We start from the raw sequence: 113,764 nt of genomic DNA on the forward strand, positions 1-113,764 counted from the left end.
GTCCTGGTAGCTCTCGATCGACGGGCAGGCGCAGACCAGGTTGCGGTCGCCAAACACGTTGTCGACCCGGCCGACAGGTGGCCAGTACTTGCTTTCCACCAGGCTCGGCAGCGGGTACACCGCCTGTTCACGGCTGTAGCCGTGCGCCCATTCGCCCACCAGCTCCGCTGCGGTGTGCGGGGCGTTTTTCAGTGGGTTGTCGTCCTTGTCCAGGCTGCCGTTCTCGACGGCGCGAATTTCTTCGCGGATCTGGATCATCGCGTCGCAGAAGCGGTCCAGCTCTTCCTTGGACTCGCTTTCAGTCGGCTCGATCATCAGCGTGCCGGCCACCGGGAAGGACATGGTCGGGGCGTGGAAACCGAAGTCGATCAGGCGCTTGGCCACGTCGTCGACGCTGATACCGCTGGTGTCCTTCAGCGGGCGCAGGTCGAGGATGCACTCGTGGGCAACCAGGCCATTACCACCGGTGTACAGAACAGGATAGTGCTCTTCCAGGCGGCGGGCGATGTAATTGGCGTTGAGAATGGCCATTTGCGACGCGCGCTTGAGGCCGGCACCGCCCATCATGCGGATGTACATCCAGGTGATCGGCAGGACGCTGGCGCTGCCGAATGGCGCGGCGCACACCGCGCCCTGCGGGTTCTCCAGCTGCGCGTGGCCGGGCAGGAACGGCGCCAGGTGCGACTTGACGCCGATCGGGCCGACGCCTGGGCCGCCACCACCGTGCGGAATGCAGAAGGTCTTGTGCAGGTTCAGGTGCGAGACGTCGCCGCCGAACTTGCCAGGGGCACACAGGCCGACCATGGCGTTCATGTTGGCGCCGTCGATGTAAACCTGGCCGCCGTTGTCATGGATGATCGCGCAGATTTCGCCGATCGCTTCTTCGAACACGCCGTGGGTCGACGGGTAGGTGATCATGATGGCGGCCAGGCGCTCGCGGTGTTCGATGGCCTTGGCGCGCAGGTCCTCGACATCGACGTTGCCACGGGCGTCACAGGCGGTGACCACCACACGCATGCCCGCCATGTTCGCGGTCGCAGGGTTGGTGCCATGGGCCGAAGACGGGATCAGGCAGATGTCGCGGTGGCCTTCGCCGCGGCTGCGGTGGTAGGCGCGGATGGCCAGCAGGCCGGCGTACTCGCCCTGGGAACCGGCGTTGGGTTGCAGCGACACCGCGTCGTAACCGGTGGCGGCGCACAGCATGGCTTCCAGCTCGGTGGTCATCTGCAGGTAACCCTGGCTTTGCTCGGCCGGGGCGAACGGGTGCAGGTTGCCGAATTCGGCCCAGGTGACCGGGATCATTTCACTGGCAGCGTTGAGCTTCATGGTGCACGAACCCAGCGGGATCATGCTGCGGTCCAGCGCCAGGTCCTTGTCGGCGAGGCGACGCAGGTAGCGCATCAGCTCGGTTTCGCTGTGGTAGCGGTTGAACACCGGGTGTTCGAGGATCGCCGACTGGCGCAGCAGGTTGGCCGGCAGCAGCGAGCCCGTGCTGGCCGCGAGGGCGGCGAAGTCTGGTTGCGGTTGGTCGCCGGCCAGCAGTTGCCAGAGCGCTTCGACATCCGCCTGGGCGGTGGTCTCGTCGAGCGACAGGCCGACGTGGCCAGCGTCGACCTGGCGCAGGTTGATGCGCTGGTCACGGGCTTTGGCATGCAGGCTGGCGGTGGCTTCGCCGGTGGCCAGGGTCAGGGTATCGAAGGCGCTGTCGCCGACGACCTGGACGCCCATGGCCTTGAGGCCGGCGGCGAGGATGGCGGTCAGAGCATGGGTGCGTTGGGCGATGCGCTTGAGGCCGGCCGGGCCGTGGTACACGGCGAACATGCTGGCGATGTTGGCCAGCAGCACCTGGGCGGTGCAGATGTTGCTGGTGGCCTTCTCGCGGCGGATGTGCTGTTCGCGGGTTTGCATGGCCAGGCGCAGGGCGGTCTTGCCGAAGCGGTCGATCGACACGCCGACCAGGCGGCCCGGCATGTCGCGCTTGAACGCATCGCGGGTGGCGAAGTAAGCCGCGTGCGGGCCGCCAAAGCCCAGTGGCACGCCAAAGCGTTGGGCGCTGCCGATGGCCACGTCAGCGTCGAACTCGCCTGGCGGGGTCAGCAGGGTCAGGGCCAGCAGGTCGGCAGCCACGGCCACCAGGGCGTTGGCCGCGTGGAAGCGCTGAACCAGGTCGCGGTAGTCGAACACGTCACCGTTGCTGGCCGGGTACTGCAGCAGTGCGCCGAAGAAAGCGCTGACATCGGTCAGTTCGCGTTCGTCGCCCACCACCACGTCGATGCCCAGCGGCTCGGCACGGGTGCGCAGCACGTCGAGGGTTTGCGGGTGGCAGTGGCTGGAAGCGAAGAAGGCATGGCTGGCCTTGTTCTTCGACAGGCGCTTGCAGAAGGTCATGGCTTCGGCGGCAGCGGTGGCTTCGTCGAGCAACGAGGCGTTGGCGATCGGCAGGCCGGTCAGGTCGCTGATCAGGGTCTGGAAGTTTAACAGCGCTTCCAGGCGCCCCTGGGAAATTTCCGGCTGGTAAGGGGTGTAGGCGGTGTACCAGGCCGGGTTTTCCAGCAGGTTGCGCAGGATCGGTGCCGGGGTGTGGGTGTTGTAGTAACCCTGGCCGATGTAGCTTTTGAACAGCTGATTGTTGCCGGCGATGGCTTTCAGCGAGGCGAGTGCGTCGGCTTCGCTCTGGCCGTCTTCAGCGCCGAGCACGCTGGTGCCCTTGATGCTGTCGGGGATGACCGCGGCGGTCATGGCATCCAGGGAATCGAACCCCAGGGTGGCGAGCATGGCCTGTTCGTCAGCGGCGCGTGGGCCGATGTGGCGGGCGATGAATTCGTTGGCGGTGCCGAGGTTGATGGTCATGGTGCGGTTCCTCAGGCGTCGTCGTTGGCTTTGAGCAGGCGGTCGTAGGCGTCCTGGTCGAGCAGGGCAGTGACGTCGTTCATGTCCGCCGGGATGAAGCGGAAGAACCAGCCTTCGCCCATCGGGTCTTCGTTGACCAGTTCAGGGCTGTCGTTGAGCCCTTCGTTGACGGCAACCACTTCACCGGTCAGTGGCATGTACACGCCGCTGGCAGCCTTGACCGATTCGACGGTGGACGCTTCGCTGCCTTTCTCATACTGCTGCAACTCTGGCAGTTGCACGAAGACCACGTCGCCGAGGGCGTTCTGGGCGTAGGCGGTGATGCCCACCGTGACGCTGCCGTCAGTTTCGACGCGCAGCCATTCGTGATCTTCAGTGAAACGCAACTCGCTCATGGGAAATCCTCGAAAAGCAGGGCGGTAGGCGTGGTTGGCCACGCACTTGTTGGATTTCCTGTAGCAAAAATGTGGCCAATAAAATAAAACGCTTATAAATCAATGGTTTGATTGATGCGCGAAGCGTGCGTGCATATGAGATTGGAATGAAATCGATACAGAAGCGCCGCGGCCCAAATCGCTAGTCGTGGCAAACCCTTATAGATACAGATCGGTGAGTGGGTGTATTGATTCCATTACGTTGTATTGAAATCAATACACCCACGTCATCCGCGCCTAGCGGGCGACACCTGGCTCAGGCTGGCGAGGCTTGGCGCTGTTGCAGGCGCACTGTCAGCATCCCCGACAGCGAGATCAGCCAGAGCACCAGGAACACGCCCGCGATCGCCAGGTTGGACGCCAACGGCAGCGCACTGACGATGCCCGACGCCAGCGACCCGAACACCAGCATCAGGCAGCCTTGCAGGCTTGCCGCCACGCCTGCGCGGTCGGGGAACAGGGACATGGAGCGGGCCATGGCGTTGGAAAAGATAAAGCCCTGGCCGAACGCGACAAGCATGATGCCACCCAGGATGCTGACCAGGTTCAACCCAGCGGGCATGGCGGCGATGCTCAACACACCGAGCAGGAACAGCAGCATGCCCGTCCACATCAACGTGGCCGCCTGGACCCTACGGATCAACGCGCGATTGACCAGCGTCCCAACCAGATAGCAACTGCCCACCGCCAGTGCCGTGGTGCCGAAGTACTGTGCGTCATGGCCCAGCCGTTCCTGGACGATATGCGGGCCAATCACGTTCCACAGCAAAAATGCCGAGAAACTTGCCCCCAGCACGATGACCGAAGAACGAAAGCGCCCGTCAGCCAGAATGCACCGGTAGCCAGCCAGCGTTTGCATGGCACTGCGGCGGGCAGTGGCGGGCAGCGATTCCTTGAGCCCAGCCAGGACGAACGCCATCACGATCACGGCATAGACCGCATACAGGACGAAGTTGTAGCGCCACCCCAGGTAGACCTCGATCATGCCGCCAACATAGGGTGCGATGACGGGCCCGAGGCCGAACGCCAGGCTCAGGTAGATGATCGCCACATAGAAGCGCGGGCCCTTGACGATATCGACCAGCAAGGCACGGGCAACCACTTGGCAGGCACCGATCGCAAAACCTTGCAGTGCGCGGGCCACCAACAGCATTTCGATGGAGGTCGAGAAGGTGGCCAGCAGGCTGCCGCTGAGGAACAGCGCCAGGCCCAGGATTACCGCCGGCCTGCGCCCGCGCGCATCGGTCATGATGCCGAAAAATAGCTGGCCGATGGCATAGAACAGCAAAGTGATGGTGATGGTGTTCTGCATGAGCGACGGGCTGGCGCCCAGCTCATGCCCGATTGACGGCATGCTGGGCGCATACAGGTCGATGGCGATCCCCCCGACGCTATTGATCAGGGGCGCAAGGAACACGATGAAATTCTCGTAACGCTTGTTTGCGTTCATGGTTACCTCCAGTGCTCCGGGCACGGCCATGCCCGGAGCCAGATGTGGTCAGGCGGTTGCCTGGCAGGTGAAATGCGGCTGGCTCAGCGCCAGGGCGGGGGCATTGCCCCAGGTACTCGGTGCAGACAGGCGCGAAGCCACTACCCGTGGTCCGTGTTCGTAGTAGTTGCCCCAGTTGACGCCAGGGTCCTTGAGCCTGTTGCGGTCGGCACTGCCCAGGTCCTCGAGGGTGTCTACGAGGGGGATCAGCAGCTGCCGCACCTGCTCGGTCGCGGTCAGCACCACCAAGCCGAAATTTCGCAGGGCCAGTGTCTTGATCACGTTGTTGAGCAAGTACTTTCCGGCCCCACTGCCGCTATGAAACGAGGCGAAGGCGCCCACTTCGGCAATGCGTGCCCGATCGATGTGGTAGCGCTCATCCAGGCTTTGATCCAGGTAGTACTCGCTGAACAGCTTGCCGGAATCGCCGTAGCTGATCCCCGCACAGGCGTAACCTGGGGCCCCACCGTTGGCGCCGGTCAGGCAGACGAACAGATCGGGCTGTGGCTCTGGCGTCGCGCCATAGTGCTTGAGGTAGTGGGCACGTACCGCTTCCTGCAGGCATCGGTAGCCAGGTCGGCCTTTGTAGAAATTACGCACGATGTACATGGTGGCTTCCTCAGGCGTACATCTGGTCGATGAACCGCGCTTCGATCTCGGCCCTGCGTGGCCGCCCCGTGACGGTGTAGAACTGATCACGGAAGGTGGCGATGTCAGCGATGACGCGAATCTGCCTGACCCTGGCAAAGTCGGCGAGCCGGTGCTCCAGGCGCGCCATTTCCTGGCGGACCGAGTCAGCGCAGGCGCTACTCAAGACGATGGCGCAGGGTTCGTCCTTGCCTTCGCCCATGACGATCATGTCGTCTACCAGGGCGCTCTCTTTGTAGACGTTCTCGACCCATTCAGGCGAAATGTTGCGTGCGGTAGACAGGATGATCACGTGCTTCTTGCGGCCGGTGATGTACAGATAACCGTCGCGAAATTCGGCGATATCGCCGGTATGCAGATACCCGTCGGACAGGTCGCAGGCAGTATCGTCGGCGTTGTAGTAACCGGCGCAGAGGGTCGGCGTGCGGACCAGCAATTCACCGTCGACCAGCTTGGGTTCGATGCCATCGAGCAGTGTGCCTGCCGAGCCGATACGCCGTTGCGCCGGTGAGTTGAGCGAAATGATCGAAGAGTTCTCGCTCAGGCCATAGGCTTCGAACACCTGCACGCCGTGCGCTTCCAAGGCTTGCAAAACCGTTACCGGAATTTTCGCGCCGCCGGTGATGATGTGCGGGCGTTGTGGCCCGAACAGTTCCTCGACCGAGCAGTGCTCGAGCAGCAGGTTGGCCTCTTCCAGCAGCTTGGGCGGCAGGTACAGGAAGTTCGGCTGGTTGGGTGCTATCAGCTGCAGGTACTGCCGTGCGTTGCCGCTGGCTGCGCCGTATTCGGTCATGCCTTCGGGCATGAGGGTCAAGGTGCCGCCGGACAGAATCGGGATGAACACCCCCAGCACCTGCTCGATCAGCAAACTCATGGGGACGATCGAGAAGTAGTGCAGCGGCTGTTGTGGCAGGCGCTTCATCACGTTATCGACCAGCAGCCCGACGGCCTCGTCGCGGATCATCACCCCTTTGGGTTTGGAGGTGGTGCCGGACGTGTGGATGATCGAAACAATGCCGTCCGGGATGAGCTCGTCCTCCTGGCGCCACTCATCACCAATGGTCTCGTGCATGAGTTGCGCGGGGATGAAGCACGCCTTGTCCGGCAAAATAGCGTGCAGGCGGCCGGCGGTTTGCTCATCGCTGACGAACACTGCCGCCGCTTTGCCGAGCAGGCTGCCGATCTGGTCGTCGGAGAATTCGATGGGCACCGGTAGCAACACACCGCCCACTTTCTGGATCGCCAACAAGGTGTACACCCACTCGTAGCAAGAGCGCATGGCGATGCCAAACACTTTGCGTTCGCAGCGGCCAACCCGCCCCTCGAGGGCACTGGCCAGTCGCATTACGTCACGGCGCAATTCGTGCAAAGTGTAGGCGCGACCGTTCATTTCCTTGATCACTACGCGGTCGGGGGTGGCGGCCAGGTAGTTCTGCATTTTTTGACTGATCATTGGCCGATACCTCCAATGCGGTAGCTTTGCGCGCCGAAGATGCGCCGTGAGGGGTCATCCAGGCGTCGGCGACCGTGCATCACCCGCGTGTTGTCGATCACCACCAGGTCGCCCTTTTGCCAGAAGTGGTTATAGGTATTGCGGGCGGTCACTTCTTTGATCTCGTCCCAGATATCCAGGGCGATATCCTCGCCATCGGCCCAGGTGATAAGCGGCGGTTCATAGTTGACGCTGGGGCCGAGCATTGAGTTGCAGAACGCTTTCTTGCCGCTGAAGCAACTGGTTTCAACTGCGGAGATAATCAGTTCGGAGGCAATCAGGTTCTGATCAATGCGACGGTAAGTTTGGCCACTGACACGTTGATTGACGTGGTGCAAATGCTCGTCGGTAATGTCATCGATGGGCAGTTGCAGTTCAATGCTCAGAAAACGTTTTACATTGTTCCAAGGGATGCGCCGGCTGTAACGAATCTCACGGTTCTCAAAACACTTTCGGGTTTTCGAAGACAAGTCGAACAGTACGCGTTGGCCGTCGCACAAGGTCGTCTCAGAGCCCACGGCTGCTGGCTCCAGGCAGTAGAACCACTGCAGGTCGGGGTTGAATGGCAAGTTACCGTTCTCACGGTGCAGCCCCATTTCATTTACCCCGGCCTCGATTTCTGCCGTGTTGGACGTGGCGGCTTTGCGGGCCGGGTCGAATGTTACGCGGGCGGAATGCGCACTGACGAAGTCGTTGAAGTCCGGCAGCGTATCGGCAAAGTCGCGGTAGATAATTGCGCCACTGTGGGCGAGGTCTTCATACAGTGTTGCACTGTTGATTGAATCGCCTACCCGCAGGTCGCGGTCGACGGCATAGATACATTCGAAACCGTAGCACGGTGTCGGTTGTCGATAGAACGGAAACACCGTGGGTTGTACGTGCGCCAGCATGACTTATTCCTCCGTGAACTGTGGGTCAGGTAGAACACCGCTACCCGATGACCTCACAGTAAGTGAAAAGAACAAGCTGCTGGTTTTAAGAAATTTAAACGCGATGGGAAAATTTAATAAAGCGGGGTCATCGTTCCGTCAACAGCGTTTGCGCCACCGCTTCGACCAGTGCGCGCAGGCTGGAAATATCCTTGCTGTCGCTGCGATCGCGGGACCAGATCATGTCGAGCGTGAAACTGGGGAACCCCAGCGGCGGTTTGCACACCTTCAGCCCAGGTGCAATGCGCAGGTGCGGCAACAGGCGTGCAGGCAGTGCCACCGTGGCGGGCACGGCGGCCACGATATTCACGCAGGCCTGATAGCCGTTGGCGCGCACCAGCACGTTGCGTGATCGGCCAACCTTGTCCAGCCAGCTGTCGACCATGTTCTTTTCCGATATCCACGGTGTCGGGAACACATGGGGCGAAGCACAGAACTCGTCCAGGCTCATGGCCTCTTCACTGGCCAGCATGCCTTGGCTGGTTACGCACACGAAGTCATCGCTGAGCACGGGTTGCCACTGCAGCTCGGGGTGCATCTGGTGATAGCCGGGGCCAAAGCCGATGGCAATGTCGATGTCGCCTGAAATCAACCGGTCCACCGGCAGGTCACGGCTCAAGCGTTCGAGGTGCAGCGAGGTATTGCCGTGGGTACGTGACAGTACCGCCAGCGCCTGCGGCAAGAAGGACAGTTCGAAATACTCGGGCGCGCAGATGCGCCAGATCTTGCGCTGTGCTTGTGGCGAGGCGCTGCTGTCGTCCTCGGCACAGCGGTTGACGGACTCGACCACCACGCGCAGGTACGGCGCAATCTTTTCCGCTTTGGTGGTGGGTTTCAGCACCCCTTGCGACGACGAGAACAAGGTGTCGTCGAAGCACCCGCGCAGGCGCTTCAGGCAATAACTGACGGTGGGCTGGCTGACATTCATCAATTCGGCAGTCCGCTTGGCGCTGCGCAGTTCGAGCAGGTTGATGAATACCACGATGTCCTGCAGATCCAATTGCTTCAGGTAATTGCTGTGAAGCATGAAAATTCCTCCTGAATTTTCCAGTTCATTGCCTGGGCGCACCCTCACCTGGCAGATGAGCGAGCATTTGCTTCAACAGCTGAGCGAAGTGTGCTCGCTGCTCGGCGCTCAGGGGGGCCAGTACCAGCTCCTGGATCTCAGTATGGGTAAGGACGGCCTTATCAATCAATGCCTTGCCCTGTGCTGTGAGGGCCACTTGGGAGCTGCGCTTGTCTTGATTGTCGGCAATGCGCTCGACCATCCCGGCGCTTTCCAGTCTCGCCAAGCGGTTGGTCATCGCGCCGGACGTTATCAGCAACGAGCGATACAGCTCGGTTGGCGTCAGGCGGTAGGGCGCCCCCGCACGGCGCAAGGTTGCCAGGACGTCGAATTCGCCCTCCTTGAAACCATACTGCGCCAGGGCTTCTGCACGCATGCGCTCCAGGTGCTTGCTGATACGCGCCATTCGGCCAAAGATTTCCATGGAGGAAACATCTACGGAAGGCATCGCCTGCGCCCACTGCGCGACGACGAAATCGACATGATCGTTCATTGCAGCACCCATCGTTCAACCTGGAAATGTGTAACCAGCGCACCTTCTGAACCCCCGCACCTTTTAACAATCTTAACGTTAAGCTATCTTGGCGCGGTGAAGCTCAAGGATCAGGAGGCAGCATGGCTTTTTTCATACATGGACAGCATCGTCACTATTATCATGACACCGGCTCCGGTAGCCCTGTACTCCTGCTGCACGGGTTGGGCAACAGCGGCAGGGCGTGGATGCCGCAGCTCAGCGCGCTGCTTGGCCTCGGGCACCGTGTCATCGTACCCGACCTGCTAGGGCACGGTGCATCCAGTGATGCACCCGAAGGCATCACCGCGCATGCCCAAGCCTTGGAGATGCTGGCGCTGCTGGACCACCTCGGGCTCGACAGCATCCAACTGATCGGCTTGTCCCTGGGGGGCATGGTGGCCCTTGAGATGGCCTGCCATGCACCCCACGCCGTAGAGAAGCTGATCGTTGCTGGCACCTTCGCCAGCATGAACACGGCACATCGCCGAGGGCTGCTCAGCGAGTGGGCGGCCGCCTTGGACAAGCAGGATGGTTGCCTCAAACGCTTCAAATCGAGCTGGCCCGCATTGGTAGGTGCGGACTTCGCCGCCTCGCCCCATGGTCAGCGGCTTTACCAGGCGTGGCACGCCCAGGCCGCGCAGCTCCGGGCGCACAACCAGGTCCGCTGGTGCGAGGGTATGAAGCAGTACGACCTGACTGGCGATTTGCAACGCATTCAGGCTGCCACACTGGTGCTCGCCGCAGAGTTTGACCCGATCAGCCCCAGCGCCGAGGCCGAAACCATCTGCAGCAACATCGGTCATGCTCGCCTGGCCACCCTCGCTGGCGAAGGGCACGTTTTCAACGTACCGCTGGCACAGGCATTCAACCAGGCAACCGGTGCGTTTCTGCAGGAGCCCCTCCATGATGTCTGATACCCCCAACAAAGCCTGCGTCGGGTTGCTGGCGATACTGATCGGCTTGAACCTGCGCCCGGTCATGGCGGCCATCGGCCCGCTGCTGCAATTGCTGCAGCACGACCTGGGGCTGAGCAATACCCAAGCCGGACTGCTGACAACCTTGCCGGTGATGATGATGGGCGTGTTCGCGTTGTCCGGCCCTTGGCTGCTGCGTCTGGTCGGCGAGACCACGGGCGTGGCGACAGGCATTGTGCTGATTGCGCTGAGCTGCGCTGCACGCGCCTACGTCAGCACTGCCGAAGCGCTCATCGCCACGGCGGCACTGGGCGGTATCGGCATTGCGATCATTCAGGCGCTGATGCCGGCGTTCCTCAAAGGCAGCCATCCGCAAAGTGCTGGCATGCTGATGGGGTTGTTTACCACCGGTATCATGGCGGGCGCCGCGTTGGCTGCCGCCACGGCAGCACCCGGCGCGGGCCTGTTCGGCTGGCAACTGTCGTTGGGCTACGCTGCCGTCCCGGCATTGGTCGCCTTGATCGTCTGGCTGTTGCTAGGGCGTGGTACCGCTGGCGGACAGGTGGCGGCCACATTGCCCTACCGCAGTGCGCGGGCCTGGCTGCTGTTGCTGTTCTTCGGCATTGGCACAGGTGCCTACACCTTGGTGCTGGCTTGGCTGCCGCCGTTTTACATCGAGTTGGGGTGGACAGCAGCCGAAGCGGGTTACCTGCTGGGGGCACTGACCGTCACCGAAGTGGTTGCCGGGTTGCTCGTGTCATCTTTGATCCAGCGCTTTCCTGACCGCAGGCACCCCTTGGTGTTGGTCATTCTGCTGTTGATAGCAGGGTTGGCGTGCCTGATGGTCGCGCCAGTAGCGTTGGCGGCCGTGGCGACGGTATGCCTGGGCCTGGGCATTGGGGCGCTTTTCCCACTCTCGTTGATCGTTGCCATGGACCACGCGGACTCACCGGCCAAGGCCGGCGCGCTGTTGGCGTTCGTGCAAGGTGGTGGGTACCTGATCGCCGCCAGCATGCCACTGCTCGCCGGTATCGTGCGTGACCAGCTCAGCTCATTGCACTGGGCTTGGGCGGTGATGATGATCGGTGCCTTCGTGCTGCTGGGCTTGAGCACACTGTTGCGTCCGCCGTTGCGGCACAGCCAAGCCCTGGCTCGTCAGGCTTGAACAGGTAAGCCTGACGCGCCTAATTCGGTTACCGAGCGTGCGGCCAGTTCAGCCGCACGCATGCCGCTGGCAGGTGCTTAAAGCGCGGTGAAGAAGGGCAATGCCAAGTACACCTTGATCACGATCACGTTGATGATATCGATGAAGAACGCCCCCACCATCGGTACCACCAAAAAGGCAATATGCGAAGGGCCGTAACGTTGCGTCACGGCTTGCATATTGGCAATGGCGGTCGGCGTGGCACCCAGGCCGAAACCACAGTGTCCGGCAGCTAATACGGCCGCGTCATAATTACTGCCCATGACCCTGAACGTAATGAAGATTGCAAATAAGGCCATGACCAGTGCTTGCATCGCCAACAGCATAAAGAACGGAAACGCCAGTGCGGCCAAGTCCCATAATTTAAGCGACATCAGCGCAATGGCCAAAAACAGTGAAAGGCTGACATTGCCCAATACTGAAACTTCACGTTCGAACACACGGTATGCGCCCAAGGCTGAAAGCCCGTTGCGCAACACGACACCGACAAACAAGACGCAAACAAATGTGGGCAGTTCAAATGCAGTTCCCTTTAACAGGCCATTGAATAACGAGCCTGCGAGCAAGCTGACGGCAATCAGCGCGAGGGTTTCGATAAAACTGAATGAGGTGATCAGGCGCTCTTCGTTTGGCTGTTCGAAGCCCCGGGGTTGTTGTGGCTGCGCCTGCTCGATGCCGCTGGTTTGTACACGCTTGACCAGCAGGCGGGCGACCGGGCCACCGATCAGGCCGCCCAGCACCAGGCCAAAGGTTGCAGCGGCCAGCGCCAGTTCGGAGGCCGAGGCCAGGCCATACTGCTCACTGAACGTCGCACCCCAGGCGGCGCCGGTGCCATGGCCACCGGACAGGGTGACCGAGCCCGCCAGCAGGCCCATCAGCGGGTCGAGGCCCAGTGCCGTGGCAAGCCCGATACCCATGGCATTTTGTACCAGCAGCAGGCCGGTCACCACGAGCAGGAAGATGGCGACGACACGCCCACCCTTTTTCAGGCTGGCAAAGTCTGCGCTTAAGCCAATGGTGGCAAAAAACGCCAGCATCAAGGGAGTTTGCAGGGAAGTATCGAATTGCACGTGAATATCAAAGTGCCGCAGCCCTAACAGGCAAAAGGCAACGACCAGGCCCCCGGCGACGGGCTCGGGTATGTTGTACGCGCGTAATAAACCCACGCGTGCGACCAGGCCGCGGCCTAATAACAGTACTAAAGAAGCCGCTACCAAGGTGCCGTAAAAGTCGAGTTCAAACATCAGGGTGCTCTTTTATATCCACAGGCGAACGTCCATTCTACGCAAGAACAGTTGGGTACGTATCGGCGCCAACCCTAGGATCATTCTGAAACACTTTCGGACTTTTCAACAAGCCTTAAGGTTTTCCGGGTATGCCGTACTTGCGCAGCCGCTGCGCAATGGCGGTATGTGAAGTTTGTAGCCTGCTGGCCAATTGCCGTGTTGAGGGGTAACTTGCATATAAGCGCTGTAAGAGTTCCCGTTCGAAGTCGCCCACAGCCTGCTCCAGGCTCGCCACTTCGCCATCCTGGCCGCGGGCCACCGAAGTGCCGGCGATGTCCAGGTCGCCAATGTCTACCAGGTTGCCTTCGCAGATGGCCGCAGCGCGGAAAATCACGTTCTGCAACTGCCGCACGTTGCCTGGCCATGGGTTGGCAAGCAGCGCCGAGTGGGTAGCTGGCGTAAGCCGGCAGGGTGGGCGCTGGATCTGCGTGCAGGCCTGCTGCATGAAGAAGTGCGCCAGCATCAGGATGTCCTGGCCACGGTCGCGCAGCGGAGGCACCTGCAGGTTGAGCACGTTGAGGCGGTAGAACAGGTCTTCACGGAAGGTGCCTTCGGCCACCATGCGCTCCAGGTCGCGGTGGGTGGCGCTGATGATGCGTACATCCACCTTCACCTCACGGTCGCCACCCACGCGGCGGAAGCTGCCGTCGCTGAGAAAACGCAGCAGCTTAGCCTGCAGGTAGGGCGACATTTCGCCGATCTCGTCGAGAAACACCGTGCCTTGGTTGGCCAGTTCCATCAGCCCCGGTTTGCCACCGCGTTGCGCACCGGTAAAGGCGCCTGGGGCATAGCCGAACAGCTCGCTCTCGGCCAGGCTCTCGGGCAGCGCGGCGCAGTTCAGGGCAAGAAACGGCGCGGCATGGCGGCTGCTGATGGCATGGCAGGCGCGGGCCACGAGCTCTTTGCCGGTGCCGGTCTCGCCGTGTACCAGCAAGGGCGCATCGAGGGCCGCCACGCGCAAGGCACGGGCCTTGAGGGTACGGATGGCCGGTGATTCACCCAGCAGGGCATCGAAGCCTTCGGCGTGGTCGTGGTGCAAGGCCGACAGGCGCTCACCCATGCGCGTTGGCGGGTACAGGGTCAGCAGGCCGCCCGCGTTGGTGATGGGGGTGGCGTCGAGCAGCAGGCTCTGGCCATTGAGCTGCATCTCGCGCATTGGCAGGTGGAAGTTGTTGTCTTGCAGGGCCTGAAGCAGCCCGTTGTCGCCGAACAGTTCACCCACCGAGCGCCCGGCCGACTCGCGCCCACACAGGGCAATCAACGCCGGGTTGGCCAGCAGCACCAGGCCTGCGCTGTCCACCGCCAGCACCGGGTCGCTCATGGCCGCGAGCAGGGCGTCGAGCTGCAGGTGGCGGCGTTGGCCGGGGAGGATGTCGACCACATCCACCGACTGCACGCCCTGCACTTCGAACAAGGCGTCGTGCAACTCTTCGAGCACGGCGGGGCTGAGGGTCGGGGCGTCGATGTAGACGTTCGGCGGGACCATCTCCACGGCGTCCAGATTGAGGTTGCGGGCACCGAGCAGGGCGAGGACTTCCTGGGTGATGCCGACGCGGTCGATGAAGCTGACGTGGATGCGCATGGGGGAGGCGGATGGTCATGGCCGGGGAGGCCAGTAGTATGCCTTGGGAGCAGTGTTAAACCCAATCGCCGGCAAGCCGGCTCCCACAAGTACCGCGCTGGACCCGAGGTAGTGGAGTACCTGTGGGAGCCGGCTTGCCGGCGATTGGGTCACTCCAGATGTTCAGGCTTGATCGCGTCGCCTGACTTCACGTCCAGCTTTTCGCGAATGTCCGCGAACATATAGTCGTAGAGTTTGTGCGGTGAACTCAGGTTCTCGAATTTCTTCGGCGGGGCCAGGTAAGACTGAGCCTTGCGGGTCAACAGCATGAGGAAGCTGGGCAGCACCTGGTCCTTGGGCAGGAAGAACCTCTCCTCCACCGGCTTGCCTTCGATGCTGCCATGCATGTGGAACTGAATGCCTCTGCCTTCCTTGGGGTCCGTCGCGGCCTCGTATTCGATGTTCAGGTCATAGCTGTGGTCATTGGTGTTCAGCGCGCTGCGCTCGATGTGTACATGACCAGGGTGGTACTGGGCCATGGCAAGCTCCTTTGGAAGGTCGAAAATGACGGGCGCCAGAGGCGCCCGCCCACTGCATTCAACGGTAGCTGATCCCAGGCTTGGCGGTGGAAACCCGGGTGCCGGCGGTGCCTTTGACGATGTCTTCGATGTTCTCCAGCGAGCTGATCACCGCCACTTTGCCGGTGTTGCGGGCAAAGTCACTGGCCGCCTGCACCTTCGGCCCCATGGAGCCAGCGGCGAAGCCCAGGCGTTCGAGTTCGTCGGGGTGGGCCTGGGCAATGGCTTTTTGCGTAGGCTTGCCCCAGTCAATGTAGGCCGCATCGACGTCGGTGGCGATTATCAGAAGGTCGGCTTCCAGTTGTTCGGCCAGCAGTGCCGAGCACAGGTCCTTGTCGATGACCGCTTCAATACCTTTGAGCTTGCGGTTTTCGTCGTACATGGTGGGGATGCCACCACCACCGGCACAAATCACGATGCTGCTTTTTTCCAGCAGCCACTTGATCGGGCGGATCTCGAAGATGCGCTTGGGTTTTGGGCTGGCCACCACACGGCGGTACTTGTCGCCGTCGGCCTTGACCACCCAGCCTTTTTCCTTGGCCAGGCGTTCGGCTTCTTCCTTGCTGTAGACCGGACCGATGAATTTGGTCGGGTCTTTGAAGGCCGGGTCGTTGGCGTCCACTTCGACCTGAGTGAGTAAGGTGGCGAACGGCACTTCGAACGCCAGCAGGTTGCCCAGCTCTTGTTCGATCATGTAGCCGATCATGCCTTCGGTTTCGGCGCCGAGCACGTCCAGCGGGTAGGCTTCGTCCGGCTTGTAGGACAGCGCCTGCAGCGACAGCAAGCCCACCTGGGGGCCGTTGCCGTGGGCGATAACCAGTTCGTTGCCGGGGTGAATCTTGGCGATCTGCTCGGTGGCGGTGCGGATATTGGCGCGCTGGTTGTCAGCGGTCATGGGCTCGCCGCGACGCAGCAGGGCGTTGCCGCCCAATGCAACAACGATACGCATGGGGAATGTCCTTTATCGGAAAAGTGGGTGCTGCTCCCAAGACGGGCACCGACCCTGTGGGAGCGGGTTTACCCGCGAATGCGTCGGCAAGACCAGTGATGTCTTCTGGGCTGACGCTTTCGCGGGTAAACCCGCTCCCACAGGGTTCAGGGTTGTTCCTCCCGTCGAGTCAGCCCTTACAGGTCAGCCAGGGTCGAAACCAGGATCGCCTTGATCGTGTGCATGCGGTTTTCCGCCTGCTCGAAGGCGATGCAGGCCGGCGACTCGAACACGTCATCGGTCACTTCGATACCGTTGGCCAGGTCCGGGTACTGTTCGGCGATCTGCTTGCCCACCTTGGTGTCCGAGTTGTGGAAGGCCGGCAGGCAGTGCATGAACTTGGTCCGTGGGTTGCCGGTGGCCTTCATCAGTTCGGCATTCACCTGGTAAGGCTTGAGCTGCTTGATGCGCTCGCCCCAGGCTTCGATCGGCTCGCCCATCGATACCCAGACGTCGGTGTGCACGAAGTCCACGCCCTTGACCGCCGCTTTCGGGTCTTCGGTGAGGGTAATGCGTGCGCCGCTTTCTTCTGCGTATTTCTTGCAGCGTTCGACCAGGTCGTCGTGTGGCCACAGCGCCTTGGGCGCGGCGATGCGTACGTCCATGCCGAGCTTGGCGCCGATCAGCAGCAGCGAGTTGCCCATGTTGTTGCGGGCATCGCCCAGGTAGGCGTAGCTGATGTCGTGCAGCGGCTTGTCGCTGTGCTCACGCATGGTCAGTACGTCGGCGATCATCTGGGTCGGGTGGTATTCATCGGTGAGGCCGTTGAACACGGGCACGCCAGCGAACTTGGCCAGCTCCTCGACGATCTCTTGCTTGAAGCCGCGGTACTCGATGGCATCGTACATGCGCCCGAGCACGCGGGCGGTGTCCTTCATGCTTTCTTTGTGGCCGATTTGCGAGGAGTTGGGGTCGATGTAGGTGACGTTGGCGCCCTGGTCATAGGCGGCGACTTCGAAGGCGCAGCGGGTGCGGGTCGAGGTCTTCTCGAAGATCAGGGCGATGTTGTTGCCCTTCAGGTGCTGCTGCTCGGTACCGGTGTACTTGGCGCGCTTGAGGTCGCGGGACAGGTCCAGCAGGTAGCGCAGTTCGCGCGTGGTGTGATGTTCGAGGCTGAGCAGGTTGCGGTTGTGAATATTGAACGCCATGACAGTTTCTCCTTGAGTTTGGCAAACATCCCGGCCGCCGCTTCGTGGGCGCGGCCGGGCGTATGGTCGTTAGTAGTCGATTGGGTCGCGCACGATTGGGCAGGTCATGCAGTGGCCGCCGCCACGGCCCCGGCCCAGTTCGCCGGCGCTGATGGTGATGACCTCGATACCGGCCTTGCGCAGCAGGGTGTTGGTGTAGGTGTTGCGGTCGTAGCCGATGACCACGCCCGGCTCGATGGCCACCACGTTGTTGCCGTCATCCCACTGTTCGCGCTCGGCGGCAAAGCTGTTGCCGCCGGTTTCGACCACACGCAGCTTGTCTTTCTTACCCAGCAATTGCTCGGATACCACCTCGAGGAACGAGGCATCCTGCGGCGCGATGTTCATGCCATAGGGCTTGCTGGAGTCTGGGGTGATGATGAAGGGTTTGATCTCCTTCACCACCTCGGGGAATACCGTTACCAGGTCGCGGTCGCAGAAGCTGAACACGGTGTCCAGGTGCATCGCTGCGCGGGACTTGGGCAGGCCAGCGACGATGACTTTCTCGGCAGCGCCTTTCTCGAACAGGTTCTGAGCCAGTTGGCCGATAGCATGGCGCGAGGTGCGCTCTCCCATGCCGATCAGCACGATACCCTTGCCGACTGGCATCACGTCGCCGCCCTCGAGGGTGGCATTGCCGTGATCCTTGTCCGGGTCGCCATACCAGACCTGGAAGTCGGCACCGGTGAACTCCTTGTGGAACTTGTAAATGGCGGTGGTCAGCAGCGTTTCCTGGCGCCGCGCAGGCCAGTACATCGGGTTGAGCGTTACACCACCGTAGATCCAGCAGGTGGTGTCACGAGTGAATTGGGTGTTGGGCAGCGGCGGCAGAATGAAGCTGGAGTGACCCAGGTACTTGTTGTACATCTTGATCACTTCGGCGCCTTCGCTTACTGGAAGGTCCTGGCCAGCCACGCCGCCAATCAGGAACTCCGCCAGGTGGCGTGGTTCCAGCCCTTCGAGCCAGCTACGCACCTCGTTGGTCAGGCCGACACCCACGGTGTCAGAGGTAATCTTGCGGTCCAGGATCCACTTGAGGGCTTCCGGTTGCTGCACGATGTCGGTCAGCAGGTTGTGCATTTCCAGCACATCGACGCCGCGCTCGCGCATCTTGGTGACAAAGTCGAAATGGTCGCGCTTGGCCTGGTCGACCCAGATCACATCGTCGAACAGCAGTTCATCGCAGTTGCTCGGGGTCAGGCGCTTGTGGGCCAGCCCAGGGGAGCAGACCATCACTTTGCGCAGTTTGCCGGCTTCGGAGTGGACACCGTACTTCTGTTTTTCAGCGGACATTGTTCATTCCTCCATGTGTGCGAAGACGTGGGTCAAAGGGTCAGGAAGCCGTCGTACAGGCCATAGGCTGCCACCAGGGCGCCGACGACCACGGCCGCGAAGATCAGTTTTTCCACGTTGGTAAAGATGGGTTGGCCAACCTCGCGCTTGGCCTTGGCGAACAGGATGGCCCCAGGGGCGTACAGCAGGGCCGAGAGCAGCAGGTACTTCACGCCGCCGGCGTACAGCAGCCAGATGGCGTACAGCAAGGCGACGGCGCCGATGAACAGGTCCTTCTTGCGTTCGGCCAGGGCTTGCTCGTAGGTTTCGCTGCGCAGTGCCAGCAGGAAGGCATATGCCGCCGACCACAGGTAAGGCACCAGGATCATCGAGGTGGCGAGGTAGATCAGCGACAGGTAGGTACTGCTGGAGAACAGCGTGATGACCAGGAAAATCTGCACCATGGCGTTGGTCAGCCACAGGGCGTTGGCCGGCACCTGGTTGGCGTTTTCGCGGCGCAGGAACTCCGGCATGGTGTGGTCTTTGGCGGCCGCGAACATGATCTCGGCGCACAGCAGCACCCACGACAGCAGCGCCCCCAGCAGCGAGATGATCAGGCCGACGCTGATCAGCACCGCCCCCCAGTGGCCGACTACATGTTCAAGCACGGCGGCCATCGACGGGTTCTGCAGCTTGGCCAGTTCTGGTTGGGTCATGATGCCCAGCGACAGCACGTTGACCAGCACCAGGAACAACAGCACGGTGACAAAGCCGATGACGGTGGCCTTGCCCACGTCAGCGCGTTTTTCCGCCCGTGACGAGAAGATGCTCGCGCCCTCGATGCCGATGAACACCCAGACGGTGACCAGCATCATGTTGCGCACCTGGTTCATCACGCTGCCCAGCTCCGGAGTGCCCAGGCCCCAGATATCGGCGGTGAACACATCCAGTTTGAAGGCGAACAGGCAGATGAGGGCGAACAGCACCAGCGGCACGATCTTGGCAACCGTGGTGACCAAGTTGATGAACGCTGCTTCCTTGATCCCACGCAGCACCAGGAAGTGCACGGCCCACAGTAGGATCGAGGCGCCAATGATCGCGGCGGGGGTATTGCCCTCACCGAAGATCGGGAAGAAGTAACCGAGGGTGCTGAACAGCAGCACGAAGTAACCGACGTTACCGAGCCAGGCACTGATCCAGTAACCCCAGGCCGACGAGAAGCCCATGTAGTCACCGAAACCGGCTTTGGCGTAGGCGTACACACCGCCGTCCAGGTCAGGTTTGCGGTTGGCCAGCGTCTGGAACACGAACGCCAGGGTCAGCATGCCGACCGCGGTGATCGCCCAGCCGATCAGCACGGCACCAACGCCCGCGCTGGCCGCCATGTTTTGTGGCAACGAGAATATCCCGCCGCCAATCATTGAACCCACTACGAGCGCAACTAACGCACCGAGTTTTAATTTTCCGGATGAATCAGACATTTAACAACTCCTGCCAGGAGAAAGTTGACGACAGAGTAAATCCGACGCCTGCGCCATGGGCTGACTTGGGTCAGTTCATGGGCACGTAAAGTAGGAAAAATCCTTCACGTGGCTCCTGGAGAGTGCCGACAGCTTTGCTGCAGGCCTTGCGCGCTGGCACCTCCATGTCCTTCTAGAGCAAACGCTCTGTTCGGCCTGCGATGCTTGAAGCTAGCTGTTTTTGGGGCTTTCGCAAATTTTTCACAAGAATTTCGAGTTTTAAGAGTTTCTTCCCTAGTTGCTGGGCAGCTGCTAGTTTTTTACAGAGCGCGTGCATAGACAAAGCAGTTATGACTGCTATAGCTTTTATGGCGTCATTTAATATAAGTCATGCCTTTTATATGGCCGCCACGGCTGTTTCAAACGCATGACAGCGGGTGAAAAAAGGGAGGCACATGAGCGAACCGGGACAGAAGCTGCGCTTGGGCGCGTTGATCGCACTGGTGGTTGGCTCGATGATTGGTGGCGGGATCTTCTCGCTGCCGCAGAACATGGCGGCGCGTGCCGATGTGGGTGCGGTGCTGATCGGCTGGGGCATCACCGCGGTTGGCATGCTGGCCTTGGCGTTTGTGTTCCAGACACTGGCCAACCGCAAGCCCGAACTGGACTCAGGTGTGTATGCCTACGCCAAGGCCGGCTTTGGCGACTACATGGGCTTTTCTTCGGCCTGGGGGTACTGGATCAGTGCCTGGCTCGGCAACGTCGGTTACTTCGTGTTGCTGTTCAGTACGCTGGGGTTTTATTTTCCGGTGTTCGGCGAGGGCAACACACCCATCGCCATCGGCTGCGCTTCGCTGCTGCTGTGGGCGGTGCACTTTCTGGTACTGCGCGGGATCAAGGAGGCGGCGTTCATCAACCAGGTAACCACCGTGGCCAAGGTGGTGCCGTTGCTGATCTTCATCGTTATCGCGGCCTTCGCGTTCCGGGCCGATATCTTCACCCGTGATATCTGGGGCTTGAGCAACCCGCAGTTCGGCAATGTGCTGGACCAGGTGCGCAACATGATGCTGGTGACCGTGTTCGTGTTCATCGGTATCGAAGGCGCCAGTGTGTATTCCGGGCGTGCGCAGCGCCGCTCGGACGTGGGCAAGGCCACGGTAATCGGTTTTCTGGGGGTGCTGGCGCTGCTGGTGCTGGTCAACGTGCTGTCGCTGGGGGTGATGACCCAACCGGAGCTTGCCGGGTTGCAGAACCCGTCGTTGGCCTCGGTGCTGGAGCACATCGTCGGCCCGTGGGGCGCGTTGCTGATCAGTATCGGCTTGGCCATTTCGCTGCTCGGCGCGTTGCTTTCGTGGGCGTTGCTGTGTGCGGAAATCCTGTTTGCCACCGCGCGTGACAAGACCATGCCGCGCTTTCTGGCCAAGGAAAACGCCAACCATGTCCCGGCCAACGCCCTGTGGTTGACCAACTGCATGATCCAGGGTTTTTTACTGATTACGCTGTTTTCGGCCGGGACTTACACCAGCCTGATCTACCTGGCGTCTTCGATGATCCTGGTGCCCTACCTGTGGTCAGCGGCGTATGCGGTGTTGTTGGCGGTACGTGCAGACACCTACACCGGGCAAGCGGCGTTGCGGCGCAAAGACCTGCTGGTGGCGTCGGTTGCCTTGCTGTATGCGGTGTGGCTGCTGTATGCCGGTGGGCTCAAGTACCTGCTGCTGTCGGCACTGTTGTATGCCCCCGGGGTGATTCTGTTCGCCAGGGCCAAGCATGAGCAGGGGCAGACCCTGTTCACGACGTGGGAGAAGCTGATTTTTGCCGCGGTGCTGGCGGGCGCTGCGCTGGCGGCGTATGCCCTGTATTCAGGGTTGCTGAGCTTGTGACCCGGTAGGGCAGGCCTGTTCTGGGCGCGACCAGATCCACAGGTTGCCCAGGGTCATGCCGCCAATTGCCAGAAACACGGGCCAGTGATGGTCCAAGAAGGTCAGCATCAGCCCCGCGCACAGCAGCATGCTGAGGGTCGCACTGACCTTGGCCCGGCGCTGGATCACCTTGCCATTGCGCCAGTTGAACAGAATTGGCCCGAACAACCGGTGGTTCTCCAGCCAGGCAGAAAGGCGCGGTGAGCTGCGGGTGGCGGCCCAGGCGGCCAGCAAGATGAACTCGGTGGTCGGCAGGCCAGGAATGACGATCGCGACCAGGCCTATCCCCAAGCTGACGTAAGCCAGGATTCCATACAGCAGGCGGGCGATTTTCGAGCGGGCAGGTCGGGTCATGGTCTCACTGCAAAAAACGGTTCGGCCACCGGTGGGGTGGCCGGGCATAGCGTGTCAGACCAACGCGGCATCCGCGGCATAGGCGTGTTTGAGCAGCTCGGTGAAGCGCTCGAAGGCCGCGATTGCGCCGCGTTCGGCGGCGGCCTCTTCGTCGGCCGACAGTGCCAGGCCATCGAGGATACGGGTGAACTGTTTCCAGCCTTCAGCACGGCCGCCGGCCGGTTCGCCCAGGTGGCGAGCGCCAAAGCTGTCGGACAGTTCCAAGGCCACGGCCCGCTTGATCAGAAACGCAGCGCCCAGTTTGGAGCCTTCGGAGACGAAGATCCAGCCCATGGCTTCGCCCAGGCTCGGATTTTGTACCGCACCGGGCACTGGGCCGGGCACTTCGGTGTCGAGGTCGGCGAGGTCCAGGCGAGCCTGCTCGGCGCGGCAGCGCTCGGCCAGGTCGGGGACGATGGCGATCAGTTGCGGGTCGGTGTACAAGGCCTTGAGTTCGGACTGGAACAGGTACTGGGCGACCACGAAGCGGGCGAAGCTTTCACGGCTGTCGAAGGGCGCGTGGGACTTGACCAGGGCATCCAGCTCGGCGTGCGGGGCGTGGGTGATCTGGTTGAGGCGCTGGGAGCGCAGGGCTGGGCGTTCGGTCATGGGGGCAGTCCTTGGAAAAAGGGGGCGTCTAGAGACAAGACGAAATAGCGGGGGCGGGACAGTAAAAAAACTGGGGTTTTCGGGTGTGGGCCTTGAGTGTTTGTAGCGCCTTTGAGATCGAGCGCCGCTTGCGCGGCGCTTCGCAGCACAAGGCTGCTCCTACACTTGTTTGCGCGCGCCCTTACCTCAGGAGTAATTGGCCCGAAAAAATGTTGGAGCAGCCTTGTGCTGCGAAACGCCGCGCAAGCGGCGCTCGATCTCAAGCACTGCAACACTCGAGGCCTACCCAAGCGATCAGATATCCCACACCACATTGATGCCAAAGTTACGCCCCGGCATGGTCAGGCGGTCCATGTTGGCCGGCTGGGTCACAGCCGCTTCACCCTGGCCGTCGTAGCTGCGTACCGAATCCCATTGCCAGTACTTCTTGTCGGCAAGGTTGTACAGGCCGGCGTTGATGGTGACGTCGTCGGTCACCTTGTAGAAGCCGGTCAGGTCCAGCACACCATAGCCGGGGGTGCGGAACTTGCTGCTCGAACCGTCGGGTGCGTAGAAGTGGGTGTCGTCCACGCGGGTCTTGCGCTTGACCAGCGTCCAGCTCAACAGGCCGCCGTAGTTCTGCTGCTCGTAACCCAGGCCGAACACGCCCTTCAGCGGGTTGACGGTGTTCAATGGCTGACCGGTGTCATCGTTGCGGCCGTAGGTGTAGGCAATCGAGCCCTGGGTGTACAGGCCTTGCGGCGCACCGAAGTGTTCCAGGTTCAGGCGACCCTTGACCTCGGCGCCCTTGATGGTGGCGTGCTTGATGTTGTTGGCCTGGAAGGTTTGCTCCAGGTTGGCGCTTTGCACGGCGTCTTCGTCGATGAAGTCGCGGTACTTGTTGTAGTACACCGCCACATCGAAGTTGCCGGCGTCGAAGTTGCCGCGCAGGCCGGTTTCGTAGCTTTTGCTCTTCTCAGGCTCAAGCCCCGGGTTGCCCTCTACGCGGTAGCCTTGCTCCAGGTTCTGGAAGCGGCCGTACATGGACTTGGCGGTCGGGGTGCGGAAGCCTTCGGCGTACTGGCCGTACCAGGTGTAGTTGTCGTTGAAGGCGTAGGTCAGGCCGAATTTGGGCGAGACGCGGTGCCACTTCTTGTCCGAGTCGTCCTGGGAGGTAGGCGCCGTGCCGGTAGACTCCAGGCCACGCAGGAAGGCGTCGGTGAACGTGGGCTCCATGTGCGTGTAGTCGTAGCGGGCGCCGGGCAGGAAGGTCCAGTTGTTCCAGCGGATTTCGTCCTGGACGAACAGGCTGTAGGTGTTCACGGTCGGGTCCGGGAAGTCGCTGACCAGGGCCTGGCCGTCTGCCGGGCGGTCTGCACCGGCGGCGCTGCAACCTGAGCCAACCGCCAGGCAGGTGCCGGTGCCACTGCGCGAACCGGTGACTTTCTCGTGCTTGAGGGTGGTGCCATAGGTCAGCAAATGGTCGGTAGCACCGATGCTGAAGGCCTTGTCCAGCTGGGCATCGAACACCCACTGGCGGTCTTTGTAGGTGGTGTCGCGGGTGCGCAGAACCTGACGGCCAGGTGGTGCGTAGACTTCCTCGGTGCGCTGGTCGGTTTTGGCGATTTGGTAGTTCAGGCTCCACTTCATGTGATCGGCAACCCGCGAGTCCAGGCCAAATTCATGGTTGATGCCGAAGCGCTCGCGGGTGATGGTGTCGTTGCCGTTACGCGCCTTGTAGAACCCCATCGCGGTGGTGCCACCGATGAACGGCCCACCCACCGCACTGAGAATATTCTGGTCGCGGTCATCCTTGTAACGCTCGTAGGTGAACCCCAGGCGTGCGTCGTCGGCGTAGTTCCAGCCCAGCTTGGCCAACACGTTGGTGGTGCGTGCGTCCTGCGGGTTGGCTTCGGTGCGGGCCAGGCCGTCACCGCTGTGGCCACCGTACGATTCGGTCTCGTGGCCGTTGCGCTGGCTCAGGTGCAGCAAGCCATCGACGTCGCCCTGGCGGCCGGCAACCGTGGCGGAGGTCAGCCAGCTTTCGTCGGCCGAGCTGTAACCGGTCTTCAAGCGGGCGCCGACATCTTTGCCGGGTTTGATGATGTCGTCTGGGTCGAGGGTGAAGTAGCTCACCGCACCGCCGATGGCGTTGCTGCCGTACAGCACCGACGCCGGGCCGCGCAGGATCTCCACGCGCTTGACGATTTCGGGGTCGACATAGTTACGCTGGGTTTGGGCGTAAGGCCCGTAGAAGAAGCTGTCGGGGATCGACACGCCGTCGATCTGGGTGAGGATCCGCTCACCGTCGATGCCGCGGATGTTGTAACCGTTCAGGCCGCTGCGTTGGCCGGTGCCCGCCACCGAAACCCCCGGCTCGTAACGCACCAGGTCCTGGATGTTGTTGACGTTCTGCCGGTCCAGTTGCTCGCGGGTCTGCACGCTGACGGTGCTCGGCACCTGGCTGACGTCCTGGGCGCTGCGGGTGGCGCTGACGGTCACCTGCTGCAGGGCGATGACATTGCCTGTGGTCTGGCGTTCGAGCACCACATTGCCGTTACTGATCTTGCGATAGCCAAGGCCGGTGCCCTTGAGCAGGCGCTTGAGCGCAGCGTCCGGTGGCAGCGCACCTTGCACCCCTGGCGAGGCCACGTTATCGGCCAGCTCGGCACTGAAACCGACTTGCCAGCCGGTCACCTGGCTGAAGGCATTGATGGCCGAGACCAGCGGCTGCTGGCCGATGCTGAAGCGATAGTCGCCCATGCGCGGGCTGCTGGCCTGGGCAGGTTCGGCGGCCAGGGCCGGCAGGCTGCAGGCGCCGCAGGCGAGCAGGGCCAGGCTCAGCAGGGACAATTGCCCTGTACGGCGGGAAAGAGTGGACGGGCGAGTTGGACCTGTGGACATCGAAAGCGCTCCCAGACGCGCGAACTGTTATAGGTGATGACCGTTCTTGTTTTCAAACAAGAATCAGTTGCATTGGCTATAACGAGACGGGCGGGGTAGCGCGATCGCGTAAAAATAATTTATCGCGCAGGCAAGGGATGCAGCGGTCACTCAGTTGAGGATGACCACCGCAGGGTATTCATGCAGCCGGGCAGAGGTGATGTGGGCCAAGGCACGCAGGGTTTCCAACGGTTGGTCGAGGCGATAGTTGCCGGTCACCGCGACGTCCTCGAGGTCGGCGTTACGGTTGATGATCCAGCCCGGGTAGTAGCGCCTGACCTCGGCCAGCACCTGGCTCAACGGGCAATTCTCGAACACCAGGCGGCCATCAACCCAGGCCAGGTCCTTTTGCATGTCTGCGCGCTGGCGCTGGCCAAAGCCCTGGGGGCCGACGCTGATGCTGTCGCCGGCACTGAGGCGGATGCGCTGGTCGCTGGCCGCCTGCAGGTCAACGTCACCGCGCTGGACCCGCACCTGGGCTTCGCCGTCCAGGTAACGCACGGCAAAGTCGGTATCACGCACCTGAGCGCGCAAAGGGCCGGCCTGCACTTCAAGCGGCGCTTGCCCGCCCTCCGGGACCTGGAAGTAGGCCTCGCCCTGGAGCAGACGGGCCACCTGACGCCCTTCGCGCAGGTCGCTGGCAAACGCCGAATTGGTGTTGAGCAGTACTTTTGCGCCGTCGTCCAGCTGCAGGCGCTGGCGCTCACCGACCACGGTCAGGTGGTCGGCCTGCAGGCGCATGGGCAGGTTGCCGAGGGTGAACAGGCCAACCAGCAGCACTGCCGCGGTGGCCAAGGGCTTCCAGTGGCTGCGCAGGCGCCCGCGCAAGGACCGACGCTGGCCCTGATGCAGTTGCACGGCAGCCTGGTGCAGCGGCACGCCATTCCACAGCGCTTCTGCTTCAACGTAGGCTTCGGCGTTTTCCGGTGCGGCGCTGAGCCACGCTTCGAAGGCTTGGGTGTCCTGTGCATCGGCGCATTGCAGGCGTACCAGCCAGTCCAGCGCCTCGTCCCTGGCACGGGCACGGGCATTGGGCCCGGCAGGTGTCGGGCGAGGGGCGGGGTGGTTGGTCACGGTGAATCCTTGAAAGGGTTATTCACGAATGATCAAGGCTAAGGCGGGGTGTGGCAAGCGCTTTGCGTTGCCTGGCGGGCCGGTGGTCGCTTCACTTGAGGCGGTCGGCGACGCCCATGCAGATCGCCATGATCAGTTTCAGCTCCTTCTGAACCGTGCTGGCCGAGACGTTCAATTGCTCGGCGATTTCCAGGTAGGTGGCGCCATGCAGGCGGCTGAGGATGAAGATGCGCTGTTGGCGCTCGCTGAGTTGGTTGAGGCTGACGCTGAGGTGCTCGAGCAACTGCTCGGCGTGGGCGGCGTCTTCGCTGCTGCTGGCAGGGGCGGCAATGCTGTGCAGCACCTCGTCGGGCACGTCATCGACCAGCATGCGTGCTTGCACCCGGCGTGCGCGCAGGTGGTCGAGGGCCAGGTTGCGCGCAGTCTGGAACACGAAGGGTTCGATATGCTCGATGGGCCGCTCACTCAAGGCACGGGACACCCGCAGGTAGGTTTCCTGCAGCAGGTCCTCGGCCGTGCTGGGGTTGCCCACCATGCGTTGCAGGGTGCGCAGCAGGGTGAGGCGCTGGACGAGGAAGACGGAGTTGAACCGGGACTGACTCACGGGGGGACCTGGCCGACGAAAGGTTAATGATAATGCTTATCATCTGTACCAAAGGTCAAGTCTGGAAGTGTTTAGAAATGGTAAAGATTGTGATTACACCTAGCGCATCGCGTTGTAGGAGCAGCCTTGTGCTGCGAAGAGGCCGGTAGACGCCCCGAAAATGCTGGGCTGTACCGGCCTCTTCGCAGCACAAGGCTGCTTCTACAGAGAAACGTATGCCGCTGGGTTACCGGACGCTGCACAACGCCAGGCAGTTATCCAGCATCCGGTTGGAGAAGCCCCATTCATTGTCATACCAGGCCAGCACCTTGAGCATCCGCCCATTGGCCCGGGTATGGTTGGCATCGAAGATCGACGATAACGGGTTGTGGTTGAAATCACAGGAAACCAAAGGCAATGCGTTGTAGCCCAATACTCTGGAATGTCGGCTGGCTTCCAGGAACAGTTGGTTGACCTCGTCGGCACTGGCCTCGCGCTTGAGGTTGACGGTGAGGTCCACCAGCGACACGTTGATCACCGGTACCCGTACCGCCATGCCGGTCAGCTTGCCGGCCAGCTCCGGCAGCACCAGGCCCACGGCTTCGGCGGCGCCGGTCTTGCTCGGGATCATCGACTGGGTGGCCGAGCGCGCACGGTAGGGGTCGCTGTGGTAGACGTCGGTCAGTACCTGGTCGTTGGTGTAGGCATGGATGGTGGTCATCAGGCCCTGCTCGATGCCGAACTCGCGGTGCAGCACCTGGGCGATGGGCGCCAGGCAGTTGGTGGTGCAGGAGGCATTGGAAATGATCTGGTGCGAAGCGCGCAGCACGTCGTGGTTGACCCCGTACACCACGGTGGCATCCGCGCCCTTGGCTGGGGCCGAGACGATCACTTTGCCAGCCCCGGCGGCGAGGTGTGCGGCGGCCTTGGCGCGTTCGGTGAACAGCCCGGTGCATTCGAACACCACGTCGATCGCTTCGGCCTTCCAGGGCAGTTCGGCCGGGTTGCGGATGGCACTGACTGCGATGCGGTCACCATTGACCGTCAGGCTTTCATGATCGGCTTCGACGCTGGCGTCGAAGGTGCCGTGCACGCTGTCGTACTTGAGCAGATGGGCGTTCATGGCGCTGTCGCCCAGGTCGTTGATGGCGACGACCTGCAGGTCCTGACGGTAGCCTTGGGTATACAGTGCGCGGAGGACATTACGCCCAATGCGGCCGAATCCATTGATGGCGATGCGAAGGGTCATGGCATTACCTCTGGCGGTTCGAGTGAGGCCTGTGGCACAAAGGGGGCTTCACTGAAACGGTTTTGTTGTTGGAATTACAAGATTATTCACTATCAGATAGAAAACAAGCCTTTTTAGTGGCAGTATTTTGTTTAAACATACAACGAGTGGTCGGGCAGGCCACCCCAGCGAGACCTCCAGGCCCTTTCCTAGAGCCTAGGTCGCAATCGTTTGGAGGGGAAATGCCTGGTAAGCCGCCCCTACAGTTAGCCTGGAGTCCAGTACATGCACCCGCGCATCCTTGAGGTCACACAACGGCTGGTCGAACGCAGCCGTGCCACCCGTGAACGCTACCTGCAGCTGATTCGCGGCGCGGCCAGTGACGGACCCATGCGTGCCAGCCTGCAGTGCGCCAACTTCGCCCACGGCGTCGCCGGTTGCGGCGCGCAGGACAAGCAGAGCCTGCGCCTGATGAACGCGGCCAACGTCGCCATCGTCTCCGCCTACAACGACATGCTCTCGGCCCACCAGCCGTACCAGCACTTCCCCGAACAGATCAAACAGGCCCTGCGCGAAGTCGGCTCGGTTGGCCAGTTCGCCGGCGGGGTACCGGCCATGTGCGATGGCGTGACCCAGGGCGAGCCGGGCATGGAGCTGGCCATTGCCAGCCGTGAAGTGATCGCCATGTCCACCGCTGTTGCCCTGTCGCACAACATGTTCGACGCCGCGCTGATGCTCGGCATCTGCGACAAGATCGTCCCCGGCCTGATGATGGGTGCGCTGCGCTTCGGGCACTTGCCGACCATTTTCGTGCCAGGTGGCCCGATGCTGTCGGGCATCTCCAACAAGCAGAAGGCCGATGTGCGCCAGCGCTACGCTGAAGGCAAGGCCAGCCGCGAAGAACTGCTGGAATCGGAGATGAACTCGTACCACAGCCCAGGCACCTGCACCTTCTACGGCACCGCCAACACCAACCAGTTGGTGATGGAAGTGATGGGGCTGCACCTGCCGGGCGCCTCGTTCGTCAACCCTTACACGCCGTTGCGTGATGCGCTCACCGCCGAGGCGGCGCAGCAGGTCACGCGCATGACCAAGGCCAGTGGCAGCTTCATGCCGCTGGGCGAGATCGTCGACGAGAAGGCACTGGTCAACTCGATCGTCGCCTTGCACGCCACCGGCGGCTCCACTAACCACACCTTGCACATGCCGGCGATCGCCCAGGCGGCAGGCATCCAGTTGACCTGGCAAGACATGGCCGACCTGTCCGAAGTGGTGCCGACGCTGTCTCACGTCTACCCCAACGGCAAGGCCGACATCAACCACTTCCAGGCCGCCGGCGGTATGGCTTTCCTGATTCGCGAGCTGCTCGATGCCGGCTTGCTGCACGAAGACGTCAACACCGTGGCAGGCCATGGCTTGCGCCGTTATACCCAAGAGCCGTTCCTCGACAACGGCAAACTGGTCTGGCGAGAAGGGCCGACGCAGAGCCTGGACGAAAGCATCCTGCGCCCAGCGTCGCGGCCGTTCTCGGCCGAAGGCGGCCTGCGGGTGATGGAAGGCAACCTGGGGCGTGGGGTGATGAAAGTCTCCGCCGTTGCCCCCGAACACCAGGTGGTCGAGGCCCCGGCGCGGATCTTCCACGACCAGCAGTCGCTGGCCGATGCCTTCAAGGCCGGTGAACTGGAGCGCGACTTCGTCGCCGTGGTGCGTTTCCAGGGGCCGCGTTGCAACGGCATGCCCGAGCTGCACAAGCTGACGCCGTTTTTGGGCGTGCTGCAGGACCGCGGCTACAAGGTGGCGCTGGTGACCGACGGGCGCATGTCGGGCGCGTCGGGCAAGATCCCGGCCGCCATCCACGTGTGCCCCGAAGCCTACGATGGCGGCCCGCTGGCACGCGTGCGCGAGGGTGATATCGTGCGGGTCGATGGCGTCGCCGGCACGCTGCAGGTGAAGGTATCGGCCGAAGAGCTGGCCAGCCGTGACCTGCCACCCGCCCCCCAAGGCAATGACCTGGGCTGTGGGCGCGAGCTGTTCGGCTTCATGCGCATGGCGTTCAGCCCGGCCGAGCAGGGCGCCAGCGCCTTTACCTCGGCTTTGGAGAACCTCAAATGAAGGACTTGCTGGTTGGCGACATCGGTGGCACCAATGCCCGTTTTGCGTTGTGGCGTGACAACCAGCTGTACCAGGTGAAGGTATTCGCCACCGCGGACTACACAAGCCCCGAGCAGGCCATCGAGGCCTACCTGAAGGATCAGGGCATTGCCCGGGGTGGCCTGTCGGCGGTGTGCCTGGCAGTAGCCGGGCCGGTCGATGGCGATGAGTTTCGCTTCACCAACAACCATTGGCGCCTGAGCCGCCGTGCGTTCTGCAACACGCTGCAGGTCGAGCGGCTGATGCTGATCAACGACTTTTCGGCCATGGCGCTGGGCATGACCCGCCTGCAAGCGGGCGAGTTTCACGAGGTGTGCCCTGGCCATGCCGACCCGCTGCGGCCTGCGCTGGTAATCGGGCCCGGCACCGGGCTGGGTGTTGGCAGCCTGCTGCGCCTTGGCGAGCAGCACTGGCAGGCGCTACCCGGCGAAGGTGGGCATGTCGACCTGCCGGTGGGCAATGCCCGCGAGGCCGCGATCCACCAACAGATTCACAGCCAGATTGGCCATGTCAGTGCCGAGACCGTGCTCAGTGGCGCAGGCCTGGTGCGCTTGTATCAAGCCCTGTGCGCGCTGGATGGCGACACACCGCGCCACAAGACCCCGGCGCAGATTACCGATGCCGCCCTGGGCGGTGAGCCGCGGGCGTTGGCGGTGGTCGAGCAGTTCTGCCGCTTCCTGGGCCGCGTGGCGGGTAACAATGTGCTGACCTTGGGCGCGCGCGGTGGGGTTTATATTGTCGGCGGGGTGATCCCTCGGTTTGCCGAGCTGTTCCTGCGCAGTGGGTTTGCCACGAGCTTTGCCGACAAGGGCTGCATGAGTGGGTATTTTGCCGGGGTGCCGGTGTGGTTGGTGACGGCGGAATTTTCGGGGCTGCTGGGGGCCGGGGTGGCTTTGCAGCAGGCGCTGGATCACTGATGTGGCCGCTTGCGGCCCTTCGCAGCACAAGGCTGCTCCTACAGGATGGCGCTGGATCATTCATGGCGTGGTTCCTGTAGGAGCAGCCTTGTGCTGCGAAGGGCTGCAAAGCAGCCCCAATGGCACTACCCGACAGCAGGCAAAAAGACCTGCACACAACAAGAGGACGGACCATCTTGAGCACTGCCGGAAAATCGATCCTGATGGTCGACGACGACCAGGAAATCCGCGAACTGCTGCAAACCTACCTGAGCCGCTCCGGCTTCCAGGTACACGCCGAGGCCGACGGGCGCGGCTTTCGTCAGGCCCTGGAAAGCACGCCCTGCGACCTGGTCATTCTCGATGTGATGCTGCCCGATGAAGATGGCTTCAGCCTGTGCCGCTGGGTGCGTCAACACCCGCGTCAAGCGCGGGTGCCGATCATCATGCTCACCGCCAGCTCTGACGAAGCCGACCGGGTCATCGGCCTGGAACTGGGCGCCGACGACTACCTCGGCAAACCGTTCAGCCCGCGTGAACTGCAGGCGCGGATCAAGGCCTTGCTGCGCCGAGCCGAGTTCGGCCAGGCGGCGCCGAGCAGCGCCGTGCTGGCCTTCGATGACTGGCGCCTGGACACGGTCAGCCACCGCCTGTTTCACCGCGATGGCGAAGAGGTGATCCTGTCGGGTGCCGATTTCGCCCTGCTGAAACTGTTTCTCGATCACCCCCAGCAAATCCTCGACCGCGACACCATCGGCAATGCCACCCGGGGGCGTGAACCGATGCCGTTGGACCGTATCGTCGACATGGCGGTCAGCCGCCTGCGCCAGCGTCTGCGCGACACCGAAAAACCACCACGGCTGATCCGCACCGTGCGCGGCAGTGGCTACCTGCTGGCTGCCCATGTCTGCTGCGCTTCCTGAGCGGCGCTGGCGCCTGCTGCCTCGCTCGCTGCTGGGGCGCATGCTGCTGCTCACCTTGCTGGTGGTGCTGCTGGCCCAAGGCTTGTCCAGCGTCATCTGGGTCGCTCAATTGCGTGCCAGCCAGTTACAAGGCCTGCGCGCCAGTGCCAGCAGCCTGGCCCATTCGATGAGTGCCAGCGTCAGCTACTTCCGCTCGCTGCCCGTGGCCTACCGGCCGATGGTGCTCGACCAACTGCGCAGCATGGGTGGCACGCGCTTTTTCGTGTCGCTCAACGACAAGCCGCTGGACATGCCGGTGCTGCCCGTCACCCCACGCAAGCAGGCGGTGATCGAGGTGTTCCAGCAGGTGCTGCACGAACGCTTGGGGCCGCAGATGGAAGTCAGCGTGGCGTTCGTCGCCCCCGATGACCTGCGCATTTTCAACAGCGGCCTGAAACTCGATGAGCTGCCACGTTCCTGGGCGCATTATTCGCTGACCCTAGAGCCGCTCAACCCCCCCGTACTGGTGACGCAGATCCGCCTGGGCGAGGGTGAGTGGCTGTACATCGCCTCGCTGCTGCCCGAGCCCTACACCGGCCTTGAGGCCGAGCGCCTGCCCCGCCAGCAGATCGGTTTCATCGTGCTCACCACCGCCTTGCTGTTGCTGTTCATCGGCCTGTTGGTGCACTGGCAAAGCTGGCCACTCAAGCGCCTGGCGCGCGCTGCGCGGGAGTTGTCGCTGGGCGCCGATGTGGCCCCCGTGGCCGAGGGCGGGGGCAGCGAGGTGGTTGAAGTCGGCCGGGCCTTCAACAGCATGCGCGAGCGTATCAGCCGCTACCTGACCGAACGCAGCCAGCTGTTCAGCGCTATTTCCCATGACCTGCGCACGCCCATCACGCGCTTGCGCCTGCGCGTCGAACTGCTGGAAGACGAGCGCCTGCAGGCCAAGTTCAGCCAGGACCTGGATGAGCTGGAGCTGTTGGTCAAAGGCGCGTTGCAGTGTGTGAAAGACACCGATATCCACGAGAACATCGAGCCGGTCGACCTTAACCAGGTGCTGGACATCCTGGCTGAGCCTTACCTTGGCGATGGCCGCATCACGGTGGAGGGCCAAGCGCTGGCGCCCTACCCGGGCAAGCCGCTGGCGTTGCGCCGCTGCATCGGCAACCTGATCGACAACGCCATCAAGTACGGCGAGCGCGCGCGGTTGCGGGTCATCGACAGCGCCGAGGGCTTTGTCCTGCAGGTCGATGACCACGGGCCGGGGGTGCCGCAGCAGCAGATGGAGCAGGTGTTCGAGCCGCACTTCAGGCTGGCCGGGCAGCAGCAGGGGTACGGGTTGGGCTTGGGGATTGCGCGCAACATCGCCCATAGCCATGGCGGTGAAGTGAGCTTGCTCAACCTGCGCGAGGGTGGTTTGCGGGTCACGTTATATCTGCCGCGAGGGCTGGAATGAGCGTGCGTGCGGGTATCCCCGCGAATGTCACCAAACGATGACATTCGCGCATCGCTTCGTTACCTGGCGCGTCGGCCACGCCGCTTAGACTGCATGCAACGCAAGCGACCGACTTGCACGGCATAACAACAAGAAAGGTGCTTCGATGAATTCCACGCTCCGTCTCGCTGCCGCGATTTCCCTCGCTTCTCTGTTCCCGCTCAGCGCCCTCGCTGCCGATGCCAAAGGCAATGTCGAGGTCGTGCACTGGTGGACCTCCGGTGGTGAAAAGGCCGCTGTCGATGTGCTCAAGGCGCAAGTCGAGAAAGACGGTTTTACCTGGAAGGACGGCGCAGTTGCCGGCGGTGGCGGTGCCACGGCCATGACCGTGCTGAAAAGCCGCGCGGTGGCCGGCAACCCGCCAGGCGTCGCGCAGATCAAAGGCCCCGATATCCAGGACTGGGCCGCGACCGGCCTGCTCGACAGCGACGTGCTGAAGGACGTGGCCAAGAACGAAAAATGGGACAGCCTGCTCGACCAAAAAGTCGCTAACGTCGTCAAGTACGAGGGCGACTACGTCGCGGTGCCGGTCAACATCCACCGCACCAACTGGCTGTGGATCAACCCCGAGGTCTTCAAAAAGGCCGGCATCGAAAAAGCGCCCGCGACCCTCGACGAATTCTACGCCGCCGCCGACAAGCTCAATGCGGCCGGCTTCATCCCGCTCGCCCACGGTGGCCAGCCGTGGCAGGACAGCACTGTCTTCGAAAGCGTGGCGCTGTCGGTGATGGGCGTGGAAGGCTACAAGAAGGCCATGGTCGACCTGGACAACGCCACACTGACCGGCCCGGACATGATCAAGGCGTTGACCGAGCTGAAGAAGATCGCCACCTACATGGACCCTGACGGCAAAGGCCAGGACTGGAACCTGGAGGCGAACAAGGTCATCAACGGCAAGGCCGGCATGCAGATCATGGGTGACTGGGCCAAGAGCGAGTGGACCTTGGCCAACAAGGTCGCGGGCAAGGACTATCAGTGCGTGCCGTTCCCCGGCACGAGCAATGGCTTCCTGTACAACATCGACTCGCTGGTGGTGTTCAAGCAAAAGGACCTCGGCACGGCGGCCGGCCAGCAGGACATCGCCAGGAAGGTGCTGGGTACGGACTTCCAGAAGGTGTTCAGCACCAACAAAGGCTCGATCCCGGTGCGTAACGACATGCTCGCCGACATGAGCGCGTACGGCTTCGACGCCTGCGCCCAGACCTCGGCCAAGGACTTCCTGGCCGACGCCAAGACCGGCGGCCTGCAGCCGAGCATGGCGCACAACATGGCCACCACGCTGGCCGTGCAGGGCGCCTTCTTCGATGTGGTGACCAACTACATCAACGACCCCAAGGCCGATCCGGCCGACGCGGCGAAGAAGCTGGCAGCGGCGATCAAGGCCGCCCAGTAATTCATCTGTAGGAGCAGCCCCGCGCTGCGAAGAGGCCTCGTCTGTAGGAGCAGCCTTGTGCTGCGAAGAGGCCGGTACCAGCGCTGAAGATTGCTGTGACTTCACTGGCCTCTTCGCAGCACAAGGCTGCTCCTACAGGGGTACGCGTCGTTATCCAAATGGGGATCAACCATGACCACAACCACCGCCCAACTGCGGGCCTCACCCCTGGACGCTCTCCAGCGCTGGCTACCCAAGCTGGTACTGGCACCGAGCATGTTCATCGTCCTGGTCGGCTTCTACGGCTACATCCTGTGGACCTTCGTGCTGTCGTTCACCACCTCGACGTTCTTGCCCACCTACAAGTGGGCGGGCCTGGCGCAGTATGCGCGGCTGTTCGATAACGACCGCTGGTGGGTGGCGAGCAAGAACCTGCTGCTGTTCGGCGGCCTGTTCATCGCCATCAGCCTGGCCATCGGCGTGTTGCTGGCGGTGCTGCTGGACCAGCGCATCCGCCGCGAAGGCTTCATCCGCACGATTTATTTGTACCCCATGGCCCTGTCGATGATCGTCACCGGCACCGCTTGGAAGTGGCTACTCAACCCTGGCATGGGCCTGGACAAACTGCTGCGCGACTGGGGCTGGGAAGGTTTTCGCCTGGACTGGCTGATCGACCCTGACCGGGTGGTGTACTGCCTGGTGATTGCCGCGGTATGGCAGGCCTCGGGCTTCATCATGGCGATGTTCCTGGCCGGCCTGCGTGGCGTCGATCAGTCGATCATCCGCGCCGCCCAGATGGACGGCGCCAGCCTGCCGCGCATCTACTGGACCGTGGTGCTGCCAAGCCTGCGCCCGGTGTTTTTCAGCGCGCTGATGATCCTCTCGCACATCGCCATCAAGAGCTTCGACCTGGTGGCGGCGATGACCGCCGGTGGCCCGGGGTACTCTTCCGACCTGCCGGCGATGTTCATGTATTCATTCACCTTCAGCCGCGGCCAGATGGGCATGGGCTCGGCCAGCGCCATCCTAATGCTCGGGGCGATCCTGGCGATCCTCGTGCCTTACCTGTACTCGGAGCTGCGGAGCAAACGCCATGCATAGCCCTGCCGACAAACCGGCGCTGAGCCTCGGCCGCCTGGCCATCCACGCGGTACTGCTGCTTGCCGTCGTGCTGTACCTGGTACCGCTGGTGGTAATGCTGCTGACCAGCTTCAAAACCCCGGAAGACATCAGCACCGGCAACCTGCTGAGCTGGCCGACGGTGGTCAGCGGCATTGGCTGGGTCAAGGCCTGGGGCACCGTCAGCGGTTACTTCTGGAACTCGATCTTGATCACCGTACCGGCGGTGCTGATCTCCACGGCCATTGGCGCGCTGAATGGCTATGTGTTGTCGATGTGGCGCTTTCGCGGTTCGCAGCTGTTCTTCGGTTTGCTGTTGTTCGGCTGCTTCCTGCCGTTCCAGACCGTGCTGCTGCCAGCCTCGTTCACCCTCGGCAAGCTCGGCCTGGCCAGCACCACCGGTGGCCTGGTGCTGGTGCACGTGGTCTACGGCCTGGCCTTCACCACGCTGTTCTTCCGCAACTTCTACGTGAGCATCCCCGATGCGCTGGTCAAGGCCGCGCGCCTGGACGGTGCCGGGTTCTTCACCATTTTCCGCCGCATCATCCTGCCGATGTCGACACCGATCATCATGGTCTGCCTGATCTGGCAGTTCACCCAAATCTGGAACGACTTCCTGTTCGGCGTGGTGTTCTCCAGCGGCGACTCGCAACCGATCACCGTGGCCCTCAACAACCTGGTCAACACCAGCACCGGGGCTAAGGAATACAACGTCGACATGGCGGCGGCGATGATCGCCGGCCTGCCAACCCTGCTGGTCTATGTGGTGGCAGGCAAGTATTTCGTCCGCGGCCTCACCGCCGGCGCCGTCAAGGGGTAAGTCATGGCAACGCTTGAACTTCGCAATGTGAACAAGACCTACGGCAGCGGCCTGCCGGACACCCTCAAGGACATCCAGTTGTCGATCAAGGACGGCGAGTTCCTGATCCTGGTCGGCCCTTCGGGCTGTGGCAAGTCGACCTTGATGAACTGCATCGCCGGCCTCGAGCACATCAGCGGCGGCGCGATCCTCATCGATGACCAGGACGTCAGCGGCATGAGCCCCAAGGACCGGGACATCGCCATGGTGTTCCAGTCCTACGCGCTGTACCCAACCATGAGCGTGCGCGAGAACATCGAGTTTGGCCTGAAGATTCGCAAGATGCCCCAGGCCGCCATCGACGAAGAGGTGGCGCGGGTGGCCAAGCTGCTGCAGATCGAGCACCTGCTGGCGCGCAAGCCGGCGCAGTTGTCCGGTGGCCAGCAGCAGCGTGTGGCCATGGGTCGGGCGCTGGCGCGGCGGCCGAAGATCTACCTGTTTGACGAACCGCTTTCCAACCTCGACGCCAAGCTGCGGGTCGAGATGCGCACCGAAATGAAACTGATGCACCAGCGCCTGAAAACCACCACGGTGTACGTCACCCACGACCAGATCGAAGCCATGACCCTGGGCGACAAAGTGGCGGTGATGAAGGACGGCATCATTCAGCAGTTCGGCACCCCGCAGCAGGTCTACAACGACCCGGCCAACCAGTTCGTCGCCAGCTTCATCGGCTCGCCGCCGATGAACTTCATCCCAGCTCGCCTGGCCCGGCAAGAGGGGCGCCTGCTGGCCCTGCTCGACAGCGGCCAGGCGCGCTGTGAGCTGCCCTTGGGCCTGGCCAGTGATGACTTGGACGGGCGCGAGATCATCCTCGGCATCCGCCCCGAGCAGATCGCGCTGGGCGCGGGGGAGGGCAACGGCGTGCCCGGCATTCGCGCCGAAGTGCAGGTGACCGAGCCCACCGGGCCTGACCTGCTGGTGTTCGTCACCCTCAACCAGACCAAGGTCTGCTGCCGCCTGGCCCCGGATGTGGCGTGCCGGGTTGGCGACAGCCTCAACCTGCAATTCGACCCGGCGCGGGTGCTGCTGTTCGACGCCGCCAGCGGTGAGCGCCTGGACGTGAACACCGCCAACGCTTCAGTGAAGGACAACGTGACTCACTTCAAGAGCCGTTGAATCGTCTACACCATCAATAAGAAAAAAGAGGACGCAAAGGGATGGAACAGCGCAATCGCATCAAGACCTTGGGCTCGTTGGCCTTGCTTGCCGTGGTGGGCAGCAGTGGGGCGCAGGCCGCCGAGGCTTTCTCCAGCGAGTCAAAATGGATGACCGGCGACTGGGGCGGCACCCGCACCGAACTGCTGGAAAAAGGCTACGACTTCACCCTCGACTACGTCGGTGAAGTGGCCGGTAACCTCAATGGCGGCTACAACGACGACAAGACGGCGCGCTACAGCGACCAGTTTGCCCTTGGCGCGCACTTGGACTTGCAGAAGATTCTTGGTTGGCACGATGCCGAATTCAAATTGGCGATCACCGAGCGCAGCGGCCGCAACCTGTCCAACGACCGCATCAGCGACCCGCGTGCCGGGCAGTTCAGCTCGGTGCAGGAAGTGTGGGGGCGCGGCCAGACCTGGCGGCTGACGCAGATGTGGGTCAAGCAGAAGTACTTCGACGGGGCGCTGGACGTCAAGTTCGGCCGCTTCGGCGAAGGCGAGGACTTCAACAGCTTCCCCTGCGACTTCCAGAACCTGGCGTTCTGCGGCTCACAGGTGGGCAACTGGGTGGGTGGCATCTGGTACAACTGGCCGGTCAGCCAGTGGGCGCTGCGGGTCAAGTACAACATCACGCCGGAATTCTTCGTCCAGGTCGGCGCCTTCGAGCAAAACCCCTCGAACCTTGAAACCGGTAACGGCTTCAAACTCAGCGGCAGCGGCACCAAGGGTGCAATTCTGCCGGTGGAGGCGGTGTGGTCGCCCAAGGTCAATGGCCTGCCGGGTGAATACCGCCTGGGTTACTACTACAGCACGGCCAAGGCCGACGACGTGTACGACGACGTCAATGGCAACCCCCAGGCCCTGACCGGCGCCGCTTTCAAGTCGCATTCGAGCAAGCACGGTTGGTGGGTGGTGGCGCAGCAGCAGGTCACGGCCCACGGCGGTGACGTCAACCGTGGCCTCAGCCTGTTCGCCAACTTTACCGTGCACGACAAGGCCACCAACGTGGTCGACAACTACCAGCAGGTCGGCCTGGTGTACAAGGGCGCCTTCGATGCTCGGCCCAAGGATGACATCGGCTTTGGCGTCGCGCGGATCCACGTCAACGACGACGTGAAGAGGCGTGCCGAGCTGCTCAATGGCCAGAGCGGCATCAACGACTACGACAACCCAGGCTTCGTGCCGCTGCAGCGCACCGAGTACAACGCCGAGCTCTATTACGGCTTCCACGTCACCAACTGGCTGACCGTGCGCCCGAACCTTCAGTACATCAAGAGCCCCGGTGGGGTGGATGAGGTGGATAACGCGCTGGTCGCGGGCTTGAAGATTCAGTCGTCATTCTGAGGGCATTTGTTGTAAATTTACGCCAATCCATTTTCGGCTCCCGGCATCCACTGGCTTGCAGTGGTTGTCGGGGATAGGCCGAGACAGCGCTATCTCAAACAACAAGAGCTCTGAACCATGCCCGAACATCCGCTACATCGCTTCTTTTCCTCGCAACGGCCCCGGCCGACGTTCGAGTGGGAGCGTTACCAGCAGCGCGATGTGCTGATCATCGACCACCCCCGTTGCCAGGCGGTATTCAGCCGGCAAGGGGCGCAGTTGCTGCACTTTCAACCGGCCGGCGAACGGCCCTGGCTGTGGTGCGCCGAACAGTGGCCACAAGTGGGGGCCATTCGTGGCGGTGTGCCGGTGTGCTGGCCCTGGTATGGCCGCCACCCCAGCGAAGACTTGTGGCCGGCCCATGGCTGGGCGCGCCTGCTCGACTGGAAGCTGGTGGACAGCCGCGAGGATGAAGAGGGCGTGACGTTGAAGTGGCGCCTGGACCTGTGCGACTGGCAAGTCGACCTGCATGCGCGGCTTGGCAGCCGTATGGAGCTGAGCCTGAGCACCGAGCACCAGGACAGCGAACCGTGCCAGCTGAGCCATGCGCTGCTGGCTTACTGGCGTATCAGTGACGTGTCTGAGATAGCGCTGTCTGGGCTTGAGGATATCGAAGGTTACGACCGCCTGAACCGCCAGGCCTGCCGCGAAGATGGCGCGCTGAAGCTCAAGGGCGGCTGCCAGAAAGTGTACCCGGGCACCCCGCGGGTGCAGCTACAGGACCCGGCCTGGCAGCGGGAACTGTGCATCGATACCGGTGACAGCGACGATACCGTGGTCTGGCACCCCGGCAATCGCCCGCTGATGGGCGTGAGCGGTCGCGAGTGCCTGGGCTTTGTCTGTGTCGAAGCCGCCAGCGGCAGTGGCGAGGGCCTGAGCCTGGCCCCGGGGCAGCGTGCCCACTTGCGTTTGCAGGCGCACCGGCTCAGTTGAGCTCGTCGTCCTCGATCGGGTAGCGGCTGGCGTTGAGGCTTTCCTTGATCTTGCGCAGGTGCGGCTGGAAGTCCACGCCGCGGCGCAGGGTCATGCCGGTGGCCAGCACGTCGAGCACGGTCAGCTGAATGATCCGCGAAGTCATCGGCATGTAGATGTCGGTGTCTTCTGGCAACGGAATGTGCAGGCTCAGGCTGCAGGCCTGGGCCAGTGGCGAGCCGGCAGCGGTCAGGCCCAGTACCGAGGCGCCGTTTTCGCGGGCCACGCGTGCCACCTCGACCAGCTCGCGGGTGCGGCCGGTGTAGGAGATGATCACGAACAGGTCGCCGGTGTGGGCCACCGAGGCCAGCATGCGTTGCATCAACACGTCGGCGTGGGCCGACACCGCCAGGTTGAAGCGGAAGAACTTGTGCTGGGCATCCAGCGCCACGGGGGCCGAGGCACCCAGGCCGAAGAAGTGGATCTGCCGGGCCTGGATCATCATGTCCACGGCGCGGCTGACCTGCTGCGGGTCGAGTTGCTGGCAGGCACTGTCGAGCGAGGCGATGGCGCTGCCGAAAATTTTCTGGGTGTAGGCTGCAGGGTCATCGTCGGCCTCGACCGCGCGGCTGACATAGGCAGCGCCACTGGCCAGGCTCTGCGCCAGTTGCAGCTTGAGCTCGGGGTAGCCGCTGACGCCGAACGAACGGCAGAAGCGGTTGACGGTCGGTTCGCTGACCTTGGCCGCCTGGGCCAGCGCAGCAATGCTGAACCGGGTGGCTTGTTGTGGGTTGAGCAGGATGACTTCGGCGACTTTGCGTTCGGCCTTGTTCAGCTCGTCGAGGCGTCCCTGGATCTGTTCCAGGAGGTTTCGCACGCGGTCCATGGGTGTGTCCTTGGGTCGGGAAGACAGCCGGCTGACGGAGCAGCAGGCCTTTTGCACGGTCGTCTATCGTACTGTCGGTGCGTGTGGCGCACCACTTGTCTGTAATACTCGTCGGTAATGTTGTTAGTTTTACTACATTACCCCTTGAAAACCGTATGTGAAAGCGGTATTCCTAGACCAACTTTAGGAAAGAACCAACATCATGGCTGCGATCAGTGTCGAACCTTGCACCTTTGCCCTGTTTGGCGCCCTGGGCGATCTGGCATTGCGCAAGCTGTTTCCTGCGCTCTACCAGCTCGACCGCGCCGACCTGCTGCACCCGGACACGCGTCTGTTGGCGCTGGCCCGCGAGAGCGGCAGTGCGCAGGAACACCTGAACACCATCGAAGCGCATTTGCGCCGGCATGTCCCCGACGCCGACCTCGAGCCCGCGACACTGGGCCGCTTCCTCGGTCGGTTGAGCTACCAGCACCTGGATTTTCTCCAGCCCGAGGGCTACCTGGCACTGGCTGAGCAATTGCCAGGCGAGCTGCCCTTGATCGCTTATTTCGCCACGGCGGCAGCCGTTTATGGCGCCATCTGCGAGAACCTCGACAGAGCCGGCCTGGCCTCCCGTACCCGGGTGGTGCTGGAAAAACCGATCGGCCACGACCTGGAGTCGTCGCGCCGGGTCAACGATGCCGTGGCACGGTTCTTCCCCGAGAACCGGGTGTACCGCATTGACCACTACCTGGGCAAGGAGACGGTGCAGAACCTGATCGCGCTGCGCTTTGCCAACAGCCTGTTCGAAACCCAGTGGAACCAGAATTCGATCTCCCATGTGGAGATCACCGTGGCCGAAAAGGTCGGCATCGAAGGCCGCTGGGGCTATTTCGACAAGGCCGGTCAGCTGCGTGACATGATCCAGAACCACCTGCTGCAGCTGTTGTGCCTGATCGCCATGGACCCGCCCAGCGAACTCTCGGCAGACAGCATTCGCGACGAGAAGGTCAAGGTGCTCAAGGCCTTGGCACCGATCACCGGCGAAGGGCTGAGCACCCGTGTGGTGCGTGGCCAATACATTGCCGGTTACAGCGACGGCAAACCGGTGCCCGGTTACCTGGAAGAAGACAACGCCAACGCGCAGAGCGACACCGAGACGTTCGTTGCCCTGCGCGCCGACATCCGCAACTGGCGCTGGTCGGGCGTGCCGTTCTACCTGCGCACCGGCAAGCGCATGCCGCAGAAGCTGTCGCAGATCGTCATCCACTTCAAGGAAACACCGCACTACATCTTCGCCCCGGAACAACGATTGCAGGTGGGTAACAAGCTGATCATCCGCTTGCAACCGGACGAAGGTATTTCTTTAAGGGTGATGACCAAGGAACAAGGCCTGGACAAGGGCATGCAACTGCGCAGCGGCCCGTTGCAGCTGAATTTTTCCGATGCCTGGCGCAGCGCGCGGATTCCGGATGCCTACGAACGGCTGTTGCTCGAGGTGATGCGTGGCAACCAGAACCTGTTCGTGCGCAAGGATGAAATCGAATATGCCTGGAAATGGTGCGACCAGTTGATCGCCGGCTGGCAAAGCGCAGGTGATGCGCCCAAGCCTTACGCGGCGGGCTCCTGGGGGCCGATGAGCTCGATTGCACTGATTACACGAGATGGGAGGGCGTGGTATGGCGATATCTGAACTGCAACTGCCGGCGGCGGTGAAGGCGCACGAACTGGCGGATGCCAAGACCCTGGCCGCAACGCTGGCCCGGGATGTGGCCGAGCGCCTGCGGGCGGCAATTACCGCCAAAGGCCAGGCCTGCGTGGTGTTGTCCGGTGGGCGCAGCCCAGTGCCGTTTCTCGAACGCTTGGCCGCCGAGGCGCTGGACTGGTCGAAGGTCACCGTGAGCCTCGCGGATGAGCGCTGGGTGCCGGTGGAGCATGCCGACAGCAATGCCGGCCTGCTGGCCCGCCATCTGCTCAAGGGCGCGGCCGCCAAGGCACGCTTCATGGGCCTTTATCAGCAGGCCGAAAATCTTGAGCGCGCCGCCGCCAACGCCGACCAGGCGCTGGCTGACCTTCCTGCCATCGACGTGTTGGTGCTGGGCATGGGTGACGACGGCCATACCGCCTCGCTGTTCCCGAACAGCCCCAACCTGGACGAAGGCCTCGCCCCAAACAGCACCCGTCGCTGCCTGCCGATGCTGGCGCCCAGCGTGCCGCACCAGCGCCTGTCGATGACCCGCGCCTTGCTGGCCAGTGCCGCATTTACTGCGCTGTCCGTGCAAGGCCAGGGCAAACTCGCTACCCTGCGCGCCGCGCTGGCTGGCCAAGACCTTACCGAAATGCCGATACGCGCCTTTCTTCACGACCCCCTGGACATCTACTGGTGCCCATGAGCCAAGGATCCACTGTCATGACCACCCTTGAACGCCCACAGACTCTGCTCTCGATGGCCGACAAAGCCGCCCGGATCGACGCGATCTGCGACAAGGCGCGCATCCTGCCGGTGATCACCATCGCCCGTGAGGAAGACATCCTGCCGCTGGCCGACGCCTTGGCGGCGGGCGGCATTCGTACCCTTGAGGTGACCCTGCGTTCCCAGCACGGCCTGAAGGCCATTCAGGTGCTGCGCGAGCAGCGCCCAGAGTTGTGCATTGGTGCCGGTACTGTGCTTGATCGCGGCATGTTCGCGGCAGTCGAAGCGGCTGGCGCGCAGTTCGTCGTCACCCCGGGCATCACCCCGGACATTCTCGAAGCCGGTGTGCACAGCGATATCCCGCTGCTGCCGGGTATCAGTACGCCGTCCGAGATCATGATGGGCTACGCCTTGGGCTATCGCCGGTTCAAGCTGTTCCCGGCGGAAATCAGCGGTGGCGTGGCGGCGATCAAGGCGTTTGGCGGCCCGTTTGGCGACATTCGCTTCTGCCCGACTGGCGGGGTAAACCCGGCCAATGTGCGCAACTACATGGCGCTGCCCAATGTGATGTGCGTGGGTGGCACCTGGATGCTCGACAGCAGCTGGATCAAGAACGGCGACTGGGCACGGATCGAGGCGTGCAGTGCCGAGGCGATGGCGTTGTTGGACGCTAACTGAATTTGTTGTGTGCTTTACGGCTTATGGGGCGCTTGGTCGGCGCCCCTTTTTTTGCCTGCAGGTTTATAAGTGTGTGATGCGTAAATCGAGCGCCGCCCGCGCGGCGCTTCGCAGCACAAGGCTGCTCCTACATCGGTTTCGGGCCAATTATTCCTGTGGCATGGGCGCGCGACCGCCTTCTCAGGCGTAACTGGCCTGGACAAATGTAGGAGCAGCCTTGTGCTGCGAAGCGCCGCGCCGGCGGCGCTCGATCTCATAAACGACGGAAATGCCGCGGCGAGCACAAAAAAGCCCGCATCACTGATGCGGGCTTCTGCTAGTGGCAATAGTGCTTACGCAGCCTTGGCCTCTTGCTGGCTCAGCGACCGGTTCAGCGCGCTGAACAACGCCTTGAAGCTGGCAGTGGTGATGTTCTCGTCAATACCCACACCGTGCACCGGGCGGCCGCCGGCCACGCGCAGCTCGATGTACGCTGCCGCCTTGGCATTGGTGCCAGCGCCAATGGCGTGCTCGTTGTAGTCCATGATTTCTACGGCGATCGGCAGGCCAGCTACCAGGGCTTCCAGGGCGCCATTGCCCTTGCCGCGCCAGTGCAGGGTGGTTTCGCCTTCGCCGGCGACTTCCACTTCCACAGCGCTGTGGCCGTTTTCTTCCTGCAGGCGGTGGCTGACCAGCGCATACGGGGCGTTGGCCTGGAGGTATTCTTTCTGCAGCAGGCTGTAGATCTGCTTGGCGGTCATTTCCAGGCCGAGGCGGTCGGTTTCACCCTGTACCACTTGGCTGAATTCGATCTGCATGCGGCGCGGCAGGCTGATGCCGTATTCCTGCTCGAGCAGGTAGGTGATGCCGCCTTTGCCCGACTGGCTGTTGACGCGGATGACCGCCTCGTAGCTGCGGCCGATGTCGGCCGGGTCGATCGGCAGGTACGGCACTTCCCACAGCTCGCCTTCCTGTTGCTTGGCGAAGCCCTTGCGGATGGCGTCCTGGTGCGAGCCGGAGAACGCGGTGTGGACCAGGTCGCCCACGTACGGGTGACGTGGGTGCACCGGCAGTTGGTTGCACTCTTCGACGACTTTGCGCACGCCGTCGATGTCGGAGAAGTCGAGCTGCGGGTCGATGCCTTGGGTGTAGAGGTTCAGTGCCAAGGTCACCAGGTCGACGTTGCCGGTACGCTCGCCGTTGCCGAACAGGCAGCCTTCGGCGCGGTCGGCGCCGGCCATCAGGCCCAATTCGGTGGCGGCGATGCCGGTGCCGCGGTCATTGTGGCAATGCAGGCTGATGATCACGCTGTCACGGCGGCTGATGTTGCGGCAGAACCACTCGATCTGGTCGGCGTAGATGTTCGGCGTGGCAACTTCGACGGTGGCCGGCAGGTTGAGGATCAGCTTGTGCTCAGGGGTCGGGTTCCACACCTCAATGACCGCGTCGCAGACTTCCTTGGCGAACTCCAGCTCGGTAGCGCTGAAGGTTTCAGGCGAGTACTGGAAGGTCCACTGGGTTTCTGGCTGCTGGGCGGCGTACTTGACGAACAGTTTGGCCGCGTTCACCGCGATGTCTTTCACGCCTTGCTTGTCCTGGTTGAAGACAATGCGGCGGAACGACGGGCTGGTGGCGTTGTACAGGTGGACGATGGCCTTCTTGGCGCCGCGCAGCGATTCGAACGTACGGGCGATGAGGTCTTCACGGGCCTGGGTCAGCACCTGGATGGTGGTGTCGTCCGGGATGTGGCCGTCTTCGATCAGGGTACGGACGAAGTCGAAATCGGTTTGCGAAGCGGACGGGAACGAGGCTTCGATTTCCTTCACGCCAACCTGCACCAGGGTCTTCCAGAAACGCAGCTTCTTCTCCGAATCCATCGGCTCGATCAGCGACTGGTTGCCATCACGCAGGTCGGAGCTGCACCAGATCGGCGCTGCAGTGATGGTTTTCGACGGCCAGGTGCGGTCAGGCAGGTCGATGGTCGGGAACGCGCGGTATTTCTTCGAAGGGTCTTTGAGCATGGTCATGGAAGCAATCCTTTTGTATGCGGCCGAGATCGGGCCTGCCGAGCAATAACGAGATGAAAAGGCGAGGCGACGCGATTCACCCTGGTAGTCGGGCACTGACCAGGCAGAGGCTGCGATGTTGTCGGAGCAGAATGAGGGTGCTGAAGGTTTTCATGCCTCAACCCTAACCAGTGGGGTGAGGGATGGCAAGTGTTCGTAAAAAATTGAGAGAAATGCTTAAAAAAAGCAGGTTGGCGAGATTTTGTAGCGCTTATTACGGCAAGGCTTTGAGGTTTTTGCGCAGTACTTTTTGATGGCGCAACACAAGGGAAGTGAGGGTATTTGGGCCGACCTCTTCGCGGGCAAGCCCGTTCCCACACAGCTGGCAGCGCAGCTCAGATCCTTGTGGGAGCGGGCTTGCCCGCGAAAAGGCCGGCGCCGATCTCAGGGTTGAAACGCACCAATAAAGATAGCCGGGTCGACCCGCGCATCATTCAAGCTGACATTCCAGTGCATGTGCGGCCCGGTAGCCCGACCGGTCGAGCCAACCCGGCCCACCACATCCCCGCGACGCAACGCCTGCCCCACCTTCACATCGATCTTCGACATGTGGCAGAACATGCTGATGAAGCCCTGGCCATGGTCGACGAACACGGTACGGCCATTGAAGAAATAATCCCCCACCAGGATCACCTGGCCATTGGCCGGGGTCTTGATTGGCGTGCCGGCCGGCACGGCGAAGTCCAGGCCGGCATGCGGGTTGCGCTCTTCGCCGTTGAAGAAGCGGCGCACGCCGAACTTGCTCGACAGCGGGCCGCTGACCGGTTTGTCGAGGATCAGGTTGCTCGGCAAGGTCGGGCTGAAGCTGCGGTAGGCCTTGATCTGCTCGGCCAGCTCGCGGTCGATGCGCTTGAGGTCGGCCGGGTTTGGGTTGACTTGGCGTGTGTTCTTCAGGGTGATGCGCTGCTCGGGGTAGTTCTTGCTGCCGACCGTGAAGGGAAGGTTGCGGCCACCTTGGCTCAACACCGCGGTGCCGGGCTTCTGGGTCAGCGGAATGCCGACGATCGCCAGCCAGTTGTCCTGTTCCTTGACCACCAGCACCGGCTTGCCGTCAAAGCGCGCGCTCGGCGCAGCGCTGCCGGGGCCTAGATCGACCACGGCCACGCCGCCGGGCACCGGTTTGTTCAAGGTACGGGTGATATAGCTGGCCTGGGCGCCGCTGGCCAGCAACAGCAGGGAAAGGGCGAGCAGGGGCGCGAGCAAGCGGGGCATGGGTCAGTCCAGTAGTGAGAGGGTGACGGGCGTCAGGTGGTTGTCTTCGACGCGCACCTGCAGTTCGCCTTCATTGAGGCGGGCGGTCAGACGCTGGCCGTTATGGGTTTGCTCGGCGCTACGGATGGCCTGGCCACGCTCATCGAGCAGGATGCTGTAGCCGCGGGCGAGGGTGGCCAGCGGGCTGACCACTTGCAGCGTCTGCAGTTGTGCCTGGAAGCGCTGGCGGCGGTCCTTGAGCACCTCGCGCATGGCCCGAGGCAGGCGTTCGGCGAGGCTGTCCAGGCGCTGGTTAAGCAGCTTCAGGGTGCGGCCCGGGTGTTGCGCGGCCAGGCGCGTGTCGAGGCGCCCCAGGCGTTCGCGGCGCTGGTTGAGGTTGTTCATGAAGGCGCGGCGCAGGCGCATGTCCAGGTCGTCCAGGCGCTGGGCTTGCTGGCGCAGGCGCTCACCCGGATGGCGCAGGCGTCGGGCCAGCGATTCCACACGCAGGCGGTCGTGGCTCAGGCGGTTTTGCATGCGCAGCAGCAGGCGCCGTTGCAGGCCGTCGAGGCGTTGCTGCAGGCCGCTGTTGTCGGGGGCCAGCAGTTCGGCGGCGGCCGATGGCGTAGGGGCGCGTACGTCGGCGACGAAGTCGCAGATCGACACGTCGGTCTCATGGCCGACGGCGCTGACGATAGGCGTGACACAGGCGGCCACGGCACGTGCCACGGCTTCCTCGTTGAAGCTCCACAGGTCTTCCAGCGAGCCGCCGCCACGGGCCAGGATCAGTGCATCGAAACCGAGGCTGTCGGCCAGTTGTACGGCGCGCACGATCTGGGCGATGGACTCGCGGCCCTGTACTGCCGTAGGGATCAGGTTCAGTTCGACCTGCGGGGCGCGGCGGCCGAATACGCTGATGATGTCGCGGATCACCGCGCCGGTGGGCGAGGTGATGATGCCGATGCGCTGCGGGTGTGCCGGCAGCGGCTTTTTGCGCTCGGCGCTGAACAGGCCCTCGGCGCCGAGTTTTTCTTTCAAGGCCTCGAACGCCAGGCGCAGGGCGCCATCCCCGGCCGGTTCGACGGTGTCGAGAATCAGCTGATAGTCGCCACGCCCCTCGAACAGCGAGACCTTGCCACGCACCCGTACCGCGAGGCCGTCACGCAGGGCCTGACGGACCCGCGTGGCGTTCTGGCGGAACAGCGCGCAGCGCACTTGGGCGCCGCTGTCCTTGAGGGTGAAGTACATGTGGCCGGAGGCCGGGCGGGCGAGGTTGGAAATCTCGCCTTCCACCCAGACGCTGCGGAATACGTCTTCCAGCAGCACCCGGGCGCGGCCGTTGAGCTGGCTGACGGTGAGGACCTCGCGGTCCAGGCCGAGTCGTTCGAAAGGGTCTCTGATCATGGCGGGCATCATAAAGGACATCGGGGGTGGCGTGAATTGGGTTGGGGGCGTAGGGCGCTAAAGATCCCCCGTCATGCACCAAGGCCCCCATCACACCCCCATCACGCCCCCTGCATCGCAGCCAAAAACTGCCGCACCATCAGCCCAGCATCCCGCCGACACGCCAATGCCACCGTACTCTCACACACCTCACCCAACGCCACGAACCTGACCGATGCCGGCGCAATATCGCGCATGCAGGCGGGCAATAGCGCCACCCCGAACCCCGCCTGAATCAGCTGCAACTGCGTGGTCTTGCGTGAAACCACCTGGGCCGCCTGCGGAAAGAACCCTGCATTCATGCACAGCGAGGCCGACAAATAGCTCAACCCGCCGCGGTCCCGGTGAGGAATCGAAATGAAGTGCTCGCCACGTAGCTGCTCCAGTTGCACGACCGGCGCTTCAGCCAAGGGGTGCCCAGCGCCGACAGCCAGCAACAAAGGCTCGCTGAACAGCTCATGCAACACCACGCCTTCATGCTGGCGCAGCACCGGCAGCCGCAACAGGCCGATATCCAGCCGCCCAGCGGCGATATCTTCCAATTGCGCCTCTGAAGACTGCTGTGCAATCTCCAGTGCAATCCCAGGGTTGCTTTGCAAGTACGCGCCCAAGCGAGCCAGCAGAGGCCCGGTCAGCGGCACGGTGCTGGAGTGGTTCAGGCGCAGACTGCCTTGCAAGCCGTCGCCCACGTCGCGGGTGATGCGCTCGGCCTGTGCCAGGTCGGCCAGCAAGCGGCGGGCACGCTGCAAAAACGCGTCCCCGGCGAGCGTCAGGCGTGGCAGGCGCGCAGTGCGTTCGAACAATGGCGTGCCCAGGTGCTGCTCCAGCTCCTTGATCTGCCGGCTCAGCGCCGACTGGGCGATGTAAAGCCGCTCGGCGGCGGCGCTGAAACTGCCGCTCTCGGCAATTTCCACGAAGTAACGCAATTGGCGGATCGACGTCATGTCATGCCTTTTCGAGATGGGTAATGGCGCAAAGGCATATTAGTCGGCATGGCTCATGGCTGGCTAACCTTTGCGTGACTTCTCAGGAACACACGCCATGCTCACCCAACTGTCCTTTTCCGGCCTCGAATGGCTACCCATCCTGCTCGGTGTCGGCCTGGCCTACATCGTTTTCGGCATTGCCGGTTTCGGCACTGCGCTGGTCGCAGCGCCGGTGCTGATCCACTTCATGCCGCTGTCACGGATCATCCCGCTGTTGGTGCTGCTGGACTTCGTGGCGGCCTTCGGCAACTTGCTGCCTTCGCGCCGGGATGTGGTACGCGGCGAGCTGCTGCGTCTGCTGCCCTTCATGGCAATAGGGTGCACCCTGGGGGTGGTGTTTCTGTTGCGGCTCAAGTCCGACCTGCTGCTGTTGCTGATGGGCCTGTTCGTCAGTGCCTATGCGTTCTATAACCTGGCGGTGAAGGTGCGCCCCGCGACCTTGTCCGGCTTCTGGGCGGTGCCCATGGGCACGGTAGGGGGCTTGTTCGGTGCGTTGTTCGGCAGCGGTGGTTTTCTCTATGCGCTGTACCTCAGTGCTCGCCTGGAGGCGAAAGAGCAGGTGCGGGCTACCCAAAGTGCGTTGATCAGTTGCAGCACGGTGGTGCGCCTGTCGCTGTTCCTGATGGCCGGGGTCTACGCCGACAGCAGCCTGCTGCTGCTCGCTGCCTGCCTGTTGCCGGTGATGTTCGTGGGCTTGTGGGTAGGGCGCCGGCTGACCCTGAAACTGTCCCGCGAGGCCTTTGTGCGCCTGGTCACGTGGCTGGTGCTGGCCAGTGGCTTCGCCATGATCGGTCGCTACCTGAGCTTGTGAGCGGTAGAATTGCGGCATTACCGCAGTTCGCAGGTTTGCTTCCTTAATGAACACCCAGAGCATCATCGTCCCCAAGCTTTCCACTGTTCCGGCCAACGAAGCCCGCGCCCGGGCGATCGTGCGCTGGCTGGTGCGCGAGAAAATCGTCGAAGAGCAACTCACTACCTGTGGTCGCACCGGTAACCGCATGGGCCATGCCTTGGCCGAAGGTGCGCGCAAGGTGGCCCTGCACCCCGAGAAACTGCCCTTCGGTGAGCAGGCCAGCGGCCTCGAGATCATGCTCAAGCGCTGCATCTATACCCCGACCGACGGTTTTCTCGAAGAAGCCGGCTGCCCGGAGTGCCGCCGTGAGGTCGGCGAGCCGCTGTTCGAGAGCCTGGAAGAGTGGATGCCAGGGGTCAGTGACAACTTCACCTGCCCGCTGTGTGGCTTCGAAGACGACATCAATGGCTTTCTTTACCTGCAGCCATGTGCCTTTTCCAACCTGGGGTTCATCTTCAACAACTGGGGCGAGGCCGGGTTCACCCAGGCCTTTCTCGACAGCTTCGCCGACTGGCTCGACCAGCCAGTGGCGGTCGTGCAGGTAAAACTGCCAGAACGCTGACCGAAGGCCCTTATTTTGCATTGAGCGGCGCGCCGTGGATGAGTATAATGGCGCGCTTCCATTTTTCCCGCCCGGGAGCCCCCGCGATGCTGCGTATCAGCCAAGAAGCCCTGACTTTCGACGATATCCTCCTTGTACCTGGCTATTCCGAGGTACTGCCCAATGAAGTCAGTCTCAAGACCCGTTTGACTCGTGGCATCGAGCTGAACATCCCTCTGGTTTCCGCCGCCATGGATACCGTGACCGAAGCGCGTCTGGCCATTGCCATGGCTCAGGAAGGCGGCATCGGCATCATCCACAAGAACATGACCATCGAACAGCAGGCCGGCGAAGTGCGCAAGGTCAAGAAGTTCGAGGCTGGCGTGGTCAAGGACCCGATCACCATCGAAGCAGACGCCACCGTGCGCGACCTGTTCGACCTGACCCGCCTGAACAACATTTCGGGTGTTCCGGTGCTGGAGAACGGTGACCTGGTCGGTATCGTCACCTCCCGTGACGTGCGCTTCGAAACCCGTCTGGATGCCAAGGTGCGCGATGTGATGACGCCCAAAGAGCGTCTGGTCACCGTGCGCGAAGGCGCCAACAAGAACGAAGTCCGCGAGCTGCTGCACAAGCACCGCCTGGAAAAAGTCCTGATCGTCGACGACAAGTTCAGCCTCAAGGGCATGATGACCGTCAAAGACATCGAAAAAGCCAAGGCCTACCCGCTGGCCAGCAAGGACGACCAAGGTCGCCTGCGCGTCGGCGCTGCCGTCGGCACCGGCAAGGACACCGGCGAGCGCGTTGCTGCCCTGGTTGCCGCTGGCGTTGACGTGGTGGTGGTCGACACCGCCCACGGTCACTCCAAAGGCGTGATCGACCGCGTACGCTGGGTCAAGGAAACCTACCCGCAAGTGCAGGTGATTGGCGGCAACATCGCCACCGGCGCTGCGGCCAAGGCCCTGGCTGAGGCTGGCGCAGACGCCGTCAAGGTCGGTATCGGCCCAGGCTCGATCTGCACCACCCGCATCGTCGCCGGTGTCGGCGTGCCGCAAATCAGCGCCATCGCCAACGTCGCCGCTGCGCTGGAAGGCACGGGCGTCCCGCTGATCGCCGACGGTGGCATCCGCTTCTCCGGTGACCTGTCCAAGGCCATCGTTGCCGGTGCTTCCTGCGTGATGATGGGTTCGATGTTCGCCGGTACCGAAGAGGCCCCGGGTGAAGTCGAGCTGTTCCAGGGCCGTTCCTACAAGGCCTACCGCGGCATGGGCTCGCTGGGTGCCATGGCACAGGCGCAGGGCTCGTCCGACCGTTACTTCCAGGACTCCTCGGCCGGCGCCGAGAAGCTGGTACCGGAAGGCATCGAAGGCCGTGTACCGTACAAGGGTGCCTTGGCAGCCATCATCCACCAGCTGATGGGCGGCCTGCGTTCGTCCATGGGCTACACCGGCAGCGCAACCATCGAAGAGATGCGCACCAAGCCGGAATTCGTGCGCATCACCGGTGCCGGCATGGCCGAGTCCCACGTGCATGACGTGCAGATCACCAAAGAAGCCCCTAACTACCGCGTAGGCTGAGGCTTCCAGCACTATCAGCATGCGGGGCTGTCACGACAGCCCCGCGTCGTTTCCGATTTCCACTGACGAGATTGAGTCATGGCCCTCGACATTCACGCTCACCGCATCCTGATCCTCGATTTCGGTTCCCAGTACACCCAGCTGATCGCCCGCCGCGTGCGCGAGATCGGTGTCTACTGCGAACTGCATCCGTTCGACATGGACGATGAAGCGATCCGCGAATTCAACCCGCGCGGCATCATCCTCGCCGGCGGCCCCGAGTCGGTACACGAAGCCAACAGCCCGCGCGCGCCGCAGGCTGTGTTCGACCTGAACGTACCGTTGCTGGGCATCTGCTACGGCATGCAGACCATGGCCGAGCAACTGGGCGGCAAGGTGACCGGTTCCGACCTGCGCGAATTCGGCTACGCCCGCGTTGATGTGGTCGGCAAGAGCCGCCTGCTCGATGGCATCGAAGACCACGTAGACGCCGACGGCGTGCTGGGCCTGGACGTGTGGATGAGCCACGGTGACAAGGTCACCCAGATGCCTGGCGACTTCCACGTGCTGGCCAGCACCCCGAGCTGCCCGATTGCCGGCATGTTCGACGACGCGCGCGGCTACTACGGCGTGCAGTTCCACCCGGAAGTGACCCACACCAAGCAGGGCGGTCGCATCCTCTCGCGCTTCGTCCAGGACATCTGCGGCTGCGAAGCCCTGTGGACCCCGTCCAACATCGTCGAAGACGCCATCGCCCAAGTGCGTGAGCAAGTTGGTTCGGCCAACGTCCTGCTGGGCTTGTCCGGCGGCGTGGACTCCTCCGTGGTTGCCGCGCTGCTGCACCGCGCCATTGGTGACCAGCTGACCTGCGTGTTCGTCGACAACGGCCTGCTGCGCCTGCACGAAGGCGACCAGGTAATGGCCATGTTCAAAGAGAACATGGGCGTCAAGGTGATCCGTGCCGACGCCGAGGCGCAGTTCCTGGGCAACCTGGAAGGCGAAGCGGACCCTGAGAAGAAGCGCAAGATCATCGGTCGCACCTTCATCGACATCTTCGATGCTGAAGCCAGCAAGCTGGACAACATCCAGTTCCTGGCCCAGGGCACCATCTACCCGGACGTGATCGAGTCGGCTGGCGCCAAAAGCGGCAAGGCCCACGTGATCAAGTCGCACCACAACGTCGGTGGCCTGCCAGAGGAAATGAACCTCAAGTTGGTCGAGCCGCTGCGCGAGCTGTTCAAGGACGAAGTCCGCAAGATCGGCCTGGAACTGGGCCTGCCGTACGACATGGTCTACCGCCACCCGTTCCCAGGCCCGGGCCTGGGCGTGCGGATCCTCGGTGAAGTGAAAAAGGAATACGCCGACATTCTGCGTCGCGCTGACCACATCTTCATCGAAGAACTGCGCAAAGCCGACTGGTACCACAAGACCAGCCAGGCCTTCGTGGTGTTCCAGCCGGTCAAGTCGGTTGGCGTCGTTGGCGACGGCCGTCGTTACGCCTGGGTCGTGGCCCTGCGTGCCGTCGAGACCGTGGACTTCATGACCGCGCGTTGGGCACACCTGCCGTACGAACTGCTGGAGACCGTCAGCGGCCGTATCATCAACGAAATCGAAGGCATCTCGCGCGTCACGTACGACGTGTCGAGCAAGCCGCCGGCCACGATCGAGTGGGAATGATTTCGCGCCTGGCCACGGCCGGCGTCCGATAGCAGGAAGCTACCAAAAGCCCGCATGATTGCGGGCTTTTGCGTTTTACCGAGCGCGTGTATCGACCCTGAGCTGCAAGATCTCATCTCCCGCTTCGTCCTGCTCGCCTGTCGACGTCCAGCCTAGGTGCCGATAGAACCCATACGAGCGCACGTCAGGGTCGCTGGAGCACGCCAGGAACAGCCGTTCGAACCCCAGCGCCCGCAGGTGGTCGACGACCCTCTGGAGCAAGCGCTTGCCGATCCCTTGGCCTTCATAGGCAGGCAGCAGGGCAAGTACGGTCACCTCGCCACTGTCCTTGTCGGCGAAGCAGTAGCCCACTATCTGGTTGTCTTTGCAGGCGACGAAGCCTGGGCCGCTTCCATCGCGGATGCCGCTGCTCCAGGAGTCGACGGTGATGCCCAGCGCGCGCAGGTCTTCTTCTGTGAACGCGTTTTCCCGCGTCAATGCCCGCAGGGTCATACACGCTGCGGCATCTTCAGGTACTGCGGGGCGAAAGGTTATGGCTGTCATACGTTCGGCCTCACGTTGAAAGCGCCATTGTGCGTATACGACGGTCTGCGAGTCTGTGAGCAAACGTAAGCTGCTGTGCCGCAGTGCGGCCTTGGCCTGTCTGACAGGCGACTACGCTTTTTCACAGACTTCAACCCTGCCTTTATGCACACTGCTTTGCTTTAGCTTTTCAGGAGAGCAACCCGCCATGGCAGGCAAAGCCCCCCATGTGATCGTGATCGGTGCTGGCATCCTTGGGGCATCGGTAGCCTGGCACCTGTCTCGGCGTGCCCGTGTTACCGTACTCGAACTCAACAGTGCCCCCGCCAGGGGCGTTACCCGCCACTCTTATGGCTGGGTCGGCACGGGTAGCCGTATCCCCTCCGAGCAGCCTGCCAGTTTCGCCCTCGAACAACGGGCGCTGCTTGAGTTTCCCCGCCTGGCGGCATTGCTCGGGCCATTGCCTGTGGCCGCTCAAGGGGCCTTGATATGGCTCGATGATCAACAGCAAACCTGCTCCATGCTCGCCGAGCAGCAAGCGGCGGGGGTGAACATGTCAGCTGTCGGTAGGGAGGCTATTCGCCAATTGCAGCCGGGGTTGATGCAAGTACCGGAAATGGCCCTCTGGGCGCCGGATGACTTTGCTGTGGAACCTGACCAATTGACTTGTCGCCTGCTCAGCGCCGCTCAGGGCGAGGGCGCCGTGGTGCGGGGCGATGTGAGGGTATTGGCCGTCGAAATGAAAGGCGAACGGGTGATTGGCGTGCGTACGGCGCAAGGCGTGGTGAACGCGGATACCGTCGTGCTCGCCAATGCCATGGGTGCGCAAACACTTGCCAGCCCATTGGGCATAAACCTGCCCATCTACGAAGAACCTGCGGTACTGCTGCGTTTCGAGGCGGTGGGAGTGCCCCTGCGCCGCCTTCTTTGTACCGACTCGTTGGAGCTGCGGCCGGGTCTGGGGGGAGGGTTGGTATCAGCTGCCGACTTGCCGTTCGATGGCGAAGCAGGGCTGGCTGAGTTGGGCCGCAGCAGTATCAGGGCTATAAGCGATCTATTCGCGTCGCAAGGTGATATCACCCTGCAGTCGATCAAGGCGGTGGCGCGGCCCAAGGCCCGCGACGGCATGCCTTTGCGGGCTTTTGTGCCGAATGTCGAAGGCTTGTACGCCGCCGTCGCGCACCCTGGCGTGATGCTCGCGCCCATGCTCGGACGGCTTGTGAGTGAAGACATTCTGGGTGCATGAATGAGGTCAATGATGCGGTCCTGCGCAGCGGTTACCGACTGCGACAAGACTTCACTTAATCTTTCCCATTTGCAGGTGTATCGTATTCGCCCTTCATCGCCAGCCCTGCTGGCAGCTTGATTGCGCCGAACACGAGGTACCCGCACCGATGTCCTTCACCCGTCGACAAATGCTCAAGGGCCTCACCGGCCTGGTTGTGGTAGGCCTGGGCGCCGGAGGCGCAGCGCGGTACTGGCTGGGCAAGGTCGAGGACGAGAATGCCGGGCACGACTATGAACTGATCGCCGCGCCCCTGGACGTTGAGCTGGTGCCGGGCTTCAAGACCGAGGCTTGGGCCTTTGGCCCTTCGGCGCCGGGCACCGAGCTGCGGGTACGCCAGGGCACCTGGCTGCGGGTGCGGTTCATCAACCACTTGCCGGTCGAAACCACCATTCACTGGCATGGCATCCGCTTGCCGCTGGAAATGGACGGCGTGCCGTACGTGTCGCAGCTGCCGGTCAAGCCGGGCGAATACTTCGACTACAAGTTCCGTGTGCCGGATGCCGGCAGCTATTGGTACCACCCGCATGTCAGCAGCTCCGAAGAGCTTGGCCGCGGCCTGGTCGGCCCGCTGATCGTCGAGGAGCGCGAGCCTACCGGGTTCCTGCACGAGCGCACGCTGAGCCTGAAAAACTGGCACGTGGACGAGCAGGGCGCCTGGCTGCCGTTCAGCATCCCGCGTGAGGCCGCGCGTAACGGCACAGCCGGGCGGCTGATCACCATCAACGGCCAGCCCGACTCCGTCACCGAGCTGCCGGCCGGCCAGGTGGTGCGGGTGCGCCTGCTGAACCTGGACAACACCTGGACCTACCGCCTTAACCTCAAGGGTAACTGCGAGGCGAAGATCTACGCCCTCGACGGCAACCCGGTGACCCCGCGCCCATTGGAAGACGAGTACTGGCTTGGCCCTGGCATGCGCATCTGCCTGGCCATCCGGATTCCCGAAGCGGGTGAGGAAATTTCCCTGCGCGACGGTTTCGTGCGCCTGGGCACCCTGCGTTCGGTGCCCAGCAACGACGCGCCGAGTGACTGGCCGCCAGCGCTGCCGGCCAACCCGATCGCCGAGCCGGACCTGGAGAATGCTGAAAAGCTCAACTTCAATTTCGAGTGGGCGGCCAAAGTCTCTGTCACCCCTGACCCGGACAAACCGTCGAGCCTGTGGCAGATCAACGGCCAGGCCTGGGACATCACCGACAAGACGTGCGCCGATCGGCCTATCGCCACGCTGCAGAAGGGCAAGAGCTACATCTTCGAGCTGAAGAACATGACCCAGTACCAGCACCCGATCCACCTGCATGGCATGAGTTTCAAGGTGATTGCCTCCAACCGCCACGACATCAAGGAGCCGTGGTTCACCGATACCTACCTGTTGGGCAAGAACGAGCGGGCCCAGGTGGCACTTGTGGCAGATAACCCGGGCACCTGGATGTTCCACTGCCACGTCATCGACCACATGGAAACCGGCCTGATGGCCGCGATTGCGGTGGTCTGATGCGCCCACACATCATCGATCGCAGCCGCGATCAGGAATTCATGCGCATTGCTCTGGCCCTGGCGGCTGAGGGCGCGGCCATGGGCGAGGTGCCGGTGGGGGCGGTGCTGGTGCAGCATGGCCAGGTAATCGGCCAGGGCTTCAACCGGCCAATTATCGACAGCGACCCGAGCGCGCATGCCGAGATGGTCGCCATTCGGTCTGCGGCGAAGTCGGCGAGCAACTATCGGCTGCCGGGCAGCACGCTGTATGTAACCCTGGAGCCATGCAGCATGTGCGCGGGGTTGATCGTGCATTCGCGGGTGGCGCGGGTGGTGTACGGGGCGCTGGAGCCCAAGGCGGGGATCGTGCAGAGTCAGGGGCAATTCTTTGGCCAGGGCTTCCTCAACCATCGAGTGATGGTAGAGGGCGGGGTGCTGGCGGAGGAGTGTGGGCAGATCCTCAGTGACTTCTTCAAGGCCCGCCGAGCCAAAGCCTAACCACAAAGTCAGGTTAAAAGCGTTCTCTGTATCTGTAGGAGCAGCCTTGTGCTGCGAAGAGGCCAGCGAAGGCAACCAAGTTTCAGCATGCAGTCACCGGCCTCTTCGCAGCACAAGGCTGCTCCTACAGATGAGGCCCTGTTGCGTTACATCGGCGGCGACTGCTCTGCCGGCTTGTCCTTGTTTACCCCAGGCACATGCAAATTGCCCTCGGCCATCTGGCCTTCGAGCTGCGGCTGGGTCACCCAGGTCAGGATGTCGTAGTAACGGCGGATGTTGGCCACGAAGTGCACCGGCTCGCCGCCGCGGGCATAACCGTATTTGGTCTTGCTGTACCACTGCTTCTGCGCCAAGCGTGGCAGCATTTTCTTCACGTCCAGCCACTTGTTCGGGTTGAGCTTCTCGCGCTTGGCCAGGGTGCGGGCGTCTTCCAGATGGCCGCTGCCGACGTTATAGGCAGCCAGGGCGAACCAGGTGCGGTCGGGTTCCTGGATGCTGTCGTCGAGTTGCTCTTTGATCAGCATGAAGTACTTGGCACCACCCTGGATGCTCTGTTTCGGGTCCAGGCGATTGGACACGCCCATGGCCTGCGCCGTGCGCTGGGTGAGCATCATCAGGCCGCGCACGCCCGTCTTGGAGGTGACTTCCGGCTGCCACATCGATTCCTGGTAGCCGATGGCCGCCAGCAGGCGCCAGTCCACCTGTTCGACCTTGGCGTAGCTCTTGAAGTGTTTCTCGTATTTGGGCAGGCGCTGCTGCAGGTGCTGGGCGAAGGTATAGGCGCCGACGTAGCCGAGTACATCGACATGGCCGTAATAGCGGTCTTTCAGGCGCTGCAGGGTGCCGTTCTTCTGGGCTTTGTCGAGAAACTCGTTGACCTCGTTGAGCAGGCTGTTGTCCTCGCCGGCTGCCACCGCCCAGCGCTGGTCGCGGGTGTCGCCCAGGTCGAAGGCGACCCGAACGTTGGGGAAGTACACCTGGTTCATCGCCAGTTCGTTGGAGTCGACCAGGGTCAGGTCGATCTGGCCTTCATCGACCATGCGCAGCAGGTCGACCACCTCGACGGCGTCGGATTCTTCGTATTCCAGGCCCGGATACTGCTTTTTCAGCTCGGCCAGCTGGTCGGCATGGCTGCTGCCCTTGAGCACCATGATCTTCTTGCCGACCAGGCCCTTGGCTTCGGTCGGGCGCGAGCGGCCGTTGCGGTAGATGACTTGAGGGGTGACTTCCAGGTACGGGTGAGAGAATTTCGCCTGGGTCTTGCGCCGTTCGCTGCTCACCAGGCCGGCGGCCGCCAGCACCGGGCCGGAGGGCTTGCCCAGCGCGTCGAACAGTTGGTCGAGGTTATCGGCGGTCTCGATCTCCAGCTTTACGCCGAGATCATCGGCGAAATGCTTAACCAGTTCGTATTCGAAGCCGGTTTCGCCGTTACGGTCCTGGAAATACGTCGCCGGGCTGTTGCGGGTGATTACGCGCAGCACGCCATCCTCCTTCACGCGCTCGAGGGTGCTGGGTTTTTCAACACAGGCACCGAGCATCAGAAAGAGTCCGGTTGCGATGAGCCATCTGGCGCAGCGCTGGCGCAAAGCAGTGTGGGCGAACATAGCTTGCAGTATACGCAAAGGACAGGCGGCGCCATATCTCGACAACAGATAGCTTGTCTGGTAGCGGGTTCTGTGTTCAGGGTGTTTGCCGTTAGAGGTGTGCCGCCTGGTAGATCGAGCGCCGCGCGGGCGGCGCTCGATCTACCAGGCCATAAACCTCTTGAGGCGAGCACCCGAAATATTGACCCGCAAGTCCGGTTCCACCGCCCGACAGGCGCGGCGTAGAGCAGGTGCCGAAAGCCGCGGAATTAGGCTAGAATGCACGGCCTCTAAGCACACCCCTTCCTGAGGCTGTCCCGACGATGTTGATCCTGCGCGGCGCTCCTGCCCTTTCTGCCTTTCGCCACGGTAAATTACTCGAGCAACTGAGCCAGAAAGTCCCCGCTGTTACTGGTTTGTATGCCGAATTCGCCCACTTCGCCGATGTCGACGGCGAGCTGACCGCCGACCAGCAGCAGGTGCTGGGCCGTCTGCTCAAGTACGGCCCGAGCGTGCCGGTACAGGAGCCGACCGGCCGCCTGTTCCTGGTCGTGCCGCGCCTGGGCACCATCTCGCCCTGGGCCAGCAAGGCCAGCGACATCGCCCACAACTGCGGCCTGCAGTCGATCCAGCGCCTGGAGCGCGGCATCGCCTACTACGTCGCCGGCAACCTGAGCGAAGCCGATGCACAGGCCGTCGCCGCCGAACTGCACGACCGCATGACCCAGCGCGTGCTGGCCCAGCTGGAGCAGGCGTCCGACCTGTTCAGCCACGCCCAGCCCAAGCCGATGACCTCGGTCGACATCCTTGCCGGTGGCCGCGACGCCCTGGCCAAGGCCAACGTCGACCTGGGCCTGGCCCTGGCTGAAGACGAGATCGACTACCTGGTCGCCGCTTTCCAGAACCTTGCGCGCAACCCGAACGACATCGAACTGATGATGTTCGCCCAGGCCAACTCCGAGCACTGCCGTCACAAGATCTTCAACGCCAGTTGGGACATCGACGGCCAGGCTCAGGAAAAGAGCCTGTTCGGCATGATCAAGAACACCTACCAGATGCACAGCGAAGGCGTGCTGTCTGCGTACAAGGACAACGCCTCGGTGATCGTCGGCAACGTTGCCGGCCGTTTCTTCCCGAACCCTGATACCCGCCAGTACGGCGCGGTGCAGGAGCCGGTGCACATCCTGATGAAGGTCGAGACGCACAACCACCCGACCGCCATCGCGCCGTTCTCCGGTGCTTCCACCGGCTCCGGCGGCGAAATCCGCGACGAAGGCGCCACCGGCCGTGGCGCCAAGCCCAAGGCTGGCCTGACCGGCTTTACCGTGTCCAACCTGCGTATCCCGGGCTTCGAACAGCCATGGGAGCAGGCGTACGGCAAGCCTGAGCGCATCGTCGACGCCCTCGACATCATGGTCGAAGGCCCACTGGGTGGCGCGGCGTTCAACAACGAATTCGGTCGCCCGGCCCTGACCGGCTATTTCCGTACCTTCGAGCAGGCGATCAACACCCCGCACGGCGAAGAAGTGCGCGGCTACCACAAGCCGATCATGCTCGCCGGCGGCATGGGCAACATCCGTGAAGACCACGTGCAGAAGGGCGAGATCACCGTCGGCGCCAAGCTGATCGTGCTCGGCGGCCCAGCCATGCTGATCGGCCTGGGTGGCGGTGCGGCGTCGTCGGTCGCCACCGGTGCCAGCTCCGCCGACCTGGACTTCGCTTCGGTACAGCGCGAAAACCCGGAAATGGAGCGCCGTTGCCAAGAGGTCATCGACCGCTGCTGGCAGCTGGGTGACAAGAACCCGATCGCCTTCATTCACGACGTTGGCGCCGGCGGTATCTCCAACGCCTTCCCTGAGCTGGTCAACGACGGTGGCCGCGGTGGCCGCTTCGAACTGCGCAATGTGCCCAACGATGAGCCGGGCATGGCCCCGCACGAAATCTGGAGCAACGAATCGCAGGAACGTTACGTGCTGGCCGTCAGCGCTGTCGACTTCGACCGCTTCCAGGCCATCTGTGAACGTGAGCGCTGCCCGTTCGCCGTTGTGGGTGAGGCGACTGAAGAGCCGCACCTGACCGTGACCGACAGCCACTTCGCCAACACCCCGGTGGACATGCCGCTGGACGTGCTGCTGGGCAAGCCGCCGCGCATGCACCGTTCGGTCACCCGTGAAGCCGAAATTGGCGATGAGTTCGACCCAAGCACCCTGTCGCTGGCCGATTCGGTCGAGCGCGTGCTGCACCACCCTGCGGTGGCCAGCAAGAGCTTCCTGATCACCATCGGCGACCGCACCATCACTGGCCTGGTGGCCCGTGACCAAATGGTCGGCCCATGGCAGGTGCCGGTGGCCGACTGCGCCGTTACCGCCACCAGCTTCGACGTCTACACCGGTGAAGCCATGGCCATGGGTGAGCGCACCCCGCTGGCCCTGCTCGACGCCCCGGCGTCTGGCCGCATGGCCATCGGCGAAACCCTGACCAACCTCGCCGCCTCGCGGATCGAGAAGCTGTCCGACATCAAACTGTCGGCCAACTGGATGTCCGCCGCCGGTCACCCGGGTGAAGACGCCCGCCTGTACGACACCGTCAAGGCTGTCGGCATGGAGCTGTGCCCTGAGCTGGGTATCACCATTCCGGTCGGCAAAGACTCGATGTCGATGAAGACCAAGTGGAGCGAAGAGGGCGTCGAGAAGAGCGTGACCTCGCCGATGTCGTTGATCATCACCGGCTTCGCCCCGGTCACCGACATCCGCAAGACCCTGACTCCGCAACTGCGCATGGACAAGGGCGAAACCGACCTGATCCTGATCGACCTGGGCCGCGGCAAGAACCGCATGGGCGCCTCGATCCTGGCGCAGACCCACGGCAAGTTGGCCAGTGCCGCACCGGACGTCGACGATGCCGAAGACCTCAAGGCCTTCTTCGCCGTGATCCAGGGCCTCAATGCCGACGGCCACCTGCTGGCCTACCACGACCGTTCCGATGGTGGCCTGATGACCACCGTGCTGGAAATGGCCTTCGCCGGCCACTGCGGCTTCGACCTGGAGCTGGACACCCTGACCAGCAAAGCGGAAAAAGTCGCCGCCATCCTCTTCAACGAAGAGCTGGGTGCGGTCATCCAGGTTCGCCAGGATGCCACCCCAGACGTACTGGCTCAGTTCAGCGCCGCTGGCCTGGGTGAAGACTGCGTCGCGGTGATCGGCCAGCCGATCAACAACAGCGAAGTGGTCGTGCGCCTGAACGGTGAAGAACTGTTCAAGGGCGACCGTCGCCTGCTGCAACGCCAGTGGGCCGAGACCAGCTACCAGGTCCAGCGCCTGCGTGACAACGCCGAATGCGCCGACCAGGAATTCGACGCGCTGCTCGAAGAAGACAACCCGGGCCTGTCGGTCAAGCTGGGCTACGACGTCAACGACGACATCGCTGCCCCGTACATCAAGAAAGGCGTGCGCCCGCAAGTGGCGATCCTGCGTGAGCAGGGCGTCAACGGCCAGGTCGAGATGGCTGCCGCCTTCGACCGCGCCGGCTTCGCCGCCATTGACGTACACATGAGCGACATCCTGGCTGGTCGTGTCGACTTCGAAGCCTTCAAAGGCCTCGTTGCTTGCGGCGGCTTCTCGTACGGTGACGTGCTGGGCGCGGGTGAAGGCTGGGCCAAGTCGGCGCTGTTCAACGCCCGTGCCCGCGATGCCTTCCAGGCCTTCTTCGAGCGTACCGACAGCTTCGCCCTGGGCGTGTGCAACGGTTGCCAGATGATGTCCAACCTGCACGAGCTGATCCCGGGCACCGAGTTCTGGCCGCACTTCGTGCGTAACCGTTCCGAGCAGTTCGAAGCCCGTGTGGCCATGGTCGAGGTGCAGAAGTCCAACTCGATCTTCCTGCAGGGCATGGCCGGTTCGCGCATGCCGATCGCCATCGCCCACGGCGAAGGCCATGCCGAGTTCGCCAACGAAGCGGCACTGCTGGAAGCCGACGTGTCCGGTTGCGTGGCCCTGCGCTACGTCGACAACCACGGCAAGGTCACCGAAACCTACCCGGCCAACCCGAACGGCTCGCCGCGTGGTATCACCGGCCTCACCAGCCGTGACGGCCGCGTGACCATCATGATGCCGCACCCGGAGCGTATGTTCCGCGCTGTGCAGAACTCCTGGCGCCCGGATGAGTGGCAGGAAGATGCTGCGCTGATGCGTATGTTCCGCAACGCGCGCGTCTGGGTGAACTAAGGCGTGTACAAGCTCGCCTTCTTCGTCCCGGCCAGCCATGTCGAGGTGGTCAAGGCTGCCGTATTCGCCGCCGGTGGCGGGCGAATCGGTGACTATGACCACTGCGCCTGGCAAACCCTAGGCCAGGGCCAGTTTCGCCCGTTGGACGGCAGCCAGCCGTTTCTCGGGCAAACCGGCCAGGTCGAGGTGGTCGAGGAATGGAAGGTAGAGCTGGTGGTGGCTGACGGCCTGATCGCTCAGGTCGTTGCCGCGCTCAAGCAGAGCCACCCGTACGAGACGCCAGCCTATGAAGTCTGGCCACTGGCCGACTTCTAAGGGATATCTTAAGGGCCCGATCGCGACCCTTTTTAGTCATGACCCTCTGCTGACGCTTTGACTGTTGTGTTGTACGTCATTAGCCAAGCGTTCATTGCCTGATAGTGCTATTTGCCCTAACGGGGGCTAGCTGGTCAACAGTAACTATGACAGCCCCCATAGCTGCCATGCTCGGAATCGCTAGGGGGGGACCAAGTCCGGCCCCCATGATAGCTGTGCTTCCAGTGATCAGGAAAGGGGCGAAAGGATGCGTCTGTGAGAAGGAGTTAATGCGATTAAAAACCTCCTCTCCTGCCATATAAAATATTGGAGCGTTGTCTCTAGTTAGGCTATTAACATTTACGCGTGTTAGTCCCGGTGCATTAACATCTAGCAAGAGTTGACTATCGTGCAGTGTCAGCGAAATTTCAGCGCGATCAATGTGCGCCGTAATTGTATTGGCTGATCGACGCATACCCATAGCATCCAATACTGAATCCAATAGCCACGTACCTGCGCGCCGCACCCACTCAAAAAATTGCCCACTCGGGTCCAACCTATTCACTGGATCGTCTTGGCAGTATGCGTAGCTGTTAATACCGCCTTTATCGAATGGGCTGAGCCCGTCAGGTTGAATGAAACGCATAAGACTAGGGTTGTAGAAACGGTGCCCAGCTCCCAGCGCATAGCTGCCAGAGAGGTCGTCATACGCTTGCCCTGTGAACGTTAGCATTGGGTGCACAGCCCTCGCGTCGGTAAAACCGTACGGCAAGTAGGCAATGTTAGTGCTGTTGTTGCTGAGCACACTATTTGATTGATCGGTTTGCAAAAGGGAAGTGCGCCGATCTTGTGGGCAAAACTGGGCGAGCGGCGTGTTCCCGGCTAGACAGGTTTTACGGGTTTGCGCGCCTAACTCAATTACCTGTCTTCCGTTTTGGTAAAACAGGACGCGTTTGGGTAATCGATGGGTCGCGGATGACATGGCGGTACCCGTGCAGTTGGTGTTCAGGCGAATGCTAAACGTGAAGTCGGTGCAAAGCTACTAGCAGAATTGACAGGGTGTTTCATTGCGTAATTAGCCGTAGCGGAGAGAGGGAAGGTCAAATTTTCTGTTCCAGAATGCTCTTGTAGGCTTGGCAGTTCGCGGATATTTGCCCACAGGGTTGTCACCCTCTTAATAACCTGTGCCCCCCCTGTGGGAGGGGGCTTGACTGCGAAAGGGCGCTATCAACCAGTCACGATCCCCTTGGTTTGCTCTGGCCGCTTCAACCCGCTACAGGCCAACAACCCCACCTCGAACAGCACCCACATCGGCACCGCCAGCATCGTCTGCGAAAACACGTCCGGCGGCGTCAGAATCATCCCCACCACAAAGCACCCGACGATTACGTAGGGCCGGCTACGGCGCAGTGTCGCCACATCCGCCAACCCCACCCAGACCACGATGAACGTCGCCACCGGGATCTCGAACGCCAGCCCGAATGCCAGGAACAGCGCCATGATGAAGTCCAGGTACTGGCTGATGTCGGTCATCATCGCCACCCCATCGGGCGTCACGCTGGCGAAAAAGCCGAACATCATCGGGAACACCAGAAAGAACGCGAACGCCATGCCGGCATAGAACAGCAGAATGCTCGACACCAGCAGCGGCAGGGCAATGCGCCGTTCCCGGCGGTACAGCCCCGGCGCCAGAAACCCCCAGGCCTGGTGCAACAACAGTGGCATGGCGACGAACAGCGCGCACATCGCGGTCAGCTTGAAGGGCGTCAGAAAGGGTGAGGTGACACTGGTCGCGATCATGCTGGCGCCCTCTGGCAGAAAGCGGCGCAGTGGCTCCGAGATCAGTGTGTAGAGCGTCTGGGCGAAGGGGAACAGGCCGGCGAACACCAGCGCGACCAGCCCCAGGCAACGCACCAGGCGCTTGCGCAGTTCGCGCAGGTGCTCGGTCAGCGGCATGCCTGCCGCAGGGTCCATGGCAAGGCTCATGAGGCATTCTCCCTGGGTGCAGCGACGGTTGCCGAGTCATTGACCGGTGGTGCGGCAAGGCTGATGCCCTGGCGCATTTCCTGTTCCAGGCGCTGCAGGGGCGCGCTGTCGAAGTTGGGCAACTCGATCTCGCGCTCCATCTGTGCGCGCAGGCCCTGCATGGCCCTGCGCGCCTGGCCCAGGCCGCGCCCAAGCGTGCGTGCCGCAACGGGCAGCCGCTCAGGGCCCAGCACCAGCAGTGCGACGATGCCGACCAGCAGCAACTCGCTGAAGCCTACCTCGAACATCAGGCCTGACGGTCCGCTTGCGGCTGGGGCGTTGCCTGGCCGGTCAACGGCGCCTGTTGCTGCACCTGGGCGGTGCCGGGCGGGGCGACGTCGTTGTCACCGCCCATGGACTTGCGAAACCCCTGGATCGCCTCGCCAACATCGCTGCCCAGGCCCTTGAGGCGCTTGGTGCCAAACAGCAGGAATACGATCATCAGTACGATCACCAGTTGCCAGATTCCAATGCCACCCATTGCGACTACTCCTGTAAGGCCATGAAAAGGAAGGGCAATCCTGCCTCGTGCAGATGACGTGAACATGACGGAACGCACCCTTGCCATCTACCTGCAACAACCGGCGTGTTGACTGGCGCTTTTACTGGCCATGAGAGGCGGGTGCAGATGGGTGGTAAACGACAGCACGGCGCGGCCCTGCTGATGGTGATGGTGGTGTTGGCGATGCTCGCCGCCGGTATGGCCTGGCTGGTGGAGGATGGCCGCCGCCAGGTCGATGAAGTGCGCCTGTTGCACCAGCGGGTGCAGGTCAGGGCCATGGAGCAGGCCGGCCTGGCCTATGCCGAGCAGGCGCTGCGCGACCCGGCCTGGCGGCTGAGCCCGTTGTTCTGGCAGGCCTTGCGCGGGCAACCGCTGAACTACGATTTTGGCGCAGGCCAGGCGCAACTGCGGGTGCGCGACCAGCACACGTGCTTCAACGTCAACGCATTGCTCGGTGCCGACGGTGAGCGGGCCGAGCGCCAGTTGCGCCGCTTGCTGGGCGACGACATGGCGGCAGAACGCCTGGTCGATGCCCTGGCCGATTGGCTCGACAATGACAGCGATACGCGCCTGCAAGGGGCCGAAAGTGCCCAGTACCTGCGCCAGCAACCAGCGCGCCTGGCGGCCAACCAACCGATGCTCGACACCAGCGAGCTGAACCTGCTGCTGGAGCCAGATGCCAAGCGCCAGGGTCGCTACCCGATGCTGTGCGCCTTGCCGCAGACGACCGGCTGGCGTTTGAACGCCAATGCCTTGGGCCTGGAGCATCTGCCCATGCTCGAAGCCTTGTACGAGGGGCGCTACCCACGTGCGCTGCTCAGCCGCATCATCAGTGGCCGGCCAGCGTCGGGGTATGGGGATGCCGCTGCGCTGCGCAAGGCGTTGGGGGCGGTGGATGATGAGACGTTCGAACGGTTGAGCGAAGGGTTGCTGCTCAACAGTGGGCATTTTCTGTTGCAGCTATCGTTCGAGGAAGAGGGGCGGGTGATGCGCAGCGCGTTTCAGGTAGAGGCGCTAGGGGTGGTGCAGTGGCATGCGCGGGTGCCGGCGCAGCAGGTGCGGGTGAGGAGTCGTGAGCCAATGCTCTGGTAAACCTTGCCGGCCTCTTCGCGGGGGGGGAGCGGGCTTGCCCCGCGAAGAGGCCGGTACAGCCAGCACAAGGCTGACTGACCGGCTGGCGATCAGACCGTCCCGATCTCCCCGCCATCATCACGCTGAATCACCACCGTCGAAGCCCGCGGCCTTACCGTGGCCCCAGCCGGGGTAGCATCGGTCGCCTTGTCGGTATACGGCCAGTTCTCCGGGTGCTGGATGTTGACGAACATCGACTTGTTGTCCGGGCTGAAAGCAATGCCCGTCACCTCGCAACCGTTCGGCCCGACAAAGAAGCGCCGCAAGTCCACCTGGTTCTGCGCGTTGACCGGCACCTGCTTGCCCGTGGCATCTACCAGGTCAGTGGGGATTACCGCCAGCAACTGGTCATTGGTGTAGTCGGTCAGCGTGGTTTCACCGTTGTCGGTCTCGAACCACAACACGCCACGGCTATCGAAGCTCATGCCGTCAGGGCTGGCGAACTGGTTCAGTTCGGTCAGGCCAGAGCGGTTGATGTCGGCGGTACCGGCGGCATTGGCGCCAAACACGAAGATGTCCCAGGTGAAGCTCAACTGGTCGTCGCTGTCGTGCCAGCGAATGATGTGGCCGTGGCGGTTCGGGCCACGCGGGTTGGCCGCGTCGACTTTCTCTGGCGTACGCGCGCTGTTGTTGGTCAGGGTCAGGTAGACATCGCCATTGAGCGGGTTGACCGTGGTCCATTCTGGGCGGTCCATCGGGGTCGCGCCCACGGCATCGCCCGCACCCCGGGTGTTGAGGATGATGCCCGGCAGGTCACCGTACAGCGCGCCAAGGGTGCTGCCGGCGGTGGTGGGGGTGGCGACGTCGAGCAACAGCCACACGCCGGTGCCGTCGGCATTGAAACGGGCCACATAGAGCTTGCCTTGGTCCATGTACTTGGCGCCGGTGGCCAGGCGGTCGGCCGGGCTGGCGTCAGCGGCGTCCCACACGGCCGTGGAGACGAACTTGTACAGGTACTCGTTGTTCGAGTCGTCGCCCATGTACCAGACCAACGGCTTGCCGGCCACCGGCAGGCCTGGGCAGCACCCTTCGTGGCGGAAGCGGCCCAGCGCGGTGCGCTTGGTGGCCAGGGTGGCGTTGTTGTACGGGTCGATCTCGACGATGTAGCCATAGGTGCTGGCTTCGTTGCGGTAGTCGTCGGTGGCGCTGGCGCCTTTGACCGTTACGTCGAAACGGGCGAATTCGTCATTCACCTCGGTGCTGTCACCGGCGGCGCTTTCCCATTTGTACTGGCCGCTGGAGGTGCCCACGCCGATACGGCGCTGGTCTTCAGGGCGGGTGCCTTTGTTGACGAAGATGCCCGGCCAGTTCTCTTCGCAGGTCAGGTAGGTGCCCCACGGGGTGTAGCCGTTGCCGCAGTTGTTGTTGGTGCCGCGGCAGTGGGTGCCGCCCGTGGAGTACTTGGTCTTGACGTGCTCGGTGCCGCGCAGCGGGCCGGTGATCTCCATGCGCGAGGCGGTGGTGAAGCGGCGATTCAGCGGGTCGTTGTCGACCACCTGCCAGCGCCCGCTGACTTTCTGCAGGCGTACCACGCCGGCGCCGTGGGCGTTGATCTCTTTGCGGATTTCTTCGGCCGGGCGCTTGCCGTTGACGTCAGTGGTCGGGCCGGCCGGGTGCAGGGCTGCCGCGTCGATGTATTCGAAGTTGATGGCCAGCAAGCCGTCTTCGGAGCTGCCATTGATCGGGAAGAAGTGCATGCCGTCATGGTGCATGCCCATGGCATTGGCCTGGTCGGTCGAGGTGTTGCTGCCATCGGACTTCCACGGGTTGCCATTGCTGTTCAGCGGGGTGCCCCACGGCGCCAGCACATAGGCGCTGTAGCCTGCCGCGACGACACAGGCATCGGTGCGCGAGCCTGGGATGGACTGGAAGCCCAGTGCCAGTTTCGGGACTTCCGGTTCGGTTACCGGTGGCTCGGTCACCGGTGGTTCGGTAACAGGATCATCGTGATCGGAACCGCCATCACCGTCGAAGCAGCCTGTCAGGCCGGTCCCGGCGATCATGGCGATGGCGGCGCCCAGGCTGCCGCGCATGATGCTGCGGCGGCTCAGGTAGGCGTCCATGACGCTGGCCATCGGCAGATTGCCGCTGTGGTTCCGGTCCAGGTTGTCGCCGGTATCTCGACTCATCAGGGTGTCCTTATGTTGGCTGAGTTAGAGGAAACCGCGACTTTAGAGCGCAAGTATGATGATTCCTTGGCAGAAATATGAACGCGCGCTTAAAACTACTCGTTCTTACGTTTGAGCCTGACAGATCAATTCGGAATTGCTGTCGGATTTCTGCCATCAAACTGTCATGCGAACGCCGCAACATCCGGAGCCCAACGTGAACTTGGTTAAGGATGGCGGGCTCGATGGTAAGCAGTGTGAACAGGCGCGAAGTGATCAGCTGGATGGGCGTCGGTGCCTTGGCACCCTTGCTCGGCGCCTGTTCCGCCTTGCCAGGTCAACGCGGTGGCAATGCCAACCTGGATTTGCTGTATGTCGCCGACACCCTCGATGCCCGCCAGCCCGGGTTGGCCGTTGTCCCGGCAACGCGCCTGGGGCCGGTCAGCCACCTGGGGCGTGCGCCGTGGATGACCGGTGCCAGTGCCAGCATTGCCTTCCCGCAGCTGGCCCCCTTGCTCGATGCCAGCCAGGCCGCGCGCGCCAACCTCGGTGGTTACGCCGTGCTGGCCGCATTGCTGGAGCAGTTGCGTGGCGAGGCCGGGGCGGGCAACAGCCTGACCCTGGAAAACGGCCAAGGCTGGAACGGCAGCGGCCTGGCCTACCTGACCCAGGGTGAAAGCGGCGTGCAGGGCAGCCAACTGCTGGGCAGCGACGCACGCGTCAGCAGTGACGAGCGTGTGCTCTGGCCGCAGCGCAGCACGGCGCTGTACCGGCAGGCCGCTGCCATTACGTTGGGCGCGGGGCTGGCCGACGAACAACGCGAAACCTTGGGGCTTGAAGCACTGCAGCTGTTCGAGCGCGGCGGTGCGCGCATTGCCGTGGTCGGCGTGACCGACCCTTACGCCCAGGACCAGAAAGCCTCCCTCAAACAGTGGTACCAATCCTTGCTGCCGGTATTCGAGCAGGCCCGGCGCGAAGCCGACCTGGTCGTGGCCATGGCCGATGTCGGCACCGGGCCTGGGCTGTGGCTGGCTGAACGGCTGCCGGCAATCGACGTGTTGCTCTGTGCGCGTGGCCAGGACCTGTGGCCGACGCCCGTGCAGGCCACCCAGGCCAACGGCCGCCGCGTACCGGTGCTGTTTGCCGGGTGCCGGGGCAGCGGGGCGTTTCGCCTGCGTTGCCAACAGGTGGCCGGGCACTGGCAGTTCGAGGGGCGTTTCTTCCCAGCGTTCGAACAGCAGCTTTCCCCGGCTGCACGGGTGCGCGCCGGGCAATTTCAGGCACAACTGAACCAACAGCGCGCCGGCCACGCGGCGTGGCTCGATCAACCGCTGGCCAAGGCTCCCCAGGCCTTGTGGCGGCGTGACACCCGCGGCGGCAGCTGGGACCGCCTGCTGCATCAAGCCCTGGCCGATGACAACAACTTGCCCGTGCTGCTGCCGGGCCTGCGTTATGACTGCCCATTGGCCGCAGGTGCGGCGATCACCCGCGAGCACCTGATCAGCCTGACCGGCGGTTACCCGGCCCCGGTGGTCGAGGCCCCGGCCCGGCAGGTGGAGCAAGTGCTGGAAAATGCCGCGGAACAGCTGTTCGGCGACCCGCTGCTGCTGGACAACAGCCAAGACCTGCCGCGCTGGCAGGGCCAGGCCTGGGGTGTCAGCTACAGCCCGCAAGGTAAGCGCATCACCGGCCTGGAACCGGTCCAGGGGCTGTGCCGCACCTTCGGCCTGCAGTTCGCGTCGCAGGCCGGCGAGCCACTTTGGCAGCGGGTAGAAGCCTGGCTCACGCGGCAAGGCGCCGACTGGCAACTGGCGCCGCTGCAGGTGCCCGAGGTGCGCTATGTGCAGGGGCACCCGGGCTGGCATCCACGGCAGTTGGCTTCGTGAGCCTTGGCGCACGGCTGCTCACCGGTGGCTGCCTGACGTTGGCCGGTTGGCTGGCGGCGCAGTGCGTGCTGCAACTGGGCCGCCAGCCACAACCGGCCAGCCCCGCCCAGGCGGCCGCAGCCCAGTTGCCTGGGTTGATGGTCGGCCATTGGCAGGCGCCGGTCGATGACGGCGCGATCGTCATTACCCGTTTGCCACTGCACTACCTGGGTGGCCTCAAGGCCCAGCCGTTGTCGGCCAGCGTAGTGGTGCTGCGCTACGGCCAGCAGGTGCGCACGTTGGCCCGCGGCCAGCGCCTGGCGCCAGGGATCGTGCTGCAGGACATCGACACCGATGGCCTGATTTTCAACAACCAGGGGCGGCGCGAACGCCTGCCCTGGCCGCCACGCCCCGCCGTGACCGGCTTCAAGCGGCAAGGATGAACGATGCCTGTTAAATACTGCGTGGCGGCTGCGCTGAGCCTGGCCCTGGCCGTGGCCTTACCCCAGGCCAGCGCCGAGGAGCCGGTGTTCGATGACAACGGCACGCCGATGTACGAAGTGAACTTCGTCGACACCGAACTGGGCGAGTTCATCGACAGCGTGTCGCGCATCACCGGCACCACGTTCATCGTCGACCCTCGGGTAAAGGGCAAGGTCACCGTGCGCACCGTCGACTTGCACGACGCCGATGCCATCTATGACATCTTCCTGGCGCAGCTGCGCGCCCAGGGTTACGCCACGGTCGACCTGCCCAATGGCAGCGTGAAGATCGTCCCCGACCAGGCGGCGCGCCTGGAGCCGGTGCCGGTGGAGCCTGCCGGGCAGCAGGGCGCGGGCAGCGACAGCGTGGCCACGCGGGTATTCGATTTACGCAACGCTGCCACCGAGCAAGTGGTTGGCATCCTCAAACCCCTGGTCGACCCACGGGTAGGGGTGATCACCCCGTACCCGGCCGCGCACCAGTTGGTGGTTACCGACTGGCGCAGCAACCTCGAACGCATCGCCAGCCTGCTGCGCCAGCTCGACCGCCCCAGCGAAGCAGTAGGCAGCGCCAGCACCCAAGTCATGTACCTGCGCCACGCCAATGCCAGTGAAGTGGTCAAGGTATTGCGCGGGCTCAGCCAGGAAGGCATGGCACCGGCGCAAAGCACAGGCGAAGGGGAGAGCAAAGAGCCGCCGGTGACGGCTGCCGCCAGTAGCTCGGGCATCCGCCTGGAGTACGAAGAGGGCACCAATGCCGTGGTCATGGTCGGCCCCGACAGCGAACTGGCCGCCTACCGCGCCATCGTCGAGCAACTGGATATCCGCCGCGCCCAGGTGGTGGTCGAGGCCATCATCGCCGAGGTCTCCGACAGCAGTGCGCAAGAGCTGGGCGTACAGTGGTTGTTCGCTGACGAGAAGTTCGGTGCCGGTATCGTCAACTTCGGCAGCAATGGGGTGAACATCGCCAACATTGCGGGGGCTGCGGCCAGCGAAGACAGTGAGGCACTGGGCAAACTGCTGTCGGCCACCACCGGTGCCACGGCGGGCATCGGCCATTTTGGGGGCGGTTTCAACTTCGCTATGCTGGTCAATGCGCTCAAGGGCAAGAGCGGTTTCAACCTGCTGTCCACCCCGACCCTGCTGACCCTGGACAATGCCGAGGCGTCGATCCTGGTCGGCCAGGAAGTGCCCTTTGTCACCGGCTCCGTGACACAGAACAACGCCAACCCCTACCAGACCATCGAGCGCAAGGAAGTCGGGGTCAAGCTGCGGATCAAGCCGCAAATCAACGTCGACAACAGCGTGCGCCTGGACATCGTCCAGGAGGTTTCGTCGATTGCCGATATCAGTGCCGCCAGCGATGTGATCACCAACAAGCGCGAGATCAAGACCAAGGTCATGGTCGAAGACAACGGCCTGGTGATTCTGGGCGGGCTGATCAGCGACGAGTTGAGCACCAGCAATCAGCGGGTGCCGCTGCTCGGGGACATTCCTTACCTGGGCCGGCTGTTCCGCTCCGACGCCAGCAAGAACACCAAGCAGAACCTGATGGTCTTCATCCGCCCGCGCATCCTGCGCGACGGGCCGAGCCTGGCCGGGCTTAGCGAGAACAAGTACCGCACCTTACAGCAGACCACGCCGCTTCAGCTGCCAAACCTTGCGGGCGCAGAAGGTGGCACGCCACTGCTGCAGGTGTTCCCCGCCAGCCGAGCGCGGCTGGAAGGGGGCGATTGGTGATGCTGCCCTATCGCCTGGCACGCCAGGCCGGCCTGGCCATGACCCCGACCGACAGCGGCTGGCAATTGTGGCTGCGCCGCGACGCCGACAGCGACCAATTGCAGGAGCTGCTGCGCGTGCATGGCCAGCCCAGCGCGCTGGCCTACCTGGAGCCTGCGGCATTCGACGAGCAGTTGGGCCAGCTTTATCAGGGCGGCGATGCGGCCACCGAGGCGCTGATCGAAGGGATTGGCGACCAGGTAGACCTCGACAGCCTGATGAGCGAGATGCCGCGCATCGAGGACTTGCTCGAAAGCGATGACGAGGCGCCGGTCATCCGCCTGATCAACGGCCTGTTCGGCCAGGCCTTGCGCTTGCGTGCCTCGGACATTCATATCGAGACCTTCGAGCAGAGCCTGGTGGTGCGCCTGCGGGTCGACGGCCACCTGCGCGAGGTGCTGCGCCCGCCGCGGGCGCTGTCGGCGATGCTGGTGTCGCGGATCAAAGTCATGGCGCGGCTGGACATTGCCGAGAAACGCCAGCCCCAGGACGGCCGCATCACCTTGCGTGCGGCGGGACGCGAGGTCGATGTGCGGGTGTCGACCTTGCCCGGCATCCACGGCGAGCGCGTGGTAATGCGTGTGCTCGACAAGCAGGCCAGCCTGCTGGCGCTGGACAACCTGGGCATGCCGGCAGCGGTGCTCGATGGCCTGCGCAGCTGCCTGGCGCGGCCCAATGGCATCGTGCTGTCCACCGGCCCGACCGGCTCGGGCAAGACCACCACGCTGTACGCCAGCCTCAACAGCCTCAACGATGGCAGCCGCAACATCCTCACCGTCGAAGACCCGGTGGAGTACGCCATCGCCGGTATCGGCCAGACCGCGATCAACCCGCGCGCCGGGCTGACATTCGCCACGGGCCTGCGGGCCATCCTGCGCCAGGACCCGGACGTGATCATGCTGGGCGAGATCCGCGACCAGGAAACCGCGCAGATTGCCGTGCAGGCCAGCCTCACCGGCCACTTGGTGCTGTCGACCCTGCACACCAACAGTGCGGTGGGCGCGGTGACCCGTTTGCGTGACATGGGCATCGAACCGTTCCTGATCGCCTCGTGCCTGCGCGGTGTGTTGGCACAGCGCCTGGTGCGGCGGCTGTGCCAGTGCGCGGTGGCGCAGCCGCTGCAAGCGGCCGAGCGTGACCTGTGGCCTGAGCTGTGTGCATTGGGCAGCAGTTACCACGCAGTGGGGTGTGAGCTGTGCCAGGGCAGCGGTTATGTCGGGCGCCTGGGCCTGTACGAATTCATCGAACTGGACGCCGGCCTGATCGCGCTGCTGTACGACGGCGCCAGTGAGCAAGCCATGCAGGACTACTTGGCCGATCGTCGACGCAGCCTGGTGGCCATGGCCAGTGATTGCCTGGCGCGGGGCGAAACCAGCCTGGCTGAAGTGCTGCGCGCGGTGCAGGGCTGAGCCATGCCGACTTATCGCTATCAAGCCGTCGACCTGGCCGGCAAGGCCTACAAGGCCAGCCTGCAGGCCGACAGCGAGCGCCACGCACGGCAACTGTTGCGTGAGCAGGGCCTGTTCGCCCGCCAATTGCAACGCCATGAGGCAGGTACCCGGCAACCCCGCCGCCAGCGCTTGAGCCGTGCACAGCTGTGCGAATTGACCCGCCAGTTAGCGACGTTGACTGGCGCGGGCATACCCTTGGTCGACGCCTTGGCCACACTCGAACGGCAATTACGCCAGCCGGCCTTGCACAGCGTGTTGGTCGCCTTGCGCGGCTCGCTCGCCGAGGGCCTGGGGCTGGCGCGTAGCCTGGCCCGCCAGGGGGCGCCGTTCAGTGGCCTGTACTGTGCGCTGGTCGAGGCCGGTGAGCGCTCCGGGCGGCTGGCCCAGGTGCTCACGCGCCTGGCCGATCACCTGGAGCAGGTGCAACGGCAACAGCACAAAGCGCGTACTGCCTTGATCTACCCCTGTGTGCTAATGGGCGTGTCGCTGGCGGTGGTGGTCGGCCTGATGACTTTCGTAGTGCCCAAGCTCACCGAACAGTTCGCCCACGCCGGGCAGAGCCTGCCGTTGATTACCGCCGTGCTGATCGGCCTGAGCCAAGGGCTGGTGCACGCCGGGCCGTGGCTGCTGGGGTTGGCGCTGGCAGGGGCGCTGCTCGCCAGCTGGCTGCTGCGCAAGCCGCATTGGTGCCTGCGCCGTGACGCGTGGCTGTTGCACCTGCCGCGTATCGGCAGCCTGCTGCAGGTGCTGGAAAGCGCACGCCTGGCGCGCAGCCTGGCGATTCTCAGCGGCAGTGGCGTGGCGCTGCTCGAAGCGTTGCAGGTGGCCACCGAGACGGTCGCCAACCGGCGTATTCGCCAGGCGATGGAACAGGTGCGCCAGCAGGTGCAGGGCGGCACCAGCCTGCACCGTGCGCTGGATGCCTGCCAACAGTTTCCGCCGTTGCTGGTGAACATGGTCGGCAGCGGCGAGGCCAGCGGCACACTGGCTGACATGCTCGAACGCGTCGCCGACGACCAGGAACGCGGCTTTGCCCGCCAAGTGGACACCGCCATGGCGCTTTTCGAACCCCTGATGATCCTGGTGATGGGCGCCGTGGTGCTGTTCATCGTGCTGGCGGTGCTGCTGCCGATCATGCAACTCAACCAGGGCCTGCAACTGTGAACACAAGGAGTACTTCCATGCAGCATCGTCGTAACCGTCAGCGTGGTTTCACCCTCATGGAGATCATGGTGGTGATCTTTATCATCGGCCTGCTGATCGCCGTGGTCGCCCCCAGCGTGCTGGGCAACCAAGACAAAGCCATGCGGCAGAAGGTGATGGCCGACCTTGCTACCCTCGAACAGGCACTGGACATGTATCGGCTGGATAACCTGCGGTTCCCGAGCAATGAACAAGGCCTGGCTGCGCTGGTGAAAAAACCGGCCCAGGAGCCGCTGCCGCGTTCGTGGCGCAGCGATGGTTATGTGCGCCGCTTGCCGGAAGATCCGTGGGGTACTCCTTACCAGTACCGCATGCCGGGTGAGCATGGCCGGGTGGATGTTTACTCGCTGGGCGCCGATGGTGTGCCGGGCGGCGAAGGTCAGGATGCCGACTTGGGTAACTGGGCGCTGTAAAGCATGTTAGATAAGCCTGATGTGGCCCTTCGCGGGCAAGCCCGCTCCTACAGGATACATACAGGCCTGAAGACCTGTGCCGAACCTGTGGGAGCGGGCTTGCCCGCGAAAGGCCGCATAGCGGTCCCATTAGCCCATCAACAAGGCTTCAGCCTGATCGAACTGCTGGTGGTAATGGCCATCGCCGGCCTGATGACCGGGCTCGCCGTGGCGTCGCTCGACAGTGGCAAGGCCAGTGTCGATCAGGCCTTGCAGCGGCTGGCTGCACAGGTTCACGTGCAGGCCGCCGAGGCACGGCATGCCGGCCAGTTACGCGGGCTGCGCTGGACCGGCCAGCGCCCGGAGTTCGTGCGGCGTGAACGCGATGGCTGGGTCGTCGAACCGGTCAGCCTGGGCGAGTGGCCCAAGGGCTTGCAGCCCGACTGGCCAGCCAGCCCGCAGCCGCGCCTTCTGTTCACCCCGCAAGGTTGGGCGCAACCGGGTTCGGTGCGCTGGCGCTGGGCCGAGGGCAGCCAGCAATGGGCTTGGAGCCGAGACGGCCGCCTGCAGACGGCGGCGCTGCCATGAGGCGCCAACAGCGTGGTTTCACCCTGCTGGAAGTGACCGTGGCCCTGGCGATTGCCGCCGTGTTGGCGGTCATCACCAGCCAGGTCCTGCGCCAGCGCCTGGCGGTGCAGGACAACCTGCAACAGCACCGCCTCGGCCTGCTCTGCGCCCGCGAACTGCAAGCCCGTTTCACCGTCGAGCAGTACTGGCCGACCCACAATCAGGTGGATGGGCAACTGAGCCAAGGCGGCCAGGTGTGCCATTGGCAGCTGAAACTGCGCCGCACCGGTGTGCGTGACCTGCGCAGGGGTGAACTGCTGCTGTTCGGCGACCGCGACCAGCGGCTGCCGCTTGGCCAATACAGTGTGTTTCTGGAGCGCCCATGAAGCGGCAGCAGGCAGGCCTGACCTTGATCGAACTGATGGTGGCCCTGGCCCTCACCGCGCTGCTCGGCGTCATGCTGGCAGCGTTGGTCAATGGCTGGCTGAAGGTGCGTGAGCGGTTGCAGGTGAGCAGCCAGGAGGCGTCGGTGCTGGATTTCTGCCTGGCCCTGGAACGGCGCTTCGACAGCCCGGTCCTGCGCCGGGTGTATGACCAGCGATTGCCCTTGCCCAGCCGTTGGTTCGACTGGCAAGCGGCGAGCGGCCAACTGCTGTGGGTGGCGGCGACAGGCCTGCCCGAAGCCGAAGGCGGGTCGCGCTTGCAGCGCCAGCGTCTGCGCTTCGAGGCGCGTGAGCAACGCCTGCTGCTGGAAACCTCGGCGGACTTGTATGCCGCCTCGGCGCCGCGCTGGGTGCTGCGTGAACAGCTAGGGCGGGTGAGCGCGATGAACATCCTTTACCACCAGGGTGGCCGCTGGCTGCCCTGGCCTTCCGACCAACCCGCGCACCCCGGCCGTGGCGTGCGCCTGGAATTGCAACGTGATGGAGCACCGTATGCCTGCACCTTTGTCCTTCCCTGGGGGCGCTCATGAACCTTGACTGGCGTCGACGCTCACCGGCTCGACCTTGGCTGTTGGTGCGTCCTGGCAACCCTTGGGACTGGTTACTGGTCGAAGGCGGTGTCGCGCTACGCCAGGGGCAGGGCGAACCGCCGGCGAACCTGCAGGCGCGGGTGGCGTTGATCGTGCCGGGCCAACACTGCAGCCATTTCCAGTTGCCCGCACCGCCAGGGCTTAAGCGTGAAGAATGGCCATTGCTGCTTGAAGACCGCTTGCTGCAAGGCGCGGATGAGGTGGTGTGCGGGTATTTGGGGCGTGAGGCCGGGCAAGTTCGGTTACTGGCGGTGGCGCGCGAGCGCCTGGAGGATTGGCGCGGGCAATGCGCCGAGTGGGGGCTGACGGCCGAGCGCTGCTGGGCCGAATTCCAGTTGCTGCCGGCACCTGAGACGGGGGCCGCCTGGTGGTGGCGCAAGCAAGACGGGGTCAGCCTGCTCAAGGGGCTGAGCGAAGACGCTGGCGAGCATTGGCTGGCCTGGCCTGAAGCCATGGGCGAGGTGCTGGTCGAACCCTGGCCGCAGTTACACAGGCTGCCCCTGGAAGGCCAGTGGCCTGCAGCATTGGCAGCGCTGGACAGCTTGCCTGGCCTGTTCGAGCAGCGGCGGCGTCGCACGCTGGCGGGGCCGACGCGGCAGCAGTGCCAGCTCATGGCTGCCTGCCTGCTGCTGGCGTGCACCTGGGGCGGCGTGTGGGTGGCCCAGCAATGGCGCCAGGCTCAGCTCTGGCAAGCCCAGGTGGTGGCTGTGACGGGTGAGCAGGTGGGCCCCAGGCAGGCGGCTCAGGCGCTCAAGCGACTGCGTGAGGCCGGCTTGCAGCAGCAAGTGCGCCTGCGTCAGCTCGACGATTTACAAGGGCGCTTGCACGCCTGGCTGAGTGAGCATCCCGGCTGGCGCCTGCAAGCGGTGCGCTTTGATGGCCAGCGCTGGCATGTGCGGCTGGAGGGCGAGGGCGCCGCCCCCCCTTGGCGTGAGATGGCCAGTGCGGTGGGGGCTCAGGTGCAGGTGAGTGGCGGCGAGTCGTCGCCAAACGTGGTGTTCGACCTGGAGGTGGCGGCATGAGCACCGCGTGGATGCAGCGTCACCGTTTGTCGCTGGCCGCGTGCCTCATCGTGCTGCTGTCGAGCATGCTGTTGGTACGCGAAGGCGTGGCGCAATGGCGCGTGCTGAGCCAATGGCAGGCGCTGGCGCAAACGGCGGTGGGTTTGCAGGGCGGTACGACGCTTAACCTGGAGCGTCTGCGCCAGTCGGCGCAGGCGCGGCAGATCGAGTTACTGGAGGTGGTGACGCAGGGTGAGGCCTGGCACCTGCGCGGTCAGGTGGGCGATGAGCAGGCTCTGCTGGGTTGGGTACGTGCGTTGCAGGCCGAAGGCGCGCAGCCCTTGCAGTGGGGGCTGGAGCAAGATGCCCAGGGCATGCGCTTCGACCTGGTGCTTCGACCATGAGCCGGGGCGCTGTGGCGTGGTTGCTGCTGGTGTTTAGTGTGACCTTACTGGTGCAGTTGCCCGCCAGCTGGTTGGTGCGTGGTTTTGGGTTGTCGGCCGCGGGTGTGAGCGGCAGCCTGTGGCACGGGCAGGCGCGGCAGATCGGCCCGTTCGGGCCGTTGCAATGGACCTTACAGCCGTGGCGTTTGCAAGGGCAGGGCGCCTTGGGGTTTCAGGGGCAGGCATGGCACGTGCAGGTTCACGGTTGGCCCTGGCGCTGGGAGGGGGAAGTGCGCCCAGCCGCGGCACAGGTGACGGTGCCGGCGGCGTATCGCCTGGCCGGGCAGTGGCAGGGATCGGTGCGTGTACAGGGTGCGTGGCGGCAATGCCTGGCCAGCGATGGGCGCCTGACGGTTACGGACTTGGCGCTGAGTGAGCCCTGGTCGCTGGGGTTGGGGCAAGGCTGGATCGAGGTGCAGTGCCGCGGGGGTTGGCACCTGTTAGGGCAGTTGCTGCAGACAGGGCAGCATCAGCTCGACGTAGATGCCGATGTGCGGGGCCGACAGGCCCAGATCGCCATCGCGCTGCAACCCGATGCTGCCCTGACCCCACTGGTGCGCGGCGCGCAGTGGCTGGGGCCGGAGGCAACGACAGGGCAGCGGCGAGTCCGTTGGTAACCACCCGAATCTGCGGTGAAACGCACCCCCTGTAGGAGCAGCCTTGTGCTGCGAAGAGGCCGGTGAACACACCAAATCTTCGCTGCTGTCACGGGCCTCTTCGCAGCACAAGGCTGCTCCTACAGGGGTGCGGTGGGCGAGGGGTCAGTCCGCCTTGCCCTGGGTACTCGATACCCATTGCTCGCTGCGGTTATGCCCGCTGGTACGCAATACCCCAAGATCGAGCGCATTCTCGCCGTCAGCCGCGCCCTTGCCCTTGGTGAACTCAGCCACTGCTGTGCCCAGGTCCACCGGCGAGTTGGACACGTCAATCGACACATCGCGGCGGTAGTCGCTGCCACTCAGGGTCTCTTGGCTAATCGCATTGGCGCTCAGCTCGACATCACCCTTGGCCGACTGCAACCGCGCGCCGACCAAGCGAGCGTCCCCCGCGACCTTCAGCGCGATGCCTTCGCTGCCCTTGAGCGTGGTCTGTCTGGCCACGGTGTCGCGCTGTTGATGGGACAGGTCCAGGCGCAAGGTCGGTGAGAAACCAGGTTCGGCCTTGCTCAAGGCTGGGCCGGCTTTTTCGCCGACCTTGCTACCCAGCGGCCCAGCCAATGCGGTGGCGGCGTTGGTGTAGCCTTGCGGGTTCTTTTCCTGGCTCAGGCGTGCGTCAGCTTTCACGGTCAGGCTATCGACGCTGTCCTTGCGGCTGGCAATGCGCAGATCGCCGCCGACCTCACCGGTAATACCCCCTGCCTCCAGGCTGGCACCTTCGACACGCGTATCGCCACGGCTGTGCAACTGGATACCCTCAGCGCGCAGCTGGCTGGCATTCCAGGTCTGGTTGTCGCGTTTGTCCAGGCCGACCTGGGCGCGGCCATGCAGGCCACGGGTATCGGTATCCCCCTTGGCCATGTTGAAACCAGCCCCCGCGGTGATGTCGAGGTTGTCGCGTTGCTCCCGGTTGCTTGATGCTTCCACCTGCATGCCGCCCCCGGCGGCGTTGAGCACGATCTGTTCGGCTGAGGCGTGCAGCCCCTGCAGGTGCAAGGAAATGTCCTCGCGGGCACGGCTGCTCAGCGTCAGTGTGCCGGCGCTGTCGAAGCGGGCATCGACAGCCTGGCTGGACTCCTCGTTCTGCTTGCCGTGGTTGAAGTGCCCGCCGATGCCGCCACCCTTGGTTGCGCCGGTCTTGGCCGCAAGCTCCAGGCCGCCGCCCAGGTTGCTGCCCTTGGCCTGTTGGGTATCGCTGCCTGCGGTCACCTGCAAGCGGCCACCACTTTCCAGCAGGGTATTCCCGACCTTGGCGTCACGGCTGCCGATACGCGTCCCCTCCAGCTTCAGGTCGCCATCACTGCTCAGGTGAACATCGCCCTTGGCATCGATCTGCGCAACCTGGGCCTTGGTCTGCGCGCTGTCTTGCTGGCGGTGATCAAGGTAGCCGCGGGCGTCGACGCCGGTGCTGCCGGGGCGATTGCCGACCTTGGCCCAGGCGTTGCCATCAAGCTGGCCCGCTGCCTGGGTACTGCGGTCGTTGGCTTGGGACAACGACAACGTGCCCCCGCTGTGCATGACCACGCTGCCTTCGCCACCGTCGATGCGCGAGCCTTCGTACAGGCCATCGCTGCCCAGCTGCACCTGAATACCCTGTTGGCCATAGAGGCTGCCGGGCACGGCGGTACTGACGGAGTCCTGTTTGCCCAGCGAGCCGCCCTTGCCGGCAGCGCGAACATTGAGGTCGTTGCCGCTGCTGGTGTCCACGCGGGCATCGCCGCCATAGGCCATGCGCTGCACGGTATCTACCTGAGTGTTCTCGGCTGCCCGCAGGGTGTGCTGCGAGGCGTCGATCAGCAGTTGCCCGGCGTTGGCCTTCCAGGCGGTGCCCTGGTCATCGATGGTATCGGCCTTGACCTCGACCGCAGCGCCTGTCAGCTCACTCACCTGGGCGAAACCGCGGCGTTGATTTTCCAGGCGCTTGAGATGGTCCACGGTCATGTCGGCGCCGACGCTCGGAGCCACCATCGCGTCTTCGGGCGAGGCCTGCTGAAAGCGCGCGGCCTCCTCACCCAGCACCAAGCGTTCGATGGGGCGGGTCAGGTCACGGTACTCCACGCTGGCACCCAGGCTGCCGGCCCAGTTGTCTGTAACGCTTTCACGCTCATGGGTTTCTTGCGCTGCACGGTTCTCGATGTGCTTGGCGGTGACCTTCAGTTGCTGGCCAGCATCGACGCGTGCGGCTTCGGTGAGCAAATGCTCGGCCTGCAGCTTCACCCCGGCGCTCGCCTTCAATTCGCTGCGTTGCACCGTGCTGTCGCGTTCGAGCTGAGTCTGGGTGTTGTGATGGCCTGCGAAGGCGCTGCCCAACCGGTCGATACCCCCCGTCACTTTAACGCTGCCCCCACTCTGGCTGTTTTTGCTGATGGACTCGCGCTCATTGCGGGTTGCACCCAGGGAGATGTGCTTGGCGGTCACGTTCAGGTCACCGGCGCTGGCCTGGACTTTGGAGCCATTGACCTGCAAGTGGGCGTCGCTTTGCAGGCCTACCGAGGCGCCCTTGAGTTCGCTTGAGACCTGTGATGCTTCCTGCGTCGTACCGGTCGTGGTAGCGACCTGGTAGCCCAGGCTCGCCTCGTACTGGCGCGAGTCCGGCTTGCCATCCTGCGCCTCTTCAGTCTGCTTGGCGGCGACACTGAGGCCACGTTGCTGGTGCCGGGTTTCGCTTTCGTTGCGCGATTGCGCGCTGTCGATCACCAAGTCGCCCTTGGCTTGTACCTGCAAATGGTTGCCTGCTTCGACCTTTGCCCCGTGGATACGCAGTTCGTCGGCACTGGCCAGGCGCAGGTTGCTGCTGGACGAGACGTCGCTGACCAGTACCTGGTCCTTGCGTGTGGTCTGCTTGCGGTCGCTGCCGATCAGGCCGAACAGTTTGCTGTCGCTCTGGTGATCGGTCGAGGTGCTGCTGCCGCGGTCGGCTTCGATCGCCAGCAGGCCGTTTTCACTGTAGAGCACCGAGTCTTCCTTACCCTGCACCTTGCTGCCTTTGAGGGTGACCTGGTCGGCCGTCATGTTCAGCTTGCCGTCCGCCGTCACGCTGCTGCCAACCACGACCTGCGCTTGGGTGTCATTGCCCTTGCGGTCGCCGAAGAAGGTGCCGGAGACCAGGTCGCCGCGGTAATTGCGTTGGGTGCCGCGCTCCTGCAAGGCCGTGGTCCCGACCTCGATGTGCCGGGCTTTGAATTGCATGTCGCTGTTCGCATGCAGCGTGCTGCCTTCAACCTTGAGGGCGTCGGCTGCCGTGAGGGTCAGGCGCCCGGCATTCAGCGTGCTGCCCCGGGCTGTTTCGCGGGTTTGCTCGGTGTCGCTGTCCCCGCGCCACAGGTCTTTGCGGTGGCGCACCTGTTCGGAGATGTGTTTGCTGTCGATGCCCGCCACGATGTCCAGGTTGCCGGCGCTGTCGATGTTCAGCTCACCCCCTGTGCTCACGTCGGCGGCCAACAGGCGCATGTCGGTACCCGATTGCAGCCGAACGTTGTCATGGCCGCGCAACTGCGTGCCCTGCTGTTGAAGGTCGCGGGTGGTGCGCTCGCGGTTGTAGGTTTCGCGGGTGATGAAGAGGAACTTCTTGTTCCAGTTTTCGCGATCATGCTGGGAGTTTTCCAGGCTGTCGGCGTCCAGGGTGAGCTTCTGCCCGGCCTTGACCACCACCTGTTGTGCCTGGCCATCGACGGCGCGCAGGGTCAGGTCGTCGGCGGCGCTGAGGGCCAGGGGGCCCCGCTCGCTGTGCAGTTCGGCGCGGGTGTCGGCCTTGCCGCTGATGTGCAGGCCACCGGCTGACTGGATGTCGATACCGTCGGTGGCGTGCACCTGAACAGGCCCCATGCGCACGCCCGCGCCTTCGGCGGTGCTCACCACGCGGATGCGCCCGGCGCGCATGGCCCCGAACAGGCTGGCATCGATACTGGCCGCTGTGCCGGGCAAGTGCTCGACCACCTGGCCGCTGGCCTGGTCGATGCGGTTGCGGCCCACGGTGACGTTCAGTTCACTGCCGGCCATGAGCAGCCCTTTGCTGTCTACCTGCGGCGCGATCAGGTCAAGCGCGCCGGTACTGTTGCTCTGGCCACCGGGCAGTACCTGCAGGGCGCCACTGGCATTGAGGGTGTCGAGGTACTTGAGTTGCTGGTCTTCGAATTCCGGGGTGCCGACCACGAAGCCCGCGCGCGTGGTGTTGATGAAGCTGCCCCCGTTGAGGGTGATGCCATTGGGGTTGGCCAGGATGTAATCGGCGGGGCGGCCGAAGATTTCCTGCGGCCCCTCGATCAGCGAGGCGTTGCGGCTGATCACTTCATTGAGAATGGTCGAGGCCGCCTGGCCCTGGAACTGCGGGTTGGCGGCCAGGGCACCGGCCAGTTGCGATTGGCCGGCCTGGGTGGCGTTGTTCAGCACCACGCCGGGGTTGCCGACGTTGTAGTCGAGGAACTGGTTGTGTGACAGGCCGCCGGCGTTGGGGGCGACAATGTCGATGACCGGCACACCATGGCCATTGTTGATGACCGGGGTGCCACCTGGGCCGGTGGCGGCTTCAAGGCCGCCCTGGGCCAGCACGCTGCTGGAGCCGAGCAGGGCGAGGAAGATGGCCCAACGCAAGGTATCTGGGCGGGTAGACGTCAACTGCGAGCGCGTTTGCATGGTCTCGTTCTCTTTTTTTGTTGTGGGGTGAATCAGATGCTCAGGTTCCACTCCAGCACCCAGAAGCCCGGCTCCAGAAGCGCGCGGGGCAGGTCACTGGTGTACAAGGCACGTTGGTAGTCCAGGCGCAGGCGGCTGTCGGGCAGGCTCAATTCGATGCCGGCTGCCGCGCCTGCCAGGCGTTGAACGGGGCTGTCGCGAGCTAGCCGGGTCCAGCCCTGATCGAGGCCGGCATAGGGCCGCAGCTGCAGCGGTCCGGCCCAGGCCGGCGTCAGCGGATAACTGAAGGTGTTACGCCAGACGGCACTGCTGGCGCCGGAGTAAGTGCGCAGGCGGAACCCGCGCACAGCCGAATCATCGCTGGCCAGCAGTTGCTCGACGGCCGGCAGCCGGTCGCGGCTGTATTGCAGGCCCAGTTCGCTCTGCCAGCGCCAGGGCCACTGCGCCGGGCCTTGGCGCAGGTGCAGCAGCGTGCCGCGGTACTTGCGAAAGTCCGGGCGCGGGCCCAGCGCACTGGGGGCTGAAGCGTCCGCGCCAAACCAGTCCACCCCTTGGGCGAGCCCGAGGTAGCCGTGCCACAGGCCGCCTTCGAGCCACAGCAGGTTGATGCCGGCTTCCACCGTGGTCAGGGTGGGGCTCTGCAGGCTCACGGCCTTGCCGCCGGTGCGGTTGGTGAGCTGCTTGCGGTCCAGCCGGGCGCTGGCGCTGAGCATGCCCTGCTGGTTGCGCCATAGCACCCGCTCGGCGCTGAGCCCCAGAAAGCGGCTGTTGCCACTGCTGGTCTGGCGCCCTTGAGGGATGGGCGCGCGGTAGCTCAATTGGTTGGCGCTGGCGGCGAAGGTCCACGGGCCGTACGGAATGCTGTAGTACGCCGTGACACCGTTGCTTCGCCCCGGCGCATCGATGACGGTCCTGGCCAACGACAGGCGCAGGTCGTCGTTCAGGCCAAACGGGCTGTCCAGGCCAATGCCGAGGTTTAGGCGATGGCGGCCGGTCAGTTCGCTGCCACGGTTGTCCAGGCGGCTGTCCAGGTGCCAGCGTGAGGCGGTTTTGTGGGGCTGAACCACTACCCGGGTGCCGCCCTGCTGGGCGCCGGGCAGCAAGTCGACACTCAGCTCATAGGCTCGCAGGCGGTTGAGTTGGTCGAGCCCTTGCTCCAGCGTCGGCAGGTACAGCGGCTGCCCCAGCACGTCAGGAAAAGCGCCACGCAAGGAAAGTGGCAGGTCGGCGCTGAGTTCGATCGACTCGACGAAGCCTTCGCTGATGAGGATGTCCAGCGGTGCGCCATTCTCGGGCGGCTGGCTCAGGTAAGGGCGGCTGGTGGGGTAGCCCGCCTGTACGTAGCGCTGGGTGATGGCCTTGAGCAGCAGGTTGATGTCGACAATGCCCATGCAAGGCTGCATGAAGGGCAGCACGGTCGCTTCCAGTGCCGTGCCCGGCACTTGCCGGTGGCCCGCCAGACGAACACCGGTCACCGCCCAGCAGTGGCTGTCGACCGCCTGTATGGCCTGGTTTTCGTCATCACCTGGCGGGGCGGGGGCACGCTGCCAGCGCTCGAGCCGTTGTTGCTGTTCCAGCTGGCGCAAACTTTGCTGCTGGTCGCGCAACTGCTGGCTGGCCAGGTCGTCGGCCCAGGCCAGGGGGCTGGCCAGCCAGCAGGCAAGCAAGCTGCTGGCAATGATGCGTATTCGGTACGGCATTGAAGCACCCCGCAGATGACGTACGGATTTCGTATTCGTCTGCGGGGATGCTAAGGATTAAGTCATTCGCTTGGATGCAGTACGCCGCCTAAGCGGATGTCAGGCGGGTTCGCGGTTGAAGGTGCGAAAGCTCCTACACGATGAGGCGTTTGTAGGAAGCATGGAAGTGCAACCATTGAGCCAGTCCCGTGCAGCGAGCGTTAGTTTTTAAGCTGCTCTTGGGGTCGCAGGCCTTGAATGATTGTCGCAGTCGACAACAGCAGGCGGAGTGGGTTGTGTTTCGAGGGGATGAACATCAGCTCCCGATAGTACTTGGCTGCCTGCTCATCTTTTGCGTCGACAACGATGAAGGCCACCCCGGAGTGCTTTGAAACCGTGTAGATACGACGGAAAAAAGTCGGCCATCAGCCGCTGTCCAAGCCCCTTGCGCTGCATGCGCTGATCAACAGCCAGGCGACTTAGCATGGCTGCCGGCATGGGGTACCGAGGCATCTTTCTCGCCTGTTCTTCACTCAGGTCATCGAGCGCTACTGAAGTATTGGCAAGGCTGTAGTAGCCAAGCAGCATCCCGTCCTCCAGGTACATGAAGGTGCGCGAGACATTGCGCTCGCAAGGCCTTAGCGCAAGGCAAGTAAGTTGCGAAGCGCTTCATTGGGCTCTGGAGGATTATCGAGCAACTGATCAGCGATGTCGGCGTCCAGAACAGTCATGCCTTCCTGATCGAAGCTCAAAACCTCATCTTCGATTACAGAGCGAACAGCCAAGGCAGCAACCACCTTTTTGAGTTCGGCCAGTTCTTTTTCCATGTCGGACAAGTGTGGTGCACGGCTGGTACGCCCGCGCGAAGTGCCTGAGCTCAATACGCGGACGCTCAGGCTTTTTGTCGCATGCTCCTCAACTACTGCACCCGCATTGCGATAAGCCGTGAGCATGCCACTCTTGCTGTGCAAGGCGATGACGCCTTTCCTGCCGGCAATTGGGAGGCGTGCTTTTGATTGCAATTGCTTGTTCACAGTGAGTCCCTCTGGGTATGCCGATCGTAGCACATACAGCTTGACACCGAGTTCCAAGCATTGATTACAAGTCGCTACAAGCGCCCTGTCAGGGGCGGATCTCGATCAATGTCCCGTCCTTGACCAGCTCCCAGACTTCCTGCATGTCGCGGTTACGCATGGCAATGCAACCGTCCGTCCAGTCCAGGGTATGGAAGTACCACTCCGGGTATTCGTCGTTGATCGGCGTGCCATGGATCATGATCATGCTGCCGGCGCTTACGCCCTCGCGGGTGGCGCGGGCGGCGTCGCTGATGTTCGGGTAGTTGATGTGCATGGCCAGGTTGAAACGGTCGCTCTGTTTGCGCCAGTCCAACCAGTAGAGGCCCTCGGGGGTCTTCTTGTCGCCTTCGCGTTCCTTGGCGCCCTTGGGCTGCTTGCCCAGGGAAATCCGGTAGGTCTTCAGCGGCTCGCCACGGCTGATCAGTTGCAAGCGGCGCTCGGACTTGATCACCAGCACCTTGTCGATGAGCGGCTGCATGGCGGCCTGCGATTGCGACTGTGCAGGCACCGGTGGCTGCGGCTTGCGAATGATGGTCTCGGTGAAGGCAGCCTGGGACACCGAGGTAACGCAAAGGCAGAAAAGGGCAAACAACCAGCGCATGAAGCAGCACCTGCAGGCTTAAGTAGTGGGCGAGACGTTCATCGGCGGCAGGTACTCATGGCCTATGGGGTAGTGCTGCCCGATGCGGTCGCGATAGTAGCATTCTAGTGTGCGTGTGACGGTGCGGAAAGCCAGCTCGTCCCACGGTATCTCATGTTGTTCGAACAATCGCACCTCCAGGCTCTCGATGCCCACATCAAAGCTTAGGTCGGCCAACTCGGCGCGGAAGAACACGTGTACCTGGTTGATGTGCGGCAGGTCGAACAACTGGTACAGGGCCATGGGTCCTACTTGGGCGCAGGCTTCCTCGACGGTTTCGCGACGGGCGGCCTGGTCGAGGGTTTCGCCGTTTTCCATGAAGCCGGCGGGCAAGGTCCAGTAGCCGCGGCGTGGCTCGATGGCGCGCCGGCACAGCAGCACCTGGCTACCCCAGGTGGGCAGCACACCCGCGACGATGTTGGGGTTCTGGTAGTGAACGGTCTGGCAATACTCGCAGACATACCGCAGGCGGCTGTCGCCCTCGGGGATCCGCTGAACGACCGGTTGGCCGCATGCGCTGCAGAATTTCATGCTGTTCTTCCCTTTTGACTGGGCTATCTTGGCGCGCCGACGGGGCCGCCGCAAGCGCACGGGGCTTGGGTGCTTCGCGGCTTTGGTGCATCATGCAAGACAGGCCTTGGATACGAGAGTGCGCAATGCTGGACGAGCTTCTTCGCCGAATGAGCAACCATGAACCTGCATCACTGGAAACTGACCGAAGGTTTCCCGAAGCGGCGGTACTCTTGCCCATTACCCGCAGCGAAGCGCCCGAACTGGTTTTGACCCTGCGCGCCAAGGGGCTGTCGACCCATGGCGGCGAAGTCGCCTTCCCCGGTGGCCGCCGCGACCCCGAAGACCCGGACCTGGTGTTTACCGCCCTGCGCGAGGCCGAAGAAGAAATCGGCCTGCCCCCTGGGCTGGTGGAAGTGATCGGCCCGCTGAGCCCGCTGATCTCGCTGCATGGCCTGAAAGTAACGCCATTCGTCGGGCTTATCCCTGATTACGTCGAATACCGCGCCAATGATGCGGAGATCGCGGCAGTATTCACCGTGCCGCTGGAGTTCTTCCGCCAGGACCCGCGTGACCACACCCACCGTATCGATTACCAGGGCCGCAGTTGGTATGTGCCCAGCTACCGTTACGGCGAATACAAGATTTGGGGGTTGTCGGCGATCATGATCGTCGAGCTGGTCAACCTGCTGTATGACGCGGGTATCAGCTTGCATCAACCCCCGGAACGTTACATCGAGATCTGAGCGGGGCCCACCCTGCCGTTTGCCGCAAACCGCCGCCGTTTATCCTGAGGAGCGAGCATGAAATTTCGCCTGGGCGACCTGCGGGTCGACAGCCATCCGACCAGTTGGATCGCGCCCAACGCCACCGTGATCGGCAACGTGCGCCTGCAGGCCCGTGCCAGTGTCTGGTTTGGCGCTGTATTGCGGGGTGACAATGAGCTGATCGACATCGGCGAAGACAGCAATGTCCAGGACGGCACGGTGATGCACACCGACATGGGCTCTCCGCTGACCCTGGGCAAGGGGGTGACGGTCGGCCATAACGCCATGCTGCATGGTTGCACGGTTGGCGACTACAGCCTGATCGGCATCAATGCCGTGATCCTCAATGGGGCGCGGATTGGCAAGCACTGCATCATCGGCGCCAATGCGCTGATCCCCGAGGGCAAGGAAATCCCCGACGGGTCGCTGGTGATGGGCTCGCCGGGCAAGGTGGTGCGCGAGCTCAGCGAGCAGCAGATGCGCTTGATCGAGGCCGGCGCCGCGCACTATGTGCACAATGCCCAGCGCTATGCGCGTGACTTGGTGGTGGATGATGAGTGAAGCGGTCAAGGCAGAGCGCCCGGTGGCGTCGCCGTGCGTGAGCATCTGCGCGCTGGACGAGCAGGACATCTGCACGGGGTGCCAGCGTACGGTGGCCGAGATCGGGCGCTGGGGGCGCATGGATAACACTGAGCGCCGCGCCGTGCTGAAGCTTTGCCATGAGCGGGCAGTGGCTGCCGGGTTGATTTTGTAGGCGCGGCTGCCGCTGACCCCAAAATCAAGTAACCTGTGCGGCTTGTCTGACGGTTACTGCTCATGTTCTATCTCATTGCCTATATCAGCAGCGTAGTGCTGATCAACTACGCCTTTTCCAGTGCCCCGCACCTGGACATCATCTGGTCTGCGTGGGGCGGCCTGGTGTTCATCCTGCGCGACATGGTCCAGACCCGTTTCGGGCATGGCGCCTTGGTCGCCATGCTGGTGGCCCTTGTGCTGTCGTATGTCACCTCGGAACCGGCCATCGCGCTGGCCAGCGCCACCGCCTTCTTCATCTCAGAGCTGATCGACTGGCTGGTGTTCAGCATCACCCGTCGGCCGCTGCGTGACCGCCTGTGGCTGAGTTCGGCGCTGAGCATCCCGGTCGATACCTTCATTTTCTTCGGCATGATCGGTGCCTTGACGCCGGCCGTGATCGGCACGGCAATGGCCTCGAAGTTCGCCGGTGTCACTGCCGTGTGGCTGGCCATGGCATTTCGCGCCCGGCGGGCTGCCGCGGTCGGTTGATGGTGTAGAATACGGGTCCTTTTTCAGCGGGCGGCGCTCAGCCTGGCGCAGCCCCGGACGCCTTCGAGGACCTGAAATGACCCGTATCGGAACCCCATTGTCGCCCACCGCGACCCGCGTACTGCTCTGCGGCTGCGGTGAGCTGGGCAAGGAAGTGGTGATCGAGCTGCAGCGCCTGGGCGTCGAAGTGATTGCCGTAGACCGCTACGCCAATGCACCGGCCATGCAGGTGGCGCACCGCAGCCATGTGGTCAACATGCTCGATGGCGTCGCCCTGCGCGCAGTGATCGAAGCCGAGAAGCCGCATTACATCGTCCCCGAAATCGAAGCCATTGCCACCGCGACCCTGGTCGAGCTGGAAAACGAAGGCTTCACCGTGGTGCCCACCGCCCGCGCCACCCAGCTGACCATGAACCGCGAAGGCATCCGTCGCCTGGCCGCCGAAGAGCTGGACCTGCCGACCTCGCCGTACCACTTCGCCGACACCTACGAAGACTATGCCAAGGCCGTGGCCGATGTCGGCTACCCGTGCGTGGTCAAGCCGGTGATGAGTTCGTCGGGCAAAGGCCAGAGCCTGCTGCGCAGCGATGCCGACCTGCAGAAGTCCTGGGACTACGCCCAGGAAGGCGGCCGCGCCGGCAAGGGCCGGGTGATCATCGAAGGCTTCATCGATTTCGATTACGAGATCACCCTGCTGACCGTGCGTCACGTCGGCGGCACCACGTTCCTGGAGCCTGTCGGCCACCGTCAAGAGAAAGGCGATTATCAGGAGTCGTGGCAGCCCCAGGCCATGAGCCCGAAAGCCTTGGCAGAATCGCAGCGTGTGGCTCAGGCAGTCACCGATGCCTTGGGCGGTCGTGGCCTGTTCGGCGTGGAGTTGTTCGTCAAGGGCGACCAGGTGTGGTTCAGCGAAGTGTCGCCGCGCCCGCACGACACGGGCCTGGTGACGTTGATCTCCCAGGACCTGTCGCAGTTCGCCCTGCATGCACGCGCCATTCTGGGCCTGCCGATTCCGGTGGTGCGTCAGTTTGGTCCATCGGCGTCGGCGGTGATCTTGCCAGAAGGCCAATCGCAACAGACCAGCTTCGCCAACCTTGGCGCTGCGCTGAGCGAGCCGGACACGGCCATTCGCCTGTTCGGCAAGCCGGAAATCAACGGTACCCGTCGCATGGGTGTCTGCCTGGCGCGTGATGAATCGATCGAAGCGGCGCGAGCCAAGGCGACTCGCGCTTCGCAGGCAGTCAAGGTCGAGTTCTGATTCAACACCGTTAGGGCCGCTTTGCGGCCCATCGCCGGCAAGCCAGCTCCCACAGGTTCTGCTCAAAGCTCAAGGGCAGTGTGGGCCTTGTAGGAGCTGGCTTGCCGGCGATGGGCTGCAAAGCAGCCCCCATTAGTTAGAGCTCCGTGTTTCGGGTCTCTTTCAGGCACAGCACTGCAATCAAGCTGATCACCGCCGCCACCGACACATACCCGCCCACCCAGCTCAACCCGCCCATGCTCACCAGTTTCTGAGCAAAGAACGGCGCCGCCGAAGCCCCCACGATGCCGCCCAGGTTGTACGCCGCCGACGCGCCGGTGTAGCGCACATGGGTAGGGAACAGCTCGGGCAGCAATGCCCCCATCGGCGCAAAGGTCACGCCCATCAGGAACAGCTCGATGGCCAGGAACAGCGCCACGCCCGTGGTCGAGCCCGAGGTCAGCAGCGGCTCCATGGTAAAGCCCGATGCCACGGCCAGCAGGCCGCCGACGATCAGTACCGGTTTGCGCCCGTAGCGGTCGCTGAGCCAAGCCGACAGGGGCGTGGCCAGCGCCATGAACACCACCGCGAAGCACAGCAGGCCGAGGAACGTCTCACGGCTGTAGCCCAGGGTACTCACACCGTAGCTGAGCGAGAACACCGTCGAGATATAGAACAGCGCATAGCACACCACCATCGCCGCGGCGCCCAGCAGGGTCGGTACCCAGTATTTGGAGAACAGGTCGACCACCGGCATCTTCACGCGCTCATGGCGGGCAATGGCCTTGGCAAACACCGGGCTCTCTTCGAGCTTGAGGCGCACATAAAGGCCGACCAGTACCAGTGCGGCGCTGAGCAGGAACGGAATGCGCCAGCCCCATTCACGGAACTGCTCGTCACTGAGCACCAGGGCCAGGGTCAGGAACAGGCCGTTGGCAGCCAGGAAGCCGATCGAAGGCCCCAATTGCGGGAACATGCCGAACCAGGCGCGCTTGCCCGGTGGCGCGTTCTCGGTGGCCAGCAGCGCCGCGCCGCCCCATTCGCCACCCAGGCCCAGGCCTTGGCCGAAGCGCAGCAGGCAAAGAATGATCGGCGCCCAGACGCCAATGCTGTCGTAGCCTGGCAGCACGCCGATGGCGGTGGTGGAAACGCCCATCAGCAGCAGCGATGCCACCAGGGTCGACTTGCGGCCGATACGGTCGCCAAAATGGCCGAACAGCGCCGAGCCCAGCGGGCGGGCGAGGAAGGCGATGCCGAAAGTGAGGAAGGCCGCGAGCATCTGCGCGGTGCCCGACCCGGATGGGAAGAACACCGGGCCGATCACTAGCGCGGCGGCCGTGGCGTATACATAGAAGTCGTAGAACTCGATGGCCGTGCCGATGAAGCTGGCAGTGGCCACCCGTGCGGGGGAGTTGACCGGCGCGGCAGGCGCTTCGGCATAGGTGCTGCTCGTGGTCATTAAGTAGGTCCCTAACAGTCTGGTCGTGCTCCATGGGCTTGATCCGCCAGGGCGCGTACCTTCGAAGGGCAGGCACGCCTATGCGGACGCCGGAGCGTATTGTTCTTTTGCTCGCCCGACTGACGATAGCCCAAGGGGGGTAGGGGCGGGAGCGGGCACTGTTCGGGGTGTTGAAGCAGGACCGCGGGGCGTGTCAGTGGGGCGGACTGGCCGTGTGGCGCCGGGTGCGGGTAGCAGGCGGGACGGCGGGGCTGGGTAAGCGTGACTCGAGTATAGCTATCGGGTCACGGTCCACACCAGTACCTTGCTGGCGCAATTGTCCTCTGTTTCGAGGATTTCCAGGCGATATCGGCCGATCTTCAGGCAAACGGCGCTTTCCGGGATGCTTTCCAGTGCTTCGGTGACCAGGCCGTTGAGGGTCTTCGGCCCGCCATCGCAGGGCAGGTGCCAGCCCAGGGTGCGGTTGATCTCGCGCAGCGAGGCGGTGCCTTCGATGACAAAGGTGCCATCGGGCTGGGGGTGTACGTGCGGGTTGTCCAGCCCCTGCTCGTCTTCGAACTCGCCGACGATCTCTTCGAGGATGTCTTCCAGGGTGACGATGCCCAGCACCTCGCCGTATTCGTCCACCACCACACCCAGGCGGCGTTGCTGTTTGTGGAAGTTCAGCAATTGCAGCTGCAGGGGCGTGCTTTCGGGCACGAAGTAGGGCTCGTAACAGGCGCCGTGGAGTTTCTCCAGGGTTAGCTCCGCCTTGGGCAGCAGGTGGCTGATCAGCTTGGTGTTGAGGATCGCCTCAACCTGATTGATGTCGTTGTGATAGACCGGCAAGCGGGTGTGACGGCTGACGATCAGCTGCTCGATGATGCGTTCGATCGGGTCGTCCAGGTTGATGCCATCGACTTCGTTGCGTGGCACCAGGATGTCGTTGACGGTGACTTTGTCCAAGGACTGCAAACCGTCGAGCAGGCCATGGCGTGCAGGCTCGTGCTCTTCGTCTTCGTCGAAGTCGTCGTCTTGCTCCGGGTGCAAGGCGACCGCTGTAGGCTGCACGCGGAACGGGCGCAGCAGCAGCTTGGCGCAGCCATCGAGCAGGCAGGCCAAGGGTTGCAGGAGCGCCAGGGGCACTTTCAGCAGGCTTGCACCCAGGCTCGCAAACGCCTGCGGATTACGCCGCGCCAGGCGCCGCGGCAGGAATTCGGCAAACACCAGCAAGGCCAGCGTCGCGCCCAGGCCGGCCAGCCAGAAGCCGTGTTCGCCGCTGTAGCGCTGGCCAATCAGGCACGCCAGGCCCAGCACCAGCAACTTGCCGAGGCTGGCGCATAGCACCAGCGCCTGGGCGGGCAGGGGGGCTTGACCGTCGTCGCCATTGCGCAGCGAACCATTGAGCTGCAGGCGGGCGGCATCCACGGCGCTGAAAAGCGCCGACCAGAGCAGCGCCAGTGCCAGAGTGCCGAGGAGCGGTGCGTACGGCAGGGTGTCCATGGGCGGCCGTCAGATATGCAAGATGAATTCGCGAACCAGCTTGCTGCCGAAATAGGCCAGCATCAGCAGGCAGAAACCGGCCAGCGTCCAGCGGATCGCTTTGTGGCCACGCCAGCCCAGGCGGGTGCGGCCCCACAGCAGTACGCTGAACACCACCCAGGCGACACAGGCCAGCAAGGTCTTGTGCACCAGGTGCTGGGCGAACAGGTTGTCGAGGAACAGCCAGCCAGAAATCAGCGACAGCGACAGCAGGCACCAGCCGGCCCAGAGAAAGCCGAACAGCAGGCTTTCCATGGTTTGCAGCGGCGGGAAGTTGCGGATCAGGCCTGACGGGTGCTTGTTTTTCAGCTGGTGGTCCTGCAGCAACAGCAGCAACGACTGGAACACCGCGATGGTGAACAGGCCGTAGGCGAGGATCGACAGCAGGATGTGCGCAAGGATGCCGGGCTCTTCGTTGATCAGCGGCACGGTACCGGGGGGCGCGAACTGGGCCAGCAGCGCAGTGACCGCGCCCAGCGGGAACAGCAGCACCAGCAGGTTTTCTACCGGGATGCGCAGGCACGCCAGCAAGGTCAGGGTAATGACCGCAACGGCGATCAGGCTGGCGGCGCTGAAAAAGTCCAGGCTCAGGCCCAGCGGGGTGATCAGCTGGAAGAACAGGGCGCCGCCCTGGGCGATGACAGCCAGGGCGCCGAGCAGGCCCAGCAGCCGTTTGTCAGCTTTGCGGCCCTGGGCCAGGTGCGTGCCCTGGTAGAGGGTCGCAGCTATATAAAGGCCGGCGGCGATCAGGTTGGGGATGAGGCTGGGTGAGGAGAACATAAGTCCTGGTTGGCGAGCCTTAAAGAGACGGAGTTTGGCATAGAGAGCTGCAAGCTGGAAGCCGCAAGGTACAAGCAAAGGCGGATCCGCGAGGTGGCTGCATTTTCTTGCCGCCTGGCGCTCGTAGCTTGCCGCTGGGAAGGCAAGGTGTGCGCCGCCGCCGCACTTCGCTATAATCGCCGCCTTGCTGTGCCCCGGGTGTGTGCATTTCCCCCCTGGGCGCCTGACAAACCTCGGCTTTTACTGGGCCTGAAAGGATCACCATGTTCGAAAACCTGACCGACCGCCTGTCACAGACGCTGCGCCATGTCACCGGCAAGGCCAAGCTGACTGAAGACAATATCAAGGACACGCTGCGCGAAGTGCGCATGGCGTTGCTCGAGGCCGACGTTGCCTTGCCGGTGGTCAAGGATTTCGTCAACAGCGTCAAGGAACGTGCGGTCGGTACCGAGGTGTCGCGCAGCCTGACCCCAGGCCAGGCCTTCGTGAAGATCGTCCAGGCCGAGCTCGAAAGCCTGATGGGCGCGGCCAACGAAGACCTCGCGCTGAACGCCGCGCCACCTGCCGTGGTGCTGATGGCTGGCTTGCAGGGTGCAGGTAAGACCACCACCGCCGGCAAACTCGCGCGCTTCCTCAAGGAACGCAAGAAGAAGAGCGTGATGGTGGTCTCGGCCGACGTCTACCGCCCGGCCGCGATCAAGCAGCTGGAAACCCTGGCCAATGACATCGGCGTAACCTTCTTCCCGTCCGACATCAGCCAGAAGCCGGTCGCCATCGCTGAAGCGGCGATTCGCGAAGCCAAGCTCAAATTCATCGACGTGGTCATCGTCGACACCGCCGGCCGTCTGCACATCGACGCCGACATGATGGACGAGATCAAGGCGCTGCATGCCGCGGTCAAGCCGGTCGAGACCCTGTTCGTGGTCGACGCCATGACCGGCCAGGACGCCGCCAACACCGCCAAGGCCTTTGGTGAAGCCCTGCCGCTGACCGGTGTGGTGCTGACCAAGGTCGACGGTGATGCCCGTGGCGGTGCCGCGTTGTCGGTACGTGCCATCACCGGTAAGCCGATCAAGTTCATCGGTATGGGTGAGAAGACCGAAGCCCTCGAGCCCTTCCACCCGGACCGCGTCGCCTCGCGCATCCTCGGCATGGGCGACGTGCTCAGCCTGATCGAGCAGGCCGAGCAGACCATCGACAAGGCCAAGGCCGACAAGCTGGCCAAGAAGCTGAAGAAGGGCAAGGGCTTCGACCTCGAAGACTTCCGCGACCAGCTGCAACAGATGAAGAACATGGGCGGCCTGGGCGGCCTGATGGACAAGCTGCCGAGCATCGGCGGGGTCAACCTGTCGCAGATGGGCAATGCCCAGGGCGCGGCCGAGAAGCAGTTCAAGCAGATGGAGGCGATCATCAACTCCATGACCCCGGCCGAGCGCCGGGATCCTGATCTGCTCAGCGGCTCGCGCAAGCGCCGCATCGCCATTGGCTCCGGTACCCAGGTGCAGGACGTCGGCCGGCTGATCAAGCAGCACAAGCAGATGCAGAAGATGATGAAGAAATTCTCTGCCAAGGGCGGCATGGCCAAGATGATGCGCGGCCTTGGCGGCATGATGCCAGGCGGCGGCATGCCGAAGCTGTAACCCCTATTCCGGGCGCTTGTCTTTTACCGGACGAGCGCTCAGAACCCCCGCCGTGGCGGGGCAATGGCCGCGAAAAGCGTGGCTTAACCGGCAGATCTGGACGGCATGGCGAGGCCTTGCCGAAAAAGTCATTTGCAAATGTCCGTGTATTCCCCGAGAATATGCGGCCTTTTGGGCACGCATGTGCCTATTTGGCTTTCAGATTTGCAGCACCGACTGCAGTACCAACTGCAGCACCGACTATAGGAACGATGTTCACATGGTAACCATTCGTCTGGCCCGTGGCGGCTCGAAAAAGCGCCCTTTCTACCACCTGACCGTGACCAACTCGCGTAACGCCCGTGACGGCCGTTTCGTTGAGCGCGTTGGCTTCTTCAACCCGATCGCATCGGGCGCCGAAGTCAAGCTGTCGGTCAACCAGGAACGCGTCACCTACTGGCTGAGCCAGGGCGCGCAGCCGTCTGAGCGTGTTGCTCAGCTGCTGAAGGAAGCTGCCAAGGCCGCTGCCTAAGATATATGAACGCGACGCCAGAAAAGGCTGACGACCTCATCGTCGTTGGCAAGATTTTTTCGGTTCACGGCGTTCGCGGCGAGGTGAAGGTGTATTCCTTTACCGATCCGATTGAAAACCTGTTGGATTATCCACGCTGGACGCTCAAGCACGAAGGCAAGGTAAAACAGGTAGAGCTGGTCAGCGGTCGTGGCTCCCAAAAGGGCCTGGTCGTGAAATTGAAAGGCCTCGATGATCGCGATGAAGCCCGTCTTCTGAGTGGTTACGAGATCTGCATACCGCGGAGCCTTTTGCCCAACCTGCCCGTCGACGAGTACTACTGGTACCAGTTGCAGGGCTTGAAGGTCATCAATCAGGACGAACACCTGTTCGGCAAGGTCGATCACCTGTTGGAGACCGGTGCGAACGATGTAATGGTGGTCAAGCCGTGCGCAGGCAGCCTGGATGATCGCGAGCGTTTGTTGCCCTATACGGAGCAATGCGTGCTGGCAATCGACCTGGAAGCAGGCGTGATGCGGGTTGAATGGGACGCGGACTTCTAAACGATGGGTAACCTTCGCGTAGACGTCATCACGTTGTTCCCCGAGATGTTCTCGGCCATCACGGAGTACGGCATTACCAGCCGCGCGGTAAAACAGGGGTTGCTTCAGGTAACGTGCTGGAACCCGCGGGACTACACCACAGATCGCCACCATACCGTGGATGATCGGCCGTTTGGCGGTGGTCCGGGCATGGTGATGAAAATCAAGCCTCTGGAAGACGCCCTGGTTAGCGCCAGGCAAGCGACCGGAGCATCGGCAAAGGTGATCTACCTTTCGCCGCAAGGCCGCAAGCTGACTCAGCAAGCGGTCAAAGGCCTGGCCGAACAGGAATCGTTGATCCTGATCGCCGGTCGTTATGAAGGCATCGACGAGCGCTTTATTGAGGCTCATGTCGATGAGGAGTGGTCGATTGGCGACTATGTGCTTTCCGGTGGCGAGCTGCCGGCCATGGTACTGATCGATGCGGTTACGCGGCTGCTGCCCGGAGCTTTAGGGCATGTGGACTCGGCGGAGGAAGACTCTTTCACCGACGGTCTGCTCGATTGCCCGCACTACACCCGACCTGAGGTGTATGCGGATCAGCGTGTTCCCGACGTGTTGCTAAGTGGCAACCATGCACATATCCGGCGTTGGAGGATGAAGCAGTCCCTTGGTAGGACCTTCGAACGACGCGCCGATCTTCTGGAAAGTCGCTCGCTTTCTGGAGAAGAGAAGAAGCTGCTCGAGGAATACCTCCGCGAGCGGGACGATAGTTAAACGTATCGATGGTGGATCACGTATCCATCTTAGGAGCACAGCATGACCAACAAGATCATCCAGCAGCTCGAAGCCGAGCAGATGAGCAAGGAAATCCCAACCTTCGCACCGGGCGACACCATCATCGTCCAGGTTAAAGTGAAGGAAGGTGAGCGTTCCCGTCTGCAGGCGTTCGAAGGCGTCGTTATCGCCAAGCGTAACCGCGGTCTGAACAGCGCCTTCACCGTGCGCAAAATCTCCAGCGGCGTTGGCGTAGAGCGTACCTTCCAGACCTACAGCCCGCAGATCGACAGCCTGGCCGTGAAACGTCGTGGTGACGTGCGTAAAGCCAAGCTGTACTACCTGCGCGACCTGTCCGGCAAAGCCGCTCGCATCAAGGAAAAACTGTCCTGAGTGCAGTTTGACCGGTGGCCCAGGCCGCCTTGCGAGAAAAAAAGCAGCCTTCGGGCTGCTTTTTTGCGTTTTGAAACCCGAGCGATGTGACCCGACATGACAACCCGAGACCAGGAAATCCAGCGCCGCACCGAACTGTCGGTGACCCGCGTGACCAAGGCGGTGTTCCCCAACACCACCAACCACCACAACACCCTGTTCGGCGGCACTGCGCTGGCCTGGATGGATGAAGTGTCGTTCATCGCGGCCACGCGCTTTTGCCGTTTGCCGCTGGTAACGGTGTCGACCGACCGTATCGACTTCAAGCACCCGATCCCGGCGGGCTCGATCGTCGAGCTGGTGGGCACGGTGATCAAGGTGGGCAACACCAGCCTGCAGGTGCAGGTGGATGTGTTCGTCGAGAACATGTACCTGGATGGCCGTGAACGGGCAATCCATGGTGTGTTCAGCTTTGTCGCCATTGACGAAGACAAGCGCCCGGTGCCGGTGCTGCCAGCAGTCTGAGGTTCACCCTGGCGTGGTAGCCGTGCCCGCGACCGGCGCCGGTTCTACCAGCGCCACCAGGGTCCAGCCGGGTTGCGGGGTGAGCGGGTTGTCAGGGCTCGAGACATGCACCCAGCCGTGGCTGTCGCGGGCGAACAGCAAGTGTGCGCGTTCGCCATGCAGTGCCTGGTAGTTGTCCCAGTCGAAGCCCTCGGTCAGGGTGGTGCTGTACAGCTCGGCGCCGTGGTGCAGGCGATTGGCCAATTGCTGGTAGGTCATCGGGCTTGAGCCGAGCAAATGGCCGCGGTGTTCCTCACTGGCGCGGTGCTTGTCGCTGCGCTGTTTTTCCAGGCCGCTGGCCAGCACGAACAGGCGGCCATGGCCGAAATCGTGGCGAAAACGTGCGCAGGCCAACGCGTTGATCTCACCTGCAGGGGACAGCCCCAGTAGATGGCCGAGGCCGACCAGGTCCAGGTGTGCATCGGCATGCTGCGAGGCCGGGTTGCCAAAGTAGGTCGGCAGCCCGTCCATGCGCGCGGCGCGGATGTTTTCCCAGCTTGAGTCAGTCAGCAATACCCGGCAGCCCAATTGCTGCAGGGCTTTGCCGAGGGTGCGCGCGGGCCCGTTGGCACCGACGATGAGAAAGCCGCTGGGGGCAGGCTCGGCCACCTTGAGCAGGCGCGCCAGGGGCCTGGCCGTGGCGCTTTGCAGCACCACGGTGCCGATGATCACGGCAAAGGTCAGCGGCACCAGCAGCAGTGCACCCTGATGGCCGGCTTCGTGCAGGCGGATGGCGAAGATCGCCGAGACTGCTGCGGCAACGATGCCGCGCGGTGCGATCCAGGCCAGCAAAGCCCGTTCGCGCCAGTTCAGCCCCGAGCCGAGGGTGGACAGGAAGACGTTCAGCGGCCGCGCCAGCAGCTGGATCACCAGCAACAGCGCCAGCACCGCTGGGCCCAGGCCGAGCAGGGCATGCAGGTCGAGGCGCGCGGCCAGCAGGATGAACAAGCCGGAGATCAGCAGCACGCTGAGGTTCTCCTTGAAGTGCAGGATCTGCCGCACATCCACCCCGCGCATGTTGGCCAGCCACATGCCCATCACCGTCACGGCCAGCAGCCCGGATTCGTGAACGATCTGGTTGGCAGCAATGAAAATGCCCAGCACTGCCGCCAGTGCAGCCAGGTTGTGCAGGTACTCTGGCAGCCACTGCTCACGCATGACCTGCCCCAACAACCAGCCGCCGGCCGCGCCCAGTGCGCTGCCACAGAAAATCACCCCGGCAAAGGTCGCCAGGCTCTGGCTCAGGCCATTGCCATTGGCACTGGCGATGATGAAGCTGTACACCACCACGGCGAGCAGGGCACCAATGGGGTCGATGACGATGCCTTCCCAGCGCAGGATATTGGCGATCGCCGCCTTCGGCCGCACCACGCGCAGCATGGGCACGATCACCGTCGGCCCAGTGACCAGGGTCAAGGTGCCGAACAGGATCGCCAGCGGCCAGTCGAACCCCAGCAGCCAGTGGGTCGCCAGGGCGATCACCAGCCAGGTCGACAGGGCGCCGATTGTGACCAGGCGGTGGACCACGCTGCCGATGTCGCGCCACTGCGACAAGTGCAACGTCAGGCTGCCCTCGAACAGGATCAGTGCCACGGCCAGCGACACCAAGGGCATCAGCAGTGGGCCGAACAGCGCTTGGGGGTCGAGCCAACCGAGCAGCGGGCCGGCGGTGATGCCGGCCAGCAACAGGAAGAGGATTGCCGGCAATTTCAGGCGCCACGCCAGCCACTGGCAGGCCAGGGCGCCGCCGCCGATGCCCGCGACGCTGAGCAGGATCTGCTGTTCGTTCATGCGGGCTCCCTATGCCGGCGTTGTTATGAAAGACTAAGCGTCATTTCGTCGTTTGCCACCGAGTTTTCATGCCCGCCCTCGACCACCCCCTGATTGACCAGTTTCTCGATGCCCTGTGGCTGGAAAAAGGCCTGTCCGACAACACCCGGGTTTCGTACCGCAGCGACCTGGCGCTGTTCAATGGCTGGCTGCAGGAGCAGGGCGTGGCCTTGCCTGACGCGGGGCGTGAGCTGATCCTCGATCACCTGGCCTGGCGCCTCGACCAAGCCTACAAGCCACGTTCTACAGCACGCTTTCTCTCTGGGCTGCGTGGCTTCTTTCGCTACCTGCTGCGGGAAAAACTGATCGCTGTCGACCCCACGTTGCAGGTCGAGATGCCGCAACTGGGCCGGCCGTTGCCCAAATCCTTGTCAGAAGCCGACGTCGAGGCACTGCTGCAGGCGCCGGACCTCGGCGAAGCCATCGGCCAGCGCGACCGCGCCATGCTCGAAGTCCTTTATGCCTGCGGCCTGCGCGTGACTGAACTGGTCAGCTTGACGCTCGATCAGGTCAACCTGCGCCAAGGCGTGTTGCGGGTGATGGGCAAGGGCAGCAAGGAGCGCCTGGTGCCGATGGGGGAGGAGGCGGTGGTATGGCTGGAACGCTACCTGCGCAATGGCCGCCCCGAGCTGCTGAATGGGCGCCCGAGCGATGTGCTGTTCCCCAGCCTGCGCGGCGAGCAGATGACCCGCCAGACCTTCTGGCACCGCATCAAGCAACAGGCACAGGTCGCCGGGATCGACAAATCACTGTCGCCGCATACCCTGCGCCATGCCTTCGCGACCCACCTGCTCAATCACGGCGCCGACCTGCGCGTGGTACAAATGCTGTTGGGCCACAGCGACCTGTCGACCACGCAGATCTACACCCACGTGGCCAAAGCCCGTCTGCAGCAACTGCACGCCCAGCATCACCCGCGTGGATGAATGATTTTCATGTTCCGCCGACCGGTACTCGCAGACCCCTTCACGGCTAGCGTGTTGTGGTAGGCTTGGGCGGTTTGCACCAAGGGCCGCACGGTCGCCGCGTTTTTTCCGCAGGCGACGTCCTCCGGCCCCTGTCCGCCTTCAGGAGTTCCCATGCGCGTGACCCAGATTTTCGCCGCCGCCGCGTTGGCGCTGGCCAGTACCTTTGCCGTTGCTGCGGCAACCGACAGCAATGCCGGTGCCGAGCAGGCCATTCGCAAGTCGTTGCAGAACCTCGAACTGGAAGTGCCGGTTGAAAGCGTCGCCAGCAGCCCGCTGAACGGCCTGTATGAAGTCAAGCTGCAGGGCGGCCGCGTGCTGTACGCCAGTGCTGACGGCCAGTTCGTCATGCAGGGCTACCTGTACCAGATCCAGGACGGCAAGCCGGTCAACCTGACTGAGAAGACCGAGCGCCAAGGCGTTGCCAAGCTCATCAACGGCATTCCAGCCGCCGAGATGGTGGTTTATCCTGCCAAGGGCGAGACCAAGTCGCACATCACCGTATTCACCGACACCACCTGCCCGTACTGCCACAAGCTGCACGCCGAAGTGCCGGAGCTCAACCGCCGCGGTATCGAAGTGCGCTATGTCGCCTTCCCGCGCCAGGGCCTCGGTTCGCCGGGTGATCAGCAGTTGCAGGCAGTCTGGTGCTCCAGCGACCGCCGCGCGGCGCTGGACAAGATGGTCGAGGGTAAGGAAATCAAGGCCGCCAAGTGCGCCAACCCGGTCAGCAAGCAGTTCCAGCTGGGCCAGTCGATCGGCGTCAACGGCACGCCGGCGATCGTCCTTGAAAGTGGCCAGGTGATCCCGGGCTATCAGCCGGCACCGCAAGTGGCCAAGCTGGCCCTGGCCGGCCAGCAGCAAGCAGCCAAGTAATCAATACAGTACGCCGTCGTCATGGGGTGACGGCATGTTTCACGGTCGGCGCAGGTGCCGGCCGTTCAATGGGGAGTTCACAGTGAAACCGGTCAAAGTAGGCATCTGTGGGTTGGGGACCGTCGGTGGCGGAACCTTCAATGTACTTCAGCGCAACGCCGAGGAGATTGCCCGCCGTGCCGGGCGCGGTATTGAAGTGGCACAGATCGCCATGCGCTCGCAGAACCCGAACTGCCAGATTACCGGTACCCCCATTACCGCTGATGTGTTCGACGTTGCGACCAACCCGGAAATCGACATCGTCATCGAGCTGATCGGTGGTTACACCATCGCCCGCGACCTGGTGCTCAAAGCCATCGAAAACGGCAAGCACGTGGTCACCGCGAACAAGGCGCTGATCGCCGTGCATGGCAACGAAATCTTTGCCAAGGCCCGCGAGAAGGGCGTTATCGTCGCCTTCGAAGCCGCGGTTGCCGGTGGCATCCCGGTGATCAAGGCGATCCGTGAAGGTTTGTCGGCCAACCGTATCAACTGGCTGGCCGGCATCATCAACGGCACCGGTAACTTCATTCTCACCGAAATGCGCGAAAAAGGCCGTGCCTTCCCGGACGTGCTGGCTGAAGCCCAAGCCTTGGGTTATGCCGAAGCGGACCCGACCTTCGACGTCGAGGGCATCGATGCTGCCCACAAGCTGACCATCCTGGCGTCCATCGCCTTTGGTATCCCGCTGCAGTTCGACAAAGCCTACACCGAAGGCATCACCCAGCTGACCACCGCTGACGTGAACTACGCCGAGGCCCTGGGCTACCGCATCAAGCACCTGGGTGTGGCGCGTCGCACGGCCGAAGGTATCGAGCTGCGTGTGCACCCGACGCTGATCCCGAGCGATCGCCTGATCGCCAACGTCAACGGCGTGATGAACGCGGTCATGGTCAACGGCGACGCTGCCGGTTCGACCCTGTACTACGGCGCAGGTGCCGGTATGGAGCCGACTGCTTCGTCGGTCGTCGCCGACCTGGTCGACGTGGTTCGCGCAATGACCTCCGACCCGGAGAACCGCGTGCCGCACCTGGCCTTCCAGCCAGACTCGCTGTCGGCGCACCCGATTCTGCCGATCGAAGCCTGTGAAAGCGCTTATTACCTGCGCATCCAGGCCAAGGATCACCCCGGCGTGCTGGCCCAGGTAGCCAGCATCCTCTCGGAGCGTGGCATCAACATCGAGTCGATCATGCAGAAGGAAGCCGAGGAACAGGACGGCCTGGTGCCGATGATCCTGCTGACCCATCGCGTGGTCGAGCAGGGCATCAACGACGCCATTGTCGCCCTGGAAGCCCTGCAGGATGTGGTCGGCAAGGTCGTGCGCATCCGCGTCGAACAGCTCAATTAACGAATAATGCCGTCGGGCCGCGCACGCGGCCCCGGCCTCAGTATCGAAGGTTTGTACCATGCGCTATATCAGCACCCGTGGCCAGGCACCGGCCCTGAATTTCGAAGATGTCCTGCTGGCTGGCCTGGCCAGCGACGGCGGCCTGTACGTCCCTGAAAACCTGCCGCGCTTCACCCAGGAAGAGATCGCCTCCTGGGCTGGTCTGCCGTATCACGAACTGGCCTTCCGCGTGATGCGCCCATTCGTCGCCGGCAGCATCGCCGACGCCGACTTCAAGAAGATCCTCGAGGAAACCTACGGCGCGTTCGCACACGCCGCCGTGGCGCCGCTGCGCCAGTTGAACGGCAACGAGTGGGTGATGGAGCTGTTCCACGGCCCGACCCTGGCCTTCAAGGACTTTGCCCTGCAGCTGCTCGGCCGCCTGCTCGACCACGTGCTGGTCAAGCGCGGCGAGCGCGTGGTGATCGTCGGTGCCACCAGCGGTGACACTGGCTCCGCTGCCATCGAAGGTTGCCGCCGCTGCGACAACGTCGACATCTTCATCCTGCACCCGCACCAGCGCGTGTCGGAAGTACAGCGTCGGCAGATGACCACCATCTTCGGCGACAACATCCACAACATCGCCATCGAAGGCAACTTCGACGACTGCCAGGAAATGGTCAAGGCCAGCTTCGCTGACCAGTCGTTCCTCAAGGGCACCCGCCTGGTGGCCGTCAACTCGATCAACTGGGCGCGGATCATGGCCCAGATCGTCTACTACTTCCACGCAGCCCTGCAGTTGGGCGGCCCAGCCCGCTCGGTGGCGTTCTCGGTGCCCACCGGCAACTTCGGCGACATCTTCGCCGGTTACCTGGCGCGCAACATGGGCCTGCCGATCAGCCAGCTGGTGGTCGCCACCAACCGTAACGACATCCTGCACCGCTTCATGAGCGGCAACCAGTACGTCAAGGAAACCCTGCACGCGACCCTGTCGCCGTCGATGGACATCATGGTGTCGTCCAACTTCGAGCGCCTGCTGTTCGACCTGCACGGCCGTAACGGTGCAGCCATTGCTGCGTTGATGGACAACTTCAAGCAGGGTGGCGGTTTCAGCGTCGACGAAGACCGCTGGACCGAAGCGCGCAAACTGTTCGACTCGCTGGCAGTCAGTGACGAGCAGACCTGCGAGACCATCGCCGAAGTGTTCGCCAGCACCGGCGAAGTGCTCGACCCGCATACCGCGATCGGCGTCAAGGCCGCCCGCGAGTGCCGTCGAAGCCTGGACACGCCGATGGTGGTGCTGGGTACCGCGCATCCGGTCAAGTTCCCGGAAGCGGTGGAGAAGGCAGGTGTTGGCAAGGCGCTGGAATTGCCTGCACACCTGGCCGACCTGTTCAGCCGCGAAGAGCGTTGCACGGTGCTGGCCAATGACCTGAAGGCCGTTCAAGGCTTTGTCAGTCAGCATGGTAACCGCGGTAAGCCGCTTTAATTGCGGTGATATCAAGGGCCGCTTAGCGGCCCTCGATTGTCGAGTTTTCCATCTGATCTTTCGGATGTTTCCTATTTAACCCTCTTGGGATGTTGCCTAGATTTGCCAGTCCTTTCTCCAGGAGTGGCTCATGTCCAGGCCTTATGTGCTGATTCACCAGGCACGCCCTTCCCATCAAATCCTCCTGCACCAGGCATTCAATGCCCAGGGCATCTTCAATGTGCGCATCACTGAAGAAGCCGCCGACCTGCACGCGTGCCTGAGCGCTGAGCGTTGTCCTGACTTGCTGATCCTCGATCACGCCATGCCCAAAAGGGCAGGGCTTGCGCTGTTGAAAAAACTGGCGGGTAGTCACGCCTTGCGCGCCTTGTTGTTCGTCGGCCAAGCCACACCCGAACAGCAGAACCTGGCCTTGGAGGCGAAGCGACGGGGGCTGTGGGTCGTCGCCGAGCTGCCTTGGCCACTGTCCATGGCCAATCTGCAACGCGCACTTCAGCGCCTGGGCGGGCGTATTCAAACTGTCACCTGCGCCCCGCATGCTCACTGAAACAGCCGCGGCGTTTCGAACTTTGTGCTGCGCTTGTTGGTCAGTTTCTCCATAGCCCACCACGCAGCGAGTGATCCGGATGGAAAGAATCTGCAGACTGCTGAACGAAGCCCTGACCCCCTACCAGACGCACCTGGGCGTTGCCGATGCCAGTGGCAACCGTCAATTGACCGTCTTTGACAGCCTTGAAGGCATCACCCTGCAGCGCACGGTGAGCCTGCGCCAGTTGCAGGAACAGCGCCTGCTCATTGACCTGGTGGATGGTTTGCACCGTGACCTGCAGATTGCCGAAGGCCGCTTGCAGCCCTGTGTGATTGCTGCCTTGCAACAGCGACAGCAAATGCCGGGAACCTTTGCCTGAATTGCTTATCAGACACAGTAAGGGCAGCTAGCCAGCGCATTGCTCCGGTGCTGGCAGGCTGTCACGGGAAGTCCCAAGGGACTTTCAATTAGCCCCGGGCGTCCTCCCCAGCGTTCCGGGGTTTCTTTTCTCTGCAGTACTAGGGTTGTTTGAAAAACTGCTTGCTCTGTTCCAGGTACATTGCCTGCAACTCAGGGTCCAGCCACCGGGCATACAGCCCTGGCAAGGTCTCCTGGCGTAGCGTGGGCAATAGCTGGTCGATATGCGCAACGGCCTCGCGACCCAGTGCCGAGTCTGAGCAGCCCACATGCAGAAACTGATAGCGGTTCACGCCTTGGACAGGATGAAACTGGTAGTCACCCAGTGACCCGCCTTGCTGCTGGATCAGGTAACGCACTTCTGGCCAATACCCCATCACCATGTGCAGGCGCCCCAGCTGTTGCATCTGCAACTGGTTGGCGGTGGCATCGTTGCCGTAGTGGCGGCTGAGTGCCGAGTCTGGCAGTTGGCGCAGGATCTCGTCGATCTGCGTGCCATAGCTGCGCTCGGCGACGATGCCGAGCTTCAACGGGGTGTGGCTCATCAGCCCGGGCAGGTCGACCTCGTTGTCGGTGAGAAACGGCGCCAGCACTGCCTCACCTGCCTTGCGCACCACCAGCCCCCCGCTCAACACCCCCAGCGACGGTATGGAAAAGTGCACGTACTCGGCACGCTCCGGGGTCCACAGCAAGGTCGGGTCGCAGGTAAAAGTGTTCGGGTCCTGAAGCATTTGGATACCGCGGGCACGGTTTACCCGGACGATACTGTGATCGTATTCGGGCATCTGCTCGATCAGCAGTGGCAGCAGGCGGTCAATGACCCCTTGGCCTTTCTCTGTCCCTTCAAAAATGGTGAAGGGCGGCAGGTCGCGAACCAGCCACAACAAGCGCTCCTTGGCCGCCGCGTGCGGCACGGCCAGTGCAGGCAGTAGCGGGCACAGCAAAAGTAGCGTGCGTAACCAGTGGGCAACTCGCATCGGCGGCGGCAGGCGTCAGACCGCGCCTGCTTCGCGCAGGCCGGCGATGGCGGCCGCGTCGTAGCCCAGGGCGGTGAGCAGTGCGTCAGTGTGTTCGCCCAGCGCAGGGCCGACCCACTCGGTGGAGCCGGGTGTTTCCGAAAGCTTGGGTACGATGCCTGGCATCTTGAAGGGTTTGCCGTCTGGCAGGCGCGCCTGCAGGAACATCTCCCGCGCCAGGTACTGCGGGTCGTTGAACATGTCCTCGGCCGAATAGATACGGCTTGCAGGTACTTCGGCGGTGGTGAGCACTTGCATGAGCTGCTCCAGCGGCTGGTTGTTGGCCCAGCGGTCGATCACCCCGTAGAGCTCGTCACGGCGCAGGTCGCGGCCATCGTTGGTGGCCAATGACGGGTCATCGGCCAGGTCGGCGCGGCCTATGGCCTGCATGAAACGCTTGAAGATCGCATCGCCATTGGCGCCGATCTGCACATGCTTGCCATCGGCACTGGTGTGGATGGAGGAGGGCGTGATGCCGGGCATGATGTTGCCGGTGCGTTCGCGGATGAAACCGAAAACGTCGAATTCCGGGACCATGCTTTCCATCATGGCAAAGATCGCCTCGTACAGCGCCACGTCCACCACCTGGCCCTGGCCGCCGTTGACCTCGCGGTGGCGCAACGCCATCAAGGCCCCGATCACCCCCCACAGCGCAGCAATCGAGTCACCGATGGAGATGCCGGTGCGCACGGGCGGGCGGTCTTCGAAGCCGGTGATGTAGCGCAGGCCGCCCATGGACTCGCCCACCGCGCCAAAACCTGGCTGGTCTTTCATCGGCCCGGTCTGGCCGAAGCCTGAAAGACGTACCATCACCAGGCGTGGGTTGAGCGCGTGCAGCACATCCCAGCCCAGGCCGAGCTTTTCCAGCACGCCGGGGCGGAAGTTCTCGATCAGGATATCGGCCTCGGCCAGCAAGCGCTTGAGGATCTCGCGGCCGTCCGGGTGCTTGAGGTTGAGGGTCAGTGACTGTTTGTTGCGTGCCTGCACGAACCACCACAGCGACGTGCCTTCGTACATCTTGCGCCATTTGCGCAGCGGGTCGCCGCCATCGGGGGATTCGACCTTGATCACCTCGGCACCGAACTCGGCACAGATGCGCGACGCGAACGGCCCAGCGATCAGGGTCCCGAGTTCGATGACTTTCAGGCCGGCGAGGGGTTTGCTGGGCGTAGACATGGGGTATCCGTGGCAACTGGGCAGAGCCGTGGTTTTATCATAGCTCCGAAGCGGCAGATACTGCCGCGGCGCAACGAGGGGCAGGATCGGTTAGACTGTGTGACTTTTCTTTGCGCAAGAAGCCCGTCGACCATGGCCCAGCCGTCCACTACCTACAAATTCGAACTGAATCTGACTGACCTCGATCGCAACGTCTACCAAAGCGTCAAGCAGACCATTGCCCGTCACCCTTCGGAAACCGAAGAGCGTATGGCCGTTCGTCTGTTGGCCTACGCACTCTGGTACAACGAGCAATTGTCGTTTGGTCGTGGTCTGTCGGATGTCGACGAACCGGCATTGTGGGAAAAGAGCCTGGACGATCGCGTCCTGCACTGGATCGAAGTCGGCCAACCGGATGCCGACCGCCTGACCTGGTGCTCCCGTCGCACCGAGCGCACCAGCCTGCTGGCTTACGGTAGCCTGCGCGTGTGGGAGACCAAGGTGGTGCCTGCGGTCAAGGGCCTGAAGAACCTGAACATCGCTGCAGTGCCGCAGGAGGTGCTGGAAACCCTGGCCACCGACATGCCGCGCAGCATCAAGTGGGACGTGATGATCAGCGAAGGCACGGTGTTCGTCACCGATGACCGTGGCCAGCACGAAGTGCAGCTGGAGTGGCTGCTCGGTGAGCGCGGCTGACCTGACCCTTTCCTGATTGCCGAAGACCCCATGCGTATCGAACCTCGCCCCCTGCCGTCGACCTTGCCCTTGCTGGGTAACCTGCCACCCTTGTTGACCCGTCTGTATGCCGCCCGCGGCGTGCAGACCGAGGCCGAACTGGACAAAAGCCTGGCGCGGCTGTTGCCGTACCAGCAGCTCAAAGGCATCGAGGCGGGGGTAGACCTGCTGGTCGAAGCCCTCGACCAGCGCCAGCGCATTCTTATCGTCGGCGACTTCGACGCCGACGGTGCCACTGCCAGCACCGTTGGCGTGCTGGGCCTGCGTTTGCTGGGTGCGGCCCACGTCGATTACCTGGTGCCCAACCGTTTCGAATTCGGCTATGGCCTGACGCCGGAGATCGTCGACGTCGCGCTGCAGCGCCAGCCGCAGTTGCTGATCACCGTCGATAACGGCATCTCCAGTGTCGATGGCGTGGCGGCAGCCAAGGCGGCGGGGCTCAAGGTGCTGGTCACCGACCACCACTTGCCGGGGGAACAATTGCCCGACGCCGATGCGATCATCAACCCGAATCAGCCGGGCTGTGACTTCCCTAGCAAGTCGCTGGCCGGGGTCGGGGTGATCTTCTATGTGCTCATGGCCTTGCGCGCACGCCTGCGCAGCTTGGGGCGCTACGACACGCAAGCACAGCCGAACATCGGCGAGCTGCTCGACCTGGTGGCGCTGGGCAGCGTCGCCGACGTGGTGCCGCTGGACGCCAACAACCGCATCCTGGTGCACCAGGGCCTCGAACGCATTCGTGCCGGCCGCGCTCGGCCGGGGCTCAAGGCGATTCTTGAGGTGGCCCGCCGTGATCACCGGCGCATCACCTCCACCGACCTGGGCTTCATCCTTGGCCCGCGCTTGAACGCGGCTGGGCGCTTGGACGACATGAGCCTGGGCATCGAGTGCCTGCTGTGCGAAGACGCCGCCCTGGCCCAGGAAATGGCCCAGCAGCTGGACGACCTCAACCAGGACCGCAAGTCTATCGAGCAGGGCATGCAGCGCGAGGCGCTGGCCCAGCTCAAGGACCTGCCCGTCGAATCGATGCCGTACGGCTTGTGCCTGTTCGATGCCGACTGGCACCAAGGCGTGATCGGGATCCTTGCCTCACGCTTGAAGGAACGTTATCACCGTCCGACCATCGCCTTTGCCGATGCCGGCGACGGCATGCTCAAGGGCTCGGCACGTTCGGTGCCGGGTTTTCATATCCGCGATGCGCTGGATGCGGTGGCCGCGCGCCATCCGCAGCTGATCAGCAAATTCGGCGGGCACGCCATGGCCGCCGGGTTGTCGTTGCCTGAAGGCAACTTCCCGGCATTCGCCGAGGCGTTTGACCAGGAAGTGCGGCGCCAGCTGCGCGAAGAAGACCTCACCGGCCGGCTTCTGTCGGATGGCAGCCTGGCCGTGGAAGAGTTTCACCTTGACCTGGCCAAGGCCTTGCGCCACGCCGGGCCATGGGGGCAGCACTTCCCTGAGCCGTTGTTCCATGGTGTGTTTCAGCTGGTCGAGCAGCGAGTGGTCGGCGAGCGGCACCTGAAAGTGGTGCTCAAGAGCGAATGTGGGTCGGTGAGGCTTGATGGCATTGCCTTCGGCGTCGACCGCGAGGTGTGGCCGAACCCTACCGTGCGTTGGGTGGAGCTGGCCTACAAGCTGGATGTGAACGAGTTTCGGGGTAATGAGAGCGTGCAGTTGATGATTGCCCACATGGAGCCGCGCTGAGGGCTTCAAGGTGATTGGCTTGGGTGTTGTGGTGCGGCGGATATCGAGCGCCGCCCGCGCGGCGCTTCGCAGCACAAGGCTGCTCCTACACCTGTTTCG

General features: G+C 63.2%; 102 protein-coding genes (1 of these 102 running past the window's edge). 57 read left to right on the plus strand and 45 right to left on the minus strand.

Translation table 11 applies throughout. The features are described from left to right. The 8 genes from gcvP to LOY53_RS04980 form a co-directional block, all read right to left on the minus strand. Positions 1-2,850: the 5' portion of an aminomethyl-transferring glycine dehydrogenase gene (gene gcvP, locus LOY53_RS04945; protein ID WP_258703665.1), read on the minus strand. Its footprint begins 6 nt before the window's first position; 2,850 of the gene's 2,856 nt are visible here — the first part of the coding sequence; it begins with the start codon at positions 2,848-2,850; the stop codon falls past the left edge of the window. 11 nt (positions 2,851-2,861) lie between these two features. After that, complete coding sequence (gene gcvH / locus LOY53_RS04950; protein WP_258703666.1) at positions 2,862-3,245, minus strand: glycine cleavage system protein GcvH; 384 nt, start codon at positions 3,243-3,245, stop codon at positions 2,862-2,864. Between the two features lie 295 nt (positions 3,246-3,540). Further along, positions 3,541-4,734, minus strand: coding sequence for a multidrug effflux MFS transporter (locus LOY53_RS04955; protein ID WP_099453023.1), 1,194 nt, complete (start codon positions 4,732-4,734; stop codon positions 3,541-3,543). A 48-nt stretch (positions 4,735-4,782) separates the two neighbouring features. Continuing rightward, complete coding sequence (locus tag LOY53_RS04960) at positions 4,783-5,382, minus strand: thermostable hemolysin (protein ID WP_252826803.1); 600 nt, start codon at positions 5,380-5,382, stop codon at positions 4,783-4,785. A 10-nt stretch (positions 5,383-5,392) separates the two neighbouring features. After that, on the minus strand, positions 5,393-6,874 hold the full coding sequence (locus LOY53_RS04965) for an AMP-binding protein (RefSeq protein WP_186675673.1): 1,482 nt from the start codon (positions 6,872-6,874) through the stop codon (positions 5,393-5,395). Then, entirely contained in the window at positions 6,871-7,803 is a 933-nt protein-coding gene (locus LOY53_RS04970; RefSeq protein WP_258703667.1) for a TauD/TfdA family dioxygenase, read from the minus strand. The genes LOY53_RS04965 and LOY53_RS04970 overlap by 4 nt, the downstream gene beginning before the upstream one ends. 127 nt (positions 7,804-7,930) lie before the next feature. Further along, entirely contained in the window at positions 7,931-8,869 is a 939-nt protein-coding gene (locus tag LOY53_RS04975; protein WP_099453027.1) for a LysR family transcriptional regulator, read from the minus strand. A gap of 25 nt (positions 8,870-8,894) precedes the next feature. Next, a complete protein-coding gene (locus tag LOY53_RS04980; RefSeq protein ID WP_252826805.1) occupies positions 8,895-9,401 on the minus strand; it encodes a MarR family winged helix-turn-helix transcriptional regulator in 507 nt (168 codons plus the stop codon). Between the two features lie 122 nt (positions 9,402-9,523). On the opposite strand from LOY53_RS04980, the gene LOY53_RS04985 reads away from it, so the two are divergent. After that, entirely contained in the window at positions 9,524-10,336 is an 813-nt protein-coding gene (locus LOY53_RS04985) for an alpha/beta fold hydrolase (protein WP_252826806.1), read from the plus strand. Continuing rightward, the gene (locus LOY53_RS04990; RefSeq protein ID WP_252827385.1) at positions 10,329-11,501 is read left to right on the plus strand and encodes an MFS transporter; all 1,173 of its coding nucleotides are present in this window, start codon (positions 10,329-10,331) and stop codon (positions 11,499-11,501) included. The genes LOY53_RS04985 and LOY53_RS04990 overlap by 8 nt, the downstream gene beginning before the upstream one ends. A 77-nt stretch (positions 11,502-11,578) precedes the next feature. Here the strand turns inward: LOY53_RS04990 and gltS are convergent, their stop codons facing one another. The 7 genes from gltS to arcD (LOY53_RS05025) form a co-directional block, all read right to left on the minus strand. Then, positions 11,579-12,784 carry a sodium/glutamate symporter gene (gltS, locus tag LOY53_RS04995; RefSeq protein WP_099453031.1) on the minus strand — a complete coding sequence of 402 codons (1,206 nt, stop codon included), beginning with the start codon at positions 12,782-12,784 and terminating at the stop codon, positions 11,579-11,581. Positions 12,785-12,899: 115 nt separating this feature from the next. After that, on the minus strand, positions 12,900-14,408 hold the full coding sequence (locus tag LOY53_RS05000) for a sigma-54-dependent transcriptional regulator (protein ID WP_258703668.1): 1,509 nt from the start codon (positions 14,406-14,408) through the stop codon (positions 12,900-12,902). A 149-nt stretch (positions 14,409-14,557) separates the two neighbouring features. Beyond that, on the minus strand, positions 14,558-14,926 hold the full coding sequence (locus tag LOY53_RS05005) for a DUF5064 family protein (protein ID WP_252826808.1): 369 nt from the start codon (positions 14,924-14,926) through the stop codon (positions 14,558-14,560). 58 nt (positions 14,927-14,984) lie between these two features. Continuing rightward, a complete protein-coding gene (gene arcC / locus LOY53_RS05010) occupies positions 14,985-15,914 on the minus strand; it encodes a carbamate kinase (RefSeq protein ID WP_085272675.1) in 930 nt (309 codons plus the stop codon). Positions 15,915-16,090: 176 nt separating this feature from the next. Further along, positions 16,091-17,101: an ornithine carbamoyltransferase gene (locus tag LOY53_RS05015; protein WP_099453034.1), complete on the minus strand. Its 1,011-nt coding sequence runs from the start codon at positions 17,099-17,101 to the stop codon at positions 16,091-16,093. A 69-nt stretch (positions 17,102-17,170) separates the two neighbouring features. After that, a complete protein-coding gene (gene arcA, locus LOY53_RS05020) occupies positions 17,171-18,433 on the minus strand; it encodes an arginine deiminase (protein WP_019471749.1) in 1,263 nt (420 codons plus the stop codon). Between the two features lie 32 nt (positions 18,434-18,465). After that, complete coding sequence (gene arcD, locus LOY53_RS05025) at positions 18,466-19,893, minus strand: arginine-ornithine antiporter (RefSeq protein ID WP_027595652.1); 1,428 nt, start codon at positions 19,891-19,893, stop codon at positions 18,466-18,468. A gap of 434 nt (positions 19,894-20,327) precedes the next feature. Between arcD (LOY53_RS05025) and arcD (LOY53_RS05030) the strand changes: the two genes are divergently transcribed. Further along, complete coding sequence (arcD, locus tag LOY53_RS05030) at positions 20,328-21,755, plus strand: arginine-ornithine antiporter (RefSeq protein ID WP_252826809.1); 1,428 nt, start codon at positions 20,328-20,330, stop codon at positions 21,753-21,755. Here the strand turns inward: arcD (LOY53_RS05030) and LOY53_RS05035 are convergent. From LOY53_RS05035 to gap, 6 genes are all read right to left on the minus strand, one after another. After that, entirely contained in the window at positions 21,735-22,148 is a 414-nt protein-coding gene (locus LOY53_RS05035) for a YbaN family protein (protein ID WP_099453036.1), read from the minus strand. The two genes, arcD (LOY53_RS05030) and LOY53_RS05035, sit on opposite strands and share 21 nt — an antisense overlap. A gap of 54 nt (positions 22,149-22,202) precedes the next feature. After that, complete coding sequence (locus tag LOY53_RS05040) at positions 22,203-22,796, minus strand: biliverdin-producing heme oxygenase (protein ID WP_099453037.1); 594 nt, start codon at positions 22,794-22,796, stop codon at positions 22,203-22,205. Positions 22,797-23,090: 294 nt separating this feature from the next. After that, positions 23,091-25,679 carry a TonB-dependent receptor gene (locus LOY53_RS05045; RefSeq protein ID WP_258703669.1) on the minus strand — a complete coding sequence of 863 codons (2,589 nt, stop codon included), beginning with the start codon at positions 25,677-25,679 and terminating at the stop codon, positions 23,091-23,093. Positions 25,680-25,829: 150 nt separating this feature from the next. Then, positions 25,830-26,792, minus strand: coding sequence for a FecR domain-containing protein (locus tag LOY53_RS05050; RefSeq protein WP_252826812.1), 963 nt, complete (start codon positions 26,790-26,792; stop codon positions 25,830-25,832). A 91-nt stretch (positions 26,793-26,883) separates the two neighbouring features. Next, positions 26,884-27,396: an RNA polymerase sigma factor gene (locus LOY53_RS05055; RefSeq protein ID WP_027595658.1), complete on the minus strand. Its 513-nt coding sequence runs from the start codon at positions 27,394-27,396 to the stop codon at positions 26,884-26,886. A gap of 226 nt (positions 27,397-27,622) precedes the next feature. Beyond that, complete coding sequence (gap, locus tag LOY53_RS05060; RefSeq protein ID WP_252826857.1) at positions 27,623-28,624, minus strand: type I glyceraldehyde-3-phosphate dehydrogenase; 1,002 nt, start codon at positions 28,622-28,624, stop codon at positions 27,623-27,625. A 264-nt stretch (positions 28,625-28,888) separates the two neighbouring features. Between gap and edd the strand changes: the two genes are divergently transcribed. From edd to LOY53_RS05110, 10 genes are all read left to right on the plus strand, one after another. Continuing rightward, on the plus strand, positions 28,889-30,715 hold the full coding sequence (gene edd / locus LOY53_RS05065; protein WP_258703670.1) for a phosphogluconate dehydratase: 1,827 nt from the start codon (positions 28,889-28,891) through the stop codon (positions 30,713-30,715). Continuing rightward, positions 30,712-31,671 (plus strand): glucokinase, encoded by a 960-nt coding sequence (locus LOY53_RS05070; RefSeq protein WP_099453041.1) that lies wholly within the window; start codon positions 30,712-30,714, stop codon positions 31,669-31,671. The genes edd and LOY53_RS05070 overlap by 4 nt, the downstream gene beginning before the upstream one ends. Positions 31,672-31,847: 176 nt before the next feature. Beyond that, positions 31,848-32,573, plus strand: coding sequence for a two-component system response regulator GltR (gltR, locus tag LOY53_RS05075; protein WP_258703671.1), 726 nt, complete (start codon positions 31,848-31,850; stop codon positions 32,571-32,573). Beyond that, positions 32,554-34,008, plus strand: a complete 1,455-nt coding sequence (locus LOY53_RS05080) for an ATP-binding protein (RefSeq protein WP_027595663.1) — start codon at positions 32,554-32,556, stop codon at positions 34,006-34,008. Before gltR ends, LOY53_RS05080 begins: the two co-directional genes overlap by 20 nt. 145 nt (positions 34,009-34,153) lie before the next feature. After that, positions 34,154-35,440: an ABC transporter substrate-binding protein gene (locus LOY53_RS05085; protein ID WP_258703672.1), complete on the plus strand. Its 1,287-nt coding sequence runs from the start codon at positions 34,154-34,156 to the stop codon at positions 35,438-35,440. A 171-nt stretch (positions 35,441-35,611) separates the two neighbouring features. Continuing rightward, positions 35,612-36,520, plus strand: coding sequence for a carbohydrate ABC transporter permease (locus LOY53_RS05090; protein WP_027595665.1), 909 nt, complete (start codon positions 35,612-35,614; stop codon positions 36,518-36,520). Further along, the gene (locus LOY53_RS05095) at positions 36,513-37,358 is read left to right on the plus strand and encodes a carbohydrate ABC transporter permease (RefSeq protein WP_099428424.1); all 846 of its coding nucleotides are present in this window, start codon (positions 36,513-36,515) and stop codon (positions 37,356-37,358) included. Before LOY53_RS05090 ends, LOY53_RS05095 begins: the two co-directional genes overlap by 8 nt. A 3-nt stretch (positions 37,359-37,361) precedes the next feature. Further along, positions 37,362-38,516, plus strand: a complete 1,155-nt coding sequence (locus LOY53_RS05100) for an ABC transporter ATP-binding protein (protein ID WP_252826863.1) — start codon at positions 37,362-37,364, stop codon at positions 38,514-38,516. A 41-nt stretch (positions 38,517-38,557) separates the two neighbouring features. Further along, positions 38,558-39,901, plus strand: a complete 1,344-nt coding sequence (locus tag LOY53_RS05105; protein WP_258703673.1) for a carbohydrate porin — start codon at positions 38,558-38,560, stop codon at positions 39,899-39,901. 117 nt (positions 39,902-40,018) lie between these two features. Further along, positions 40,019-40,873, plus strand: coding sequence for a D-hexose-6-phosphate mutarotase (locus LOY53_RS05110; protein ID WP_027595669.1), 855 nt, complete (start codon positions 40,019-40,021; stop codon positions 40,871-40,873). Here LOY53_RS05110 and hexR read toward each other — a convergent pair. Next, complete coding sequence (gene hexR / locus LOY53_RS05115; RefSeq protein WP_172960401.1) at positions 40,866-41,729, minus strand: DNA-binding transcriptional regulator HexR; 864 nt, start codon at positions 41,727-41,729, stop codon at positions 40,866-40,868. The genes LOY53_RS05110 and hexR overlap by 8 nt on opposite strands. Positions 41,730-41,940: 211 nt before the next feature. On the opposite strand from hexR, the gene zwf reads away from it, so the two are divergent. Genes zwf through LOY53_RS05130 form a run of 3 tightly spaced genes read left to right on the plus strand, consistent with a single transcriptional unit; the run spans position 41,941 to position 44,808 of the window. After that, the gene (zwf, locus tag LOY53_RS05120) at positions 41,941-43,410 is read left to right on the plus strand and encodes a glucose-6-phosphate dehydrogenase (protein WP_252826865.1); all 1,470 of its coding nucleotides are present in this window, start codon (positions 41,941-41,943) and stop codon (positions 43,408-43,410) included. Then, positions 43,397-44,110, plus strand: coding sequence for a 6-phosphogluconolactonase (pgl, locus tag LOY53_RS05125; protein WP_258703674.1), 714 nt, complete (start codon positions 43,397-43,399; stop codon positions 44,108-44,110). The genes zwf and pgl overlap by 14 nt, the downstream gene beginning before the upstream one ends. Positions 44,111-44,127: 17 nt before the next feature. Continuing rightward, positions 44,128-44,808, plus strand: coding sequence for a bifunctional 4-hydroxy-2-oxoglutarate aldolase/2-dehydro-3-deoxy-phosphogluconate aldolase (locus LOY53_RS05130; RefSeq protein WP_258703675.1), 681 nt, complete (start codon positions 44,128-44,130; stop codon positions 44,806-44,808). 332 nt (positions 44,809-45,140) lie between these two features. On the opposite strand, the gene leuA is transcribed toward LOY53_RS05130, so the two are convergent. From leuA to LOY53_RS05150, 4 genes are all read right to left on the minus strand, one after another. Further along, positions 45,141-46,814 carry a 2-isopropylmalate synthase gene (gene leuA, locus LOY53_RS05135; RefSeq protein ID WP_085272692.1) on the minus strand — a complete coding sequence of 558 codons (1,674 nt, stop codon included), beginning with the start codon at positions 46,812-46,814 and terminating at the stop codon, positions 45,141-45,143. Positions 46,815-47,237: 423 nt separating this feature from the next. After that, on the minus strand, positions 47,238-48,065 hold the full coding sequence (locus tag LOY53_RS05140; RefSeq protein WP_252826868.1) for a M23 family metallopeptidase: 828 nt from the start codon (positions 48,063-48,065) through the stop codon (positions 47,238-47,240). Between the two features lie 3 nt (positions 48,066-48,068). After that, on the minus strand, positions 48,069-49,448 hold the full coding sequence (gene xseA, locus LOY53_RS05145; protein WP_033694301.1) for an exodeoxyribonuclease VII large subunit: 1,380 nt from the start codon (positions 49,446-49,448) through the stop codon (positions 48,069-48,071). A 101-nt stretch (positions 49,449-49,549) separates the two neighbouring features. Then, a complete protein-coding gene (locus tag LOY53_RS05150) occupies positions 49,550-50,431 on the minus strand; it encodes a LysR family transcriptional regulator (RefSeq protein WP_258703676.1) in 882 nt (293 codons plus the stop codon). 97 nt (positions 50,432-50,528) lie between these two features. On the opposite strand from LOY53_RS05150, the gene LOY53_RS05155 reads away from it, so the two are divergent. The 4 genes from LOY53_RS05155 (at position 50,529) to guaA (ending at position 55,100) form a co-directional block, all read left to right on the plus strand. After that, positions 50,529-51,284, plus strand: a complete 756-nt coding sequence (locus LOY53_RS05155; protein WP_258703677.1) for a sulfite exporter TauE/SafE family protein — start codon at positions 50,529-50,531, stop codon at positions 51,282-51,284. A 46-nt stretch (positions 51,285-51,330) separates the two neighbouring features. Next, positions 51,331-51,888, plus strand: coding sequence for a hypothetical protein (locus LOY53_RS05160; RefSeq protein WP_027595679.1), 558 nt, complete (start codon positions 51,331-51,333; stop codon positions 51,886-51,888). Between the two features lie 86 nt (positions 51,889-51,974). Then, the gene (guaB, locus tag LOY53_RS05165) at positions 51,975-53,444 is read left to right on the plus strand and encodes an IMP dehydrogenase (protein ID WP_027595680.1); all 1,470 of its coding nucleotides are present in this window, start codon (positions 51,975-51,977) and stop codon (positions 53,442-53,444) included. Positions 53,445-53,522: 78 nt separating this feature from the next. Continuing rightward, the gene (gene guaA, locus LOY53_RS05170; protein WP_027595681.1) at positions 53,523-55,100 is read left to right on the plus strand and encodes a glutamine-hydrolyzing GMP synthase; all 1,578 of its coding nucleotides are present in this window, start codon (positions 53,523-53,525) and stop codon (positions 55,098-55,100) included. 75 nt (positions 55,101-55,175) lie between these two features. Here the strand turns inward: guaA and LOY53_RS05175 are convergent, their stop codons facing one another. Then, positions 55,176-55,643, minus strand: a complete 468-nt coding sequence (locus tag LOY53_RS05175) for a GNAT family N-acetyltransferase (protein ID WP_258703678.1) — start codon at positions 55,641-55,643, stop codon at positions 55,176-55,178. A 187-nt stretch (positions 55,644-55,830) separates the two neighbouring features. Between LOY53_RS05175 and LOY53_RS05180 the strand changes: the two genes are divergently transcribed. The 3 genes from LOY53_RS05180 to tadA all read left to right on the plus strand — a co-directional run bounded on the left by LOY53_RS05180 (position 55,831) and on the right by tadA (position 58,878). Continuing rightward, positions 55,831-56,868 (plus strand): FAD-binding oxidoreductase, encoded by a 1,038-nt coding sequence (locus LOY53_RS05180; RefSeq protein ID WP_258703679.1) that lies wholly within the window; start codon positions 55,831-55,833, stop codon positions 56,866-56,868. 148 nt (positions 56,869-57,016) lie between these two features. Continuing rightward, positions 57,017-58,399, plus strand: a complete 1,383-nt coding sequence (locus tag LOY53_RS05185) for a multicopper oxidase family protein (RefSeq protein ID WP_252826874.1) — start codon at positions 57,017-57,019, stop codon at positions 58,397-58,399. Beyond that, positions 58,399-58,878: a tRNA adenosine(34) deaminase TadA gene (tadA, locus tag LOY53_RS05190; RefSeq protein WP_252826876.1), complete on the plus strand. Its 480-nt coding sequence runs from the start codon at positions 58,399-58,401 to the stop codon at positions 58,876-58,878. Before LOY53_RS05185 ends, tadA begins: the two co-directional genes overlap by 1 nt. 146 nt (positions 58,879-59,024) lie before the next feature. Here tadA and mltF read toward each other — a convergent pair whose 3' ends face one another. Further along, complete coding sequence (mltF, locus tag LOY53_RS05195; RefSeq protein ID WP_252826877.1) at positions 59,025-60,482, minus strand: membrane-bound lytic murein transglycosylase MltF; 1,458 nt, start codon at positions 60,480-60,482, stop codon at positions 59,025-59,027. Between the two features lie 302 nt (positions 60,483-60,784). Here mltF and purL point away from each other — a divergent pair, with 302 nt between their 5' ends. Both purL and LOY53_RS05205 read left to right on the plus strand, forming a co-directional pair. Then, positions 60,785-64,684: a phosphoribosylformylglycinamidine synthase gene (purL, locus tag LOY53_RS05200; protein WP_252826879.1), complete on the plus strand. Its 3,900-nt coding sequence runs from the start codon at positions 60,785-60,787 to the stop codon at positions 64,682-64,684. Between the two features lie 3 nt (positions 64,685-64,687). Continuing rightward, complete coding sequence (locus LOY53_RS05205) at positions 64,688-64,999, plus strand: NGG1p interacting factor NIF3 (RefSeq protein ID WP_252826880.1); 312 nt, start codon at positions 64,688-64,690, stop codon at positions 64,997-64,999. 91 nt (positions 65,000-65,090) lie between these two features. On the opposite strand, the gene LOY53_RS05210 is transcribed toward LOY53_RS05205, so the two are convergent. The 4 genes from LOY53_RS05210 to tatA all read right to left on the minus strand — a co-directional run bounded on the left by LOY53_RS05210 (position 65,091) and on the right by tatA (position 67,484). Beyond that, positions 65,091-65,960, minus strand: coding sequence for an RHS repeat-associated core domain-containing protein (locus tag LOY53_RS05210; protein WP_258703680.1), 870 nt, complete (start codon positions 65,958-65,960; stop codon positions 65,091-65,093). 245 nt (positions 65,961-66,205) lie between these two features. Beyond that, the gene (tatC, locus tag LOY53_RS05215; RefSeq protein WP_252826881.1) at positions 66,206-66,964 is read right to left on the minus strand and encodes a twin-arginine translocase subunit TatC; all 759 of its coding nucleotides are present in this window, start codon (positions 66,962-66,964) and stop codon (positions 66,206-66,208) included. Continuing rightward, entirely contained in the window at positions 66,961-67,251 is a 291-nt protein-coding gene (gene tatB, locus LOY53_RS05220; protein ID WP_258703681.1) for a Sec-independent protein translocase protein TatB, read from the minus strand. The genes tatC and tatB overlap by 4 nt, the downstream gene beginning before the upstream one ends. Continuing rightward, positions 67,251-67,484 carry a twin-arginine translocase TatA/TatE family subunit gene (tatA, locus tag LOY53_RS05225; protein ID WP_027595692.1) on the minus strand — a complete coding sequence of 78 codons (234 nt, stop codon included), beginning with the start codon at positions 67,482-67,484 and terminating at the stop codon, positions 67,251-67,253. Before tatA ends, tatB begins: the two co-directional genes overlap by 1 nt. 147 nt (positions 67,485-67,631) lie before the next feature. Here tatA and gspK point away from each other — a divergent pair, with 147 nt between their 5' ends. Next, positions 67,632-68,597: a type II secretion system minor pseudopilin GspK gene (gspK, locus tag LOY53_RS05230; protein WP_258703682.1), complete on the plus strand. Its 966-nt coding sequence runs from the start codon at positions 67,632-67,634 to the stop codon at positions 68,595-68,597. Between the two features lie 89 nt (positions 68,598-68,686). Here gspK and LOY53_RS05235 read toward each other — a convergent pair whose 3' ends face one another. Then, a complete protein-coding gene (locus LOY53_RS05235) occupies positions 68,687-70,765 on the minus strand; it encodes a PhoX family phosphatase (RefSeq protein WP_252826887.1) in 2,079 nt (692 codons plus the stop codon). Positions 70,766-70,989: 224 nt separating this feature from the next. Between LOY53_RS05235 and LOY53_RS05240 the strand changes: the two genes are divergently transcribed. From LOY53_RS05240 to gspN, 12 genes are all read left to right on the plus strand, one after another. After that, on the plus strand, positions 70,990-72,630 hold the full coding sequence (locus LOY53_RS05240) for a lipoprotein UxpA (RefSeq protein ID WP_258703683.1): 1,641 nt from the start codon (positions 70,990-70,992) through the stop codon (positions 72,628-72,630). Next, positions 72,627-73,052, plus strand: coding sequence for a pilus assembly protein PilZ (locus tag LOY53_RS05245; protein ID WP_186675786.1), 426 nt, complete (start codon positions 72,627-72,629; stop codon positions 73,050-73,052). The genes LOY53_RS05240 and LOY53_RS05245 overlap by 4 nt, the downstream gene beginning before the upstream one ends. A 3-nt stretch (positions 73,053-73,055) precedes the next feature. Continuing rightward, a complete protein-coding gene (gene gspD / locus LOY53_RS05250) occupies positions 73,056-74,831 on the plus strand; it encodes a type II secretion system secretin GspD (protein WP_258703684.1) in 1,776 nt (591 codons plus the stop codon). Then, positions 74,831-76,279: a GspE/PulE family protein gene (locus LOY53_RS05255; RefSeq protein ID WP_027595698.1), complete on the plus strand. Its 1,449-nt coding sequence runs from the start codon at positions 74,831-74,833 to the stop codon at positions 76,277-76,279. Before gspD ends, LOY53_RS05255 begins: the two co-directional genes overlap by 1 nt. A 3-nt stretch (positions 76,280-76,282) precedes the next feature. Beyond that, positions 76,283-77,485 (plus strand): type II secretion system inner membrane protein GspF, encoded by a 1,203-nt coding sequence (gene gspF / locus LOY53_RS05260; RefSeq protein WP_252826892.1) that lies wholly within the window; start codon positions 76,283-76,285, stop codon positions 77,483-77,485. Positions 77,486-77,502: 17 nt separating this feature from the next. Continuing rightward, entirely contained in the window at positions 77,503-77,937 is a 435-nt protein-coding gene (gene gspG / locus LOY53_RS05265; RefSeq protein WP_027595700.1) for a type II secretion system major pseudopilin GspG, read from the plus strand. A 99-nt stretch (positions 77,938-78,036) separates the two neighbouring features. Further along, positions 78,037-78,504, plus strand: coding sequence for a type II secretion system minor pseudopilin GspH (gene gspH / locus LOY53_RS05270; RefSeq protein ID WP_252826894.1), 468 nt, complete (start codon positions 78,037-78,039; stop codon positions 78,502-78,504). After that, the gene (locus LOY53_RS05275; protein ID WP_252826896.1) at positions 78,501-78,869 is read left to right on the plus strand and encodes a type II secretion system protein GspI; all 369 of its coding nucleotides are present in this window, start codon (positions 78,501-78,503) and stop codon (positions 78,867-78,869) included. Before gspH ends, LOY53_RS05275 begins: the two co-directional genes overlap by 4 nt. After that, positions 78,866-79,456 (plus strand): type II secretion system protein J, encoded by a 591-nt coding sequence (locus tag LOY53_RS05280; protein WP_258703685.1) that lies wholly within the window; start codon positions 78,866-78,868, stop codon positions 79,454-79,456. Before LOY53_RS05275 ends, LOY53_RS05280 begins: the two co-directional genes overlap by 4 nt. Then, positions 79,453-80,538: a type II secretion system protein GspL gene (gspL, locus tag LOY53_RS05285; protein ID WP_258703686.1), complete on the plus strand. Its 1,086-nt coding sequence runs from the start codon at positions 79,453-79,455 to the stop codon at positions 80,536-80,538. The genes LOY53_RS05280 and gspL overlap by 4 nt, the downstream gene beginning before the upstream one ends. Then, positions 80,535-80,921 carry a type II secretion system protein GspM gene (gspM, locus tag LOY53_RS05290; protein WP_258703687.1) on the plus strand — a complete coding sequence of 129 codons (387 nt, stop codon included), beginning with the start codon at positions 80,535-80,537 and terminating at the stop codon, positions 80,919-80,921. The genes gspL and gspM overlap by 4 nt, the downstream gene beginning before the upstream one ends. Further along, positions 80,918-81,577, plus strand: a complete 660-nt coding sequence (gene gspN, locus LOY53_RS05295; RefSeq protein ID WP_258703688.1) for a type II secretion system protein N — start codon at positions 80,918-80,920, stop codon at positions 81,575-81,577. The genes gspM and gspN overlap by 4 nt, the downstream gene beginning before the upstream one ends. A gap of 144 nt (positions 81,578-81,721) precedes the next feature. Here the strand turns inward: gspN and LOY53_RS05300 are convergent, their stop codons facing one another. The 6 genes from LOY53_RS05300 to LOY53_RS05325 all read right to left on the minus strand — a co-directional run bounded on the left by LOY53_RS05300 (position 81,722) and on the right by LOY53_RS05325 (position 90,174). Further along, positions 81,722-86,248, minus strand: a complete 4,527-nt coding sequence (locus LOY53_RS05300) for a hemagglutinin repeat-containing protein (protein ID WP_258703689.1) — start codon at positions 86,246-86,248, stop codon at positions 81,722-81,724. A gap of 32 nt (positions 86,249-86,280) precedes the next feature. Continuing rightward, positions 86,281-87,948 carry a ShlB/FhaC/HecB family hemolysin secretion/activation protein gene (locus tag LOY53_RS05305; RefSeq protein ID WP_252826902.1) on the minus strand — a complete coding sequence of 556 codons (1,668 nt, stop codon included), beginning with the start codon at positions 87,946-87,948 and terminating at the stop codon, positions 86,281-86,283. 324 nt (positions 87,949-88,272) lie between these two features. Beyond that, entirely contained in the window at positions 88,273-88,515 is a 243-nt protein-coding gene (locus tag LOY53_RS05310) for a hypothetical protein (protein ID WP_258703690.1), read from the minus strand. A 50-nt stretch (positions 88,516-88,565) separates the two neighbouring features. After that, complete coding sequence (locus LOY53_RS05315) at positions 88,566-88,961, minus strand: hypothetical protein (protein ID WP_258703691.1); 396 nt, start codon at positions 88,959-88,961, stop codon at positions 88,566-88,568. Between the two features lie 88 nt (positions 88,962-89,049). After that, positions 89,050-89,604, minus strand: a complete 555-nt coding sequence (locus LOY53_RS05320; protein ID WP_027595710.1) for a murein L,D-transpeptidase family protein — start codon at positions 89,602-89,604, stop codon at positions 89,050-89,052. Positions 89,605-89,622: 18 nt separating this feature from the next. After that, positions 89,623-90,174, minus strand: coding sequence for an NUDIX hydrolase (locus tag LOY53_RS05325; protein WP_027595711.1), 552 nt, complete (start codon positions 90,172-90,174; stop codon positions 89,623-89,625). A gap of 125 nt (positions 90,175-90,299) precedes the next feature. Here LOY53_RS05325 and LOY53_RS05330 point away from each other — a divergent pair, with 125 nt between their 5' ends. From LOY53_RS05330 to purT, 5 genes are all read left to right on the plus strand, one after another. Next, positions 90,300-90,899: a CoA pyrophosphatase gene (locus tag LOY53_RS05330; RefSeq protein WP_027595712.1), complete on the plus strand. Its 600-nt coding sequence runs from the start codon at positions 90,300-90,302 to the stop codon at positions 90,897-90,899. 57 nt (positions 90,900-90,956) lie between these two features. Further along, positions 90,957-91,481, plus strand: coding sequence for a gamma carbonic anhydrase family protein (locus tag LOY53_RS05335; RefSeq protein WP_258703692.1), 525 nt, complete (start codon positions 90,957-90,959; stop codon positions 91,479-91,481). Continuing rightward, a complete protein-coding gene (locus LOY53_RS05340) occupies positions 91,471-91,674 on the plus strand; it encodes a DUF1289 domain-containing protein (RefSeq protein WP_027595714.1) in 204 nt (67 codons plus the stop codon). Before LOY53_RS05335 ends, LOY53_RS05340 begins: the two co-directional genes overlap by 11 nt. A gap of 62 nt (positions 91,675-91,736) precedes the next feature. Next, positions 91,737-92,204, plus strand: coding sequence for a VUT family protein (locus LOY53_RS05345; RefSeq protein WP_027595715.1), 468 nt, complete (start codon positions 91,737-91,739; stop codon positions 92,202-92,204). Positions 92,205-92,280: 76 nt separating this feature from the next. Next, positions 92,281-93,462: a formate-dependent phosphoribosylglycinamide formyltransferase gene (gene purT / locus LOY53_RS05350; RefSeq protein WP_027595716.1), complete on the plus strand. Its 1,182-nt coding sequence runs from the start codon at positions 92,281-92,283 to the stop codon at positions 93,460-93,462. 136 nt (positions 93,463-93,598) lie between these two features. Here the strand turns inward: purT and LOY53_RS05355 are convergent, their stop codons facing one another. From LOY53_RS05355 to LOY53_RS05365, 3 genes are all read right to left on the minus strand, one after another. After that, the gene (locus LOY53_RS05355; protein WP_099453088.1) at positions 93,599-94,900 is read right to left on the minus strand and encodes an MFS transporter; all 1,302 of its coding nucleotides are present in this window, start codon (positions 94,898-94,900) and stop codon (positions 93,599-93,601) included. A 276-nt stretch (positions 94,901-95,176) separates the two neighbouring features. Then, positions 95,177-96,382: a transporter associated domain-containing protein gene (locus LOY53_RS05360; protein WP_027595718.1), complete on the minus strand. Its 1,206-nt coding sequence runs from the start codon at positions 96,380-96,382 to the stop codon at positions 95,177-95,179. 9 nt (positions 96,383-96,391) lie between these two features. Continuing rightward, positions 96,392-97,201 carry an inner membrane protein YpjD gene (locus tag LOY53_RS05365; protein WP_027595719.1) on the minus strand — a complete coding sequence of 270 codons (810 nt, stop codon included), beginning with the start codon at positions 97,199-97,201 and terminating at the stop codon, positions 96,392-96,394. A 263-nt stretch (positions 97,202-97,464) separates the two neighbouring features. On the opposite strand from LOY53_RS05365, the gene ffh reads away from it, so the two are divergent. The 6 genes from ffh to LOY53_RS05395 all read left to right on the plus strand — a co-directional run bounded on the left by ffh (position 97,465) and on the right by LOY53_RS05395 (position 101,547). Continuing rightward, on the plus strand, positions 97,465-98,841 hold the full coding sequence (gene ffh / locus LOY53_RS05370) for a signal recognition particle protein (RefSeq protein ID WP_027595720.1): 1,377 nt from the start codon (positions 97,465-97,467) through the stop codon (positions 98,839-98,841). Positions 98,842-99,100: 259 nt separating this feature from the next. Further along, positions 99,101-99,352 carry a 30S ribosomal protein S16 gene (gene rpsP / locus LOY53_RS05375; protein WP_011535318.1) on the plus strand — a complete coding sequence of 84 codons (252 nt, stop codon included), beginning with the start codon at positions 99,101-99,103 and terminating at the stop codon, positions 99,350-99,352. A gap of 5 nt (positions 99,353-99,357) precedes the next feature. Continuing rightward, on the plus strand, positions 99,358-99,894 hold the full coding sequence (gene rimM / locus LOY53_RS05380; protein ID WP_027595721.1) for a ribosome maturation factor RimM: 537 nt from the start codon (positions 99,358-99,360) through the stop codon (positions 99,892-99,894). A gap of 3 nt (positions 99,895-99,897) precedes the next feature. Continuing rightward, positions 99,898-100,650 carry a tRNA (guanosine(37)-N1)-methyltransferase TrmD gene (gene trmD, locus LOY53_RS05385; protein WP_008094486.1) on the plus strand — a complete coding sequence of 251 codons (753 nt, stop codon included), beginning with the start codon at positions 99,898-99,900 and terminating at the stop codon, positions 100,648-100,650. 42 nt (positions 100,651-100,692) lie between these two features. After that, positions 100,693-101,043, plus strand: a complete 351-nt coding sequence (gene rplS, locus LOY53_RS05390) for a 50S ribosomal protein L19 (protein WP_027595722.1) — start codon at positions 100,693-100,695, stop codon at positions 101,041-101,043. 96 nt (positions 101,044-101,139) lie between these two features. Beyond that, positions 101,140-101,547 carry an acyl-CoA thioesterase gene (locus LOY53_RS05395; RefSeq protein WP_258703693.1) on the plus strand — a complete coding sequence of 136 codons (408 nt, stop codon included), beginning with the start codon at positions 101,140-101,142 and terminating at the stop codon, positions 101,545-101,547. 3 nt (positions 101,548-101,550) lie between these two features. Here the strand turns inward: LOY53_RS05395 and LOY53_RS05400 are convergent, their stop codons facing one another. Further along, positions 101,551-103,377 (minus strand): sodium:proton antiporter, encoded by a 1,827-nt coding sequence (locus LOY53_RS05400; RefSeq protein ID WP_252826905.1) that lies wholly within the window; start codon positions 103,375-103,377, stop codon positions 101,551-101,553. Between the two features lie 68 nt (positions 103,378-103,445). Here LOY53_RS05400 and xerD point away from each other — a divergent pair, with 68 nt between their 5' ends. The 6 genes from xerD to LOY53_RS05430 all read left to right on the plus strand — a co-directional run bounded on the left by xerD (position 103,446) and on the right by LOY53_RS05430 (position 109,020). Continuing rightward, positions 103,446-104,342, plus strand: a complete 897-nt coding sequence (gene xerD, locus LOY53_RS05405; protein WP_258703694.1) for a site-specific tyrosine recombinase XerD — start codon at positions 103,446-103,448, stop codon at positions 104,340-104,342. Positions 104,343-104,495: 153 nt separating this feature from the next. Then, on the plus strand, positions 104,496-105,257 hold the full coding sequence (locus tag LOY53_RS05410; RefSeq protein WP_027595726.1) for a thioredoxin fold domain-containing protein: 762 nt from the start codon (positions 104,496-104,498) through the stop codon (positions 105,255-105,257). Between the two features lie 82 nt (positions 105,258-105,339). Next, on the plus strand, positions 105,340-106,644 hold the full coding sequence (locus LOY53_RS05415) for a homoserine dehydrogenase (RefSeq protein WP_085272718.1): 1,305 nt from the start codon (positions 105,340-105,342) through the stop codon (positions 106,642-106,644). Between the two features lie 58 nt (positions 106,645-106,702). Next, positions 106,703-108,112, plus strand: a complete 1,410-nt coding sequence (gene thrC, locus LOY53_RS05420; protein WP_099453090.1) for a threonine synthase — start codon at positions 106,703-106,705, stop codon at positions 108,110-108,112. A 130-nt stretch (positions 108,113-108,242) separates the two neighbouring features. After that, positions 108,243-108,659 carry a response regulator gene (locus LOY53_RS05425; protein WP_085272720.1) on the plus strand — a complete coding sequence of 139 codons (417 nt, stop codon included), beginning with the start codon at positions 108,243-108,245 and terminating at the stop codon, positions 108,657-108,659. Between the two features lie 79 nt (positions 108,660-108,738). Beyond that, on the plus strand, positions 108,739-109,020 hold the full coding sequence (locus tag LOY53_RS05430) for a DUF3509 domain-containing protein (RefSeq protein WP_027595730.1): 282 nt from the start codon (positions 108,739-108,741) through the stop codon (positions 109,018-109,020). 139 nt (positions 109,021-109,159) lie between these two features. Here LOY53_RS05430 and LOY53_RS05435 read toward each other — a convergent pair whose 3' ends face one another. Together LOY53_RS05435 and LOY53_RS05440 are read right to left on the minus strand one after the other, a co-directional pair. Further along, a complete protein-coding gene (locus LOY53_RS05435) occupies positions 109,160-110,035 on the minus strand; it encodes a TIGR02285 family protein (RefSeq protein WP_252826910.1) in 876 nt (291 codons plus the stop codon). A gap of 15 nt (positions 110,036-110,050) precedes the next feature. Beyond that, on the minus strand, positions 110,051-111,250 hold the full coding sequence (locus LOY53_RS05440; RefSeq protein ID WP_258703695.1) for a CaiB/BaiF CoA-transferase family protein: 1,200 nt from the start codon (positions 111,248-111,250) through the stop codon (positions 110,051-110,053). 132 nt (positions 111,251-111,382) lie between these two features. Here LOY53_RS05440 and LOY53_RS05445 point away from each other — a divergent pair, with 132 nt between their 5' ends. Both LOY53_RS05445 and recJ read left to right on the plus strand, forming a co-directional pair. Next, complete coding sequence (locus LOY53_RS05445; RefSeq protein ID WP_027595733.1) at positions 111,383-111,925, plus strand: YaeQ family protein; 543 nt, start codon at positions 111,383-111,385, stop codon at positions 111,923-111,925. 30 nt (positions 111,926-111,955) lie between these two features. Continuing rightward, positions 111,956-113,665 (plus strand): single-stranded-DNA-specific exonuclease RecJ, encoded by a 1,710-nt coding sequence (gene recJ, locus LOY53_RS05450; RefSeq protein WP_252826912.1) that lies wholly within the window; start codon positions 111,956-111,958, stop codon positions 113,663-113,665. The last annotated feature ends 99 nt before the right edge of the window (positions 113,666-113,764 follow it).

Source organism: Pseudomonas sp. B21-031 (assembly GCF_024748985.1).
GTDB lineage: Bacteria > Pseudomonadota > Gammaproteobacteria > Pseudomonadales > Pseudomonadaceae > Aquipseudomonas > Aquipseudomonas kermanshahensis.

Bases quoted from the DNA above. Each gene is read 5' to 3' on its own strand.
- gcvH (WP_258703666.1), bottom strand. From the start codon at position 3,245: ATGAGCGAGTTGCGTTTCACTGAAGATCACGAATGGCTGCGCGTCGAA.
- LOY53_RS04955 (WP_099453023.1), bottom strand. From the start codon at position 4,734: ATGAACGCAAACAAGCGTTACGAGAATTTCATCGTGTTCCTTGCGCCC.
- LOY53_RS04960 (WP_252826803.1), bottom strand. From the start codon at position 5,382: ATGTACATCGTGCGTAATTTCTACAAAGGCCGACCTGGCTACCGATGC.
- LOY53_RS04965 (WP_186675673.1), bottom strand. From the start codon at position 6,874: ATGATCAGTCAAAAAATGCAGAACTACCTGGCCGCCACCCCCGACCGC.
- LOY53_RS04970 (WP_258703667.1), bottom strand. From the start codon at position 7,803: ATGCTGGCGCACGTACAACCCACGGTGTTTCCGTTCTATCGACAACCG.
- LOY53_RS04975 (WP_099453027.1), bottom strand. From the start codon at position 8,869: ATGCTTCACAGCAATTACCTGAAGCAATTGGATCTGCAGGACATCGTG.
- LOY53_RS04980 (WP_252826805.1), bottom strand. From the start codon at position 9,401: ATGAACGATCATGTCGATTTCGTCGTCGCGCAGTGGGCGCAGGCGATG.
- LOY53_RS04985 (WP_252826806.1), top strand. From the start codon at position 9,524: ATGGCTTTTTTCATACATGGACAGCATCGTCACTATTATCATGACACC.
- LOY53_RS04990 (WP_252827385.1), top strand. From the start codon at position 10,329: ATGTCTGATACCCCCAACAAAGCCTGCGTCGGGTTGCTGGCGATACTG.
- gltS (WP_099453031.1), bottom strand. From the start codon at position 12,784: ATGTTTGAACTCGACTTTTACGGCACCTTGGTAGCGGCTTCTTTAGTA.
- LOY53_RS05000 (WP_258703668.1), bottom strand. From the start codon at position 14,408: ATGCGCATCCACGTCAGCTTCATCGACCGCGTCGGCATCACCCAGGAA.
- LOY53_RS05005 (WP_252826808.1), bottom strand. From the start codon at position 14,926: ATGGCCCAGTACCACCCTGGTCATGTACACATCGAGCGCAGCGCGCTG.
- arcC (WP_085272675.1), bottom strand. From the start codon at position 15,914: ATGCGTATCGTTGTTGCATTGGGCGGCAACGCCCTGCTGCGTCGCGGC.
- LOY53_RS05015 (WP_099453034.1), bottom strand. From the start codon at position 17,101: ATGGCGTTCAATATTCACAACCGCAACCTGCTCAGCCTCGAACATCAC.
- arcA (WP_019471749.1), bottom strand. From the start codon at position 18,433: ATGTCCGCTGAAAAACAGAAGTACGGTGTCCACTCCGAAGCCGGCAAA.
- arcD (WP_027595652.1), bottom strand. From the start codon at position 19,893: ATGTCTGATTCATCCGGAAAATTAAAACTCGGTGCGTTAGTTGCGCTC.
- arcD (WP_252826809.1), top strand. From the start codon at position 20,328: ATGAGCGAACCGGGACAGAAGCTGCGCTTGGGCGCGTTGATCGCACTG.
- LOY53_RS05035 (WP_099453036.1), bottom strand. From the start codon at position 22,148: ATGACCCGACCTGCCCGCTCGAAAATCGCCCGCCTGCTGTATGGAATC.
- LOY53_RS05040 (WP_099453037.1), bottom strand. From the start codon at position 22,796: ATGACCGAACGCCCAGCCCTGCGCTCCCAGCGCCTCAACCAGATCACC.
- LOY53_RS05045 (WP_258703669.1), bottom strand. From the start codon at position 25,679: ATGTCCACAGGTCCAACTCGCCCGTCCACTCTTTCCCGCCGTACAGGG.
- gap (WP_252826857.1), bottom strand. From the start codon at position 28,624: ATGACCCTTCGCATCGCCATCAATGGATTCGGCCGCATTGGGCGTAAT.
- edd (WP_258703670.1), top strand. From the start codon at position 28,889: ATGCACCCGCGCATCCTTGAGGTCACACAACGGCTGGTCGAACGCAGC.
- LOY53_RS05070 (WP_099453041.1), top strand. From the start codon at position 30,712: ATGAAGGACTTGCTGGTTGGCGACATCGGTGGCACCAATGCCCGTTTT.
- LOY53_RS05080 (WP_027595663.1), top strand. From the start codon at position 32,554: ATGTCTGCTGCGCTTCCTGAGCGGCGCTGGCGCCTGCTGCCTCGCTCG.
- LOY53_RS05085 (WP_258703672.1), top strand. From the start codon at position 34,154: ATGAATTCCACGCTCCGTCTCGCTGCCGCGATTTCCCTCGCTTCTCTG.
- LOY53_RS05090 (WP_027595665.1), top strand. From the start codon at position 35,612: ATGACCACAACCACCGCCCAACTGCGGGCCTCACCCCTGGACGCTCTC.
- LOY53_RS05095 (WP_099428424.1), top strand. From the start codon at position 36,513: ATGCATAGCCCTGCCGACAAACCGGCGCTGAGCCTCGGCCGCCTGGCC.
- LOY53_RS05100 (WP_252826863.1), top strand. From the start codon at position 37,362: ATGGCAACGCTTGAACTTCGCAATGTGAACAAGACCTACGGCAGCGGC.
- LOY53_RS05105 (WP_258703673.1), top strand. From the start codon at position 38,558: ATGGAACAGCGCAATCGCATCAAGACCTTGGGCTCGTTGGCCTTGCTT.
- LOY53_RS05110 (WP_027595669.1), top strand. From the start codon at position 40,019: ATGCCCGAACATCCGCTACATCGCTTCTTTTCCTCGCAACGGCCCCGG.
- zwf (WP_252826865.1), top strand. From the start codon at position 41,941: ATGGCTGCGATCAGTGTCGAACCTTGCACCTTTGCCCTGTTTGGCGCC.
- pgl (WP_258703674.1), top strand. From the start codon at position 43,397: ATGGCGATATCTGAACTGCAACTGCCGGCGGCGGTGAAGGCGCACGAA.
- LOY53_RS05130 (WP_258703675.1), top strand. From the start codon at position 44,128: ATGACCACCCTTGAACGCCCACAGACTCTGCTCTCGATGGCCGACAAA.
- leuA (WP_085272692.1), bottom strand. From the start codon at position 46,814: ATGACCATGCTCAAAGACCCTTCGAAGAAATACCGCGCGTTCCCGACC.
- LOY53_RS05140 (WP_252826868.1), bottom strand. From the start codon at position 48,065: ATGCCCCGCTTGCTCGCGCCCCTGCTCGCCCTTTCCCTGCTGTTGCTG.
- xseA (WP_033694301.1), bottom strand. From the start codon at position 49,448: ATGATCAGAGACCCTTTCGAACGACTCGGCCTGGACCGCGAGGTCCTC.
- LOY53_RS05150 (WP_258703676.1), bottom strand. From the start codon at position 50,431: ATGACGTCGATCCGCCAATTGCGTTACTTCGTGGAAATTGCCGAGAGC.
- LOY53_RS05155 (WP_258703677.1), top strand. From the start codon at position 50,529: ATGCTCACCCAACTGTCCTTTTCCGGCCTCGAATGGCTACCCATCCTG.
- LOY53_RS05160 (WP_027595679.1), top strand. From the start codon at position 51,331: ATGAACACCCAGAGCATCATCGTCCCCAAGCTTTCCACTGTTCCGGCC.
- guaB (WP_027595680.1), top strand. From the start codon at position 51,975: ATGCTGCGTATCAGCCAAGAAGCCCTGACTTTCGACGATATCCTCCTT.
- guaA (WP_027595681.1), top strand. From the start codon at position 53,523: ATGGCCCTCGACATTCACGCTCACCGCATCCTGATCCTCGATTTCGGT.
- LOY53_RS05175 (WP_258703678.1), bottom strand. From the start codon at position 55,643: ATGACAGCCATAACCTTTCGCCCCGCAGTACCTGAAGATGCCGCAGCG.
- LOY53_RS05180 (WP_258703679.1), top strand. From the start codon at position 55,831: ATGGCAGGCAAAGCCCCCCATGTGATCGTGATCGGTGCTGGCATCCTT.
- LOY53_RS05185 (WP_252826874.1), top strand. From the start codon at position 57,017: ATGTCCTTCACCCGTCGACAAATGCTCAAGGGCCTCACCGGCCTGGTT.
- tadA (WP_252826876.1), top strand. From the start codon at position 58,399: ATGCGCCCACACATCATCGATCGCAGCCGCGATCAGGAATTCATGCGC.
- mltF (WP_252826877.1), bottom strand. From the start codon at position 60,482: ATGTTCGCCCACACTGCTTTGCGCCAGCGCTGCGCCAGATGGCTCATC.
- purL (WP_252826879.1), top strand. From the start codon at position 60,785: ATGTTGATCCTGCGCGGCGCTCCTGCCCTTTCTGCCTTTCGCCACGGT.
- LOY53_RS05210 (WP_258703680.1), bottom strand. From the start codon at position 65,960: ATGTCATCCGCGACCCATCGATTACCCAAACGCGTCCTGTTTTACCAA.
- tatC (WP_252826881.1), bottom strand. From the start codon at position 66,964: ATGAGCCTTGCCATGGACCCTGCGGCAGGCATGCCGCTGACCGAGCAC.
- tatB (WP_258703681.1), bottom strand. From the start codon at position 67,251: ATGTTCGAGGTAGGCTTCAGCGAGTTGCTGCTGGTCGGCATCGTCGCA.
- tatA (WP_027595692.1), bottom strand. From the start codon at position 67,484: ATGGGTGGCATTGGAATCTGGCAACTGGTGATCGTACTGATGATCGTA.
- gspK (WP_258703682.1), top strand. From the start codon at position 67,632: ATGGGTGGTAAACGACAGCACGGCGCGGCCCTGCTGATGGTGATGGTG.
- LOY53_RS05235 (WP_252826887.1), bottom strand. From the start codon at position 70,765: ATGAGTCGAGATACCGGCGACAACCTGGACCGGAACCACAGCGGCAAT.
- LOY53_RS05240 (WP_258703683.1), top strand. From the start codon at position 70,990: ATGGTAAGCAGTGTGAACAGGCGCGAAGTGATCAGCTGGATGGGCGTC.
- gspD (WP_258703684.1), top strand. From the start codon at position 73,056: ATGCCTGTTAAATACTGCGTGGCGGCTGCGCTGAGCCTGGCCCTGGCC.
- LOY53_RS05255 (WP_027595698.1), top strand. From the start codon at position 74,831: ATGCTGCCCTATCGCCTGGCACGCCAGGCCGGCCTGGCCATGACCCCG.
- gspF (WP_252826892.1), top strand. From the start codon at position 76,283: ATGCCGACTTATCGCTATCAAGCCGTCGACCTGGCCGGCAAGGCCTAC.
- gspG (WP_027595700.1), top strand. From the start codon at position 77,503: ATGCAGCATCGTCGTAACCGTCAGCGTGGTTTCACCCTCATGGAGATC.
- LOY53_RS05275 (WP_252826896.1), top strand. From the start codon at position 78,501: ATGAGGCGCCAACAGCGTGGTTTCACCCTGCTGGAAGTGACCGTGGCC.
- LOY53_RS05280 (WP_258703685.1), top strand. From the start codon at position 78,866: ATGAAGCGGCAGCAGGCAGGCCTGACCTTGATCGAACTGATGGTGGCC.
- gspL (WP_258703686.1), top strand. From the start codon at position 79,453: ATGAACCTTGACTGGCGTCGACGCTCACCGGCTCGACCTTGGCTGTTG.
- gspM (WP_258703687.1), top strand. From the start codon at position 80,535: ATGAGCACCGCGTGGATGCAGCGTCACCGTTTGTCGCTGGCCGCGTGC.
- gspN (WP_258703688.1), top strand. From the start codon at position 80,918: ATGAGCCGGGGCGCTGTGGCGTGGTTGCTGCTGGTGTTTAGTGTGACC.
- LOY53_RS05300 (WP_258703689.1), bottom strand. From the start codon at position 86,248: ATGCAAACGCGCTCGCAGTTGACGTCTACCCGCCCAGATACCTTGCGT.
- LOY53_RS05305 (WP_252826902.1), bottom strand. From the start codon at position 87,948: ATGCCGTACCGAATACGCATCATTGCCAGCAGCTTGCTTGCCTGCTGG.
- LOY53_RS05310 (WP_258703690.1), bottom strand. From the start codon at position 88,515: ATGCTGCTTGGCTACTACAGCCTTGCCAATACTTCAGTAGCGCTCGAT.
- LOY53_RS05320 (WP_027595710.1), bottom strand. From the start codon at position 89,604: ATGCGCTGGTTGTTTGCCCTTTTCTGCCTTTGCGTTACCTCGGTGTCC.
- LOY53_RS05325 (WP_027595711.1), bottom strand. From the start codon at position 90,174: ATGAAATTCTGCAGCGCATGCGGCCAACCGGTCGTTCAGCGGATCCCC.
- LOY53_RS05330 (WP_027595712.1), top strand. From the start codon at position 90,300: ATGCTGGACGAGCTTCTTCGCCGAATGAGCAACCATGAACCTGCATCA.
- LOY53_RS05335 (WP_258703692.1), top strand. From the start codon at position 90,957: ATGAAATTTCGCCTGGGCGACCTGCGGGTCGACAGCCATCCGACCAGT.
- LOY53_RS05340 (WP_027595714.1), top strand. From the start codon at position 91,471: ATGATGAGTGAAGCGGTCAAGGCAGAGCGCCCGGTGGCGTCGCCGTGC.
- LOY53_RS05345 (WP_027595715.1), top strand. From the start codon at position 91,737: ATGTTCTATCTCATTGCCTATATCAGCAGCGTAGTGCTGATCAACTAC.
- purT (WP_027595716.1), top strand. From the start codon at position 92,281: ATGACCCGTATCGGAACCCCATTGTCGCCCACCGCGACCCGCGTACTG.
- LOY53_RS05355 (WP_099453088.1), bottom strand. From the start codon at position 94,900: ATGACCACGAGCAGCACCTATGCCGAAGCGCCTGCCGCGCCGGTCAAC.
- LOY53_RS05360 (WP_027595718.1), bottom strand. From the start codon at position 96,382: ATGGACACCCTGCCGTACGCACCGCTCCTCGGCACTCTGGCACTGGCG.
- LOY53_RS05365 (WP_027595719.1), bottom strand. From the start codon at position 97,201: ATGTTCTCCTCACCCAGCCTCATCCCCAACCTGATCGCCGCCGGCCTT.
- ffh (WP_027595720.1), top strand. From the start codon at position 97,465: ATGTTCGAAAACCTGACCGACCGCCTGTCACAGACGCTGCGCCATGTC.
- rpsP (WP_011535318.1), top strand. From the start codon at position 99,101: ATGGTAACCATTCGTCTGGCCCGTGGCGGCTCGAAAAAGCGCCCTTTC.
- rimM (WP_027595721.1), top strand. From the start codon at position 99,358: ATGAACGCGACGCCAGAAAAGGCTGACGACCTCATCGTCGTTGGCAAG.
- trmD (WP_008094486.1), top strand. From the start codon at position 99,898: ATGGGTAACCTTCGCGTAGACGTCATCACGTTGTTCCCCGAGATGTTC.
- rplS (WP_027595722.1), top strand. From the start codon at position 100,693: ATGACCAACAAGATCATCCAGCAGCTCGAAGCCGAGCAGATGAGCAAG.
- LOY53_RS05395 (WP_258703693.1), top strand. From the start codon at position 101,140: ATGACAACCCGAGACCAGGAAATCCAGCGCCGCACCGAACTGTCGGTG.
- LOY53_RS05400 (WP_252826905.1), bottom strand. From the start codon at position 103,377: ATGAACGAACAGCAGATCCTGCTCAGCGTCGCGGGCATCGGCGGCGGC.
- xerD (WP_258703694.1), top strand. From the start codon at position 103,446: ATGCCCGCCCTCGACCACCCCCTGATTGACCAGTTTCTCGATGCCCTG.
- LOY53_RS05410 (WP_027595726.1), top strand. From the start codon at position 104,496: ATGCGCGTGACCCAGATTTTCGCCGCCGCCGCGTTGGCGCTGGCCAGT.
- thrC (WP_099453090.1), top strand. From the start codon at position 106,703: ATGCGCTATATCAGCACCCGTGGCCAGGCACCGGCCCTGAATTTCGAA.
- LOY53_RS05425 (WP_085272720.1), top strand. From the start codon at position 108,243: ATGTCCAGGCCTTATGTGCTGATTCACCAGGCACGCCCTTCCCATCAA.
- LOY53_RS05430 (WP_027595730.1), top strand. From the start codon at position 108,739: ATGGAAAGAATCTGCAGACTGCTGAACGAAGCCCTGACCCCCTACCAG.
- LOY53_RS05435 (WP_252826910.1), bottom strand. From the start codon at position 110,035: ATGCGAGTTGCCCACTGGTTACGCACGCTACTTTTGCTGTGCCCGCTA.
- LOY53_RS05440 (WP_258703695.1), bottom strand. From the start codon at position 111,250: ATGTCTACGCCCAGCAAACCCCTCGCCGGCCTGAAAGTCATCGAACTC.
- LOY53_RS05445 (WP_027595733.1), top strand. From the start codon at position 111,383: ATGGCCCAGCCGTCCACTACCTACAAATTCGAACTGAATCTGACTGAC.
- recJ (WP_252826912.1), top strand. From the start codon at position 111,956: ATGCGTATCGAACCTCGCCCCCTGCCGTCGACCTTGCCCTTGCTGGGT.